106 protein-coding genes and 1 other RNA gene (1 of these 107 cut by a window edge) are annotated in these 111,976 nt (G+C 64.0%); 45 read left to right on the top strand and 62 right to left on the bottom strand.

The features are described 5' to 3' along the window. From FFS37_RS15415 to FFS37_RS15425, 3 genes are all read right to left on the bottom strand, one after another. Nucleotides 1–1,586 (bottom strand): potassium transporter Kup (locus FFS37_RS15415; RefSeq protein ID WP_137931812.1); only part of this gene is annotated, 1,586 nt, incomplete at its 3' end. 155 nt (nt 1,587–1,741) lie between these two features. Then, nucleotides 1,742–3,655 carry a potassium transporter Kup gene (locus FFS37_RS15420; protein ID WP_137931813.1) on the bottom strand — a complete coding sequence of 638 codons (1,914 nt, stop codon included), beginning with the start codon at nt 3,653–3,655 and terminating at the stop codon, nt 1,742–1,744. A 99-nt stretch (nt 3,656–3,754) separates the two neighbouring features. Beyond that, nucleotides 3,755–4,495 carry a pyridoxine 5'-phosphate synthase gene (locus FFS37_RS15425; RefSeq protein ID WP_137931814.1) on the bottom strand — a complete coding sequence of 247 codons (741 nt, stop codon included), beginning with the start codon at nt 4,493–4,495 and terminating at the stop codon, nt 3,755–3,757. A 160-nt stretch (nt 4,496–4,655) separates the two neighbouring features. On the opposite strand from FFS37_RS15425, the gene FFS37_RS15430 reads away from it, so the two are divergent. Beyond that, entirely contained in the window at nt 4,656–5,057 is a 402-nt protein-coding gene (locus FFS37_RS15430) for a SpoIIAA family protein (protein ID WP_137931815.1), read from the top strand. A 132-nt stretch (nt 5,058–5,189) separates the two neighbouring features. Here FFS37_RS15430 and FFS37_RS15435 read toward each other — a convergent pair whose 3' ends face one another. Beyond that, on the bottom strand, nt 5,190–6,317 hold the full coding sequence (locus tag FFS37_RS15435) for an ATP-dependent DNA helicase (RefSeq protein WP_137931816.1): 1,128 nt from the start codon (nt 6,315–6,317) through the stop codon (nt 5,190–5,192). 546 nt (nt 6,318–6,863) lie between these two features. Between FFS37_RS15435 and FFS37_RS15440 the strand changes: the two genes are divergently transcribed. Further along, nucleotides 6,864–8,150 carry an NCS2 family permease gene (locus FFS37_RS15440; RefSeq protein WP_137931817.1) on the top strand — a complete coding sequence of 429 codons (1,287 nt, stop codon included), beginning with the start codon at nt 6,864–6,866 and terminating at the stop codon, nt 8,148–8,150. A 9-nt stretch (nt 8,151–8,159) separates the two neighbouring features. On the opposite strand, the gene FFS37_RS15445 is transcribed toward FFS37_RS15440, so the two are convergent. The 11 genes from FFS37_RS15445 to FFS37_RS15495 all read right to left on the bottom strand — a co-directional run bounded on the left by FFS37_RS15445 (nt 8,160) and on the right by FFS37_RS15495 (nt 20,618). Beyond that, nucleotides 8,160–9,089: a DMT family transporter gene (locus FFS37_RS15445; RefSeq protein WP_137931818.1), complete on the bottom strand. Its 930-nt coding sequence runs from the start codon at nt 9,087–9,089 to the stop codon at nt 8,160–8,162. An 89-nt stretch (nt 9,090–9,178) separates the two neighbouring features. Continuing rightward, nucleotides 9,179–9,568, bottom strand: coding sequence for a nitrile hydratase accessory protein (locus FFS37_RS15450; protein WP_137931819.1), 390 nt, complete (start codon nt 9,566–9,568; stop codon nt 9,179–9,181). Next, nucleotides 9,537–10,196: a nitrile hydratase subunit beta gene (nthB, locus tag FFS37_RS15455; RefSeq protein WP_137931820.1), complete on the bottom strand. Its 660-nt coding sequence runs from the start codon at nt 10,194–10,196 to the stop codon at nt 9,537–9,539. Before nthB ends, FFS37_RS15450 begins: the two co-directional genes overlap by 32 nt. After that, on the bottom strand, nt 10,193–10,798 hold the full coding sequence (gene nthA, locus FFS37_RS15460; RefSeq protein WP_137931821.1) for a nitrile hydratase subunit alpha: 606 nt from the start codon (nt 10,796–10,798) through the stop codon (nt 10,193–10,195). The genes nthB and nthA overlap by 4 nt, the downstream gene beginning before the upstream one ends. Nucleotides 10,799–10,886: 88 nt before the next feature. Then, nucleotides 10,887–12,458 (bottom strand): serine hydrolase domain-containing protein, encoded by a 1,572-nt coding sequence (locus tag FFS37_RS15465; RefSeq protein WP_232375682.1) that lies wholly within the window; start codon nt 12,456–12,458, stop codon nt 10,887–10,889. An 81-nt stretch (nt 12,459–12,539) separates the two neighbouring features. Beyond that, nucleotides 12,540–13,673 (bottom strand): helix-turn-helix domain-containing protein, encoded by a 1,134-nt coding sequence (locus FFS37_RS15470; RefSeq protein WP_232375683.1) that lies wholly within the window; start codon nt 13,671–13,673, stop codon nt 12,540–12,542. 41 nt (nt 13,674–13,714) lie between these two features. Then, nucleotides 13,715–16,876, bottom strand: coding sequence for an efflux RND transporter permease subunit (locus tag FFS37_RS15475; RefSeq protein ID WP_137931822.1), 3,162 nt, complete (start codon nt 16,874–16,876; stop codon nt 13,715–13,717). Further along, a complete protein-coding gene (locus FFS37_RS15480; RefSeq protein ID WP_137931823.1) occupies nt 16,873–18,147 on the bottom strand; it encodes an efflux RND transporter periplasmic adaptor subunit in 1,275 nt (424 codons plus the stop codon). Before FFS37_RS15480 ends, FFS37_RS15475 begins: the two co-directional genes overlap by 4 nt. Before the next feature lie 219 nt (nt 18,148–18,366). Then, nucleotides 18,367–18,837: a nucleoside deaminase gene (locus tag FFS37_RS15485; RefSeq protein WP_137932042.1), complete on the bottom strand. Its 471-nt coding sequence runs from the start codon at nt 18,835–18,837 to the stop codon at nt 18,367–18,369. Nucleotides 18,838–18,953: 116 nt separating this feature from the next. Beyond that, nucleotides 18,954–19,550, bottom strand: coding sequence for a LysE family translocator (locus tag FFS37_RS15490; RefSeq protein ID WP_137931824.1), 597 nt, complete (start codon nt 19,548–19,550; stop codon nt 18,954–18,956). Nucleotides 19,551–19,658: 108 nt separating this feature from the next. Beyond that, the gene (locus FFS37_RS15495) at nt 19,659–20,618 is read right to left on the bottom strand and encodes an acyl-CoA desaturase (protein ID WP_137931825.1); all 960 of its coding nucleotides are present in this window, start codon (nt 20,616–20,618) and stop codon (nt 19,659–19,661) included. A gap of 188 nt (nt 20,619–20,806) precedes the next feature. On the opposite strand from FFS37_RS15495, the gene FFS37_RS15500 reads away from it, so the two are divergent. Then, nucleotides 20,807–21,193: a metalloregulator ArsR/SmtB family transcription factor gene (locus FFS37_RS15500; protein ID WP_408631438.1), complete on the top strand. Its 387-nt coding sequence runs from the start codon at nt 20,807–20,809 to the stop codon at nt 21,191–21,193. A gap of 22 nt (nt 21,194–21,215) precedes the next feature. Here FFS37_RS15500 and ilvN read toward each other — a convergent pair whose 3' ends face one another. From ilvN to FFS37_RS15515, 3 genes are read right to left on the bottom strand one after another with little or no spacing between them, the layout of a single operon-like run. Continuing rightward, nucleotides 21,216–21,788 (bottom strand): acetolactate synthase small subunit, encoded by a 573-nt coding sequence (gene ilvN, locus FFS37_RS15505; protein ID WP_137931827.1) that lies wholly within the window; start codon nt 21,786–21,788, stop codon nt 21,216–21,218. 40 nt (nt 21,789–21,828) lie between these two features. Then, nucleotides 21,829–24,915, bottom strand: a complete 3,087-nt coding sequence (locus FFS37_RS15510) for a CHAT domain-containing protein (RefSeq protein WP_137931828.1) — start codon at nt 24,913–24,915, stop codon at nt 21,829–21,831. A gap of 36 nt (nt 24,916–24,951) precedes the next feature. Next, nucleotides 24,952–26,733 carry an acetolactate synthase 3 large subunit gene (locus FFS37_RS15515; protein ID WP_137931829.1) on the bottom strand — a complete coding sequence of 594 codons (1,782 nt, stop codon included), beginning with the start codon at nt 26,731–26,733 and terminating at the stop codon, nt 24,952–24,954. A gap of 312 nt (nt 26,734–27,045) precedes the next feature. On the opposite strand from FFS37_RS15515, the gene FFS37_RS15520 reads away from it, so the two are divergent. After that, nucleotides 27,046–28,998, top strand: a complete 1,953-nt coding sequence (locus tag FFS37_RS15520; RefSeq protein WP_137931830.1) for a sigma-54-dependent Fis family transcriptional regulator — start codon at nt 27,046–27,048, stop codon at nt 28,996–28,998. Between the two features lie 192 nt (nt 28,999–29,190). Then, complete coding sequence (locus FFS37_RS15525) at nt 29,191–30,999, top strand: NAD(P)/FAD-dependent oxidoreductase (protein WP_137931831.1); 1,809 nt, start codon at nt 29,191–29,193, stop codon at nt 30,997–30,999. Between the two features lie 292 nt (nt 31,000–31,291). Here FFS37_RS15525 and tmpB read toward each other — a convergent pair whose 3' ends face one another. Together tmpB and tmpA are read right to left on the bottom strand one after the other, a co-directional pair. Beyond that, nucleotides 31,292–31,876, bottom strand: a complete 585-nt coding sequence (gene tmpB / locus FFS37_RS15530; protein WP_137931832.1) for a (R)-1-hydroxy-2-trimethylaminoethylphosphonate oxygenase — start codon at nt 31,874–31,876, stop codon at nt 31,292–31,294. Further along, entirely contained in the window at nt 31,873–33,024 is a 1,152-nt protein-coding gene (gene tmpA, locus FFS37_RS15535; protein WP_137931833.1) for a 2-trimethylaminoethylphosphonate dioxygenase, read from the bottom strand. Before tmpA ends, tmpB begins: the two co-directional genes overlap by 4 nt. Before the next feature lie 120 nt (nt 33,025–33,144). On the opposite strand from tmpA, the gene FFS37_RS15540 reads away from it, so the two are divergent. Next, a complete protein-coding gene (locus FFS37_RS15540) occupies nt 33,145–34,032 on the top strand; it encodes a LysR family transcriptional regulator (protein ID WP_137931834.1) in 888 nt (295 codons plus the stop codon). 16 nt (nt 34,033–34,048) lie between these two features. Here the strand turns inward: FFS37_RS15540 and FFS37_RS15545 are convergent, their stop codons facing one another. Genes FFS37_RS15545 through FFS37_RS15555 form a run of 3 tightly spaced genes read right to left on the bottom strand, consistent with a single transcriptional unit; the run spans nt 34,049 to nt 35,493 of the window. Then, complete coding sequence (locus FFS37_RS15545; RefSeq protein WP_137931835.1) at nt 34,049–34,573, bottom strand: GNAT family N-acetyltransferase; 525 nt, start codon at nt 34,571–34,573, stop codon at nt 34,049–34,051. A 43-nt stretch (nt 34,574–34,616) separates the two neighbouring features. Next, nucleotides 34,617–34,925: a hypothetical protein gene (locus FFS37_RS15550; protein WP_137931836.1), complete on the bottom strand. Its 309-nt coding sequence runs from the start codon at nt 34,923–34,925 to the stop codon at nt 34,617–34,619. Nucleotides 34,926–34,929: 4 nt separating this feature from the next. After that, nucleotides 34,930–35,493: an XRE family transcriptional regulator gene (locus tag FFS37_RS15555; protein ID WP_137931837.1), complete on the bottom strand. Its 564-nt coding sequence runs from the start codon at nt 35,491–35,493 to the stop codon at nt 34,930–34,932. A 157-nt stretch (nt 35,494–35,650) separates the two neighbouring features. On the opposite strand from FFS37_RS15555, the gene FFS37_RS15560 reads away from it, so the two are divergent. After that, complete coding sequence (locus FFS37_RS15560; protein ID WP_137931838.1) at nt 35,651–37,483, top strand: ATP-binding protein; 1,833 nt, start codon at nt 35,651–35,653, stop codon at nt 37,481–37,483. A 241-nt stretch (nt 37,484–37,724) separates the two neighbouring features. Here the strand turns inward: FFS37_RS15560 and FFS37_RS15565 are convergent, their stop codons facing one another. Continuing rightward, nucleotides 37,725–38,519 carry a GGDEF domain-containing protein gene (locus FFS37_RS15565; RefSeq protein ID WP_137931839.1) on the bottom strand — a complete coding sequence of 265 codons (795 nt, stop codon included), beginning with the start codon at nt 38,517–38,519 and terminating at the stop codon, nt 37,725–37,727. A 105-nt stretch (nt 38,520–38,624) separates the two neighbouring features. After that, on the bottom strand, nt 38,625–39,590 hold the full coding sequence (gene miaA / locus FFS37_RS15570) for a tRNA (adenosine(37)-N6)-dimethylallyltransferase MiaA (RefSeq protein ID WP_137932043.1): 966 nt from the start codon (nt 39,588–39,590) through the stop codon (nt 38,625–38,627). Between miaA and serB the strand changes: the two genes are divergently transcribed. Both serB and FFS37_RS15580 read left to right on the top strand, forming a co-directional pair. Beyond that, the gene (serB, locus tag FFS37_RS15575; RefSeq protein WP_137931840.1) at nt 39,580–40,467 is read left to right on the top strand and encodes a phosphoserine phosphatase SerB; all 888 of its coding nucleotides are present in this window, start codon (nt 39,580–39,582) and stop codon (nt 40,465–40,467) included. The genes miaA and serB overlap by 11 nt on opposite strands. Beyond that, entirely contained in the window at nt 40,464–41,036 is a 573-nt protein-coding gene (locus FFS37_RS15580) for a GNAT family N-acetyltransferase (protein WP_137931841.1), read from the top strand. The genes serB and FFS37_RS15580 overlap by 4 nt, the downstream gene beginning before the upstream one ends. 31 nt (nt 41,037–41,067) lie before the next feature. Here FFS37_RS15580 and FFS37_RS15585 read toward each other — a convergent pair whose 3' ends face one another. From FFS37_RS15585 to FFS37_RS15610, 6 genes are all read right to left on the bottom strand, one after another. Further along, entirely contained in the window at nt 41,068–42,585 is a 1,518-nt protein-coding gene (locus tag FFS37_RS15585; protein ID WP_137931842.1) for a DegQ family serine endoprotease, read from the bottom strand. 144 nt (nt 42,586–42,729) lie between these two features. Beyond that, entirely contained in the window at nt 42,730–42,918 is a 189-nt protein-coding gene (locus tag FFS37_RS15590; RefSeq protein ID WP_137931843.1) for a DUF2065 domain-containing protein, read from the bottom strand. 6 nt (nt 42,919–42,924) lie between these two features. Then, entirely contained in the window at nt 42,925–43,893 is a 969-nt protein-coding gene (hflC, locus tag FFS37_RS15595) for a protease modulator HflC (RefSeq protein WP_137931844.1), read from the bottom strand. After that, on the bottom strand, nt 43,893–45,008 hold the full coding sequence (gene hflK / locus FFS37_RS15600) for an FtsH protease activity modulator HflK (RefSeq protein ID WP_137931845.1): 1,116 nt from the start codon (nt 45,006–45,008) through the stop codon (nt 43,893–43,895). Before hflK ends, hflC begins: the two co-directional genes overlap by 1 nt. 167 nt (nt 45,009–45,175) lie before the next feature. Continuing rightward, the gene (locus FFS37_RS15605; RefSeq protein WP_137931846.1) at nt 45,176–45,694 is read right to left on the bottom strand and encodes a dihydrofolate reductase; all 519 of its coding nucleotides are present in this window, start codon (nt 45,692–45,694) and stop codon (nt 45,176–45,178) included. Continuing rightward, on the bottom strand, nt 45,694–46,707 hold the full coding sequence (locus tag FFS37_RS15610) for a DUF4424 domain-containing protein (protein ID WP_137931847.1): 1,014 nt from the start codon (nt 46,705–46,707) through the stop codon (nt 45,694–45,696). Before FFS37_RS15610 ends, FFS37_RS15605 begins: the two co-directional genes overlap by 1 nt. Before the next feature lie 151 nt (nt 46,708–46,858). On the opposite strand from FFS37_RS15610, the gene cobF reads away from it, so the two are divergent. Beyond that, a complete protein-coding gene (gene cobF / locus FFS37_RS15615) occupies nt 46,859–47,632 on the top strand; it encodes a precorrin-6A synthase (deacetylating) (RefSeq protein ID WP_137931848.1) in 774 nt (257 codons plus the stop codon). An 86-nt stretch (nt 47,633–47,718) separates the two neighbouring features. Here the strand turns inward: cobF and FFS37_RS15620 are convergent, their stop codons facing one another. The 4 genes from FFS37_RS15620 to modA form a co-directional block, all read right to left on the bottom strand. Continuing rightward, a complete protein-coding gene (locus tag FFS37_RS15620) occupies nt 47,719–48,060 on the bottom strand; it encodes a winged helix-turn-helix domain-containing protein (protein ID WP_137931849.1) in 342 nt (113 codons plus the stop codon). Between the two features lie 82 nt (nt 48,061–48,142). Continuing rightward, nucleotides 48,143–49,255 carry a molybdenum ABC transporter ATP-binding protein gene (modC, locus tag FFS37_RS15625; protein ID WP_137931850.1) on the bottom strand — a complete coding sequence of 371 codons (1,113 nt, stop codon included), beginning with the start codon at nt 49,253–49,255 and terminating at the stop codon, nt 48,143–48,145. Then, nucleotides 49,252–49,956: a molybdate ABC transporter permease subunit gene (gene modB / locus FFS37_RS15630; protein WP_137931851.1), complete on the bottom strand. Its 705-nt coding sequence runs from the start codon at nt 49,954–49,956 to the stop codon at nt 49,252–49,254. Before modB ends, modC begins: the two co-directional genes overlap by 4 nt. Nucleotides 49,957–49,975: 19 nt before the next feature. Continuing rightward, complete coding sequence (modA, locus tag FFS37_RS15635) at nt 49,976–50,770, bottom strand: molybdate ABC transporter substrate-binding protein (protein WP_137931852.1); 795 nt, start codon at nt 50,768–50,770, stop codon at nt 49,976–49,978. Nucleotides 50,771–50,947: 177 nt separating this feature from the next. Here modA and FFS37_RS15640 point away from each other — a divergent pair, with 177 nt between their 5' ends. Both FFS37_RS15640 and tsaA read left to right on the top strand, forming a co-directional pair. Further along, nucleotides 50,948–51,157: a TOBE domain-containing protein gene (locus FFS37_RS15640; RefSeq protein ID WP_137931853.1), complete on the top strand. Its 210-nt coding sequence runs from the start codon at nt 50,948–50,950 to the stop codon at nt 51,155–51,157. Nucleotides 51,158–51,177: 20 nt separating this feature from the next. After that, nucleotides 51,178–51,669: a tRNA (N6-threonylcarbamoyladenosine(37)-N6)-methyltransferase TrmO gene (gene tsaA / locus FFS37_RS15645; RefSeq protein ID WP_137931854.1), complete on the top strand. Its 492-nt coding sequence runs from the start codon at nt 51,178–51,180 to the stop codon at nt 51,667–51,669. A 17-nt stretch (nt 51,670–51,686) separates the two neighbouring features. On the opposite strand, the gene FFS37_RS15650 is transcribed toward tsaA, so the two are convergent. Together FFS37_RS15650 and FFS37_RS15655 are read right to left on the bottom strand one after the other, a co-directional pair. Beyond that, nucleotides 51,687–52,481: a thymidylate synthase gene (locus tag FFS37_RS15650; RefSeq protein ID WP_137931855.1), complete on the bottom strand. Its 795-nt coding sequence runs from the start codon at nt 52,479–52,481 to the stop codon at nt 51,687–51,689. Nucleotides 52,482–52,645: 164 nt separating this feature from the next. Beyond that, nucleotides 52,646–52,957 (bottom strand): DUF2853 family protein, encoded by a 312-nt coding sequence (locus FFS37_RS15655; protein ID WP_137931856.1) that lies wholly within the window; start codon nt 52,955–52,957, stop codon nt 52,646–52,648. A gap of 168 nt (nt 52,958–53,125) precedes the next feature. Between FFS37_RS15655 and ssrA the strand changes: the two genes are divergently transcribed. Together ssrA and FFS37_RS15665 are read left to right on the top strand one after the other, a co-directional pair. Continuing rightward, nucleotides 53,126–53,486, top strand: a transfer-messenger RNA (tmRNA) gene (ssrA, locus tag FFS37_RS15660). 104 nt (nt 53,487–53,590) lie between these two features. Beyond that, a complete protein-coding gene (locus tag FFS37_RS15665) occupies nt 53,591–54,145 on the top strand; it encodes an AAA family ATPase (RefSeq protein WP_137931857.1) in 555 nt (184 codons plus the stop codon). Nucleotides 54,146–54,205: 60 nt separating this feature from the next. On the opposite strand, the gene FFS37_RS35775 is transcribed toward FFS37_RS15665, so the two are convergent. Continuing rightward, the gene (locus FFS37_RS35775) at nt 54,206–54,361 is read right to left on the bottom strand and encodes a hypothetical protein (protein ID WP_171026295.1); all 156 of its coding nucleotides are present in this window, start codon (nt 54,359–54,361) and stop codon (nt 54,206–54,208) included. Nucleotides 54,362–54,495: 134 nt separating this feature from the next. On the opposite strand from FFS37_RS35775, the gene FFS37_RS15670 reads away from it, so the two are divergent. Beyond that, nucleotides 54,496–55,503: a glycosyltransferase gene (locus FFS37_RS15670; protein ID WP_137931858.1), complete on the top strand. Its 1,008-nt coding sequence runs from the start codon at nt 54,496–54,498 to the stop codon at nt 55,501–55,503. 129 nt (nt 55,504–55,632) lie between these two features. On the opposite strand, the gene FFS37_RS15675 is transcribed toward FFS37_RS15670, so the two are convergent. Further along, nucleotides 55,633–56,838: a multidrug effflux MFS transporter gene (locus FFS37_RS15675; RefSeq protein ID WP_137931859.1), complete on the bottom strand. Its 1,206-nt coding sequence runs from the start codon at nt 56,836–56,838 to the stop codon at nt 55,633–55,635. A gap of 187 nt (nt 56,839–57,025) precedes the next feature. On the opposite strand from FFS37_RS15675, the gene FFS37_RS15680 reads away from it, so the two are divergent. The 4 genes from FFS37_RS15680 to FFS37_RS15695 all read left to right on the top strand — a co-directional run bounded on the left by FFS37_RS15680 (nt 57,026) and on the right by FFS37_RS15695 (nt 58,839). Next, on the top strand, nt 57,026–57,715 hold the full coding sequence (locus tag FFS37_RS15680; RefSeq protein ID WP_137931860.1) for a TetR/AcrR family transcriptional regulator: 690 nt from the start codon (nt 57,026–57,028) through the stop codon (nt 57,713–57,715). A 146-nt stretch (nt 57,716–57,861) separates the two neighbouring features. Next, complete coding sequence (locus FFS37_RS15685) at nt 57,862–58,392, top strand: SspB family protein (protein WP_137931861.1); 531 nt, start codon at nt 57,862–57,864, stop codon at nt 58,390–58,392. A gap of 17 nt (nt 58,393–58,409) precedes the next feature. After that, nucleotides 58,410–58,604 (top strand): DUF4169 family protein, encoded by a 195-nt coding sequence (locus FFS37_RS15690; RefSeq protein ID WP_137931862.1) that lies wholly within the window; start codon nt 58,410–58,412, stop codon nt 58,602–58,604. Between the two features lie 10 nt (nt 58,605–58,614). Then, nucleotides 58,615–58,839: a ribbon-helix-helix domain-containing protein gene (locus FFS37_RS15695; protein ID WP_137931863.1), complete on the top strand. Its 225-nt coding sequence runs from the start codon at nt 58,615–58,617 to the stop codon at nt 58,837–58,839. Nucleotides 58,840–58,937: 98 nt separating this feature from the next. On the opposite strand, the gene FFS37_RS15700 is transcribed toward FFS37_RS15695, so the two are convergent. After that, nucleotides 58,938–60,740, bottom strand: coding sequence for a chloride channel protein (locus FFS37_RS15700; RefSeq protein WP_137931864.1), 1,803 nt, complete (start codon nt 60,738–60,740; stop codon nt 58,938–58,940). A gap of 150 nt (nt 60,741–60,890) precedes the next feature. Here FFS37_RS15700 and FFS37_RS15705 point away from each other — a divergent pair, with 150 nt between their 5' ends. The 3 genes from FFS37_RS15705 (at nt 60,891) to FFS37_RS15715 (ending at nt 63,306) form a co-directional block, all read left to right on the top strand. Continuing rightward, nucleotides 60,891–61,328, top strand: coding sequence for a MarR family winged helix-turn-helix transcriptional regulator (locus FFS37_RS15705; protein ID WP_137931865.1), 438 nt, complete (start codon nt 60,891–60,893; stop codon nt 61,326–61,328). Nucleotides 61,329–61,507: 179 nt separating this feature from the next. Then, nucleotides 61,508–62,125, top strand: a complete 618-nt coding sequence (locus FFS37_RS15710; protein ID WP_137931866.1) for a hypothetical protein — start codon at nt 61,508–61,510, stop codon at nt 62,123–62,125. After that, complete coding sequence (locus FFS37_RS15715; RefSeq protein ID WP_137931867.1) at nt 62,122–63,306, top strand: hypothetical protein; 1,185 nt, start codon at nt 62,122–62,124, stop codon at nt 63,304–63,306. The genes FFS37_RS15710 and FFS37_RS15715 overlap by 4 nt, the downstream gene beginning before the upstream one ends. Nucleotides 63,307–63,327: 21 nt before the next feature. Here the strand turns inward: FFS37_RS15715 and FFS37_RS15720 are convergent, their stop codons facing one another. Next, entirely contained in the window at nt 63,328–67,320 is a 3,993-nt protein-coding gene (locus tag FFS37_RS15720; protein ID WP_137931868.1) for an AsmA family protein, read from the bottom strand. Between the two features lie 133 nt (nt 67,321–67,453). Between FFS37_RS15720 and FFS37_RS15725 the strand changes: the two genes are divergently transcribed. Beyond that, nucleotides 67,454–68,434, top strand: coding sequence for a Dyp-type peroxidase (locus FFS37_RS15725; RefSeq protein WP_137931869.1), 981 nt, complete (start codon nt 67,454–67,456; stop codon nt 68,432–68,434). A 64-nt stretch (nt 68,435–68,498) separates the two neighbouring features. On the opposite strand, the gene FFS37_RS15730 is transcribed toward FFS37_RS15725, so the two are convergent. Together FFS37_RS15730 and FFS37_RS15735 are read right to left on the bottom strand one after the other, a co-directional pair. Continuing rightward, nucleotides 68,499–69,020: a hypothetical protein gene (locus tag FFS37_RS15730; protein WP_137931870.1), complete on the bottom strand. Its 522-nt coding sequence runs from the start codon at nt 69,018–69,020 to the stop codon at nt 68,499–68,501. 123 nt (nt 69,021–69,143) lie between these two features. Beyond that, a complete protein-coding gene (locus FFS37_RS15735; RefSeq protein WP_137931871.1) occupies nt 69,144–69,773 on the bottom strand; it encodes a TetR/AcrR family transcriptional regulator in 630 nt (209 codons plus the stop codon). Between the two features lie 70 nt (nt 69,774–69,843). Between FFS37_RS15735 and FFS37_RS15740 the strand changes: the two genes are divergently transcribed. Further along, nucleotides 69,844–70,353: a DinB family protein gene (locus FFS37_RS15740; protein WP_137931872.1), complete on the top strand. Its 510-nt coding sequence runs from the start codon at nt 69,844–69,846 to the stop codon at nt 70,351–70,353. 33 nt (nt 70,354–70,386) lie between these two features. Here FFS37_RS15740 and FFS37_RS15745 read toward each other — a convergent pair whose 3' ends face one another. Next, a complete protein-coding gene (locus FFS37_RS15745; RefSeq protein WP_137931873.1) occupies nt 70,387–71,802 on the bottom strand; it encodes an FAD-binding oxidoreductase in 1,416 nt (471 codons plus the stop codon). 162 nt (nt 71,803–71,964) lie between these two features. On the opposite strand from FFS37_RS15745, the gene FFS37_RS15750 reads away from it, so the two are divergent. Beyond that, entirely contained in the window at nt 71,965–72,444 is a 480-nt protein-coding gene (locus FFS37_RS15750; protein ID WP_137931874.1) for a thioesterase family protein, read from the top strand. A 254-nt stretch (nt 72,445–72,698) separates the two neighbouring features. Next, nucleotides 72,699–72,896 (top strand): hypothetical protein, encoded by a 198-nt coding sequence (locus FFS37_RS15755; protein WP_013894716.1) that lies wholly within the window; start codon nt 72,699–72,701, stop codon nt 72,894–72,896. Between the two features lie 45 nt (nt 72,897–72,941). On the opposite strand, the gene FFS37_RS15760 is transcribed toward FFS37_RS15755, so the two are convergent. After that, nucleotides 72,942–73,421, bottom strand: a complete 480-nt coding sequence (locus FFS37_RS15760; protein WP_137931875.1) for an Lrp/AsnC family transcriptional regulator — start codon at nt 73,419–73,421, stop codon at nt 72,942–72,944. A gap of 89 nt (nt 73,422–73,510) precedes the next feature. On the opposite strand from FFS37_RS15760, the gene FFS37_RS15765 reads away from it, so the two are divergent. The 3 genes from FFS37_RS15765 to FFS37_RS15775 all read left to right on the top strand — a co-directional run bounded on the left by FFS37_RS15765 (nt 73,511) and on the right by FFS37_RS15775 (nt 76,178). Further along, nucleotides 73,511–74,425, top strand: a complete 915-nt coding sequence (locus FFS37_RS15765) for an EamA family transporter (protein WP_137931876.1) — start codon at nt 73,511–73,513, stop codon at nt 74,423–74,425. Nucleotides 74,426–74,586: 161 nt separating this feature from the next. Beyond that, nucleotides 74,587–75,735 carry a histidine kinase dimerization/phosphoacceptor domain -containing protein gene (locus FFS37_RS15770; RefSeq protein WP_137931877.1) on the top strand — a complete coding sequence of 383 codons (1,149 nt, stop codon included), beginning with the start codon at nt 74,587–74,589 and terminating at the stop codon, nt 75,733–75,735. After that, the gene (locus FFS37_RS15775) at nt 75,732–76,178 is read left to right on the top strand and encodes a response regulator (RefSeq protein WP_137931878.1); all 447 of its coding nucleotides are present in this window, start codon (nt 75,732–75,734) and stop codon (nt 76,176–76,178) included. The genes FFS37_RS15770 and FFS37_RS15775 overlap by 4 nt, the downstream gene beginning before the upstream one ends. Nucleotides 76,179–76,251: 73 nt before the next feature. On the opposite strand, the gene FFS37_RS15780 is transcribed toward FFS37_RS15775, so the two are convergent. Next, nucleotides 76,252–77,139 (bottom strand): dienelactone hydrolase family protein, encoded by an 888-nt coding sequence (locus FFS37_RS15780; protein ID WP_137931879.1) that lies wholly within the window; start codon nt 77,137–77,139, stop codon nt 76,252–76,254. A 74-nt stretch (nt 77,140–77,213) separates the two neighbouring features. Here FFS37_RS15780 and FFS37_RS15785 point away from each other — a divergent pair, with 74 nt between their 5' ends. Together FFS37_RS15785 and FFS37_RS15790 are read left to right on the top strand one after the other, a co-directional pair. Continuing rightward, the gene (locus FFS37_RS15785) at nt 77,214–77,528 is read left to right on the top strand and encodes a hypothetical protein (RefSeq protein WP_137931880.1); all 315 of its coding nucleotides are present in this window, start codon (nt 77,214–77,216) and stop codon (nt 77,526–77,528) included. A gap of 9 nt (nt 77,529–77,537) precedes the next feature. Next, nucleotides 77,538–77,975: a hypothetical protein gene (locus FFS37_RS15790; RefSeq protein WP_137931881.1), complete on the top strand. Its 438-nt coding sequence runs from the start codon at nt 77,538–77,540 to the stop codon at nt 77,973–77,975. A gap of 8 nt (nt 77,976–77,983) precedes the next feature. Here FFS37_RS15790 and FFS37_RS15795 read toward each other — a convergent pair whose 3' ends face one another. After that, nucleotides 77,984–80,302: a glucose/quinate/shikimate family membrane-bound PQQ-dependent dehydrogenase gene (locus FFS37_RS15795; protein ID WP_137931882.1), complete on the bottom strand. Its 2,319-nt coding sequence runs from the start codon at nt 80,300–80,302 to the stop codon at nt 77,984–77,986. Nucleotides 80,303–80,560: 258 nt separating this feature from the next. Here FFS37_RS15795 and FFS37_RS15800 point away from each other — a divergent pair, with 258 nt between their 5' ends. Both FFS37_RS15800 and FFS37_RS15805 read left to right on the top strand, forming a co-directional pair. Continuing rightward, the gene (locus FFS37_RS15800; RefSeq protein ID WP_137931883.1) at nt 80,561–83,251 is read left to right on the top strand and encodes an ATP-dependent helicase; all 2,691 of its coding nucleotides are present in this window, start codon (nt 80,561–80,563) and stop codon (nt 83,249–83,251) included. A gap of 13 nt (nt 83,252–83,264) precedes the next feature. Further along, nucleotides 83,265–84,656, top strand: coding sequence for a hypothetical protein (locus FFS37_RS15805; protein WP_137931884.1), 1,392 nt, complete (start codon nt 83,265–83,267; stop codon nt 84,654–84,656). A 7-nt stretch (nt 84,657–84,663) separates the two neighbouring features. On the opposite strand, the gene FFS37_RS15810 is transcribed toward FFS37_RS15805, so the two are convergent. The 5 genes from FFS37_RS15810 to FFS37_RS15830 form a co-directional block, all read right to left on the bottom strand. Then, a complete protein-coding gene (locus FFS37_RS15810; RefSeq protein ID WP_137931885.1) occupies nt 84,664–85,692 on the bottom strand; it encodes an ABC transporter permease in 1,029 nt (342 codons plus the stop codon). Beyond that, nucleotides 85,689–86,486, bottom strand: a complete 798-nt coding sequence (locus FFS37_RS15815; RefSeq protein ID WP_137931886.1) for an ATP-binding cassette domain-containing protein — start codon at nt 86,484–86,486, stop codon at nt 85,689–85,691. Before FFS37_RS15815 ends, FFS37_RS15810 begins: the two co-directional genes overlap by 4 nt. Before the next feature lie 88 nt (nt 86,487–86,574). Next, nucleotides 86,575–87,582 carry a substrate-binding domain-containing protein gene (locus tag FFS37_RS15820; protein ID WP_137931887.1) on the bottom strand — a complete coding sequence of 336 codons (1,008 nt, stop codon included), beginning with the start codon at nt 87,580–87,582 and terminating at the stop codon, nt 86,575–86,577. Nucleotides 87,583–87,713: 131 nt separating this feature from the next. Continuing rightward, nucleotides 87,714–88,619, bottom strand: a complete 906-nt coding sequence (locus FFS37_RS15825; RefSeq protein ID WP_210240463.1) for a sugar phosphate isomerase/epimerase family protein — start codon at nt 88,617–88,619, stop codon at nt 87,714–87,716. After that, nucleotides 88,619–89,653 carry a Gfo/Idh/MocA family protein gene (locus FFS37_RS15830; protein ID WP_137931889.1) on the bottom strand — a complete coding sequence of 345 codons (1,035 nt, stop codon included), beginning with the start codon at nt 89,651–89,653 and terminating at the stop codon, nt 88,619–88,621. Before FFS37_RS15830 ends, FFS37_RS15825 begins: the two co-directional genes overlap by 1 nt. A gap of 295 nt (nt 89,654–89,948) precedes the next feature. Between FFS37_RS15830 and FFS37_RS15835 the strand changes: the two genes are divergently transcribed. After that, nucleotides 89,949–90,974 (top strand): LacI family DNA-binding transcriptional regulator, encoded by a 1,026-nt coding sequence (locus FFS37_RS15835; RefSeq protein WP_137931890.1) that lies wholly within the window; start codon nt 89,949–89,951, stop codon nt 90,972–90,974. A 21-nt stretch (nt 90,975–90,995) separates the two neighbouring features. Here the strand turns inward: FFS37_RS15835 and FFS37_RS15840 are convergent, their stop codons facing one another. After that, on the bottom strand, nt 90,996–91,310 hold the full coding sequence (locus FFS37_RS15840; RefSeq protein ID WP_137931891.1) for a ferritin family protein: 315 nt from the start codon (nt 91,308–91,310) through the stop codon (nt 90,996–90,998). Nucleotides 91,311–91,475: 165 nt separating this feature from the next. Between FFS37_RS15840 and FFS37_RS15845 the strand changes: the two genes are divergently transcribed. The 6 genes from FFS37_RS15845 (at nt 91,476) to FFS37_RS15870 (ending at nt 97,534) form a co-directional block, all read left to right on the top strand. Continuing rightward, a complete protein-coding gene (locus FFS37_RS15845; RefSeq protein WP_171026297.1) occupies nt 91,476–92,534 on the top strand; it encodes a sensor histidine kinase in 1,059 nt (352 codons plus the stop codon). Beyond that, nucleotides 92,531–93,163, top strand: a complete 633-nt coding sequence (locus FFS37_RS15850) for a response regulator transcription factor (RefSeq protein WP_137931892.1) — start codon at nt 92,531–92,533, stop codon at nt 93,161–93,163. Before FFS37_RS15845 ends, FFS37_RS15850 begins: the two co-directional genes overlap by 4 nt. Nucleotides 93,164–93,507: 344 nt before the next feature. Next, nucleotides 93,508–93,753, top strand: coding sequence for a hypothetical protein (locus tag FFS37_RS15855; RefSeq protein WP_137931893.1), 246 nt, complete (start codon nt 93,508–93,510; stop codon nt 93,751–93,753). 186 nt (nt 93,754–93,939) lie between these two features. After that, nucleotides 93,940–95,694, top strand: a complete 1,755-nt coding sequence (locus tag FFS37_RS15860) for an ABC transporter permease (RefSeq protein ID WP_137931894.1) — start codon at nt 93,940–93,942, stop codon at nt 95,692–95,694. 25 nt (nt 95,695–95,719) lie between these two features. Next, entirely contained in the window at nt 95,720–97,039 is a 1,320-nt protein-coding gene (locus FFS37_RS15865) for an ABC transporter ATP-binding protein (protein ID WP_137931895.1), read from the top strand. Between the two features lie 204 nt (nt 97,040–97,243). Continuing rightward, on the top strand, nt 97,244–97,534 hold the full coding sequence (locus tag FFS37_RS15870) for a hypothetical protein (RefSeq protein ID WP_137931896.1): 291 nt from the start codon (nt 97,244–97,246) through the stop codon (nt 97,532–97,534). 24 nt (nt 97,535–97,558) lie between these two features. Here FFS37_RS15870 and FFS37_RS15875 read toward each other — a convergent pair whose 3' ends face one another. Further along, nucleotides 97,559–99,112, bottom strand: coding sequence for a trimethylamine methyltransferase family protein (locus FFS37_RS15875; RefSeq protein WP_137931897.1), 1,554 nt, complete (start codon nt 99,110–99,112; stop codon nt 97,559–97,561). 12 nt (nt 99,113–99,124) lie between these two features. After that, nucleotides 99,125–101,536: a GcvT family protein gene (locus tag FFS37_RS15880; protein ID WP_137931898.1), complete on the bottom strand. Its 2,412-nt coding sequence runs from the start codon at nt 101,534–101,536 to the stop codon at nt 99,125–99,127. A gap of 257 nt (nt 101,537–101,793) precedes the next feature. Between FFS37_RS15880 and FFS37_RS15885 the strand changes: the two genes are divergently transcribed. Beyond that, on the top strand, nt 101,794–103,260 hold the full coding sequence (locus tag FFS37_RS15885; protein ID WP_137931899.1) for an esterase-like activity of phytase family protein: 1,467 nt from the start codon (nt 101,794–101,796) through the stop codon (nt 103,258–103,260). Between the two features lie 57 nt (nt 103,261–103,317). Here FFS37_RS15885 and FFS37_RS15890 read toward each other — a convergent pair whose 3' ends face one another. After that, nucleotides 103,318–104,109, bottom strand: coding sequence for a L,D-transpeptidase (locus FFS37_RS15890; protein ID WP_137931900.1), 792 nt, complete (start codon nt 104,107–104,109; stop codon nt 103,318–103,320). Nucleotides 104,110–104,312: 203 nt separating this feature from the next. On the opposite strand from FFS37_RS15890, the gene FFS37_RS15895 reads away from it, so the two are divergent. Continuing rightward, on the top strand, nt 104,313–105,785 hold the full coding sequence (locus tag FFS37_RS15895; RefSeq protein WP_137931901.1) for an MATE family efflux transporter: 1,473 nt from the start codon (nt 104,313–104,315) through the stop codon (nt 105,783–105,785). 73 nt (nt 105,786–105,858) lie between these two features. Here FFS37_RS15895 and FFS37_RS15900 read toward each other — a convergent pair whose 3' ends face one another. Continuing rightward, nucleotides 105,859–106,269 carry an SH3 domain-containing protein gene (locus FFS37_RS15900; protein ID WP_137931902.1) on the bottom strand — a complete coding sequence of 137 codons (411 nt, stop codon included), beginning with the start codon at nt 106,267–106,269 and terminating at the stop codon, nt 105,859–105,861. Nucleotides 106,270–106,508: 239 nt separating this feature from the next. Here FFS37_RS15900 and FFS37_RS15905 point away from each other — a divergent pair, with 239 nt between their 5' ends. Beyond that, nucleotides 106,509–107,084 (top strand): TMEM175 family protein, encoded by a 576-nt coding sequence (locus tag FFS37_RS15905; protein ID WP_137931903.1) that lies wholly within the window; start codon nt 106,509–106,511, stop codon nt 107,082–107,084. A 34-nt stretch (nt 107,085–107,118) separates the two neighbouring features. On the opposite strand, the gene FFS37_RS15910 is transcribed toward FFS37_RS15905, so the two are convergent. Then, nucleotides 107,119–107,400: a hypothetical protein gene (locus FFS37_RS15910; protein ID WP_137931904.1), complete on the bottom strand. Its 282-nt coding sequence runs from the start codon at nt 107,398–107,400 to the stop codon at nt 107,119–107,121. Between the two features lie 248 nt (nt 107,401–107,648). On the opposite strand from FFS37_RS15910, the gene FFS37_RS15915 reads away from it, so the two are divergent. After that, nucleotides 107,649–108,515 (top strand): SDR family NAD(P)-dependent oxidoreductase, encoded by an 867-nt coding sequence (locus tag FFS37_RS15915; protein WP_137931905.1) that lies wholly within the window; start codon nt 107,649–107,651, stop codon nt 108,513–108,515. Nucleotides 108,516–108,545: 30 nt separating this feature from the next. Here FFS37_RS15915 and FFS37_RS15920 read toward each other — a convergent pair whose 3' ends face one another. Then, entirely contained in the window at nt 108,546–108,971 is a 426-nt protein-coding gene (locus FFS37_RS15920) for a low affinity iron permease family protein (RefSeq protein ID WP_137932045.1), read from the bottom strand. 352 nt (nt 108,972–109,323) lie between these two features. On the opposite strand from FFS37_RS15920, the gene FFS37_RS15925 reads away from it, so the two are divergent. Continuing rightward, nucleotides 109,324–110,511 (top strand): hypothetical protein, encoded by a 1,188-nt coding sequence (locus tag FFS37_RS15925; protein ID WP_232375685.1) that lies wholly within the window; start codon nt 109,324–109,326, stop codon nt 110,509–110,511. Between the two features lie 140 nt (nt 110,512–110,651). Here FFS37_RS15925 and FFS37_RS15930 read toward each other — a convergent pair whose 3' ends face one another. The 3 genes from FFS37_RS15930 to FFS37_RS15940 form a co-directional block, all read right to left on the bottom strand. Further along, the gene (locus tag FFS37_RS15930) at nt 110,652–110,945 is read right to left on the bottom strand and encodes a hypothetical protein (RefSeq protein ID WP_137931907.1); all 294 of its coding nucleotides are present in this window, start codon (nt 110,943–110,945) and stop codon (nt 110,652–110,654) included. Between the two features lie 248 nt (nt 110,946–111,193). Then, complete coding sequence (locus tag FFS37_RS15935) at nt 111,194–111,835, bottom strand: DapH/DapD/GlmU-related protein (protein ID WP_137931908.1); 642 nt, start codon at nt 111,833–111,835, stop codon at nt 111,194–111,196. A gap of 85 nt (nt 111,836–111,920) precedes the next feature. Then, nucleotides 111,921–111,976 carry the final stretch of a CreA family protein gene (locus FFS37_RS15940; protein WP_232375686.1) on the bottom strand. Its footprint extends 478 nt past the window's final position, so the window shows 56 of its 534 coding nt (coding positions 479–534); its start codon lies beyond the right edge, outside the window; the stop codon is at nt 111,921–111,923.

Consider the following 111,976-nt stretch of genomic DNA (forward strand, 5'->3'; position numbering starts at 1 on the left):
ACCACCGAAAGGATGACGTTCTGCTCATGCAGCACCTTGTAGTGCTTGAGGCTGTGCATCAGCGCCGTCGGCGCGCTGAGCGGATCGCTGGTCAGGAACACGGCGGTGCCGGACACCAGTTGCGGCTTCTTCTTCAGAAGGTTGCCGGCCAGGAAATCGAGCGGAATCTCGTTGCGGCGCGTCTTGTCGAACAGATAACGGCTGCCGCGCACCCAGGTCCACATGCCCAGCACGATGGTGAAGGCCACCAGCAGCGACGCCCAGCCGCCTTCGAACACCTTGACGATGTTGGAGGCGAAGAAGCCGATATCGATGAAAGCGAACAGCGCGGTCAGCGGGATCGCCACCGACAGTTTCCATTTCCAGATACGGGTCATGACGACGAAAAGCAGTACCGTCGTCACCAGCATGTTGCCGGTCACCGAGATACCGTAGGCGGAAGCCAGCTTGCTGGACTCGCCGAAGCCGACGACCAGCATCATGACCGCCAGCGCCAGCAAGAGGTTGACGCGCGGCATGTAGATCTGACCGGACTGTTTTTCGGACGTGTGCAGGATTTCGAGCCTCGGCAGCATGTTGAGCTGCACGGCCTGCCTGGTCAGCGAGAAGGCGCCCGAAATCACCGCCTGGCTGGCAATGACCGTTGCCGCCGTTGCCAACACCACCATCGGGATCAGCGCCCAACCCTCATTCATCTCGAAGAACGGATGGCCGACGACGCCGTTCTTGGCCAGCACGAACGCGCCCTGCCCGGCATAGTTCAAAAGCAGGCACGGAAACACGATCGAGAGCCAGGCCAGCACGATCGGTTTGCGCCCGAAATGACCGAGATCGGCATAAAGCGCCTCGGCGCCGGTGACCGCAAGGAATATGGCGCCGATGGTGACGAAGGCGACGTCGGGCGAATGGATCAGGAAGGCCACGATGTAGTGCGGGCTGATCGCCCACAGGATTTCCGGATCGCTGATGATATGGTTCAGGCCGGAAAGGCCGATGGCCAAGAACCATACCGCGGTCACCGGCCCGAACACCAGTCCCACCCCGCCCGTGCCAAAGCGTTGCACCGCAAAAACCATGGCGAGGATAACCAGGGTCAGCGGCACGACATAGGGCTGGAAGGCAGGGGTGACGACATTCATGCCCTCGACCGCAGACAGCACCGAGATCGCCGGCGTGATGACCGCGTCGCCGAAAAACAGCGAGGCGCCGACGATGCCGATGCCCAGGATGACCGCCGAGCGCTTCGGAAAACTGCCGCGCGCCAGCGCCATCAGCGACAGCACGCCGCCCTCGCCGCGATTGTCGGCACGCAACACGAACATGATGTATTTGATGGTGACGATGATCGTCAGCGACCAGATGATCAGCGACAAGACACCGAGGATATCCTCGCGCTGCGCAACGTTGCCGTGCGACGACGCCACCAGCGCCTCGCGAAACGCGTAGATCGGACTGGTACCGATATCGCCGTAGACGACACCGAGCGCGCCCAGCATCAGCACCTTGGTGCTATGCTGGTCGATTTCCGGATGGGTCGATTGTTCGACGACGGGTTCTGCCTCACTACCAGTATTGGCAAGGGCCATGGACGACACTCCGATAAGCGCGCGGTGCTCTACGCTTGCTGCGATGCAATATCAAGTGCCGTTGCGTGATGGCTCCCATGCCGGCAACGCTGGACTGCTTGAAAAATAGCCTGTGCCCGCACGTTGGATCCCAACATGGAGCCGCTGTTTATCCCCTAGATAGCGACTTGCGTGCCGATTTCTACCACACGCCCGGTCGGGATCTGGAAATATTCGGTCGCATCGGCCGCCGTGCGGGCCAACCCGATGAACAGCCTGTCCTGCCACACCGGCATTCCCGAATTGGGCGAGGCCTTGAGCGAGCGCCGCGACAGGAAGAACGACGTCGTCATGATGTCGAACTTCCAGCCCTGCTTGCGGCAGATCGCCAGGGCGCGCGGAATGTTCGGCTGCTCCATGTAGCCGAAGGTCAGCGTCACCCGCATGAACAGCTCGTTGACCGTCTCCATCTTGACCCGGTCGCTGTCGGGCACCACTGGCTGCGGCGCCGTCACCACCGAAAGGATGACGTTCTGCTCATGCAGCACCTTGTAGTGCTTGAGGCTGTGCATCAGCGCCGTCGGCGCGCTGAGCGGATCGCTGGTCAGGAACACGGCGGTGCCGGATACCAGTTGCGGCTTCTTCTTCAGAAGGTTGCCGGCCAGGAAATCGAGCGGGATCTCGTTGCGGCGGGTCTTGTCGAACAGATAGCGGCTGCCGCGTATCCACGTCCACATGATCAGCCCCATGAGGCTGGCGACCGTGATCGATACCCAGCCGCCCTCGAAGATCTTCACGATGTTTGCCAGGAAGAAGCCGCTGTCGATGACGCCGAACAACAAGGTCAGCGGCAAGGCGAGCGCCAGCTTCCATTTCCACAGTTTGCGCATGACGACGAACAGCAGAATGGTGGTCATCAGCATTTCGCCGGTCACCGAGATGCCATAGGCGGATGCCAGTGAACTCGAGCTGCCGAAACCCACGACCAGCAACATCACCCCCAGCGCTATGAGCAGGTTGACGCGCGGCATGTAGATCTGGCCGAGCTGCATCTCAGACGTATGCTGCACCTCGATGCGTGGCAGAAGGTTCAGTTGCACCGCCTGGCGCGTCAGCGAAAAAGCGCCCGAAATGACGGCCTGGCTGGCGATGACGGTCGCGGCGGTCGCCAGTCCCACCATCGGCATCAGCGCCCACTCGGGCAACATCTGGAAGAACGGATTGGTCGGCCTGCCGTCATTGGCCAGCACGAAGGCGCCCTGCCCGAAATAGTTGAGCAGCAAGCAGGGAAACACCACGGAGAACCATGCCAGCACGATCGGCTTGCGGCCGAAATGGCCGAGATCCACATAGAGCGCCTCGGCCCCGGTCACCGCCAGAAACACGGCGCCGACCGTGACGAAGGCGGCTGTCGGTGTGCTGGCGAGGTAGGCGACCGCGTAATAGGGATTGATGGCCAGCAGGATCGATGGATCGTCCATCAGGTGCCAGAGCCCCGCAACACCGATGGCCAGGAACCAAAGCGCCGTCACCGGCCCGAACACCGCCGCCACCTTTCCCGTGCCGAAGCGTTGCACCGAAAACAGGATGGCCAGGATGACCAGTGTGATCGGCACGACATAGGCGTCCAGCCTCGGGGTCACCACTTTGAGGCCTTCGACCGCCGACAGCACGGAGATGGCCGGCGTTATGATCGAATCGCCGAAAAACAGCGCCGCACCGCAAAGCCCGATACCCAGGATGAGTCGCGCGCCTTTGGGATAGGCGCTGCGCGCCAAGGACATCAGCGACAGCGTGCCACCTTCGCCCTTGTTGTCGGCACGAAGCACGAAGGCGACATATTTGATGGTCACGATGATCGTCAGCGCCCAGACGATCAGCGACAGCACGCCAAGCACGTGAATGCGCGTATCGATGCCGGGCGAAGCGTGAAGCGCCTCGCGAAAGGCATAGATCGGGCTGGTGCCGATATCGCCGTAGACAACCCCGAGCGCGCCCAGCATCAGCACCTTGGTGCTTTGCTGTTCGACCCCGGGATGGCCCGATTGCTCGACTGTTTCTGCCTCGCTACCGCGGCTGGCAAGGTCCATCGACCACTCCCGGGCAAGCGCGCGGTACTTCCTGCATGCTGCGATGCGGTATCAATTGCACGCTATGGCCGCCATACCTGCAAAGCGAAGCTCTATCCCCTACCAGCCGCAGGCTCCGAGAAACCGACGCACTGTGCCGGCCATGCCATACTCCAACGCGTCGGCTGTCAACCCATGTCCGATCGACACTTCGGCCAATGCCGGGATGCGGCGCGCCAGGTCCGGCAGATTCTTCACCGTCAGGTCGTGCCCGGCGTTGACATCAAGGCCCGCGGCAATAGCGGCATCAGCCGTTTTTCCCAACCTTTCCAATTCATTGGCGGCCTTTGCGGAGTCGGAATGGAAACTGCCGTAGGGGCCGGTGTAGAGCTCAATCCTGTCCGCGCCCGTGTCGCGCGCGGCCGCCATGCCTGCCGGATCGGCATCGGAAAACAGCGACACCCTGAAACCGCCCTTCTTCAGGCGCCGCACGATCGGGGTCAGGAACGCGGCATCGGCGGCGAAGTTCCAGCCATGATCCGATGTGGCCTGCGCCGGGTCATCGGGCACCAGCGTGACCTGCTCGGGTTGATTCTTTTCGACAAGCGCCAGGAAATCCTCGCTTGGATAGCCTTCCACATTGAATTCCGCCCGCGGAAACTCGTCATCGATCAGCGCCCTGATCGCAGGCAGGTCGGAGTAGCGCGTATGACGTTCGTCGGGACGCGGATGGACGGTCAGCCCATGCGCTCCGGCTGCCAGCGCAAGGCGGCCGATGCCGATCATATCGGGCCATGGCAGGTCGCGTCGGTTGCGCAGCATGGCTATGGCATTGAGGTTGACGGAAAGCTTTGCAGGCATGGGGTGCATCCGTGAAAATCAGTCAGAAGAAGGCACGCCACATCGATCCGTTCCGCCGCGGCGCGCCTGAGACCGGGCATCTATAGCGCCTTTGACGGGAACAGATAGGGGTTTCCGGTGTTCCAGAAGACCACACTGTCTGGCGAAAGGAGGCCCAGCCTTGAACTTCCTGCAATCCGTGCCCGCGATTCGTCGTATCGAAACCAGCCGCGACGACCTCTTCGCCATCGACGTGGTCGGACATGTCTCCGCCGCCGATGCCGAAAACCTGTTCGGCCTGCTGGAGGCGGCCTATGCGCTTCATCAAAGAATAGATGTGGCGGTGCGCATGATCGACCACGATGGCGTCGATTGGACCGACATCTCCGACGAGACCCTCAAGCATGGAGCCGTCCACGCCCTGGAACATATAGGCCGGTGCGCGGTGATCGGCAGTCCGGACTGGACCGTGGACGCACAGCATGCCCTGCCCGCATCCTCGCCAATCGAATTCCGGCATTTCAAGGCCGAGGACGAAGCCTCTGCCTGGGAATGGCTGGAGGCGTCAGTGGTCGATGCATAGCCAGCAGGATCTTGCCGCCAAGGTTTTTTGAACCGGGCCGCCAGGACCCACGTCGGTTCATCGGCGTCGGATTCGGGTATCTGAAAGGGACGTTATTCAGAGGAGAAATTCAGATAGACCCGTCGGCAAGCGCTATCTGACAATCGTCAATCGCTCGGCGGCCCGCGTGATCGCCGTATAAAGCCAGCGCTGGCGTGTTTCCTTGAAGGCCCAGCTTTCGTCGAACAGCACGATCTCGTTCCACTGCGAGCCCTGCGCCTTGTGGACGGTCAGGGCATAGCCATAGTCGAAATCGTCGAAGCGCTTCTTCTGCTGCCAGGGTATGTCGGCGTCCGGATCCTCGAACGCGGCCTTGAGCAGCTTGATCTTGGCCACGCCGCGGTCCGGATCGTCCTCCTCCGGCGAGACCAGAAGGTTGATGCCTGGCTTCACCGTTTCGCGCGACGAGGTCATCACCTTCCACAGCGAACCGTTGAGCAGGCCCTTGGCCGGATCGTTGCGCAGGCACACCAGCTTGTCGCCGGCCTGCGGATAGTCGGCATTGAAGCCTTTCAACTCGCGCAGGCGCTGGTTGTAGCGCCGCCGCGTGCGGTTGGTGCCGACCAGCACCTGATCGGCCCTCAGCACCAGTTCCTGGTTGACGTCTTCCTTGCCGATAACCTGCGCCGTGCCGTAGTCGCCGCGCATGAACTCGCGGCCCTCGCGCACGTCGAGCGCCAGCCGAAGGATCGGATTGTCGCGCGCCTGCCGGTGGATTTCCGTGAGCAGGAAATCCGGCTCGTGATCGGTGAAGAAGCCGCCGCCGGAGATCGGCGGCAACTGGCCGGGGTCGCCCAGCACCAGGATCGGCGTGCCGAAGCTCATCAGGTCGCGCCCGAGCTGTTCGTCGACCATCGAGCACTCATCGATGATGACCAGCGCCGCACGCGAGATCGGGCTTTGCCGGTTGAGCGAGAAAGTCGGCGACATCGAGGTCTTGCCGGTCACCTCGTCCTCGATCGATTCCTCGCCCTTGGGCCGGTAGATGAGCGAATGAATAGTGCGGGCATTGACCGCCCCCTTGGAGCGCAGCACCTGGGCCGCCTTGCCGGTGAAAGCCGCGAACTGCACCTGGCCGTCGACATGCTCGGCGAAATAGCGCGCCAGCGTCGTCTTGCCGGTGCCGGCATAGCCGAACAGCCGGAACAATTGCGGCTTGCCAGCCTTGAGCCAGCGGGCGACCGCCTGCAGCGCCTCGTCCTGTTGGGGGGAGAATTCCATCAGTGCGACAGACCGGATTCGTGGAGGAAAGACAAGCGCACCCGTCCCGTCATCGTCTTTTCTGCATCCCGAGAGCAGCGACCCTGTGGGCAGCATTAGCAGGAGACGAAAAGAACGTAAAGGGAACATCGCCGAGCAGCCCGCTTGCAGTGACAAGGCCGTATCACTATCGTCTGGTGGTGACGTGCAGGCAGCGCGCTCACGGGCCCAAGCCCGCAGTGAAGCCGCTGCACAAGCGCAATCCGTCTTCGACGGGTGCGCCTGGCTTAGTAAAAAGCCAGATCTGACATTCAATAAAAATGTGAAACAGCTTCCAGCCAGACGGCGATGCTTGGCCCTTGCGCCGGCAAAGCAGTAGGCAGACCTTGCGCGCGCCTGGCGAGGACAAGTGTTTCGCGCCCGGAAACTGCCGGAGGAGCGGATAGGCTGGCGTCTGAGGACGCGAGGAACCAGCGATCCAGTTTGGAGCATGGTCCGTCTCGACGGACGTTGTTCACGAACACGTTGCAGCCGGTGCAGAGAGGAAGCAGCAAGGAGGAGCAGCAATTGCTCGAAGCGTTTTTCAATCCGAAGCAGGAAGGGTCCTCGGTACGCACGGAAATCATCGCCGGCGTCACGACCTTCCTGACGATGTCCTACATCATCTTCGTCAACCCGGAAATCCTGTCCACCACCGGCATGGATCGTAACGCGATCTTCGTCGCGACCTGCGTGGCGGCGGCGCTCGGTTCCCTCATCATGGCGCTGGTGGCGCGCTGGCCAATCGGCATGGCGCCGGGCATGGGCCTCAACGCCTTCTTCGCTTTCACCGTCGTCGGAGCAATGGGCTTCACCTGGCAGCAGGCGCTGGGCGCGGTCTTCATATCAGGCCTGATCTTCCTGCTCCTGACCGTCACCGGCGTCCGCAGCTGGCTGATCGCCGGCATTCCCCAGTCCATGCGAAGCGCCGTCGCCGCCGGCATCGGCCTGTTCCTGGGCATCATCGCGCTCAAGAGCTCGGGGATCGTCGTTGCCAGCCAGGCCACGCTGGTGGAGCTCGGCAAGGTTACCGACACCGGACCGCTGCTGGCCATTCTCGGCTTCTTCATCATCGCGGCGCTCGACGCTCTGAAGGTGCGCGGCGCCATCCTGATCGGCATCCTGGTCGTCACCATAGTGTCGATGATCCTTGGCGTCAGCCACTTCAACGGCGTCGTGTCGATGCCGCCCTCCATAGCGCCGACCTTCCTGCAGCTCGACATTCTCGGCGCGCTGCACAGCGGATTGCTGCACGTCATCCTCGTCTTTGTCCTGGTCGAGGTGTTCGACGCCACCGGCACGCTGATCGGCGTCGCCAAGCGCGCCAAGCTGATCGAGGAAGGCAAGCCGAACCGGCTGGGCCGCGCCTTGCTTGCCGACAGCACGGCGATCGTGGCCGGCTCGCTGCTCGGCACGTCCAGCACCACGGCCTATGTCGAGAGCGCCTCGGGCGTTCAGGCCGGCGGCCGTACCGGGCTCACGGCACTGGTCATCGCCATCCTGTTTCTGGCGGCGCTGTTCTTCTCGCCGCTGGCTGGGGCGGTTCCCGTCTATGCGACCGCTCCGGCACTGCTCTATGTCGCGGGCCTCATGATGCGCGAACTGGTCGAGGTGGAATGGGAAGACATCACCGAAGCGGCGCCGGCGGCACTGACGGCCATGATGATGCCGCTGACCTACTCCATCGCCAACGGTCTCGCCTTCGGTTTCATCAGCTATGCCGTGCTGAAGACCCTCACCGGCCGTTTTCGCGACGTGCACCCGGCGACATGGATCGTGGCGATCCTGTTCGTCATCCGTTTCGCCATCGTCTGATCCCCGCGCTCAGCCGAGCGCGATGAGCGACGTGCCGGCGAACGCCAGCACCGCCCCCGCCCAGGCCGGACCCGGCGGCCTGTGGCCGGTGCGCAGCCAGACCATCGGCAAGACAAGAACCGGCGACAGGGACGACAATGTCGAGACGATCCCGACCTTGCCGCCGGCCAGCGCCGCCATGATGAGCGACATGCCCATGCCGGTGCCGATCAGCGCGCCGCAGATGCCGATGCCGATCGTCCGCGCCGATGGCCGGGGGCGCTTGGCGACGGCAGGCAATGGAACCACCAGCAGCAACAGGAACAGCGCGCCCGAAACACCGGTCCGGATCGCCATCGCGGTGAACGGATTGACGCCGGAGGCCATGACCGGACGCGCCACCAGCGCGCCGGCCGCCTGCCCGAGCGCCGCGACCAGCCCCAGGGCGAGCCCCACGGGTAAGGTCATCTGCCTCGGCGGCAGCACAGGGGCCTGGATGGGCGGCGTCGGGAAGATGCCTTCCGGCTGAACCCTGGCGGCACGCCCGAACAGGATGGCGAGCACGATGCCTGATATGACCAGCGCCACGCCTGCCAGTTTCACCGGGCCGACCGTCTCGCCCAGGAAAAAATAGCCCATGACGAGAGCAAAGGGCGAGGTCAGCGAGAAGACCAGCAGCGCCAAGCGCGGCCCGAGTGCGAATATCGACGAGATATAGGCCGATGACGCGATGAATATGCCGAACACGCCCGACGCAGCGAGATAGCCCGCCTGCCAGGGAGCAAGCCCGGCCCAGCCGCCCACCGCCGTCGCCGCTATTGCCGTGGCAATCGTCACCGCAACCGTTTGCAGCCGGGTCAGTGTCAAGGCGTCGATACGCCCGATCAATTCACCGGCCAGCATGCCGCTTGTGGCGATGCACAGGGCCGCGCCGATCGAAAGCATTTCCGACAGGTACATTCAGTCTCTCTTGATCGATACGGCGTTCTCGCCGGCTGGTTGCCTTCGCCCTGACGACGTGAGGGCTTGCACGACCCCAAAAGTCCGCTTCACCGTGCGGGTCCGAACTCCGGATCGTTCTCCAGCAGGATCGGCTTGCCATGCGGCGTGGCGTGCGCGGCACGCTCCCAGGCGTGCGCCATCGCATCGACGTCCTGCCTGGCGGCCAGCCCTTTCGACGCAAGCAGGCCTTCCAGTGCCGCCAGCCAGTGCTCGTAGTAATCGTGGCCGTCGGCTGCCGCACCGGGCTTCTTCACTTCTGCCGACAGCGCCTGTGCCCACTCGCCCCAGGAGAACAGGCCCCTGTCATGCAGGGCCACCACCATGGCAAAGGCCTCGGCCTGCCATGGCTCGGCGAACACGGGCGCGTCGAGGCCGGCGGGCAGATCAGCAGCGGCCCGCTTCGGTTCAGGCCGGCTCAAGATAGCTCTCCCAGGCATCGATCGAGACGGTCAGTGTCGGGTCGGCGCCATCGCCCCAGATCTTCGTCCCGTCGAAAACCACCGTATAGACCCATTGCGGGTTCTCGCCTTGCCCGTGCGCGTTGGTGTCGGGAAAGACAAATCCGTCGCGCACCGCTTCAATGGTGCCTTCCTTGCCGCGCGCATAGCGCGGCAGCCTGGTGTGGCCGGTCGGGTTGAAGTTCCGGGTTCGCACGCGCTCTCCCGCCTTGAAGCGCGGCGCCGTCGCCACTGGCCGGTCGCAGGGACCGCCCTTCGCCAGCACGGCGGGCACATTCTCCGCCTTCAGCACCCTTTTGGGGCTTGCCGCGGGATCGATCGCCTCGCCTGCGCCGAGATCACGTTCGCTGACGAAGCCGTGCCGCTTGAGCAAGGTCTCCAGCGCCTTGATCCATATCTGATAATAGCTCGAACCATAGTAATCGGCCGGATGCAGCGATTCCCGCGCATGCCTGCTCTCATCGATGTTCCAGGCGCCCATCGCGCCGGCACACAGCGTCACGCCAAGCGCCCGCCTCTCCCAGGCGGCATGGAAATAAGGCTCATCCTTTTCAGGCGCGACCGGGCCGAAACCCATCTGTCCGCCGAGATCCTGCGGCCCGTTCATGCCGGTTGCCCCGCCCGAGCGGTGCCGATCATGGCATCACGGCTCACCAGTTCCGCCAGTTGCTCCTCGCTCCAGCCATCGGTGCCCTCGGGCCGCAGCGGCACGACGAGATAGCGCAGCTCCGCGGTCGAATCCCAGACGCGTATCTTCGTTTCGGCAGGCAGCGTCAGCCCGAATTCCTCGAGCACGCCACGCGGGTCGATCACCGCGCGCGAACGGTAGGGTGGCGCCTTGTACCAGACCGGTGGCAGGCCCAGCACCGACCACGGATAGCAGGAACACAGCGTGCAGACGACGAGGTTGTGCGTATCTTCGGTGTTGAACACTGCCTGCATGTGTTCGCCTTGCCGGCCGGTATAGCTCAGCGATTCGATCGCAGCCGTGGCGTCGCGCCTCAACCAGTCCGCGAAATCGGGATCGTGCCAGGCCTTGGCCACCACCCTCGCCCCATTACGCGGGCCGATTTTCGTCTCATAAGTGTCGACGATGACGTCGATGGCGGCCGGATCGATCAGTCCCTTGCGGGTCAGGATGGTTTCCAGCGCCCGCACGCGCGCGGCAAACGGATCGAGTTCGTTGTCGTGATCATGATCATGGGACATGGCCGCAAATTACGGCCCCGATCCGCCTCCGGCAAGCGCAAGACCTTGGGCCAGCGGATCGTGGCGCTGGCCCTGCCGCGGTCCTCGCCTAGTTGATCACCTGCTCGCCATCAACCGATACATCCTGGCCCTCGCCGACGGCGACCGTGCGGTGAAGATTGAGCTTCTTGCCACTGAATGTCAGGATAACTTCCTGCTGCTCGCCGGAGCCTATAACCGGCACATCAATCACGAAGGTCTGCCCGTTCAGCCATGTTCCCCTGGCCTCGGTGATGAGGCCGATGCCGGGGTCGGAGGCCTTTGGCGCCCCCTTGCGATAGAACCCGTCGAGCCCGATCGGCTGGCTGTACTTCACGGACGAGCCGGCCGGATAGTGCAAGGAGAACTCGACGTCGAAATGCGGATGAGGGTCGGTGAGATCGAGCATGAACGACCTTAATCCAACGTCGTCGTCAAAGAATTTGTAGGTCTTGCCCGAGATCGCGGAAGCAATCACAGGCGTCGGACTAATGGACATCGGCTTTTCGATCGCGGCATCCTTGATGGCATCGGCAAGCTGCCTGATGGCGTCCGGGTTCAGCGGCAGCGCTGGCCCAGACTTGACCGCGCCGGAAACAGCATCGATCAGGGTTTTATACCGGACCTGCTTTCTGGCGGTGGTCACCACCACGACATCCAGGTCAGGAAACACCACGATCAACTGGCCGTTCTTGCCATCCATCCTGTAAACGTGCCTGTCGGGAAAAACCCAAATGAAATTCGAATAGCTCTCGTTCGGGTCACCCGACGCGTGCACATTCACGAGCGTATGGTTCAAGACATCCGCCCAGCCAGGTGGAAGAAGTGGCCTTCCCTCCCATTCGCCGTGGTGCAAGTAGAGATAACCGAGCTTCGCCATGTCGCGCGGCAGCAGATACAGCGCCTCCGCGCCTTTTGTGAGACCTTGAGGATCGCGATCCCAATGCCAGCTTTGGATGCCGAGCGGATCGAAAAGCCTTTCCCTCGCATAATCCTCGGCAAGCTTGCCGGTCAGCTTGGTTATAACAGCCGAAATCAGCTCAGGGTTTCCGTTGCTGTAATTGAAAACCTGCCCCGGCGGATGCGCCATGGGGCGATCGAGGATGAACTGGGTCCAGTTGGAGCTTCGGTACAGATCATTCAACGATTGCTGCTTGCCGCCCTCAAATCCCTGATCCCAATCGAGCCCTGAAGTCATGTCCAACAGGTTTTGAACCGTGATAGCCCTCTTTCGATCATCGACATCGGCAATCCGGCGATCGGTGAAAAAATCCAGCACGGGATGATCGAGACGGTCGAGCAAGCCGTCCTTGTAGACCATGCCGAGAAGAGTGCCGGTGACCGCCTTTGTCGAAGAGTAGATCTCATGCGGAACATCCGCCGTGTAAGGTGCGTAGTAGGCTTCCGTGACGATCCGCCCGTGCCGCACGACGAGCAGGCTGTCAAAGCTGTGGCTCGCGCCATAGCCGACAAGCCTCGCGAGCGCGGCGGAATCCATGCCTTGCTCCTCAGGCGTCGACGTCAGCCATCCCTTGGTCGGCCACAGATCCGGATCCTCGGCACGCGCCGGGCTAAGGCAAGTGAGCAGAGCGCACAGGCTCATCGCACTCAAAACGAAACGTCTTTTGGTTTGCATGTCCATGACCATCTCCAATCTCGCGGAGACCATGTCGAAAGGCGCAGGCGCGGTCTCGCCGGATGTTGAAAACGGCTTGCCGATTTCTCAACGTAGCTCGCCGACTCCACGAATCGGTGCGTCGCTAAGCCGTTCGGATGGCGTCTTGGCGAAAGCGAAACGGCGAAACTCGCTTGGCGTCAGGCCGGTGTCGGCCTTGAAGGCACGGTTGAACGGGCCGAGCGACTGGAAGCCGGCGTCCATTGCGATGGTTAGGACCGGCACATCCTTCTGGCTGTCATCGGCGAGAGCCGTCTTGGCCTCGTCGATCCGGTAGTGGTTGAGGAACGCATTGAAATTGCGGAAGCCAAGGCCCTCGTTGATGACTTGGCGCAGCCGGTATTCCGGCAGGCGCATCAGCGCGGCGAGAGAGCCGATGGTCAGCCCCTCACGGCGATAGGCGCGCTCGACCGTCATCAGACGCTCCAGGCGGCCGAGCAGTGCCGGTTCGATCGCTGCACGGCCGTCGTTGCGGACCGCTGCGGAAGAAAGCCGGTTGGCGGAACCAATAGCTGGCTCCAGCGCGAGCGTGCGAACAGGCGGGGCCGTGCGGAACAGCGTCCAGCCGGCGAGCGCGGCCAATAGGCAAAGACCGAGCGCGTTGGCCAGGTTCCGGGCCGGCGAAGACCAAGTCAGGGCTGCGACGGAAGAGAGATTCGCGGCCGAGTTGGCGGCGATATACGCCAGCGTCCCCATCAGCACGGCGACGCGCAGCCGCCGCCGCCCGGCGACCAGATCCATGCGCCAGCTGGCAATCGTCTGCATGATGGCGAGCATCCCGAAGCCAAGATTGGCGAGCATCAAGGCCCTGTTGATCGCCGTGGCAGCGGAGCCCCCAATCGAGGCGTAGGACACTGTCAGCCCCAGACCGACCGCGGCGGCCCAGACGCCGGCATGCCAGGGGCGGAAGACGAAGTCGTCGTCGAAAACCACCCGAGCCCAGAGCCAGAAGACGACCGGCGTGCCCGACGATAGTGCAATGAGCGGCAGGCTCGCCCAATGCCACTGCGACGGGAAGCCTGGCGCCTCGAGGATCGCGGAAGCGGCGCCCGCTCCGGCCAGCGCAGCGCGGATGAACTCGGCGGGACGATGGCGCAGAAAGACCGCGGCGATCATCAGGAGCAATCCAGCCGCCGCGCCGCGACAACCATTGTCGAGGGCGATCAAACCTGGGCTGGTCACTCTCGCGAACCCTCCGCCGCCCTGCTCTCAGGCAACCTGCATTATTCGGCCGCCGTCTTTTGCGGCTCGCGCGGGATATCGTCGTTGTTGCCGAACAGCGAGGGCTGGTCGCCGCTGTCGAGGACCTCGGCCTCGGCTTTCCGCTTCGGCATGAGCCCGACCAGCCAGCCCGAGAACCTCTCGAAATAGACATAGATCACTGGCGTGACGAAGAGGGTCAGCGCCTGCGAGGCAAGCAGGCCGCCGACGACGGCGACACCGAGCGGCTGGCGCAGCTCGGCGCTGGCGCCGGTGCCGAGCGCGATCGGGAACGTGCCCATCAGCGCGGCAAGCGTCGTCATCATGATCGGCCGGAAGCGCATCAGGCAGGCCTTGTGGATGGACTCCGTGGCCGACATGCCCTCCCGTCGCAACTCCAGCGCGACGTCGACCATCATGATGCCGTTCTTCTTGACGATGCCGATCAGCATCAGGATGCCGATCACGGCGATCACGGACAGATCCATGCCGGCGAAGCGCAAGGCGACAACCGCCCCGAGCACAGCCGACGGCAGGCCCGTGAGAATGGTCAGCGGGTGGATGAAACTCTCGTACAGGATGCCGAGCACGATATAGATGGTCAGGATCGCGCCGCCGATCAGCAGGCCCTGGTTGGCAAGCGAATCCTGGAATGTCTTGGCGGTGCCGGCAAAGGTGGTCGAAATCGCCTTCGGCATGCCGATCTGGTCTTTGAGTTGCTGGATGCGGGTGACGCTGTCACCCAGCGCGATGCCTTGCGGCAGGTTGTAGGAGATCGTCACCGCTGGAAGCTGGCCGAGCTGGTTGACCGTCAGGGCGCCAGCCGTGCGATCGACCCTGGAGAAGGCGCCGAGCGGAACCAGACTGCCGCTCGCCGTTCGCACCTGGATGGCGAGCATGCGCTCGGGCGACCACTCGATCTTGGGATCAAGCTCGGTGATGACTTCATAGCTGTCGGCCGAACCGAAGATCGTCGACACCTGGTCGGTGCCGAATCCGCCGTAGAGGGCGGTTCGCAGCGTATCGGTATCGATGCCGAGCTGGGCGGCCTTGTCGCGGTCCACCACCAGCGACGCCTGCAAAGCATTGTTCTGCAGGTCGCTGGTGACGTCGGTGAAGGTCTGATGGTCGGCCGCCATCGCATCGTTCAGCTTCTGCGCCCAGATATCGGTCTGGCCGGTATCAAGCCCCTGCACCACGAGCTGGTAGGCGCTGGCGGACGAGCGCGAACCGAGCCGCAGATTCTGCACCGGCTGCATGTAGGTCTCGATGCCCGCCACGCCGGAGAGTTGCTTGCGCAGGTCCGAAAGCACCTTTTCGATATTGGGACGCTGGTCCTTGGCCTTGAGCTGGACGAAGAGCTGCCCCTGGTTGAGCGCGTTGTTGCCGCTGCCCGCCGACCACGCGACATGGTCGACATAGGGTGACTTCGAGAAGACGCTGGCCACCTGCCCTTGCAGCTTGGCCATGGCGTCGAAGGAGATGTCCTGGCGCGCGATGGTGGTGACCGAAATCTGGCCGATATCCTCCTGCGGGAAGAAGCCCTTCGGCGAAACCTGGATCAGCCAGACCGACCCCGCCGCCGTGCCGACGAAAACGAGGAACACCAGGAAAGTGTGTCGCAGGCAGAAACTCAGGATACGGTCATAGCCGCGCGTGATGAAATCACGCTTGTGGCCGGCGCCATGCGCCTCGCGGTCGGCCTTGCTCACCGACAGCAGCCGCGAACACAACATCGGCGTCAGCGTCAGTGACACGAACATCGAGGCCAGGATGGCGACCGTCACCACGACGGCGAACTCGTTGAAGATGCGGCCGATCACCCCGCCCATCAGCAGAACGGGAATGAAGACCGCCACGAGCGAAATCGAGATCGAGATGATGGTGAAGCCGATTTCGCGTGCGCCTTTCAACGATGCTTCGAAGGCCGACAGCCCATCCTCCTCCATGTGGCGGAAGATGTTTTCGAGCATCACGATGGCATCGTCGACGACCAGGCCGACGGCAAGCGTCAGACCCATCAGCGAGATGTTGTCGATGGAAAAGCCGAACAGGAACATCGCGCCGAGCGTGGCGATCAGCGAGATCGGCACCGCCACGGCCGGGATGATGGTCGCCGTCACCCGGCGCAGGAACACGAAGATCACCATCACCACCAGCACGATGGTCAAGAGCAGCGTGAACTGCACGTCGTCCACGGCCTGCCGGATCGAGGTCGAGCGGTCGTTGAGAAGCTTGATCGAGGCGGCGGCCGGCATCTGGTCCTGGAAGGACGGCAGCATCGCCTTGACCTTGTCGACCACGTCGACCGTATTGGCATCGGGCTGGCGCTGCACGGCCATGATGATCGCGCGGGTGCCGTCATACCAGCTTGCTGTCGTCGTGGTCTGCACGGAATCGACCACGCGCGTCACTTCGCCCAGCCGCACCGGGTGACCATTCTTGGTCGCGATGATGAGGTTCGAGAAGCCGGCGGCATCGGTGAGCTGCGTGTTGGCGGTGATGGTCAGCTGCTGCTTGTCGTTCTGGAGCACGCCCAGCGGCGTGTTGCTGTTGGCGGACGCGACCGCCGCCTGCAGCTGGTCGATCGAGATACCGCGCGCGGCAAGCGCGGTCGGATCGATCTGGATGCGCACCGCGTATTTCTGCTGGCCGTAGATGGAGACCTGCGCCACGCCGTCGATGGTGGACAGCGATGGCGAGATCACGTTTTCGGCGAAGGCGTCGAGATCGGTCAGCGGAACCGTGTCGCTGACCAGCGACATCAAGAGGATCGGCGCGTCGGCGGGATTGACCTTGCGGTAGCTCGGCGGCGACGTCATCTGCGGCGGCAGCGATTTCTGCGTGCGCGCGATTGCCGCCTGCACGTCGGCCGCGGCCGCGTCGATGTCGCGGTTGAGCACGAACTGGATGGCGATAGAGGTCTGGCCGAGCGAGTTGGTGGTCGAGATGGAATCGATGCCCGCGATGGTCGCGAACTGCTTGATCAGCGGCGTCGCCACCGACGTCGCCATGGTTTCCGGCGAAGCGCCGGGCAACGAAGCCGAGACGTTGACGACAGGGAATTCGGCGCTTGGCAGCGCCGCCACCGGCAGGAACTTGTAAGCGAACAGTCCGCCCAGCACGAGGGCGAACGACATCAGAAGGGTGGCGACCGGCCTGCGTATGCAGAATTCGGAGATCATCGGGCTGCCTCGCCGGCATTGGTCGCCTCGGCCACCTTCGGCGCCCCGGTGCTCGCGGTGGCGTTGCCTTCATGCACGGCGGCGCCGTCCTTCAGCCTTGTCTGGCCCTCCGTGACGACCTTCTCGCCGCTTTTCAGCCCCTGGCTGATGGCGCTGTTGTCGCCCTCGGTCAGCGCAACCTGAACCGGGCGCATCTCGACCGTGTTGTCCGGCTTAACCACATAGACGAACGGCCCCTTCTGGCTGGGCTGAACCGCCACGGTCGGAACGGACGTCATCTGCGGCATGATGCCGGCATCCAGGATGACGTTCACATACTGGCCGGGCCACAGCGAAAGATCGGCATTGGGAATACTGGCCCGCGTGGCGATCGTGCCCGAAGCGGTATCGACGCTGGAATCGACGAAGTCGAGCGTGCCCTTGCCGATCGGCGTCGGGTCGCCGTCCTTGGTCAGCGTCACCGCACCTTGCTGCGGGTTGGCCAGCGCCTTGTGCAGCAGCGCGAGGTTGCTTTCGGGGAGATTGAAGTTGACCTGCAGCGGGTCCATCTGGGTGATGGTGACGAGCGGAGTCGAGGATGAGCTGTTGCCGTTTGAGGTGGTCACGAGGTCGCCGACGGCGACGCTGACCGCACCCAGCCGGCCGGCGATCGGCGCCGTGATGGTGGCGTAGCTCAGTTGGACCTTGTCGGCATCGATCGTCGCCTGGTCGGCGTCGATGGTGGCGGCCGCGGCCTTCTGAGCCGCAAGTGCCTGGTCATAAGTCTGCTGCGTGCCAGCCTGCTTGGCCACGAGATCCTTGGCCCGGGCAAGATCCGCCGTCGCGCTGGCAAGCAAGGCCTGGTCCTTGGCCAGCGTGGCCTGGTCTTTGGCGAGCTGCGCCTTCAGGGCGCGATCGTCGAGCGAGAACAGGAGATCGCCGGCCTTGACCATCTGACCGTCCTTGACGTCGATCGACACGATCTGGCTGGAGACGCGCGCATTGATGCTGACCACGGCGGGAGAGGAAACGAAACCGATGGCATAGCGGCGGACCGGGAAATCGGCTGTCGTCGCGGTCGCCGAAACGATCGAAGCCGAGCGAGCGCTGCCGCCGCCCTGCTTGTCCGATGCCTTTTTGTCGGCTGCCGGCTTGCCAGCCGTGTCTGCCGCCGCGACCGGCTTGGTGCCGATCATCTGCTGGACCTTGCCCAGCGTGTCAGGGGACAGATAGAGCCAGGCCGCCCCCGCACAGGCGATTGCAAGCAGCGAAAGAATGACTTTTCCACGCATCGTCAAAGTGCCCTCTCCGTCCGACACGCCGTTGCAAGGTGGTCGTTTCTAGCACAAATCACGGCTGATTGCCCCGATTTAGCCGAATAGATAGGACAGGCGTTTGTCGGAAAAGGGCCAAAACACGGCATTACGAAGATTTAATATGCACTGCACAATGGATAGGCAGCCGGCTACGATCACGGGCGTACGCCCGTCATTGGCCCCAAAAGCCGGGCTCTAAACCTTGCCCAGATGCTTCGGCCAGAATTCCTCATGGACTTCGGCGGCTTCTTCTTCGAGGTTCGGGCCAACCACGGTGACGATGCGCGCGCCGGTTTGCAGCACCGCGCGGCTCGGCACGTTCAACCCGATCCCGGCGATCTCGCCAAGCCGCGCTTCGGAACACGCAAACACCATACGCCCGATGCCCGACCAGTAAATCGCCCCGGAGCACATCGCGCACGGCTCCGTGCTGGTGTAGAGCGTGCAATCGGCGAGAAAAGCAGTGTCGTAGTGTTGCGCCGCCAGTTTAACCAGGTTCATCTCGGCGTGGTTCGTCATGTCGTGGCCGGTGAAGACGCTGTTTTCGGCGCGCAGGATGACGTCGCCGTCCTTCACCAGAACCGAGCCAAACGGTTCGTCGCCGCGTTCCATCGCGGATTTCGAGAGCGCAATCGCCTCGCGTAAAAACGGCTCGTGGCTTTCCATCGAACTCCCCCAAGAGGCTGAGCCGATCTTGTCTTCAAGCGAAGGAATTTCCAAGGGGCTGCAGATCAGATTCAAGCCGGCGATCTGCATCCGGCCCTGATCCATGCGTCCTGAGCCTATTTCAGCATCGGCCAAAGCGTCGCCGCCAGCAGCGCGCCCATCGCGATGTTGAACCATTTCAGCCGCACCGGATCCGAGAGGAACCCCCGCAGCGCCGTGCCGAACCCCGCCCATATCGAAACGCTCGGCAGGTTAACGATGGTGAAGGCGATCGAGATCAACACCACCGACAAGAACGGGTGCTCGGCATTGGCGTAGACGGCCATTGCCGTGATCGCCATCACCCACGCCTTAGGATTGACCCACTGGAACGCGGCGGCGTCGATGAAGCGCATCGGCCGCGCCTTCGCCTCTCCTTTGCCGCTGAGCGAGCGCGACATGGCGATCTTCCAGGCGAGATAGAGCAGATAGGCGGCGCCGGCGATCTTCAGCCCGGTGTGCAGCGCCGGAAACGCTGTCAGCACGGCGCCAAGCCCGAAGCCGACGGCGAGCAACAGGACGAGAAAGCCGATGCTGATGCCCAGCATATGCGGTATCGTCCGGGTAATGCCGAAATTGACGCCGGAGGCCAGAAGCATGAGATTGTTCGGCCCCGGCGTGATCGAGGTCACGAAGGCATAGACAAGCAGTGCGAGGAATGCGTCGAGTGACATCGGGTCCAACAAGGTCAGCAATGCTGACTTAGATAGCCGACGTGTCGGACGCAACCACAATCCTTTGGGCCAGCAGCCGCCTTGCGACTTCAGCCGGCCGGATACCCGTCATCTGCCGGGAGACGGAGCCGGCAGATGACTGTTCGCGCCAGGCACGGTCTGTTCCCTGCCGCGCAGGCGGCGTAGCCCCTTCCGTCTCGGGGTGTTCTCCGGAAGCTTCACGCCGTGCGCCAAACCGAGGCCTGCAAGGACCCGGATGAAGATCCATCCGAGATCGATCTGCCCGCGCTCCAGGCCAAGCCGCGCGGATTCGGGGAAGGCGTGATGATTGCCGTGAAAACTCTCGCCGAACGTCACCAGGCCGAAACGCGGCAGATTGTAGCCCTGCACCGCCACGCCATCGACGCACCAACCCTGGTCGCCGCCACGATGCGCGAAATGCCCGACCAGCCAATGTCCGGTCAAGGAGACGGAAACACGCACCGCGATCCCCCAGACCACCCAGCTCCAGCCGCCAAGCAGCAGGAAGGCAATCGCCCATGGCAGTTGCTGCAGCATCCATGTGCGTTCGAGGAATTTGTAGAACCGGTCATTCCGGATCGACGGCTCGATGACGAAATCGGGCGGATTGCGCAACGCGACGGCGCAATGCATCTGCCAGAAGGCGTCGATGAAGAAGGGCCGGCGGTGGGCATGCAGGTCGTGGCAGGCGGTCTGGCGCTGCGCCCAGTCGCGGATATCGTGCGCATAAATCATGCCGAACGGGCCGGCCATGCCGACCAGCACGCCGAGATAGACCAATGCGTGTTCGATCCAGATATGAACCTTGAACGACCGGTGGATGAGCAGCCTATGCATGCCGACAGAATGCCCGGCGCAGATCGTGACCGCCGTCATCACGACGAACAGCGCAAAGGCGCTCCAGTTGAAAGTAAGCGGCCCGAACACGATGGCGATAACGGTCATCGCGCCGACCCAGATCGACTTGGCCGGCATCCAGACAACGCGGCCATCGCGTGCGTCGCTCTCGTGCCGGGAAATCATCCTGCCCGTGGAAATGGTCTTCATCGGGAACCCCTCCTCGCATGAACATTTTCCGAACCCAGCCTTGCCTTTTGGGGTTTCGACCCGTATTTAGGCAATAAGCTAATCATCTACTATGGCAGATTAGGTATTTAGGCAATAGTCTAAATTCGAAATCAAAAAGCGGGCAGAAGGCGCGCATGCCTTCGCGAGCCATGAGGCGGCAGGACGTGATCGAAGAAAAAACATCGGATGGCGAAACGACCGCCGGCGCCAGCGGCGCCATACAGCGCGTGTTCGAAGCGCTGTCGTCGCAACCCCGGCGCAAGATACTCGCCTATCTCGCGCACTCGTCGCTGACCGCGGGCGAGATCGCGGCGCGCTTCGACATGTCAAAGCCGTCCATCTCGCAGCATCTGAACATCCTGGAGACGGCTGGTCTCATCGCCAGGGAGCGGCAGGGCCAGTTCATCCACTACTCGCTGGTCGAGAACAATCTGGTGAACACCCTCAATGGCTTCGTTCAGGATGTCTGCCCCGTTTCGCGGCCGCTGAAAAAGGAAAGCAAGGCCCTGGCCAGCGCCAAGGGCGAAGTCCCGCCGGCAGAACCGCAGGGGTGATCCGCCGGCGCCGTATGAGGCTCTACATCCCCTGCGGGCCTCGGTTCATGGCCGCCACGCCGGTGCGGCAGATCTCCACCAGGCCGAGCGGCTTCATGATGGCGATGAACTGGTCGAGCTTGGAACCCTTGCCAGTGATCTCGAAGATGAAATGCTCGGTGTTGGCGTCGATGACGCTGGCGCGGAAAGCGTCCGCCAGGCGCAGCGCTTCGACCCGGGCCTCGCCGGTGCCGGCGACCTTGACCAGCGCCAGTTCCCGCTCGAGCGGCCGCTCCTGACCAAGCTCGTGCGAACGGACGGAAAGATCGACCACACGATGCACCGGCACGATGCGTTCCAGCTGGTTCTTGATCTGCTCCATCACATGCGGCGTGCCGCGCGTCACGATGGTGATGCGTGACAGGTGCTTTTCATGCTCGGTTTCCGAGACGGTAAGGCTCTCGATGTTGTAGCCGCGCCCGGAGAATAGCCCGATGACCCGGGCAAGCACGCCCGGCTCGTTGTCGACCAGCACGGAAAGCGTGTGCGTCTCCGGCTTCTCGGTTTCCTTGGCGATGAAGTAGGCGGAACCGGTCGGTTGAAGGTGCTGTGCCATGGTCTTGTCCTGTCTCTGGCCGGCCTCTCGCCGGCGCTGTTCAATGTTCGAAGAGAATGTATGCGCTGGTCGATGCAGCCGGGAAACCGTCGATCTTGCCGGCCCAGGCTTCGCGTTTGGTCTTGATGAAGGCATCGGCATAGCTGATGCCGCCGAAGAGATTTTCGTAGAAGCGCGCCATGAACTGCATCGTGGCTTCGTCGCCGACCTCCTCCACGGTCAGCAGCGTGCGCCGGGCGCCGGCCACCGACAGCGCGAGCGGTAGGCCGCGCACGGTGGAGGTGACGCCGATGTCGCCAAGCGCCGTATCGCAGGCCGACACCACGACAAGCTGCGAGGACCGCAGGTTCCAGCTCAGGAGCTCGCGGGCGTAGACGATGTTGTCGCCGTCCCCTTCCCCGGGCTCGTCCGCCGGCCTGGCGCCGGAAAGCACGAAGCCGGCATTCATCAATTGTTCGGACCGCCCCTGGCCGGGTTCGAAAAAGCCGTGCGTCGAAAAATGCAGGATCGCCTTGCCGCCGGCAGCCGCGCGCATGGCCGCCTCGCCGCCGTCATTGCCTTCCGCTAGCTGTACCGCCATGCCCTTCTGGCGGGCGAGCGCGGCGATCTTTTCGACCTCGGCACGCGACCCCGGCAGATAAGCGCTGCCGCTTTCCTTGCCGTAGAAAAGGCCACCCGCCAACAGCATCGTGTCGTTGGCGGAAGGCCGGTCCTCTTTCTGCCGGAATTCATAGGCCTGCCGGCTGGTGGCCGTATGCAAGTCAACCAGTTCGCCCAGCCGCTTGCCGCCATCGGGCTGCAATTCGGCGAAATCGACCTGATAGAGAAAATCGGCGGGGATGACGTAAAGCGCCTTGGCGCCTTTGGCCGCATCGCCCAGGGCCTTGGCGAGCTTCGCCCTGAATTTGCGTCCGGTATCGCCCTTGCCGTTCCTCGCGTCGATCGCGTCGACCTCCACCACTTCGACCGGGCCTTCGGCTCGCGAGACCGTGGCGAAAACCCGATACCTGTCCGGAGTGCCGCCCCGGTCCACGGGCCAATCGCCTGTGATCGCCAGGTCGACGATGACGTCGCCGGCGGCAGGCCTGGCAAGCGGCTTTGCCTCCTCCGGCGAACTGAAGATCCACTGCGCGACGGGCTGCTCGCCCCGCTTTTGCAAGGCGGCGTTCAAGGCGTTGCGGGAATCCTCCATCGCCTGCCGCTGGGGTGCCAGCGCGTCGGTGTAAAGTGTCGCCGTCACCAACTCGCGGAAACGCCCGAAATCGCTGAAATATTGCCGGATAAGGTCACGAAGCGCCTTGTCCTGGGTGGTTTCGGCCTCGGCCCGCAAACGCCGTTCGGTGCCCCGGGTCAGCGTCTTCCAATTGTCGAGCATGGCGGCGAACAGCTCCGCCGCATCGGCGTTGCGGGTCGCCAGCTCGGCGAGCGAGACCAGCATGTCGTCGACGAGCACGCGCGAAGCCTGCCCGGCGCGCAGGCTTCCCGAGGCCGACACGCTGGAACGCGCCCAGTCGAAGATGACGGCGTCGAGCTTGCGGTAACTTTCGACAGCGGCCTTGGCGTCCGTCTTCTCCTGCAGCCGCGCCTGCGCCAGCTCGGCCTCGAAGGTCATCGGCTGCGCGTCACCCAGGCTCTCGCGCGCGATCGCCACGGCGTGTTCGCGATAGGCCAGTGCATCCTCGGTCAGCCCCATCGACTCGGCCTTGTCGGCGAAGAGATCGAAGAAGGCCAGCGACTGCTCGATATCGGCGCCGTCGGTGAACTCGGTCGTGTCGCGCGACTGGATTTGCTTGCGGCTCAGTTTTCGTTCACCCAGGCGGAACTGCGCATAGGCCAGCCAGCGCCGGGTCTGCCGGCGGTAGTCATCATTGAAGCCCGGCTGGGCAACGATGCGCGAAATGGCTGCCAGCGCCGTCTCGGCATCCTTCCAGCGTTCGGCCTCCAGGAGGTCGTGCGCCATGTTCATCGCCGAAATGACGGTATCGCCGGCGCCCCCGCCAAGCGCCTTGAAGCGCTTGTCATAGGCGTATTTGTCGAATTCCAGCGCGGCGGCGGGCAGTTTCAGCGAGCGCAGCACGGCGGCGCGGTTGTTCATCATGCGCCACAGATCGGGGCTGTCCTCGCCAAGCGACTTGAGGCCGGTCTCGAAGATGAACTGGTAGGCGGCTTCGGCCGGTGCCAGCTGGCCGGCGGCGTGCATCGTCTGCGCCAAGCCATCATAGGCCGATAGGCCTTCGGCGCTGCCCATGCCGAAATGATCGGCCAGGAGGTTGAGGGCCTGGTAGCCGAACCGGTTGGCGCCCTCATAGTCCTTCTGGTCGCGCAGGAAGGCTGCGAGGTTGAACAGAAGGAAGCCCTTGCCCGGCCCGGCGTCGGTCTGCATCAACTTGGAGTCGAGACCGCGCTGGAAGATGCGCTGGGCCGCCTCGGCGCCGGCAAAGCGGTTGAAACTGTCGCCGGCCTGCCCGACAGTCTTGAAGAACAGGTCGGCGTGACCGCCGATCTCCATCGCATTGAGGGCCGCGAGCAGCCGCTTCTCGGCGACGTCGGCGCGTTTGGCGGTCAGCTGCGAATAGGCCGCATCGACCCGCGCATTGAGCGCGTCTTCCGAATCCGGTCCGAGCCGCCCGGTGATGGCTTCGACATGAAGGTCGAGCAACCTGTCTTGTTCGTCCGGGTGCCCGATGCGGCCGGCGGCGTCGGCCAACATCAGCGTGAACTCGTCCCCGCGCCTCTGGTCGAGATCGCGGATAATGCCGTCCGCCCGCCCGATCAGCCTGCCGTAGAGATCCTGCCAGTCCCCGGCATACATGTCGGCCTGCGCCATAAGATAAGCCGCGTAGGCGGCCGCCTTCGGGTCACGCCTGGCAAAGGCACCGTCGATCAGCGCCAGCGCCTTGTTACGGGCGCCGGCAAAGTCCGACTTGCGAATGGCGTCCTCGACCGCCTGGATTTCCGGCGGCCGCGGCGTGGCGTCCTGGCTTGTCGAAGCCTGGTTGCCGGCCGAGGGCACCGCCTGGCCGGCGAGCCCGGCCGTGCCTGACGCCAGGACGATTGTCCCGGCGAGCGCAAGCCCCGCTATCCGCCGGCGCCGCGAACGGATCGTGGCAAGGTCCGGGCGTCCCATGGTTTTGGCCGCAAGCAAAACTGGTCCTGTCCCGGCCTACACCAGTTCCCGGCCCTTGGCGTCGATGGCGTTGGCGACGGCCTCGTCGGTCGCCTCGTCGGGCAGAAGCATCTCGTTATGCGCCTTGCCGGAGGGGATCATCGGGAAGCAGTTGGCAAGCGTCGCCACGCGGCAATCGAACAGCACCGGCTTCCTGACCGAGATCATCTCCTTGATCGCGTCGTCCAGTTCGTCGGGCTTCTCGCAGCGTATGCCATGGCCGCCATAGGCTTCCGCCAGCTTGACGAAATCAGGCATCGCCTCGGTGTAGGAATGCGACAGCCGGTTGCCGTGCAGCAACTGCTGCCACTGGCGCACCATGCCCATATACTGGTTGTTGAGGATGAAGATCTTGATCGGCGCGTCATACTGCACCGCCGCGCTCATCTCCTGCATCGTCATCTGCACCGAGGCGTCGCCGGCGATATCGACCACCAGCGCGTTGGGATGCGCGATCTGCACGCCGAGAGCGGCGGGCAGGCCATAGCCCATCGTGCCCAGCCCGCCCGAGGTCATCCAGCGGTTGGGTTTGTCGAAATGATAGTGCTGCGCCGCCCACATCTGGTGCTGGCCGACCTCGGTCGTGATGTAGGTGTCCATGTCCTTGGTCAGCGCGTAGAGCCGCTGGATGGCGTATTGCGGCATGATCACGTCGTTGTTCATCTTGTAGGCGAGTGAATCGCGCGCGCGCCATTTGGCGATCTGCTCCCACCAGGGATAGAGCGCCTTCTTGTCGGCCTTGGCGCTTGCCCGCCACAGCCGCACCAGATCCTCCAGCACGCGTCCGACATCGCCGATGATCGGCACGTCGGTATGGACGTTCTTGTTGATCGAGGACGGATCGATATCGATGTGGATCTTCTTCGAGTTCGGCGCAAAAGCGTTGAGCCGGCCGGTGATGCGGTCGTCGAAACGAGCGCCGATGCAGACCATGACGTCGCAGTCATGCATGGCCATGTTGGCTTCATAGGTGCCGTGCATGCCGAGCATGCCCAGCCAGTTCTTGCCCGAGGCCGGATAGGCGCCGAGCCCCATCAGCGTCGACGTGATCGGGAAGCCGGTGAGGTCGACCAGTTCGCGCAGGAGATGGCTGGCTTCCGGGCCGGAATTGATGACGCCGCCACCGGAATAGATGATCGGCTTCTTGGCGCTGGCCATCAGTTCGACAGCCGCCTTCACCTTCTCCAGGTCGCCCTGGACCTTCGGCTGGTAGCTGGTGCGCGGCGCGATCTGCGGCGGCACATAGAAACCCTTGGCGAACTGCACGTCCTTGGGGATATCGACAACGACCGGGCCGGGCCGGCCGGTCGTGGCGACATGGAAGGCCTCGTGAATGGTCGCGGCGAGTTCGTTGACGTCCTTCACCAGCCAGTTGTGCTTGGTGCAGGGCCGCGTGATGCCGACCGTGTCGCATTCCTGGAACGCATCCGAGCCGATGAGCGAGGTCGGCACCTGCCCTGTCAGGCAGACCAGCGGGATCGAATCCATCAATGCGTCCTGCAAGGGTGTCACCGCATTGGTGGCGCCGGGACCCGAGGTCACCAGCATGACGCCTGCCCTGCCGGTCGATCGCGCGTAGCCCTCGGCGGCGTGGCCGGCACCCTGCTCATGGCGCACCAGAATGTGCTCGACCTCATCCTGCTGGAAAATCTCGTCGTAAATGGGAAGCACCGCGCCGCCTGGATAGCCGAAGACGTGCTTGACGCCATTGTCCTTCAGCGCCTGCACCACCATTTCGGCGCCTGTCATTTCGCGCCGCTCACTCTGTCCATTGCTCATCGGTCTGGTCCCGTACTGTGCGCCATCTGGCGTTTGCCATTTGGGTGTTATTGGTCGTTTAGTCGTGTTTCAGGCAATAAAAAAGGCCCCCGAGGGAGCCTGTGTGTTGCGCATGGGAGGTTTTCGCCCGGCGGTTACACCGCCTTGCCCACGCGCCTTCCTACGAGAATGAGTGCCGTTTTCATGGTGGCGGACCATAAAGGCGAACGCGCGGGGTCGTCAATGGGGTATGGCACGAATTCACTCAGCCGTGGGACCAGCCCGTTACGCGCTACCATAGTACAGTTGAGCCCACCTTGTCCCCGCACCACAATGCCAGGCTTACGTGGTTGTCTGGGAGGAGGACGCGTGGCTGGCGAACGGGAGCATATCCGCGAGATAGAACAGGTTCTGTCGGGCCGGCGATCGGCCCGCGACGACGTCGTCGTGAAGTCCTGGCTGCGCTGTGTCGACACCCATCGGCTCGACCCCGCCCGGCCGACGGAAGCCTATATCGTCCCGGACACCCAGCTGCGCGAGCATCGCGAGCAATCCGAACGGCTGATTGCCATTGCCCGGAGCGGCCTGGAGACGCTGTTCAAGCAGGTGGCGGGTCAGAACTACGTGTTGCTGCTGGCCGATGCCAAAGGGGTCACCGTCGACTTCCTCGGCGATCCCCTGTTCATGGACCAGTTACGCACGGCCGGCCTCTATCTCGGCTCGGAATGGTCGGAAAGCCGGACCGGCACCTGTGGCGTCGGCTCCTGCATCGTCACCGGCGAGGCGATGACGATCCATCAGACCGATCACTTCGACACCACCCATACGCCTTTGTCCTGCACGGCAGCGCCGATCTTCGACACCAGGGGCGAACTGGCCGCCGTGCTCGACATCTCGCTGCTGCGCTCGCCGCAGCCCAAGGTCAGCCAGAACCTCGCGCTGCATCTGGTGACGGCGTCGGCCCGGCGCATCGAGCTCGCCAACCTGATGGCGCAGATGCATTCGGAATGGGTGCTGCGCTTCTCCCGCTCGCCTGAATTTCTCGATGTCGATCCCGAGGCGGCCATCGCGCTGGACGCGTCAGGCCGCATCCTGGGCACGACGCGCGGCGGGGCGCTGCTTCTGGCGCAAGCCGGAGGCATCGACTGGAGACGCTCGCCGATCGGGCAGCCGATCTCGCGCTATCTCGAGATCAGCGTCGACGACCTGCCGAGCCTGACGCGCGGACGGCCGACCGAGGAGCGGCTGGTGTTCGGCCGCAGCGGCAGCGCCCTCTTCGCCCACGCCATCGAACCCCAGCCACCGAGTGGCCGCCGCGCGGCCATCGAGATGGTGCCGAAGCCGATCGTCGAGCTTTCGGGCGGTGATCCTGCCATGGCCGCGATGCAACTGCGGGCCGCGAAGCTGGCGCGCACGACAATTCCGATCCTGATTCATGGCGAGACCGGCTCCGGTAAGGAATACCTCGCACGCGCCATCCACGATTCTTCCCAGCGACCCGGCCCCTTTGTCGCCATCAACTGCGCGGCCATCCCCGAGCATCTGATCGAGAGCGAACTTTTCGGCCACATTGCCGGAGCCTTCACCGGCGCCGCGGCCCGGGGGCGCAAGGGGCTGATCGAGAGCGCCGATGGCGGCACGCTCTTCCTCGACGAAATCGGCGACATGCCCTACCCCCTGCAATCGCGGCTGCTGCGCGTGATCGCCGAGCGCGAGCTGATCCCGGTCGGCGGCATCGCCCCCCGGCGGGTCGACATCAAGATCATCTCGGCCTCGCATCACGACCTGCGCAAGCTGGTCGCCGAGGGCCGCTTCCGCGAGGATCTGTTCTACCGGTTGAACGCCGCCTCGCTCACCTTGCCGGCACTGCGCGAACGCACCGACTTCGAATGGCTGCTGGGCCGGCTGGTCGATCAGCGTATGCGTCTTGCGGGGCGAACAGTCCGGCTGTCGCCGGCCGCGCGCCTGGCGCTGATCCGCCACGCCTGGCCGGGAAACATCCGCGAGCTCGCCAACGCGATCGATCTTGCGGTGACGCTGTGCGACGGCGACACGATCGAGCCCGCCGACCTGCCAGACTTTGCCTTGTCGCAGCCGGCATCCGCCTTGCCCGGCGAGCGCCTGGCCGCGCCCCGGGCCTCCTCACCCGAGATCGAGCGCGCCGCGCTGCTCGATGCGCTAGCGGATGCGGGCTGGAACATTTCCGAAGCCGCCCGGCGGCTCGGCATCGACCGCACGACCGTCCACCGCCGCATGAAGCGGCTGCGGGTCGACGCTCCCAACTAGTGGCGCAGCGCTGTGGCGCGCCACGGCGCGTGCCACATCAATGCAACGGCGTGCAACACCGCAGCACCTTGAAGCCTTATGATTTCATTGTGATTTTCGCCCGCGGCAAGATTGGCATGCCGCTTGCTGTCTTCCAGCTATACTGTGGCGCCTGGAGGAGGAGCCACGCAAACCGGCAAGCGGAGGAGAACCATGCTGGAGAGAACCCCCACCACCAAGGCGCAGGCGTTGCTCGACAAATTCGGCAAGGCGCTCGAGGCCGGCGACGTCGATGCCGCGGTCAATTGCTTCCAGGCGGACTGTTACTGGCGCGACCTCGTCACCTTCACCTGGAACCTGAGGACCATGGAGGGCCAGGACCAGATCCGCGACATGCTGAAGGCAACGCTGGCCGGCACGGGACCAAGCGACTGGAAGATTGCCGAAGGCGAGGAAGCAAGTGAGGCGGATGGCGTCACCACCGCCTGGATCACCTTCGAGACCAAGGTAGCGCGCGGCTTCGGCCTTGTGCGGTTCAAGGGCGACCTGATCTGGACCTTGCTCACCACCATGGCAGAGTTGAAGGGCCATGAGGAGAAAGCCGGCTTCACCCGCCCGCTTGGCGCCAAGCATGGCCATGGCAAGGACAGGAAATCCTGGCGCGAGGAACGCGAGGCCGAGGTCGCCGAACTCGGTCACAGCAGGCAACCCTACGTGGTGATCATCGGCGGCGGCCAGGGCGGCATCGCGCTGGGTGCCCGCCTGCGCCAGCTCGGCGTGTCGGCCATCATCATCGAAAAGAACGACCGCCCGGGCGATTCCTGGCGCAAGCGCTACAAGTCGCTCTGCCTGCACGACCCCGTCTGGTACGATCACCTGCCCTATATCGATTTCCCCAAGAACTGGCCTGTCTTCGCGCCGAAGGACAAGATCGGCGACTGGCTTGAGATGTACACGAAGGTGATGGAGCTGAACTACTGGTCCTCCACCACGGCGAAATCCGCAAAATACGACGAGAAGGCCAAGGAATGGACCGTCGTGGTCGAGCGCGACGGCAAGGAGATCATCCTGAAGCCAAAGCAGCTCGTGCTTGCCACCGGCATGTCGGGCAAGGCGAACTGGCCGAAATACAAAGGCCAGGACATCTTCAAGGGCGAGCAGCAGCATTCCTCGACCCATCCCGGCCCCGACAAGTACCGCGGCAAGAAGGTCGTCGTCATCGGCTCCAACAACTCCGCCCACGACATCTGCGCGGCGCTGTGGGAAGGCGGCGCCGACGTCACCATGGTGCAGCGTTCCTCCACCCATATCGTCAAGTCCGATACGTTGATGGATATCGGGCTCGGCGCGCTCTATTCCGAGCAGGCGGTGGAAAACGGCATGACGACGCGCAAGGCCGACCTGATCTTCGCCTCCCTGCCCTACCGCATCCTGCACGAGTTCCAGATCCCGCTTTACGAGCAGATGAAGGAGCGCGACGCCAAATTCTACGCGGACCTGGAGAAGGCCGGCTTCCTGCTCGACTGGGGCGATGACGGTTCGGGCCTGTTCATGAAATATCTGCGCCGGGGTTCAGGCTATTACATCGATGTCGGCGCGTGCGACCTCGTCATCGACGGCTCGATCAAGCTGAAGAGCGGACCGGGCGCGGCGGTCCAGGAATTGACGCCGACCGGCGTCAAATTCGCCGACGGCAGCGAACTGCCGGCCGACCTCGTCATCTATGCCACCGGCTACGGCTCGATGAACGGCTGGGCGGCAGACCTGATTTCGCAGGAAGTCGCCGACAAGGTCGGCAAGGTCTGGGGTCTCGGCTCCGACACCACCAAGGACCCAGGCCCCTGGGAAGGCGAACAGCGCAACATGTGGAAACCCACCCAGCAGGAAGCGCTGTGGTTCCATGGTGGCAACCTTCATCAGTCGCGACACTATTCGCAGTATCTGTCGCTGCAGTTGAAGGCCAGGCAGGAAGGCTTGCCGACGCCGGTCTACGGGCTGCAGGAGGTTCACCACAAGGCTTAGACGATCCCGGGCGGTTGAGTCCCGCTCTGCCCCGCGCGCCAAGTTCCGCCGCGCGGGGTTGCAGTTATTATGCGTCACGCCCTTCGCCTTGGCCCGGCGTCCGAGGCTATTGCATTCGTCCCGCGTTGCCTGACGATTGCCGAAATCGCGCACCAGCACCGACTTGCGCCATGAGTCGAGCTCGATCGACGGCAAGCTTTCCACCTCGCGGCAGCTCTCCGGGCGGAATGCCGCGACCGCGTCTTCTCCATCGAAACGGAAACACATGGTGCCTCCTGCCTGGCCGGTACCGTCAGCCGCGAGCGGCGAAGTCGCGCACGACGCGCTGCAGCAACGGCACGTAGTCGCGGAACGCCCGCGTCTCCATATCGGCGACCTTGCCGGCCTCGTCCCAGATGCGGACCCGCACCGCTTCCGCGTGGAACGGGTTCTTGCGGAACTCGGCCACCTCCTCGGCGCTCATCGGTCCGCCCTGCAGCGACAGCGTGTGCACCGAGGCCGGCGACAGCCGGCCGAAATAGGTCGGGTCGGTGGCGCAGAGATAGCGTTTGGCCGAGACATGCAGCCTGACGCATTCGACGATGACAGGCGGGAAGAACGGCGCCAGCACCTCGCCGCCGGCCTCGTCGTGATGCTTGTCCTCGACGTCGTCGGGCGAATAGGTGCCGAACTCGCTGGTGTAGTGGCCGATGTCGTGCAGCAGGGCCGCCGCCACCAGTTCGTCCGGCGCGCCATCCCGTTCGGCGAACCAGGCGCCCTGCAGCATGTGTTGCGACATGGTGACGGGTTCGCCGAGATAGGACTCGGCACCCCGGCGCTCGAAGATGTCGGCAATGAATTCGACGATGTTGTCGGCGTTCAGATCCTGGCCGCTCATTCCGCTGCCTCCTTGAAGCTGTGTTCGATCGCGGCGAGCGTCGACAGGAGGCCATCCTTGTCGGCGTAGCAGCCCTGCAGCCAGCGCTTGCCGGTGCCGGAGAATGCCTTGCGGGCGTGCATGACGCGCGTGTTGTCGACGATGAAGGCCTGGCCCGGTTCGAGCTTGAAGGTCACCTCGAAGGACGGATCCTCGATCAGCTCGGCGAACCGGCGATAGGCGGCATAATAGGCGGCCATATCGGCAAAGGGCACATCGACGGTCGGGGCCAGCGAGCGGTTGTTGAAACGGATGCAGATCAGCTCGCCGTCCGGCCCGAGCTCGATCATCGGCCGCTTGGCCTGCAGCCGCACGCCCGAGGAGCCGGCATATTCGAAACGCGCCGGACAGGAGCTCAACAGCCGGAAGCCTTCCGGGTTCTCGGCCTGCAAGGCGGCCGCCACGGCAAACCCGTCGACCACGCTGGATTCGCCGCCCTCGACCGTGTTCTCGATGCAGGAGAGTATCTGCAGCGTCGGCACAGGGTCGCGATACGGATTGTCGGTATGCGCCTGCAGACCGAGATTGGTGTAGGCGAGATTGCTCGGATTGACCTCGGCGCGCACTTCGAACCAGCGCCCGTAATTGGTCTCCCTGATATAGCCGAACAGGTCGGAGACCTTGCACAGCGCCCCCGATTCGGTCGGCAGCCCGTCCATCACCGCAAAGCCGTAGATCCGCACCGCCGAAAGCCATTCGCGCAGCACGTCGCGGCTATCAAGTGCCGCCCGGTAGCCGGCGCGCGGCACCGAGTTCTGCATCGTCGCCTTGGTCCATCGCCGGATTGTATCGTCCGTCCAGCCGGCCTGGCGGTTCTCGTCCCGATCATAGGCGTTGGCGCTCAACCACTGGGCGGGGAAGCTGACCGTCTTTCCCTCCGGCAGGAAGGTCACCTCAAGCGCATTGTCCTTTATCGAAGCCGCGCCGATCGTGGTGTCGCGCGGAATGTCGAGGATGGTGATCAGTCGCTGGCCATTGCCGGCACTGCGTGTCTTGTCGTCCAGCGCGTTGTCGCGCAGCCACATGGCGTGAAAACGGGCGCGTTTCCCACCCTGCCAGCCAAGTTCGATCGTTCTGCCTTCGTCGCCAGCCAGCGCGTGGGTAAGCATGGAAATCCGTTCCTGTCCGCTACGCCCCACGGCCCGATCCGCAGGGTTTCGATTGCATGTTGGCCGCGCGGAAGGCATAACTCAAATTATCATTTTTTGGCCTATGACCATGATTTTGTGATGGCTCGACGAACCGTTCCGATTTTGCCTCCGCTCGACTGGCTGCGCAGTTTCGAGGCGGCGGCGCGGCTGTCGAATTTCACGGCGGCGGCAGCCGAACTCGGCCTCACCCAGGCCGCCGTCAGCCAGCACATCCGGTCTCTGGAAGACCGGCTGAAGACCCGCCTGTTCTCGCGCCTGGCGCGAGGCGTGGCGCTGTCGCCCGAAGGCGCGGCCTATCTGCCCCATATCCAGTCAGCCTTCGCCACCATTGGCAGCAGCACGGCGGAACTGTTCGAACCGCGCGCGGTGCAGACCGTCAGCCTGCGGGTGCCGATCTCGTTCGCCTTGCTGGCACTTGTTCCGGCATTGCCGGATCTTTCCGCGGCGCTGCCTCATATCCAGCTCGACCTGATGACGATTCATCGCCCCGCCGATTACGATCTGCCGGGCTCAACTCTCGACATCCGCTTCGGCAATGGCGTCTTTCCCGGACGCGAGGCCGACAGGCTGACGGCGGAGCGGCTTCTACCCGTCGCCAGCCCGGTTTTGGCCGGCGCCGCGGACTGGACCTCCCTGCCGCTGCTTCTGGTCGCCGGTGCGCGCGAGATGTGGGCGGAATGGTTCGCGGCGGCCGGTCTTGCCGGCCACCCGCGGCGCTCGCACCGCTTTGACAGTTTCGTGGCTGCGCTGGAGGCGGCGAGCGCGGGCGCGGGCGTGCTTCTGGGCTCGCGGCCATTGGTCGACGCAGCGCTGCGGAACGGGAGCCTCGTCGCGCTCTCCGACTTCGAACTCTCCAGCACGTCGGGGCATTTCCTGACCAAGGCATCGACCGCGCGCCTGACCGGCGCCGAGCAGGATTTTCGCCGCTGGCTGCTGCAGCGCCTCTCCGGTGCCGCCTCTGCTTGATCCACAAAACCCGCCGCTACGCCAAACCGATACGCTTCCAGTAGATCAGTGTGCCGGTGAGGCCGCCATGCGGCTTCAGCGCATAGTCCGGTATCTCGCCGGCAAGCGTGAAACCGAGCTTTTCGTAAAGGCTAGAAGCACCGTCTTCCGTTGCCGTGTCCAGGACCAGCAGCGTGCGGCCCCGCTCGACGGCGATCTGCTCCGCGTCCCGCATCAGCCGGGTGCCGATGCCCCTGCCCCGATGGCCGACGGATGTCATCAGCTTGGCGATCTCGGCCCGGTGCGGTTGGTTGGGCGGACAGTCGAGCAGCAGAGTGACCGTGCCTGCCAGGACCTCGCCATCCCAGGCGCCGAGCACCACCCTTTCGCCCCTTGCCGCCGCCGCCAGCGACCGCTCCCAGAATAGGCTTGCCGCCTCCGGCGCCAGCGGATGCATGAAACTGACCGAACCGCCGGCGGCAACGGTCCCGACCAGCAGATCGGTCAGCATTGCAAGGGTTTGAGCATTCGCGCTCAGCGTTCTGATCTCGATGGAATTCATGCCGTTCCCTGTAAGCCGATTGATGGATCCGATAGCGCCGGCGTCAGCCGAGGGGGCGCACGCGGCGCCGCTTCCGCGCCGCCTTTATGGCGGCGATGCGCTCAGTGTCTTCCTCCCGCAGGTGATGCCCACGTTCCAGGATCTCGAGCGTGTATTCCTCATAGGTCAGCCCCAGCCGCCCGGCCTTTTCCATGCGCATCAGCATGATGTCGCGGCTCGGCGCCTTCCAGGCCTTGGCGTGCGCGGCCTTCCAGGCGAGGAAGATGTAGGGATCGCCCTTGCCCCAGGGCGGTCCCTTGTACTCATCGAGGGGCGGCCCCCCATTGTGGGAGCGCTTTGGCCGTCCTGCCATGATGTCAGCCCCTGACCAGGGCGACGAGATAGTCGGCACCTGGCTCCAGCGCATGGAAGGTGCAGTCGCTCGGAGCGCCGAGCGCCAGGCAGTCGCCGGACTCGAGCCTGTGCACCACCTCGCCCTCGGTGAAGTCGAGCCGCCCCGAGATCAGCCAGATCTGCTGCTTGATGAAGGCGTAGGATGCGGCCGGCAGGCTGACTTTCGCACCTGCCGGCAGATGAACCCTGATCAGTTCGAGCGGCATTTCGCTGGCCGGCGACAGATGACGCCTGACATAGCCCGTGTCGGGATCGCGCCAGACAGGCTGGTCGCCCGCGCGCAGCAGTTCGCCGCCTTGCAGTTCCGCCCGGGCGATCAGGGTCGACAGGGTCATGCCGTAAGCCGCCGCGATGCGCACGAGAAGAGCCGCGGTCGGGCTGGTCATGCCGCGCTCGATCGTGCTCAGCATGGCCTTGGACACACCCGACCGCTCGGCAAGCTCGGCCAGGGACCAGTCGCGCATGGTCCTTTCTGCGTGTATCCGCCGGCCGATGGTCGAGGAAATATCGTTCGCTATATCATCCATAAATCCATTATAGCGAAATTTGAAAGGCGATGTGAAGGGGTCATATGGCGGCAATTTTCGCCAAATCCTTAATCCTCTCTACACCATCAAGCCTCATCCGACCTTAACCCCGTCCCTGTAGGGTCGATGTTCCGGGGAAATGGGGATTGGCCTGTCCATGTATGTCGAACGCGAGGCCTCCGTCGGAGAACCGACATCGCAGGAGCGCCGCAATGCCGACCAGAACGACAAGCGCATCCTGGGCAATGTCGTTCAATGCGACGGCGCGCGCGCCACGATCAGCGCCTATGCCGATGACATCGACGGTGCCGTGACCGGCCTTTGGACGGTCGGCAAGATGATCTCCATCAATCTGGGCACGACGCGAACCGTCGGCCTCGTCTATGCCATCGGCAAATCGGACCGCGCCTGGAGCAATGAGGGTCAGAACGCCATCGAGGTCAGCGTCGAGCTGATCGGCGAAGTGCGCGACGGCGCCGAACCCAGCGCCAAGCCGATCTTCGACCGCGGCATCACCACCTATCCGCATATCGGCGCCCTCGCGCATCGCATCCGCAGCCGCGACCTGCAGGCCGTGTATGATCTGGCCGGCCGCCATTCCATCACCATCGGCTCGCTGTCGCAGGATGAAGCGATCGCCGCCAACATCGCCATCGACGACACGCTGGCGCGCCACTTCGCCATTGTCGGCACCACCGGCGTCGGCAAGTCGACCGCGGTCTCGCTGCTGCTGCGCAAGTCCATCGCGGCGCGGCCGGACCTGCGCATCCTGATCCTCGACCCGCACAACGAATTCGCCGCCTCGCTGCCGGAATATTGCGTCAAGGTCGATTCCAAGACGCTCGACCTGCCGTTCTGGATGTTCAAGCTCGAGGAATTCGCCGAAGTGCTGTTTCGCGGCCGTGAAACGGTGCCCGAGGAGATCGACGCCCTGCGCGATCTCATTCCGCTGGCCAAGAACCTCTACCGCAACCCGAACTCAGGCGCTTATCTCAGGCGCGGCAGCGATGCGCTGACCGCCGATACGCCAGTGCCTTACCGCATCGCCGACCTGCTCAAGCAGATCGACGAGCGCATGGGCATGCTCGAAAGCAAGAACGACCGCCCGACACTGAAGTCACTGAAGACGCGCATCGAATCGGCCGCCGCCGATCCGCGCTATCGCTTCATGTTCAATTCGCGCCTGATCGAGGACACCATTCACGAAACGATCGGCAACATCTTCCGCGTGCCGCATCACGGCCGCCCGGTGACCTGCTTCGAGATGGCCGGCATGCCTTCGGAGGTCGTCAATTCGGTCTGTTCGGTGCTGGCGCGGCTGGCCTTCGACCTTGCTCTGTGGAGCGAAGGCAAGCTGCAACTGCTGTTGCTGTGCGAGGAAGCGCATCGCTACATGCCCGCCGACGCGCGCCTCGGCTTCGCGCCCACCAGGCACGCGCTGTCGCGCATCGCCAAGGAAGGCCGTAAATATGGCTGCTATCTCGGCGTCATCACCCAACGTCCGGGCGAACTCGACCCGACCATCCTGTCGCAGTGTTCGACCTTCTTCGCCATGCGGCTCGCCAACGAGCAGGACCAGGCGATCATTCGCTCGGCGATTGCCGATTCCTCCGCCTCCACGCTCGCTTTCCTGTCGTCCATGGGCCAGCGCGAAGCGATCGCCTTCGGCGAAGGCGTGGCGACGACCATGCGGCTGAAGTTCGAGAAATTGCCGAGCCATCTGCTGCCCGGCACGGCCAAGCGCGAGGAGGACATGCCGTCGAAACCCGGCGAGGTCGACCTCGTGGCGATCGTGGAACGGTTGCGCAACGTGCCGAAACCGCAGAGCCAGGCCATGGCGTTCGCCGAAGTCGTCGACACCGGCCGGCAGGCCGGCGACCCCGACTACCGCAAGCCGGCAGCCGCGGTGCGCGTTCAGTCGGAAGAGGACTTCGACACGCGCTACGGCTTGAAGCCCGCGACCTTCGGCCTGCGCCCGCAGAACGATTGAGCCTTGGCGTCACGCGACGGCCGGCTGGGAGCTGCACCAAACTTCCAAAAGCTCCGCATCGTGAAACCAGCCCGGTAAATCCCGATAGGGAATTCATCAGCCCGAATTGAATGGCGCGGTTTTCGAGAAGCCGGAGCGGACATTCAGTCCGTGAGCTCAGTTCTGCTGCGAACGCAATAGAACTGGGGAAGTCGAGAAAGCCGCGTCAGTCAACCGGCCTCATGAATTCCTCTTCGGGATTTCAGGCACAGACGCGGTTGCGGCCCTGCCGCTTGGCTTCGTAGAGCTGGCGATCGGCGCGGCGATAGAACTCCTCCGCCGTTTCCTTGCGGTCCCAGACGGCAAGGCCGACACTGGTGGTGATCTTGAGCCGGACATTGTTGCCGGACAGGATCGACATGTTGGCGATCGCCCTGCGGATGCGTTCGGCGAACTTGGCCAGGAGATCGGCGTCCATGTTGGGCGTGACCACGGCGAACTCCTCACCGCCCAGCCGCGCCACCACGTCATGATAACGCGTCATGTCCTTGAGACAGCTCGCGACGGCCTTCAGCACCTCGTCGCCGACATCATGGCCATGGGTGTCGTTGACCTGCTTGAAATGGTCGAGATCGAGGATCATCAGCCCGACCGGCTTTTCGATGCGCCTGAACTCTTCCAGATATTCCTTCAGCGCATCGTCGAAATAGCGCCGGTTCTGCATGCCGGTGAGCCCGTCGGTCAGCGCCGCATGCTCCAGCGTCTCGGAGCGCGCGCTGAGCGAAACCGTCATGGCGCGCAGTTTTCCCTCTTCCGTCGCCTGTTTGCGGATCAGCGGATAGATGAAGAAAATGCCGAAGAACAGCGCCGTCGCAAGCAGCACGCCGGTCGCGAACAGCAGCTTGTTGAGATAGATGACCTTGTCCAGGCCAGACTGTGTATGGAGTTCCGTAGCGAAGGATTGCAGCAGTCCATAGGCGTGCAGCGTCACCAGGCCAGCGGCCAGGATCACGAAGATAAAGACGAAAAAAGCGGATTCCGCTTTGTGGAAACGCATCTGCTCCCCGATGGAAAAGTGCCCACCGATCTTATGTCACGGACCGACTTACGGAGCGTTAATTTCGACAACCTCGACGGGAACTCTTCCCCGGAGGTCAACTTTTTAAGTTGCATTAGCAACAAGCGTTTGGATCGTGGTTTCGAGATCGTCACCAGCCTGCAACCGCCGCCATTGCGGCCCCAGCTGATGGCGAAACCACGTCGTCTGCCGCTTGGCGTATTGCCGGGTCGCGATCTTGGCGCGCTCGATCGCTTCGGGATAAGTCGACGATCCAGCCATCGCCGCCTGCAGTTCACGGACGCCGATCGCCTTCATCGCCGGCAGATCCGGATCGAGGCGAAGGGCCAGCAGTTGGCTGACCTCCTCCAGCGCCCCCTTGTCCAGCATCTGGTAGAAACGCCTCTCGATACGATCGACGAGAGCCGCCCGATCCGGCTCGATGACCAGGAAGCGCGCGGTCCGTCCGTCGATGAGCGGCCGGCCGCGCTCGGCCTGCCACTCCAGAATCGAGCGGCCGGATGCGTCCAGCACCTCGAGCGCCCGCACGATGCGTTGGCTGTCGGTCGGCTTCAATTGCATGGCGGCTCTCGAATCCTCGCGGAGCAGAATGCCGTGAAGCTTGACTGCGCCCTGTTCCTTGAGCTCGTAGCGCCAGCGGTCGCGCACCCGCTGCGGAATGTCGGGCATTTCCGAAATGCCCTCGGCCAGCGCGCGGAAATAGAGACCGGTGCCGCCAACGAAGACCGGCCGCCGCGACAACGTTCCCTCGTCGATAAGTCTCATCACGTCACGCAGCCATGCGCCGGTCGAATAGGCGGTGCCGGGATGCACATGGCCGTAGAGAAAATGCGGTGCGCGCGCCAGATCGGCCGCCTCGGGCCGGGCGGTAAGCACGTCGAGCACCGAATAGCCCTGCATGGAATCGGTGTTGACGATAACGCCGCCGGTGCGCACGGCCAGTTCGAGCGCCAGAGCCGACTTGCCGCTGGCGGTCGGCCCGGCTATCAGGATCGCGTTTTTAACGCGGCCTTCGCCCGCATCCGCGCCGGAATTCTCCATGCCGCTCATTGCCACGCTTGTTTCCCGTCCCGCTGACCGCGCTTTGTCGCCCTCGCTTGCGAATATGGCCTCACGGTCGGTCGGCGCAAGCGCTGTCGTCTGGCTGGCCGAAGGGATTGCATGTGATCTTGTGCTGCCGCGGGACCCCGACGCCGCCGAGAAGACCGCCGCCCTGCGCGCCGCCCTGGCCTCGGAACCGGTCGACGTGATCGTCCAGCAGGGTGAAACGCGGCGAAAGAAGATCCTTATCGCCGACATGGATTCGACCATGATCGACCAGGAATGCATCGACGAACTGGCCGACGAGATCGGCGTCAAGGAGCATGTCGCGGCGATCACCGCGCGGTCGATGAATGGCGAGATCGCCTTCGAGCCGGCCTTGCGCGAGCGTGTTGCATTGCTCAAGGGCCTAGACGCCGCGGTCGTCGACCGTATCGTCGCCAACCGGCTTACACTGGCGTCCGGCGGCCGCGCGCTCGTCCAGACGATGCGCGCCAACGGCGCCTGGACGGCCCTTGTCTCGGGTGGTTTCGAAGTCTTCACCACGCCCATCGCGGCGATGCTCGGCTTCCAGGAAAACCGCGCCAACCGCCTGCTCGAAGAAGCCGGACGCTTCACCGGCCTGGTGGGTGAGCCGATCCTCGGCCGCGCCGCCAAGGCCGAGGCGCTGACCGAAATCTCGACCCGGCTTGGCCTGACGCCGGCCGACGCCATCGCCGTCGGCGACGGCGCCAACGATCTCGACATGATCCGCCTGGCCGGCACGGGCGTGGCGCTTCACGCCAAGCCGGCCGTGGCGGCGCAGGCCAAGGTCCGCATCGACCACGGCGACCTGACGGCGCTGCTCTATCTGCAGGGCTTCAGGCAGGAGGAGTTCGTCCAATGAAACCCATGCGTACCGAGCGCCTCATCCTGCGCAACTGGGAGGAGCGCGACCGCGCGCTTTTCCATCGCATCAATTCCGACGAACAGGTCATGGAATTCTTCCCGTTCCGCCGCGACCGCGCCACCGCGGACGCCAAAATGGACGAGTTTCGCGGCTGGATCGCCGAGGACGGCTACGGCTTCGCCGCCGCCGAGATCATCGAGACAGGCGAATGCATCGGGTTCATCGGCCTCTTCGACACCGATCATCTGCCCTTCCTGCCGCCCGGGACCATCGAGATCGGCTGGCGGCTTGTCCCTGAATTCTGGGGCAAGGGCTATGTCACGGAGGCCGCCGAGGCATGGCTGGCCTACGGTTTCGAAACCCTGGCCGTCGACGAAATCGTGTCCTTCGCCGTAGCGGAAAACCACCGCTCGACCGCCGTCATGAAACGCCTCGGCATGACGGCCGACCCCTCGGCCGATTTCGATCATCCCGACATCCCCGACAGCCATCCCGCGCTCAAGCGGCATGTCTTCTACAGGCTGACGCGCGAGAACTGGCAGGCAAGAAAAAAGGCGGCCGGATAGCCGCCTTCTGAAATCGCGGGATCGAAAAAACTCAATCCATCCGGATCGTCACGAAGCGCAACTCGCCGGTCTTCGACGCCAGCATCAGCAGCGCGTTCTTGCGGCCCTGCTCTTTCAGCGCGCCGATCCGGTCCATGACATCCTTGGGCGTGGCGACGGATTCCTGCGCGATCTCGGTAATCACCTCACCCGGCTGGATGCCGCGTTCGGCCGCAGCCGAATCCTTGGCCACGTCGGTGATGACGACGCCCGACACATCGGCGGCGATGCTGAACTTCTTGCGCGTATCGTCGTTCAGTTCACCGACGGTCATGCCCAGCACCGAGGCGGTCGAAACCGCGGGCGCCTTGTCGCCCTTGCCCTGGTCCGTGTTGTTGCCATTCTCACCGCTGGCGAGCTTCTCGCCATCCTCGAGCCGGCCGAGCGTCACCTTGACGGTCTGCTCGACGCCCTTGCGCACGATCAGCACGTCCACCGCCTTGCCGACCGGGCTTTCTGCGACGACACGCGGCAGGTCGCGCATCTCGTGGATGTCCTTACCGTCGAATTTGATGATGACGTCGCCGGCCTGGATGCTGCCATTGTCGACAGGTCCGCCCTTGATGACGCCGGCCACCAGCGCGCCCTTGGCGGTCGTCATGCCAAGGCTTTCGGCGATGTCGTCCGTCACCGGCTGGATGCGCACGCCGAGCCAACCGCGCCGCGTCTCGCCATACTGGCGAAGCTGGTCGACAACGCCCGACGCAAGCTGCGAAGGGATGGAGAAGCCGATGCCGATCGAACCGCCGGACGGCGAAATGATCGCGGTGTTGATGCCGATGACCTCGCCCACGCTGTTGAACAGCGGCCCGCCCGAATTGCCGCGGTTGATGGCGGCATCCGTCTGGATGAAATCGTCATAGGGGCCGGAATTGATGTCGCGGTTGCGCGCCGAGACGATGCCGACCGTCACCGTGCCGCCAAGGCCGAACGGATTGCCGACCGCCATCACCCAGTCGCCGACCCGCATCTTGGTGGAATCGCCGAATTTGACCGCTGTGAGCTTGTGGCCCTTCGGGTCGACCTTCAGCACGGCGACATCGGTCTTGGTGTCGGTGCCGACCAGCGTCGCCTTCAAGGTGATGCCGTCCGAGAAATTGACCTCGATATCGTCGGCGTCGGCGATCACGTGGTTGTTGGTGACGACGATGCCCTGCTCGGCGTCGATGACGAAGCCGGAGCCCAGCGATTGCACCTTCTGCGAGCCGCTATCCTTCTCACCGCCCCGGTTCTTGAAGAAGTCGTCGAAGAAATCCTGGAAGGGTGAACCTTCGGGCAGCTGCGGCATCGGCACCGCGCCCGGGCCTTCGGTGCCCTTGACCGTCTGCGAGGTCGAGATGTTGACCACCGCGCCGAGCACGCCTTCCGCGAGATCGGCCACCGATGCAGGTCCGTCGGCGGCGAATGTCGGGGTCGTGAAGGAAGGGACGGCGACCGTGCCGACGAGGAGCGCCGCCGTGCCAGCGATGAGTGTCCGCCGAGCCGCGCGCAAAAGGAGTGTGGATGTCATCGAGGAACCTCCCGGCATTTCTGAAAGAGAAAGCACAGCGACGAAAACACCGCGCTGCGCCATGTTGGCAAAAAATACGGCACGTTTGCGGCTATGACTATCGGTGGAATGTGAATCGAGTGTTATTCCGCAAACCGGCCGCCTTTACCCGCCTCGCACCAGCCAGACGATGCCGACCCCGATGGCGATCGCGGCCAGCCCGGCAATCCGCAATGCATTCTCGGGCAGCGACAGCACTTCGGTGGCAAGCTTCCGGGCAAGGCCGGGAAAGCCGCCATAGACCAACCCCTCTATCACGAGGACGAGGCCGATGGCGGCAAGAAAGTCCTGCACCGGCCGTTACTGGCCGGTGCTGGGTTGTGTTGCTGGCGCGGCGGGCGCCGCCGCCGGCGCCGCAGGGGTAGCCGGAGCAGGTTTCGCCGGCCCTTCCTTGCCGTCGGGATCACGGAAGTAGCGGAAGAACTCCGAGTTCGGCGACAGCACCATGGTGGTCCCGGTGTTGTCCAGCGCCGTGCCATAGGCATTCATCGACCGGTAGAAATCGAAGAAGGCCGGATCGCGTTTATAGGCATCCGCGAAGGTGGCGCTGCGCTGGGCTTCGCCCTCGCCGCGCAGGATCTCGGACTCTTTTTGTGCCTCTGCGATGATCTCGACGACCTCGCGGTCGGCGCGGGCGCGGATGCGCTGCGCCGCCTCGTTGCCGCGTGCCCTCAGCCTTTCGGCTTCGGCCAGGCGTTCGGCCTTCATGCGGTCATAGGTCTGTTGCGAGACCTCGGCCGTCAGATCGGTGCGGCGGATGCGGACATCCTCGATCTGCAGGCCAAGCGAGGTGGCGTCGGGCCGAAGCTGGTCGCGCACTTCGCGCATCATCACCGCGCGCTCTTCCGAAAGTGCCGCCTCGAAATCGCGCAAACCGTAGACGCGGCGCAGCGCAGCGTCGAGACGCGTCCTGAGCCGTGCCTCGGCCAGTTCGATCTGGCCGGACACCGCGGCACGGAACACGCGGGGATCCGAGATGCGGTAGGCGATGAAGGCATCCACCTCGTAGAACTTGCCGCCCGAGACCTGGACACGGATGTTGTCGAGGTCGAAGCGCAGCACGCGGTTCTCGATCAATTGCACGGTATCGGCGTCGAAGAACGAGAACGGCGCCTTGAAGTAGATGCCGGGTTCCGTCTTGACGTCGACGATCTCGCCGAAGCGCAGCACCAGCGCCTGCTGGCGCGCATTGACCACGAAGACCGAGGAATAGATCAGGAACAGGATGACCGCCGCGATGACGACGAAGACGGGGAGACGGTTACCCATTACTGGTTACCTCCCGTATTCGCGCCAAGGGCGGCGGGGGCCGGAGCCTTCTGCTGCAGTGCCGGCAGCGGCAGGTAAGGGACGACCCCTTGCCCGTTGCCCTGTTCGACGATGACCTTGCCGGAATCCTTCAGAACCTTCTCCATGGTTTCGAGATAAAGGCGCTTGCGCGTGACATCGGGCGCCTTGGCGTATTCGTCATAGACGGAGATGAAGCGCTGCGCCTCACCTTCGGCCTCCTGCACGACCCGGTTCTTGTAGGCGGCCGCGTCTTCGCGGACCTGGGCGGCTTCACCACGCGCCTGGCCGAGCTTCTGGTTGGAGTACTGGTTCGCCTGCTCGACGAACTTGTCCTCGTCCTGCTCGGCGCGCTGCACCTCGTCGAAGGCGTCTGCCACTTCGCGCGGCGGCGCCGCGTCCTCGATCGAGATGGCATTGACCTGCAGGCCGGCCTTGTAGCCGTCGAGCGTGGTCTGGATGATCTCGCGCACCGAGGCCGCTATGCCCTGGCGGTCGTCGCGGAAAATATCCTGTGCCGGACGACGGCCGACGGCTTCGCGCATCGCGCTCTCGGCGACCTGCCGCAGCATGCCGTCAGGGTCGGAGACGTCGAACAGATAGGCACGGGGGTCGGAGACCTGATAGGCCACCGAGAACTGCACGTTGACGATGTTCTGGTCGCCCGACAACATCAGGCCGTTGCCGCTGGTGTTGCCGCCGCCAATGTCGACGAGCTGCTCGGAAATCTTGGCCGTCTCGACGGTCTCGAGCGGCCACCAGTGGAAGTGCAGGCCGGGCTGGGAGAGTTCGGGCTTCGGCTTGCCGAAGCGCAGTTCGACTGCCACCTCGTCGGGCTGCACCGTATAGACCGCCTGGAACGCCCAGAGCACGACCAGCACGGCGCCGATCAGTCCCAGGACAGCCGGACTGGCGCCACCGCCGCCGGGAAGCGCTCGCCTCAGCCTGTCCTGGCCGCGGCGGATGATGTCTTCGAGGTCGGGAGGCGATCCCTGCGGGCCGCTCGGTCCCTTCGGTCCCTGCCCCCAGGGTCCCTGATTATTGCCGCCGCCGCCCCATGGGCCGCCACCTCCGCCACTTTTGTCGTTCCAGGGCATGAATGTCCTTTCGCTCTGTATTCCCTCAGGCACCGGAGTTACGGCGCAAATCCAGTGTCGTTCTTCTATAGGGACGCCAAAGCACGCTTTCAACGCAATGCGCCGCCAACATTATCTGTTTTGGGTCTGTCGCGACCCTTTGTCGTCCTTCAACGCCTCTTTTGTCTTCAAACCCTCTCGCGCCGGCGCTCGTAAACCGTGTAGCGGGTCGCGTGGCTGTCCTTTTCGCCGGCCGGCACATCCTGCGCGCTCACGACGCGCCAGGCCGCCGGGTCGATCGGCGGGAAATGCGCGTCGCCGTCGACAGCGGCCAGCACATGGGTGACATGCAGCCGGTCGGCCAGCGGCAGTGCCTGGGCATAGATCTCGCCGCCGCCGATGACGCAGACCTCGTCGACGCCGGCCATGCAGCGTCCGCGCACATCGGCCAGCCGGATCGCATCCGCCAATGAATTCGCCACCTCGACGCCTTCGGCGCGCCAGGCCTTGTCGCGCGTGACCACAATGTTCAATCTGCCCGGTAGCGGCCGGCCGATACCTTCATAGGTCTTGCGGCCCATGATGATCGGCTTGCCCATCGTATCGGCCTTGAAGCGCTTGAGATCGGTCGACAGCCGCCATGGCAAGCCGCCATCACGCCCGATGACGCCGTTCTCGGCAATGGCGACGTAGATTGCGACGTCCATCAATTGGCATCCCCGCCGCCATTGTCCGACGGATTGAGGATCAGGATGTCGATATCGTGCTCCGGATAGAAATCCTTCGCCGTCATCTCGAAGCTCGTCGGTCCGACCTTCCTGACATTGTCGCCGCAGAACGAGACCAGCGCCTGCGGGTTGCCCTTGTCCACCGTCAGCTTGAAGTTGCCGATCGTGCCTGCCGCCCAGTTGCCGCCGGTGGTCAGGATATAGGCGATGCGGCTTTCGTAGAATTTCGGATAGCCGTCGGCCTTGGCCGCCTTGCGAACCGCGTTCTCGAATGTGTCGTCCATGCAATAGCGCGTCTTGTAGGCGGCGTATTGCCCCTGAAACTTGCCGTCATAGAAGAAGCTGACCGAAGACGTGCCGCCGACGCTCGGCTTGTAGTGGTGCGAGACGTGGACGTCCTTGTTGGCGGGAAAGGTCGAGCGCCACCAATAGGTGGAGCGCAACTGCCAGAACGGCGCGTATGGCGCGTTGAGGCTCGGATCGCTGTCGGCTTCCGGATTCTCGATGATGATGCCGCGGTTGACCCAGTCGTCGGCCACAGCCTTGGGCAGTTTCGCCAGCGCCGCCCTGGCCGCGTCGCCGAACGGATTGAACGGCACGTTCTGCGCCTTCAGCTCGGCGCTGATATCGATGCCGAGCGCGAACACCTTCTGCTCCAGCTGCGGTTTGGCGGCTGCGCCGTCGATCGTCACCTCGAAGCCGAGGAAATTGTCGCTCTGGTTCTCGGGGATGGCCGGCATCTCCTCCGGATCGCCCGAAATGTCGGGCATCGGGAACGCGACGATCGCGCTGACATCCTTGTCGGTGTTGTTGTGGAAGACGTAGTCGACCGTCACCTTCTCGGGCGAGATGAACAGGTCCTCGCTCTGCATCGCGACCGCGTCGCTGCGCGACAGGATCAGGCCGCCGGTGCCGAGTTCGGCCACCGAATCGTTGGCCAGTGCCGGCGCGGCCGAAACCGCCAGCGCCACCGTCAGAACGTATCGCAACATCGAAGCCCCCTCGGCTGGAATGCCGGGATGACCCTAGCGGTTTCAATGCGGCGTTTCAAAGCCCTTCCGCGTCGATGGCCGCGCCTGTGCGGTCTGGACACGCAAGGTGCGGTCTGGACTAACAGGTTCCGATCAGGCAGGAGTGCGCCGCATGCGCAAGCTTCTCGTCATCGGCATCGGCGCCGGCAATCCAGACCACATGACCGTGCAGGCCATATCAAGCCTGAACCGCGCCGACGTGCTGTTCATTCCCGACAAGGGGGCCGGGAAGAACGACCTTGCCGAACTGCGGCGCGAGATCTGCGACCGCTTCGTCACCAATCCGAACTCGCGCCGCGTCGAGTTCGACGTGCCGGTGCGGGCCGAGCCAGCCCCTTCCTATCGCTCGACGGTCGACGACTGGCACGAAGCCATCGCCGCCATCTATGAAAGCCTGATCCAGGGCGAGCTTGGCGAGCATGGCTGCGGCGCCTTCCTGATATGGGGCGACCCTTCGCTCTACGACAGCGCGCTGCGCATCCTCGAACGGGTTCGGCTGCGCGGCAATGTCGACTTCGAGCTGGAGGTCATTCCCGGCATCACCGCCATCCAGGCGCTTGCCGCCAGCCACAAGACGGCGCTCAACCGCATCGGCGATTCGGTGCTGATTACCACCGGCAGGCGCTTGACCGAGGAGGGCATGCCGCAAAACGCGGGCAGCGCCATCGTCATGCTCGACGGCAAATGCGCCTTCAACACGCTCGCCGACCCCGACCTCTTCATCCAGTGGGGCGCCTATCTCGGCACGCCGGACGAGATCGTCGTCTCCGGCCGCCTCGGCGATGTCGGCGCCGAGATCGAAAAAGTCCGCGAGGAAGCCCGGCGCAAGAAGGGCTGGATCATGGACACGTACCTGCTGCGCAGGCAGGAGGAGAGTAGTGAGTAGTGAGTAGTGAAGCCGATATCATTCCCTACTGACTACTGACTACTGACTACTGACTACTCACTACTCACTACTCCAATGACTACTCCCTACCCCGCATCGATCTCCGCCTGCAACGCATCCATATGCGTCGACGCGGCCGCGGTCGCCGCGCGTTCTATGGCGCGGAAACGGCTGACCACCGCCAGGCCGACGGTCGTCAGCTGCGCGCCGCCACCCTTGCGGCCTCCGGTTTGCGCGGCGACCAGCGGCTTGCCGAACACCCGGTTCATGTCCTCGACCAGGTCCCAGGCGTGCTTGTAGGACATCTCCATGCCCCGGGCGGCAGCCGAGATCGAGCCGAAGGTGGCGATATGCTCCAGCAACTCGATCTTGCCCGGGCCGATTCGTCCGTCGGGATCGAGATTTATCCGCAGGCTCAGCGACGGCATTTTTGCTCCTCCGCGATCATGCCCGATCCCCATACTAGAGGCTCTTCAGCGATACCGCTATTCCAAAAAGACATAGCGACTGTCATCCATCCGCCTCGGCCGGCAGGCCGGCACCGGTGTTGGCGCGATCGAAGCTCACCGTCTTGATCACTGCGAACACCCTGCCGCCGAGTTGCAGCTTCAGCGCTTGGCGCGACTGTTCGGTGATGCGGGCAAGCACCGTCGCACCGTTGCAGTCTATTGCAACCTCGACTGTCGGCCCCTCGCCCGGGCTCATCGCCACGACAGTCCCGGGCAGGATGTTGAGCGCGCTCAGACCCGTGGGCTTGTCGGTGGCGATCATCACATCGCGAGCCCGGATGCGGATACGCACCGGAGCGCCGGCCTTCATCGCCAGGCGCGGAACGCGGATCTCGCCGGCGGCCGAGCCGAGCACGCTCATGCCGAACACCTCGTCGTGGCGCAGCACCTTCGTATCCAGCACCGCGCCCCCTTCGCCGCGCTCTTCGGCGGGCAACAGGTCGAGCCTTTGCATCACCGCCTCGGTCGGACCGCTGGCCAGGACCTTGCCCTGCGCCAGCATCACCACGTCGCTGGCCAACCGCGCCACTTCGGCGACAGAATGGCTGACATAGACGATCGGGATCCTGGTCTCGTCGCGCAGGCGCTCGATATAGGGCAGGATTTCTGACTTGCGCGCCTCGTCGAGCGAGGCCAGCGGCTCGTCCATGAGCAGAAGCTTGGGGCTGGCCAGCAGCGCCCGGCCGATCGCCACGCGCTGCTTTTCACCGCCCGACAGCTTTGCCGGCCGCCGCCCCAGCAGCGCGCCGATGCCGAGCAGGTCGACGACGCCGTCCATGTCGGCATAGCGCTCCGCCGCTGGCGTGAACCAGCGGCCGTAACGCAGGTTGCCCATCACGCTCATATGCGGAAACAGCCGCGCATCCTGGAACACCATGCCGATGCGCCGCTTGTGCTTCGGCACGAAGATGCCGGCTGCGGTGTCGACAAGCACACGCCCGTCGACCTCGATGCGGCCCTTGTCCGGGCGGATCAGGCCGGCGATCATGTTGATCAGCGTCGTCTTGCCGGAGCCGGACGGGCCGAACAGCGCCGTCAGCCGACCGGCGCTTTCGAAGCGGATGTCGATGGCGAAATCGCCAAGCCTGTGGCTGATGTCGACGCGGATGCTCATTCGATATCCATCCGCCGGCCGACGCGCCGGGCCAGAACTTCCGAAGCGACCAGGGCAGCCATCGAGATGATGATCGAGATAAGGGTCAGCCGCAGCGCCCCCTCATCACCGCCGGGCACCTGCGTGAACGTATAGATCGCCGACGGCAGCGTCTGCGTCTCGCCGGGAATGTTGGAGACGAAAGTGATGGTCGCGCCGAACTCTCCCATCGCCTTGGCGAAGGCCAGGATGGATCCGGCGATCAACCCGGGCAGGATCAGCGGCAGTGTGATGGTGGCGAACACCCACAAGGGATTGGCGCCGAGCGTTCCCGCCGCCGCTTCCATCTTGCGGTCCACCGCCTCGATCGACAGGCGGATCGCCCGCACCATCAGGGGGAACCCCATGACGCCGCAGGCAAGGGCCGCGCCCGTCCAGCGAAACGAAAAGACGATACCGAAATGCTCGGCCAGAAACGCGCCGGCCGGCCCCCGCTTGCCGAAGGTGAGCAACAGGAGATAGCCGGTCACCACGGGCGGCAGGATAAGCGGCAGGTGGACCAGACCGTTGAGCAGCGTCTTGCCCCAGAATTGTCCCCGGGCAAGCAGCAACGCGATCAGGATGCCGGGCGGCAGGCTGGCCACCATCGCCACCAAGGCAACCTTGATCGACAGCCGGACCGCATTCCATTCGTCGGGAGTGAGGTCCAGCAGCCAGTTCATGTCGCTATTTCAGGACGTCCTACTTGCTCTTCTTGAGGACCGTGAAGCCCTGCTCCTTGAATATCTTGGCGGCAGCCGAGGATTCCACGCACTTCAGGAAGGCAGGCGCATCCTTGTCCTTCGAATCCGCGGTCTGCGCAATCGGATAGATGATCGGCGGATGCGAATCCTCGGGGAAGGTGCCGACCACCTTGACCGTCTTGTCGGCCTTGGCGTCGGTGGCATAGACGATGCCGAGCGGCGCTTCGCCGGTCGACACCAGCTTCAGCGCGGCGCGCACGTTCTCGGCCTGAGCGACCTTGCCCTCGACCGAAGACCACACGCCAAGCGATTCCAGCGCCGCCTTGCCGTACTTGCCCGCCGGCACCGCCTTGAAATCGCCCATGGCGAGCTTGCCGTCGCCAAGCAGCTTGGCGAGGTCGAAACCCTTCTCGACCTTGGTCTTGACCTTCGAATCCTTCGGCGCGACCAGCACGATCTGGTTGCCCAGCAGCTGCACCTCGGTCTCCGGCTTGGTCAGCTTCTTGTCCGAGAGATATTTCATCCAGTCGAGATCGGCCGAAACGAAGACGTCGGCCGGGGCCCCGCCCTCGATCTGCTTGGCAAGCGCCGAACTCGCCGCATAGGAAATGGTCGCGGCTTCGCCGACCTTCTTCTCGCAGGCCTTGTTGACCGCGTCGAGCGCGTCCTTGAGGCTGGCGGCGGCAAACACGGTCAGCTTGTCGTCGGCGTGAGCCGCCGGCACGGCGGCCATCAAAATCGCCGCCAGCCCGCCGATCGCCATCGCCTTCAATCCAAAACCCTTGCCCGTCATGAAATCTCTCCCTGGTTTGAAATCCGTACGGCCCAAAGCCTGAGAACCGATATATCCGCACGAACATAGCAAGGGAAGGCCCGGCACCCATTGAAACACTCTATCTAGGTCTTGTGAGTGGCACGGCGCAGCTGTTCTGCTAAGACAGGCGCAGACCAGCATCGGAAGGAACAAGAAATGAAGATCAGCGCCCGCAACGTCCTCAAGGGGACCATCACCGAGATCGTCAAGGGAGCCACCACCTCGCATGTCAGGATCGACATCGGCGGCGGCACCATCGTCACCTCCTCGATCACCAACGAGGCCGTCGCCGACCTCAAGCTGGAAAAGGGCAAGCAGGCCTATGCCGTGGTGAAGGCCTCGGACGTGATGGTCGGCGTCGACTGAGCCGTCCGCAACGACCGGACATGGTCCGCGAAAACGAGATCCGGCCAAGCGAGGTCGCGGTCGAGGCGCCGCCGCCGACCGACGCCGGCCTGGTGTTCATCGGCGTCATCCGCACGCCCTGGGCCTCGCGGCTGGTCACGCCACGCCAAGGCCGCGAGGATGGCCCGGCCTGCCGAATCGAAATCTTCGAGCCGTGGCGGCAGGCGCTGGAAGGTGTGGAAAAATTCGAGCGGCTGGAGGTGCTCTACTGGCTGCACCTGTCGCGGCGCGATCTCGTCAAGCAGAGCCCGGCCAGCGACGGCACCTCGCGCGGCACATTTTCGCTGCGCTCCCCGGTGCGGCCCAACCCGATCGGCACCTCGATCGTCACGCTTGTCGGGGTCGAGGACCATACCCTGCTCGTCCGAGGCCTGGATTGCATCGACGGAACGCCGCTGCTCGACCTCAAGCCGGACCGCACGCTTTTCAAGCCGATCGCACCGCCGCAGGCGGGTGATTTCGAGATTGGCTGAGCCCGCCAGCCCAAGGCTTAGACCGCGATCGGCGCCTTGATAGATGCATCGGCGACGTAGTTATCCAGCCGGAAATCCTCGAAGCGGAAGGCGAAAAGGTCCCTCACCTCCGGATTGATCCACATTGTCGGCAGTGCCCTTGGCGTGCGCCGCAACTGTTCGCGCGCCTGTTCGAAATGGTTGGAGTAGAGATGCGCGTCGCCCAGCGTGTGGACGAAATCGCCCGGCTTCAGCCCGGTCACCTGCGCCACCATGAGCGTCAGCAGCGCGTAGGAGGCGATGTTGAACGGCACGCCGAGGAAAATGTCGGCCGAACGCTGGTATAGCTGGCACGAGAGGCGGCCTTCCGAAACGTAGAACTGGAACAGGCAGTGGCACGGCGGCAGCGCCATGGCTTCCACCTCGGCCGGATTCCAGGCAGACACGATCAGCCGCCGGGACTGAGGATTGCGGCGTATCTCCTTCAGAAGATTGGCGATCTGGTCGATCGAACCGCCATGGCCATCGGGCCAGGACCGCCACTGCTTGCCGTAGACCGGGCCGAGATCGCCATTCTCGTCGGCCCATTCGTCCCAGATCGTGACGCCGTGGTCGGTGAGATATTTGATGTTGGTGTCGCCGGCCAGGAACCACAGAAGTTCATGGATGATCGACTTCAGGTGCAGCTTCTTGGTGGTGGTGACGGGAAAGCCGCGCGCCAGATCGAAGCGCATCTGGTAGCCGAAGACGGAACGTGTGCCCGTGCCGGTGCGGTCGCCGCGGTCGGCGCCGTGGTCCAGCACATGCTGCAGAAGGTCGAGATACTGGCGCATCGGTTCCGGCTCGATTCTTGATCTCGCCGATCATAGCGCCATGGCAGCGCGTATGCCACGCCTCTATGCGTTCGTCCCCATCGCAGGATGGCAAAAGCCGATAACCACACTGGCGAGCCGGGTCGGATAGAGCCCGCCGGCCGCCAGGATGGAATCGCGGATCCTCAGAGCGAGCCGAGCTTGCCCAGATCCTTGGCCACCAGATAGTAGAAGGTCACGCGGTGCTTGCTGTGGTCGGCATGCATAGCCTTGCAGGTCTTTTCGATCGCGGCATCGGCCTTGGCGCCGTCGCTGATGCCGAGCTTCTTGGCCACCCAGCTTTCCTTGACGCGCTCGAGCTCCTTCGGGTCGGTGCAGGACACCAGCGAGGAGTCGCGGTTCCTGAGCGCGATGCCCAGGTGTTTGACGATCTTTTCGACCACATCGGCGCTCGCGCCGGCGTCATACTTCTTCACGTCTGCAAGATAGTCGGCCATCGAAATTCCCCTCGTCGGCGCCACGAATCCGGTCGATGAGGGCTGTGGCGCGCTTCGCAACTTGTGCGCTAGATCGATAACTCCTCACCGCTCGCCGAGCTTGGTTTGAGACCGTTGCCAAGTCAACCCTCGCCGTCGCAATTTGACACAGGGATAAAGCCTTGTTGCGGCCTTTCAATTTCCACGACCGGCCCCTATATTCGCTTCGTCGGCTTGACCGACTATGGCGATAAATGGGCGATGAAATAAGCCGTTCGGACCCGGGGGCGGTACCCGGCGCCTCCACCAAAAGCCGCTCTCGAGAGCAGAGCGGTTTTTGCTGGGGGCGAAATAGGATCGACGAAGGTGTAAAGATCGTACTTTTGCCCGGCATTGTACCACCGTCATCGGGCTAAACTTATAGTTGCCAACGACAACTATGCGGAAGCACGTCTCGCTGCTTAATGCAGTGCGATAGCTTCAAATCAAGCCCTAGGGGTTCGCACTTCTAGGCGGGGTTCGGAGGTACCTGGCAACAGAAACCTCCACTTCTCCCCCCAACATGCGTCCTGCGTCACGGCGATTCTCGTCGGCCGAGCCTTCGTGCCCGCCGCGCGACTGCCTGGCTGCGCGCACTCTCTCCATGGATGAGACATGCACAACGATTGCGATCGATTCTTCGTGCTGACCGGCGGTCCCGGTTTCGGCAAGACCACTTTGATCGAAGCCCTGCGGAAAGCGGGCTTCGCGACGGTGCCCGAGGCCGGGCGCGGCATCATCCGCGACCAGATGGCGATCGGCGGCCCCGCCCTGCCATGGCGGGACCGGGCATTGTTCGCCGAACTGATGCTGTCGTGGGAACTGCGTTCCTGGCAGGTCGCGCAGGCAAAGCCGGGCCCGGTATTCTTCGATCGCGGCGTGCCGGACACGATCGGCTATCTCAGGCTTTGCGGCCTGCCGGTGCCGGATCATGCCGTCAACGCGGCCAGGGCGTTCCGTTACGCGCGCCACATCTTCATCGCCCCGCCCTGGCCGGAGATCTTCGCGCAGGACGACGAGCGCAAACAGACGCTCGACGAGGCAATCCGTACGCATGATTCGGTGGCCGGCGCCTATGCCGAACTGGGCTACGAGTTGGTCCCCCTGCCGCTTGCGCATGTGGAGGAGCGTGTCCGCTTCATCCTCGACAAGGCTGGCCTGCGGGCATGAAAAAGGCCGGGACAAACCCGGCCTTTCAGTTCCCTGCCTTCCCGGTCCCTTGAAGGACGCTTATTCCGCCGGCGCTTCGGCGGTTTCGCGCGAACGGCCGAGCGTGAGCTTGGCCAGCGTGAAGGAGATCACGGCGCAGAGCGGATCGCGGCGCCGGGATCCTCCGGATTGTCCGAACACTGAAGCGTCACTGCCGGGATCGAGAACGCCCTTCATCGCTGCGCATTGGCAGAGACTATGCTGTCCCTTCGTGAGGGGGTGTGGTATGGCCGGCGCGATGGGAACTGCAGTGAGATGCCTGGTGATCAATCCTGACCGGTCAGCCCTCGCGCTTCGCGCTTGAGACGACCATGGCCACGCAACGAACTCACTGCTACTTTCTGGCATGCGATGGAAATTACCTTCCGTTCGCTGCCCTTGCCGCCAAGCGCGCCGGCGAATTGAGCGCTACCTCGACCAGGGGATATATCCTTTATGCCGGACCCGAGGATGACAGGTTTGAGGCCGTCTCCCGCGTGTTGCCCCCCGATGTCGAAATGGTCGACGCGTCCAGGTTTCTGGATGGCCTTTCGCTGAATTTCAGCGCCAGGATAACCAAGGCCACTTACCTTCGCATTTTCGCTGATCTCGTGCCGCAGTTCGAGCCCTATGAGCGTGTCGCCTATTTCGATTGCGACGTTCTCTTGAACCGCGATCCCGCCGAACTGCTTTCGTCCGCGATGAGCGCGCCGTTGCTCGCCGCCCATGACCTCCCTTCCTACTATGATCTTGACTACCGCCGTCGCTTGTCGCTGCGAGCCGGTGCGCCGTATTTCAATGCCGGAGTGCTTGTCTTCGACATGCCAGCGGTCCGCAACGCAGGACTGCTGGAAAAGGCACGCCAGTTCGCGACAGACCACATGGAGCTCTGCGTCCAGCACGATCAGGACGCCATGAACGTTGCCTTTGAGGGCAGCTGGCAGACCCTCCACCCACTATGGAATGCCATGACGAACCTGCATTGGATGCCAGCGTTCACGCAGACCTATGCGCGTCATTTCAGCAGCAAAAAGCCCTGGTCGAGGAACCCTGTTGGCGTGGAGAGCGAGGCGATGGCGATCTACCGGCGGCTCGCGGCCGGCACCGAATGGGCGCAGCTGTTCCAATCGTCTTCGACCTCTGTGTCCCTCTCCCTGGCGATCAAACGGATCGAACGCAAGGCACGCACGGCAATCGCCCATCTCGGGAGAGATCAAAGGCGCCTGCGCCGCGCACGTTTTGAAGAAAAGCTGCCTTCAATAACGGCACGGTTGGCGGAACATGCAGACAGCGGCGTCGCCGGCCTGGAATTTCCGGAAAGAGAGTTTGGGCTCGGCTGATACTGGCCGCGCCGCCGCGGGCGCAGGTGTCCGGGTGCAAAGTGTCCGAGTGCAAAGTGTTCGAGTACAGCGTGTTCGGTTACGACAAAGGCCGGGACGAACCCGGCCTTTTTCTATGTGCGCGGCCGCTTATTCAGCCGGCGCTTCGACGGTGTCGCGCGAACGGCCGAGCGTGAGCCTTGCCAGCGTGAACGAGATCACGGCGCAAAGCGTGATGCCCGCGACCATCGGCAGCGGCGTGCCGTCGAAGAACACGCCGGCAACCCCCATGGCCAGTGCGCCGATGGCAAAGTGCAGCGTGCCCATCAGCGCCGAGGCGGTGCCGGCGATCTCGCCATGCTCTTCCATGGCCAGCACCGAGGTGGTCGGGATGACCAGGCCGAGGAAGCCGTAACCGACGAACAGCAGTGCCGCCATCACGTCGAGCCGGTCGACCCCCGTAGCCATGATCGCCAAGAGGATCACCATCGTCGTCGCATAACCGGTCACCGCGACACGCACCACGCGCCGCAGGCCGAACCGCTCCGCCAGCAACCCCGTCATCTGCGACATGCCGATGAAGGCCACCGCATTGATCGAGAAGAACACGCTGTAGACCGAAGGCGACAGCCCGTAATGGTCGATCAGGATGAAGGACGAGCTCGACAGATAGACGAAGAAGCTCGCAATGCCGAAGCCGGCGATCGCCACCAGGCCGAGGAAGTTGCGGTCACCCATCAGGAAGCGGTAGCCGGCAAGCGCGGTGCCGAAGGAGGACCCGACGCGCTCTTCGGCCGGCCGCGTCTCCTTGAGCGAGGTCGCGAGCAGGATGGTGGCAAGGGCCGCCGCACCCGTCACCGTCCAGAACACGGCGCGCCAGCCGAAATTCTCGATGATCTGGCTGCCGGTCAGCGGCGCCAGGATGGGCGACACCGAGAACACCAGCATCAGCAAGGACATCAGCTTGGCCGCTTCGTTGCCTGTATGCAGGTCGCGCACGATGGCGCGCGGCACGGCCATGCCGGCGCTGGCGCCGAGGCCCTGCAGGAAGCGGAAGGCGATCAGCCACTCGATGGTCGGGCTCATGGCCGAGCCGATGCCGCCGACCATGAACAGCGCAAGACCGCCATAGAGCGGCAGCTTGCGGCCGACCATGTCGGAGATCGGCCCGACGATGATCTGGCCAAAACCCATCGACAGGAAAAAGATCAGCAGGCTCATCTGCACGGCGGCGGTGCCGGCATGGAGATCGGTGCCGATCGACGGCAGCGCGGGCAGGTACATGTCGATGGCGAAGGGGCCGATGGCGGACAACAGGCCGAGCACGACCGCGATGCGGAGGAATTTGGGACTCATGATATTGGCTTCTTTCGAATCTGGTTGCCGCCGCCGGTCGGCGTCTAACCCCAGGACGTTCCATCCCGTCGGATTCCGACACTCCGGAAGCGAATTCTCGCTGCCTCTCCGGCCGAAACCTCATTTTCTCTGTCCACAAATTTAGACAGCCTTGTCCAAATCGTCAATCACCTCTATATAGATTTTCATGAGATTGGGCGTTTCTCCTGACACTTTCCCGCCACGCGGCCACGAGGCCAAGCGTCTGTCCATTGTCGACGCGGCGGCCGGGGTCTTCTGCCGCGAAGGTTTCGCCGGCGCCAATATCGACCTGATCGCCGCCGAGGCCGGCGTCTCGCGCCAGACCGTCTACAACCATCATGGCGACAAGGAAAAGCTGTTCATCGCCGTGGTGCGCGATCTGACCGAGCGTTGCAATGCCGGCATCTTCGCCACCATCGCCACCTTCCCGGATCAGCCCGGGAATCTCGAACAGGATCTGATCGGCTTTGCAGTGCGCCTCAACCAGAATTGCATCTGCAACCGCGACGGCAAATTCCTGCGCAAGCTGATCCAGACCGAGGGCGAACGCTATCCCGAACTGTTTGCCGAGTGGCGCGAACAAGGTCCCGGCAGGACATGGCCGGCTCTCGCCGCCCGCTTCGCCCGCCTCGCCTATGGCGGTTACCTAGCGATCGAGGATCCCGACGTGGCCGCGCGTCAGTTCCTTGGCCTCGTCAACGCCGAACTGCAGACCACCTTCATGCTTGGCGGTACGCCGCGCGAGGACGAGGTGGTGCAATCGGCGACAAACGGCGTGCGCACCTTCCTGCGCGCTTTCGGCAAGCGCCCTGCCCCAGCCGGCGTCAAGAAGCAGGCCACGCTCGCCAGCGCATGACATTTGCCGCTGTTGCAAGCCGGCTTCGCCGATCAAATCGTTGGCAATAGTCCTCGTCTCGGTGCGGCGGCGGTCTATATCAGGTTTACGGCGCCCTCAAGCTTGATTACAGCTATGCGGACGATTCAACGGAAACCGACCGCCACATGGCCGACGACCACATCCGCTACGACATTCTGGCCCAGGAGGCATTGCGCGGCGTCATGCGCAAGGTCCTGGCCGAGGTCGCGCGCACCGGCCTTCCAGGCAACCATCATTTCTTCATCACCTTCCTGACCGGGGCGCCCGGCGTGCGGGTATCCTCGCGCCTGCGCGAACGCTATCCCGAGCAGATGACCATCGTCATCCAGTTCCAGTATTGGGACCTGAAGGTGACCGACACCGGCTTCGAGGTCGGCCTGTCCTTCTCCGACGTGCCGGAGAAGCTCGAGATTCCGTTCTCGGCCGTGCGCGGCTTCTATGATCCTTCGGTCAATTTCGAGCTCGAGTTCGACGTCAAGACTGAAGCGCAGCCCGAGGAGGAGCCGGCCCAATCCGCGCCGGAGCCGCTGACCATCGTTTCGGAGAAGAAGCCGAAGGCCGAGAAGAAGGCCGCTGCCGAGCCGGAGAAGAAACCCGCCGCGGCCGATGCCAAGGGCGCCGAGGTGGTTTCGCTCGACGCCTTCCGCAAGAAATAGGCCCGCGGGTCCGCGCCATGGCCGACATCGTCAATCTCCGCCAGGTCCGCAAACAGCGGGCGCGGGACGAGAAGGCGCGCGTGGCGGAGCAGAACCGGACCCTTCACGGTCGTTCGAAGGCGGACAAGCAGCGCGACCAGCTCATGGCCGACAAGGCGGAAAGATTTGTCGACGGCCATCGCCTCGATCCGTCCGGCAAGGACGCGCAGTGAGCGTTCCGCCATGAGCGCCGTCGAAAAGCGCTCGGTCACCATTCGCGGCCACCGCACCAGCTATTCCCTGGAAAAGCCTTTCTACGACGATCTCGTCGCGATCGCGGCGGCGAGAGATCTGACACTCGCCGCCCTTGTCGCCGAAATCGACGCGACGCGGCCGCGCGACACCAACCTGTCCTCGGCGCTCAGGCTCTATGTCCTGGACCAGGCGAAGCGTGGGACGGCTCCTTAGAGCGGGTCAGTGTTTCACGGAATCGCCGAACCGCTCTAAGCCTTTGTTTTCACGTAATTCCGGACGGAAAACCGCTACGCACTTTTCCTGAAATTACTCTAGACGTTCCCGGCCGCGTCCATCTTTTTCACGCGCCGGGTACCGAAGCCGAGCAAGGTCGAGCGGTCGCGCTCCTCGGCCTGTTTCCTTGAGCGCACGCGCATGAGATCCTTCCAGCCGACATAGCCGACCAGTTGTTGCCCTTCACGGGTGACGACTGGCAGGTGCGAGACATTGGCCATCAGCAGCTTGTCGGAAAGGCCTTCGAGATATTCGTCGGGATAAGCGAGCGTGACCTTGCTCCCGGCCAGCAACTCGCCCAGCGTCGTCGTGCGGTGCCTGCCTGCGCGCCGCCAGCGCAGGATCGCCGGCGGATCGATGAGACCGAGCACCTGGCGGTTGTCATCGATGACCGGGAAGCTCGGATGCCGGGTTTCCGGAGCGGTCAGGAACGCCGCCGCGCCATGCAGCGTCATCGTCGCCGGCACGCTTTCGACCTGCGACGTCATCACCTCGCGGACCCTCGTCAGCGCGAACGGATCGACGCGATATTCGCGCACCAAATGGTGCCCTCGCCGCGCGACCTTTTCGGTCAGGATCGAACGCTTCATCAAGAGCACGGTCACGGCATGCGCCGTCGCGCAGGCCGCGATCAGGGGAACAAGCACATGCGTATTGCCGGTCAGTTCCACGGCGAAGAACGTCGCCGTCAGCGGCGCGCGCATCGTGCCGCCCATGGTCGCCGACATCGCCAGCAGCGCCCAGAAGCCCGGATCGGCCGCCGGCAGGAATCCGCCCAGAACGGCGCCCATCGCGCCCCCCATGATCAGCAGCGGCGCCAGCACGCCGCCGGATGTTCCCGAGCCGAGCGCCACCGACCAGATCACGGCCTTGACCACCAGCAGCAGCAGCGCGGCGGCCGCGACCGTGCGGCCGTCCAGCATGTCGGCGATGTTGTCGTAGCCGACGCCGAGCGCCCGCGGTTCGATGAGGCCGCCGATACCGACCACAAGGCCGCCGATCATCGGCCACCACATCCAGTGGATCGGCAATTTCTGGAAAGCGTCCTCGCAGGCATAAACCATCTGGGTGAGCAGCCCCGACAGCAGGCCCGCGGCGATGCCGATCAGCACCCAGCCGCCAAGCCCGACGAAGGAAACCTCCATGCCGCCCTGGAACGGGAAAATCGGCCCCGGCAGATGCAGCACGGTGCGCTCGACCTCCGCCACGATGGCCGCCACCGCCACCGGGATGAAGCTGCGCGGCGTCCATTCGAACAGAAGCAATTCCACTGCCAGCATGATCGCGGCGATCGGCGTGCCGAACACCGTGGTCATGCCGGCCGCAGCACCAGCCACGAGCAGCGTCTTGCGCTCGTTGTCGCTGACCGGCAGCATCTGCGCGATCAGCGAGCCGATGGCGCCGCCGGTCATGATGATCGGCCCCTCGGCACCGAACGGGCCGCCGGAACCGATCGAGATCGCCGACGACAGCGGCTTCAGGATCGCCACCTTGGCGCCCAGCCGGGAGCGGCCGAGCAGGATCGCCTCGATCGCCTCGGGAATGCCATGGCCGCGGATCTTCTCGCTGCCGTAGCGCGCCATCAGGCCGATGATCAGGGCGCCAATGACGGGCACAACCACGGCGGCGTAGCCGAGCGGCGTGTCCTGCAGCTTGAGTTCGGCAAGCGAGAACTGGCCGAAATAGGCGATGTTGGTGGCGAGCCGGATCAGCTTCAAAAGCGCTATGCCGGCGAACAGTCCCGCCGTGGCAACCACCACGGCTATGGTGGCGATGGTCAGCACGCGCGCGTCGGTGGTGAAATCCCTGAGATGACCGTTTTCGGAATGATGGGGCTTCATGGCTGGCTTTCTGGCGGCGGCCGGATCTCGGATCTGTGGCACGGGCGAAAACGTCGCCGGGCTCTGTCGGCTCGCTATCTATCGTAACACGATATAAATTCAAGCTGGTTTCGATCAAAACCGTTTGAGCCTTTCGCCGGAATGGAACACATGTCGGGAATGACGCAGCCCAAAAAGCCCCGCCCCGCCATCAGACAGGCCGACTATGAGCGGCTGTCCGAGTTTCGCTACCTGATCCGCCGCTTCCTCGAATTCAGCCAGGTGCAGGCGGAAGATGCCGGCCTGACGCCGCGCCAGCACCAGGCATTGCTGGCGATCAAGGGATATCCCGGCGGCGGGCCGGTGACGGTCGGCGACCTCGCGGAGCGCCTGCGCATCCGCCACCACAGCGCCGTCGAACTGGTCAACCGTCTCGGCGAGGCGGGACTGGTGGTCAGGGATCAGGACAAGGACGATCACCGCCGGGTGCTGCTGCGGCTGACCGAACGGGCCGACGACTGCCTGGCCGAACTGTCAGCGGCCCATCTCGACGAGCTTTCGCGCATAGAACCCATGCTGCGTCGCCTGCTCGACCGGACTCCGGAATAGGCCTGCCGCGTCGGGCCGATCCCGCCAGCCCTACCCGAATCCTCTGGTTTTCCTGCGGTGTTCTTAAAAACGGCAAGCATTAGCGCTTGTGCAGGTATCGATACGCGCGCACAATATTAGCACTCGTGCAGATTTCCGTTCCGGCGGATGGTCGTCCGGCAGATGTCGGGAGGCAAGACTTGGGCTTGATCGAGGACGAGCAGGCCGCGAAAGCCGAAGACGCTTCCGCGGGCAAGAGCGCCGGGCAAGGCAGTCATGCGGCGGCCGCCGACGCTTACGGCAAAGCCGCCCGACTGTGGCGCAGAGTGGCTGACCAGTACGCCACCGATGCAAAGAGCGCTGAGCAGGCCGGCAATGCCGCCGAGGCCTGCCGTTGCAGGTGCGCCGCAGCCGACGCGTTTGAAGCGGCCGCGCGCGCCTACATGGCAGCTGCGGCCGAATTTCTAGCCGTCGGTCACCAGCAGGACGCTAGTGGCATGGAGGCCAACGCCGTCGCGGATTACGACGCGGCCGCCCCATTGTTCGAGGCTTGCGGCGCGTGCCAGTCCGGCGCGGGCAAGCATGCGCGCGCATGGGTGGCCTACTCCCACGCTCGCGCCTGCTGGACTGTCGTGCGTGTCCGATCGGCGGCCGCCGCGCAGGAGATGCGCAAGCGCTCGGATGAGGGCACCGAAGAACAAAAGGATGAGTTCTGGGAGGCCTATAAATTGGAAAGGGCAAGGAAGGAGAAGGCCGCCAAGGGGGAAGCGAGGGCAAAGACCGCAGAAACCGACGAGCGGGATAGGACGAGGGAATGAGCGATCCGGACGTAGCGCAAGAGGCGCAGGCCGCGGAAAAACTGGCTGGCAGCCTGGAACTCGCCGGCGAACATGCTCTTGCCGCTGTCCAGTACGGCAAGGCGGCCGACAAATGGGAACAGGAAGCAGGCGACGCCGAGGACGCCGCGAAGAAGGCGGCCGGCGTCGCACAGTGCCGCCTGCGCTGCAAGGCTGGGCATGATTACATGCTGGCCGGGGATGACCGTGAGATGGAAGCCGCGGCCTGGGGCGCAAAGCCCGACACGTCCCGGCGGGCCATTGCCCACGACCAGGCCCAGCAGGACTACGAGAAGGCGGCAGCCCTGCTGAAATCCTGCGCCGCCTGCATGCTGGGCTCCGATCCGGCCCACGCGGCCGCCGCGGAGGCGGAGGCCGGAGCCTGTTTCACTCATATCCGGTTCCACTGGGAGAAACAGGAAACCGCGCATGCAGCGCGAATGAAACGTCTCGAAGATGAAGGCAAGAAGAACACCGAAGAATACAGGACCTTCGAGCGATCGCGCGACGCCGCAAAGGAGAAGGCCGAGGCCGCCCGGAAAGAAGCCGAGGAGGCCGGCAAACGCGAGGAGGAAGATTTGAAGAAAGTCGCCAGCGCTGCGGAAGGAATACCCGGTTCGGGCAGGGATGAACTGGCAAGGCTGGAAGCCACGCTCGCCGGATTGCAGGAGGAAGTCGGACGACTCGCGTTTTTCGCGCCAGCCGCCTTCCCGATCGTCGCCGACATCGTCAAGGGATCGCTCGGATGGACGGGGCGATCGGACAAGATCGTCAAGAAGCGGACGGACAAATGCACCGTGACTGTCGCGGTTGATGTCAAATACGAGTTGGAGAGTTCCAGAACCGAGACCAACCAGGAAGGCAAGGTCGTCAAAACATGCTCGACCTACAAGGTAACGACGAAGGTGACCGTCACCGAAACATGCGATCCGGGCGGATCTACCCAAATCGGCAAGACGGAGCACGTATCCCACCACGAGTTCTGCGACTCGTCCGCGGACGACCCGGCAACGGGTGAAAGCGTGGGCTTCGACGGCAAGGAGACGGACACGCTCGCCTACCCCCACGGCACGAAAGTCACGGTTGACAAGGACGGAGAGAAGATCAAGGTCTCGGTCACATTTCCCGATGGGACCGCCACCTCGTTGACCGTTCCGAAATAGTGGGAGAATCGAAGCCCGCCGCTATTGCAGCGACTTCAACAGATTGTCGATCGTGAACGGGTTGGACTTCGGCTTGGCCGGCGCAGGATTGTCGCTGGCTTCCGGGAGCGGTGCCCGTTCGATCTTCGGCGCCTGCTGCGCTGCCTTGCGTTCGGCCTCGAGTCTTGCCTTTTCCTGCGTGGCGATCCGCATCGCCTCTTCGGCTTTCTGCCGCTCCTGTTCGGCTTGCGCCTTGGCTGCCTCGTCCGCTGCCTGCTGTTCGGCCGCGGCTTTGGCATCCGCGTCGGCTTTTGCCTTGGCTTCCGCGTCGGCCTTCGCTTTCGCCTCGGCGTCGGCTTTTGCCTTCGCATCCGCCTCGGCCTGCGCCTGTGCGTCGGCCTCGGCCTTCGCCTTGGCGTCGGCTTCAGCCTTCAGCCGCGCCGCCTCCTGCTGCTGGCGCAGGTCCTCGGCGGCCTTGTCGCGTGCATCCTGAAGCGCTGCATAATAGCGCACCTCGCGCCGCAACCGCTGTTTCTCAAGCAGCGCGGCCTGCATCGCCTCGACGCGCTGCTGCTCCTTCTCCAGCGCCCGCTGGGTCAGGAACTGCGCCAAGGGTTCGCTGTCGAACTGTCGCTTGACGGCGCCGAACGGACCCTCGGCGGTGAAATTCATGACCGGCTCGGAGCCGACCAGCGCCTCGTCGCCGGGCCGGTAGGTGATGGCGCCCTTGGCCGAAACAGTGCCGGTGTTGAGATCGGCCGTGACATCGGCGGACAGCGTCGCCGCCGGATTCTCGAGGCTGATCGGCGGAGCCCTCAACGTGCCGCCCGCGACCGTGAAGGCAACGTCGGCATCCCTCGCGGCAAAACGGCCGTCGGCGGCGATCCCGGGCGCGAAGTCCGCTGTCTTGGCCGCATCGATGTCACGCCCGATCGCGTCCGCCTTGGCGAGGAAGGCGCTGAACGCGTCGGGATTGACGCCGGCGACCTGCAAGCCTTTCAGCGCCGCCGTACCCGAGCCTGACAGCGCCGCGATCATCGCGTCGACCGATTTGCCGCTGGTCGAGAGCGTTGTCGAGAAATCGCCGCTGCCGCTGATGCCGGCATCGGGCAGCACAGTTGCCAGATCCGCCCCGTCCAGTTTCATCTGGCCCGTGAAAAGGCCGGTGCCGTCATTGTTCTTCAGTTCGAACAGTCCTGTCAGCGCACCGCCCAGCAGTTTTGCCTTGAGGTCCGAGATACGAATGCCTTCCTTGTCGAGCTTGAGCGAAAAGGCGGCGTCATAAGCCGTGGCAAAGGGCCCGGCGGCCAGCGCCGCCGTCGTCAGGTCGAGATCGGCGGTGAACGGCAGGCTGGATTTCTGGCTGAACGGGGCAGCCGGCCAGACCCCGCTTCTGCCGGTCGCGTTCTTGTCGGCCGTGTTCTTGTCGGCCATGTTCTTGTCGGCCATGTTCTTGTCGGAAAGAAAAGCGGAATCCCCGAACAGCGCGACGGCCATCGGATCGAGGTCGAGTTCGTCGAGCACAAGCGCGCCGGCCAGATGCGGCACGCCCTCCTTCGCGTCGACATTGACGTCGCCGGAAACCGCCGCCTCGTTGATCGCGCCGCTGACATTGTCGAGTACCAGCAGGCCATTGCCATAGTCGCCCTGAGCCGAAAGCGACGTCGACATCCCCGCTCCCATGCCCGGCAGGCCGATGCCCGTGGTCATCAGCCAGGGCTCGATGTCGGCGGCATCGAGATTGATCTTGCCCTTGGCGGTGGGCCCTTGCGGCGTGTCCGCGACGGTTCCGTCGAATGAAGCCTTGAAGTCGCCGCCGGTGAGGTCGAATGTCGTCGCCAATCCGCCGCCCAACGTGCCCTTGGCCTGGATGTCGGTCGTGGCCTCGCCCAGCATGCCGAGCGGCAATGCCGGCAGGCCGTAAAGCGCCAAAAGCGCGGTGGCGTCGGGGTTCCTGGCATTGAAGGTCAGCGTCACCGGAGCTTCGGCCAGTTTGTCAGGCGCCCCCTTCCCCGACAGCGAGGCGGAAAAGGCCGAACCGCCGGCCTTGCCCTGGCCGCTGACCGCAAGGCCCGTCGTGCCATCGCCATTGTCGGCGGCACTTGCCACGAGATCGACGCGCGCGTCCTGGAAAAGCTCCGGATAGGCCTGAGCGCGGCTTGCCAACCCCTTCAGCACGGCATTGTCAGGATAGTGCTGCGCGGCGACGTCGATAAGCGGCTTCAGGTCGACAGAGACAACCGAGGCGTCGAGCTTGCCGGTCGGGCTCGCCGGAAAATCCTTGATCCGGCCGGTGGCGCTGATCGAGGCGCCGGCCAGCCCACCCACGGACAGCCGATCGATCTCGAGCAACCCGTCTCGCAACCTGAGCGCGGTATCGACCGTGTCGGCGGTCAGGCCACCGGCGCTGACCGGGCCGGCCTTGATCTGGAAATCGAGATCGCTGTTGGCAAAACGGTTGGCGCCCTTGTCGCTGACGAAGATCGAGGCGAAGGCCGCCAGCCCGTCGACATCGAGTTCCCGGCCCTCGAGCCGCATCAGCACCGATGGCTTTGCGTCGTCAGGCTGGCTGGAATCGATGCGGCCGGAGAACTTCGCCTTGCCGAGAATCAATTCGAGATCGCTGAAGGATTGATGGTTTTCCGAAAGATCGACCTTGGCCTTGAAGCCGGCGGCGGGCAGACGGCGGATCGCCTCGTCGACATCCTTCGACAGCCACGCCGCAAAACCCGAAGGCTGCGCCACAGCCAGCAGCAACGAGCCGGTGAAGCCGAAATGGCTCTGCACGTTGAGCGCAAGCATGCCGTCGGCTTCCAGCGTAGTGCGGCCGGGCAAGGTCGCGGCAAGCGACTTGATCGACCAGCCGCTCTCAACGGGCTCGGCGGAAAGATGGACATCCCGCACTGTCGTGTCACCGGCCACCACCGCCGGCAGCTTGACCTCGACGGTGCCGGGAATGGTCGGCTTCGGCAGGTCGAGCAGCGCCTGCTCCAGCCCGGCTATGCGCTGATCCAGTGTCAGCCCGGCGCCGGCCTGAGCGCCTACCGCCTCGTCGAACTGCACCTGCGCGCCATTGGCCTCGATGGCGAAGCTCGGCTTCTGGCCGAGATCGACCGAAGCCTTGCCGTCGGCGGTGTAGGGATTGTCCAGCGGCCCCGTCTCGAAGCGGAATTCGTCGATCCCGAGCTTCTGGTGGTCGAGCGAGAATTTGCCGTTCAGCCGGAAGCCCGGATCGGGCTTGCCGGTGCTGACCTTCACCGTCTCGCCATCGCTGCCGCGCAACTGGGCGCTGTTCTTGTCGGCGCCGGAAATCTTGAACTGGCCGGAATAGCCGGCCGCGCCATTGACGATGCCGGCATTGCCGTCTGTCTCGATGACCAGCGGATAGGCGTCGGGATCGGCCTTGAGGCGAAGCCGCATCTGGCCCGAGGGCTCCGCCTTGCCGGTCGAAGCGGCGATCGTCATGCGCAACCCATCCAGCCGCATTGTGCCGTCCATGCGCCAGGGGCCGGCCAGCGATTTGGCCGAAATGGTGGTGTTGATCTCGGAAAAGATATGGCTGCGTCCGCCCGCCTCATGGCGCAGGTCGATCTGTCCTTCGGTCACCGTCAGCTTCTCGATCGAGATCTGGCCGGGATCGAAAGGCGAAGAGGGCCGCATGGCCCAGTCGACGGTTCCGTCGGGCGCAATATCGATGGTCGCTTTCGGCCGCACCAGTCGCATGTCGAAGATCAGCACCTCGCCGCGCAGGAACGGCGCCAGTTCCGCATCCATCGAGAACGTCTCGACGGTCATTGCCGGCTGGCCATTGGGCCCGCCGGCGACGGCAACGTTGGAGAAGGTCACCGAGGGGAACGGCAACAGCCTTGCCGTGGCATCGCCCTGCACGGTCACCTTGCGGCCCAGTATGGCGCTTGCCTCGCGCTCGAACTCGGCGCGATAGCCCGTCCAGTCGATAAAGTACGGCACCACCAGCGCCGCACACAGCACCAGCACGAACAGGCCACCGAAGATCACGAACAGGCGTGCGAGCATCAGCTCCGGTCAGGTTGATTGAAATTCTGCCGCACTCTACCCGCATCCGCGTGTCGATAAAGAGGCAATTCATCCGCTGTTGCGTCATCCCGGACTATCTGAAACAAATCCTGGAAAAAGCGGAGATTTTCGGATGTCGGGCAAGAACTGGGACCGGGTGCCGATCGATGCGCAGAGCGTCGATGCCCCGCTTTCGCAATCAGCGATTTTTCTTGTCGTCACCGTCGCCGCCGACAGGTCGGCCCTGGCCAAGGTCTGTTCCGTGCTCGGCGAGCTTGACGACCTCGTCAAGAATGTCGGCTTCCGCGATCTTGGCGGCCGCCTGTCGTGCATAGCAGGCATGGGGCGCGGTCTCTGGGATCGCCTCGATGCCGGCAAAAGGCCGGCGGAACTGAAACCGTTCGCGCCGATCAAGGGCGCGGTACATTCGGCGCCTTCGACCCCGGGCGACCTTCTGTTCCACATCCGTGCGGAGCGGCCCGACATGTGCTTCGAGTTCGAGCGCATCCTGCTCGACAGGCTCGGCGCCGGCGTGACCGTCGTCGATGAAGTGACCGGGTTTCGCTATTTCGATGCCCGGGACCTGCTCGGCTTCGTCGACGGCACCGCCAATCCGACCGGGCTCGACCTGCCCGCCTCGGCTCTGGTCGGCGACGAGGATGCCGACTTTGCCGGCGGCAGCTATGTCGTCGTCCAGAAATACCTGCACGACATGCAGGCCTGGGCGCGAATCCCTACGCACGAGCAGGAGGCGATCATCGGCCGCACAAAGATCGACAACATCGAGATCGACGATGACGACGCGCCGCGCAAATCGCACAAGTCGCTGGCCACCATCGAGGACGCGGACGGCAACGAGCATGACATTTTGCGCGACAACATGCCGTTCGGCAGGCCGGGACAGAACGAATTCGGCACCTATTTCATCGGCTACTCCAGATATCTCTGGGTCATCGAGAAGATGCTGCAGCGCATGTATGTCGGCGATCCGCCCGGTGCCTACGACCGGTTGCTCGATGTCTCCACTCCGCAGACCGGCACGACATTCTTCGCGCCGACCCGCCCGATGCTGCAAACGCTTGTCCAGGGCGCGCCAGAGTCAACCACACCGTAGGACGTCACCGTGGCGAGACGACCGCAGCCTCTGAAGGCGCGCGGCCATCGCGCCATCCGGGATTTCAACGCGCGTCGCGCTTTGCCTGCGCCACTTTGCCGGCCTTGCGCTGGCGGCCGAGTTCGGCCGGCCGCACCAGCTTCGGCGCCCGCTCGTTGGCGATGGCCCGCATGCCCTTGTGCGCCGTGCGCGAATTGAGCGCGGGGCCATCCGCCGGCGCGTTTTGCTTCAAGGCCAGCGCCTTGTGTGCGTTCCCGACCAGAGAAATGCGAGCGGCAAGTTGCCGGCGCCGTTCGGCCTCGCCATTCAACCGCCGCATGGCCATGGCCAGCACCGCCAGCTTCACCTGCGAGCCGCCATCGGCCTTCGAGGCGCTCGCTCCCTTGGGCGCGCCCTTGCCGCGCATCTCACGCCGGCGCCGGTGCGCCTCGCCCTGCGCCTTGTCGCGCCGCTCCCGCAACAGCTTGACCAGGCCGGAAAGGTCGGCGTCGGAAAGCTCCTGTACCGCCGGATGGTGCGATTTCTCGACCAGTTCCTTCTCATCGGCGCTGAGCGCGCGTGCTTCCTCCTTGCGGGAAATTGCCATGATAGTCCTCCTGCGCTGGCGTGCCTGTCTGTTCAGGACGCCAGAGCCTCGGTCCGAATGGTGGCGCGGTCAAGACGAAGCTTTTTTCGCCGGCTTGCAACGCAGCAGCCGAATGCCGCTCGTTCAGTGCCCCGACAGGCTATGCAGATACGCGCAAGCCAGGCCGATGAGTTCGGCCCGCAGCACCGGCGACTGGAGCTCGCCATGGCGCGCCGCCGCATGAATGACGCCCTCGACCGCGCCCGACAGCACACGCCCGGCAATGCCATCGCGTTCGGGATCGGCCCTGCCGGCCGCCGCTGCAATCACGGCCTGATAGCGGCGCAGATATTCGGCCTCGAACACGTCCTGGGCCGAGCGGGCGGCAAGCGGCACCTCATCGAGCAGCACCCGATGCAAACGCTGGTCCACGCTGTGGGCGGCGACGACGCCGTCGATCAGCGCCGCGGCCCTCTGCTCCAACGTGATGCTTGCGTCGCTCTCATCAGGCACGACAATCGCCGCCAGCACGGCGTCGAGGTGGCGGTTGCGGATTTCTTCCGCCAGCGACAGCTTGTTGGGAAAATACTGATAGATCGAACCGATGCTGACACCGGCGGTCGACGCCGTCTCATTGGTGGTGAAATGGGCCCAGCCGCGCCGGGCCAGAACGCGAGCCGCCGCCTCGACGATGGTATCCACCGTGGCGCGGGAACGCTGTTGCCGGGGCAGTTTGCGCACACTTTCGGGCTGTGGGGGAACGCGAGTAGCCATATCGGGGGCTTCCCATCAAAATGTGAATAGAAGCTCACATTCTATCCCGCGGCACAACAAGAGGTTCACGATGAGCAGCAAGACCCTCCTGTTTTCCCTGTTCAGCTACAAGGCCTGGGCCGACGAGGAACTCCTCACCCTGCTGGGCGGCATTGAACAGCAACTGAGCAAGCAGGATCTCGGAGAAATCCTCGAAACCATCAATCACGCGCATGTCGTCGACAGGATTTTCGCGGCCAACGCCCGCAAGCAGAAGCACGATTACCGCGATACCGGCACGGAGCAGACGCCGACGCTCCCGCAACTGTCCAAAGCCATCAGGGAAACGGACCGGTGGTATCTCGCCTACGTCGAACAGCTCGCGCCCGAAGAGTTGGTCGAAACGATCCGCTTTGCCTTCACCGACGGCTCGCCTGGAAAGATGTCACGCGAGGAGATGCTGGCGCATGTCATCACCCATGCCGGCTATCATCGTGGCGAGGTCGGACGCATCCTCACGCGGCTGTCAAAGCCGACGTCGCCCGACACGTTCACGGGCTATCTTCATCGTGCGGAGCCGGCGCGTCGGACCGCTGCCTGAAGCACTTCCGCTGGGGAAGCGGCAACCAGCCAGCTAACCAGCACCCGGCAGGATCTTCCCCGGATTCATGATGTTGAGCGGATCGAGCGCCTGCTTGATGGTGCGCATGATGTCGACGCCGTGGCCGAGCTCGTGGCGCAGGAAACCGATCTTGCCTTGCCCGATGCCGTGCTCTCCCGTGCAGGTGCCGTCCATGGCAATCGCCCGCATGTTAAGCCTCGAAACGAATTTCTCCGACAGCGCGATCTCGTTGGGATCGTTGACGTCCATCAGCACCAGCACGTGGAAATTGCCGTCGCCGGCATGGCCGACGATGGGCGCGATCAGTCCCATCTCGGCGATGTCGGCCTCGGTCTCGGTGACGCATTCGGCGAAGCGCGAGATCGGCACGCAGACGTCGGTCGACAGGCCCTTGGCGCCTGGTCGCAGCGTCAGCGACGACCAATAGGCGTCATGCCTTGCCTTCCACAGTTTCGTCCGTTCCTCGGCAACGCTGGTCCACAGGAACGGCCCGCCGCCATTTTCCTCGGCGATCATGCCGAAGGTCTCCGCCTGCTCGGCGACGCCCGCATCGCTGCCATGGAATTCGACGAACAGGCACGGGCTCTCGGGATAGTCGAGTTTGGAGTAATTCTTCATCGCCCGCATCTGCAGCGCGTTGACCAGTTCGATGCGAGCGACTGGAATGCCCATCTGGATCGTGGCGATTACGGCGTTGCAGGCCGCCTCGACGCTTGGGAAGGGACACACCCCTCCCGAGATCGCCTGCGGAATGCCCTGCAGCCTCAGGGTCAGCGAGGTTATGATGCCGAGCGTGCCTTCCGAGCCGACCAGCAGCCGCGTCAGATCATAGCCGGCCGCGCTCTTTTTCGCCCGCTTGCCTGTCGTCACCGTCTCGCCGTCGGCCATGACGGCGCTCAGCGACAGCACATTCTCGCGCATCGTGCCGTAGCGCACGGCATTGGTGCCGGAGGCCCGTGTTGCCGCCATGCCGCCGAGCGAAGCGTTGGCGCCGGGATCGATCGGGAAGAACAGGCCGGTGTCGCGCAGATGCCGGTTCAGTTCCTCGCGCGTCACGCCGGGCTCGACCGTGCAGTCGAGGTCCTGCGGATTGACCGCAAGGATGCGGTTCATCCGCGAGGTGTCGACCGATATGCCGCCGCCGGGCGCATTGGTGTGGCCCTCCAGCGACGAGCCGACGCCGAAGGCGATCACCGGCACGCGGTGCGCGGCGCAGGCGCGCACGATCTCCTGCACCTCGGCCGCCGTTTCGGGGAAAGCGACGCCGTCGGGCGCCTGCGTCGGGATGTAGGTGGTGGTGTGCGCATGCTGCGAGCGGATCGCCTGGCCGGTCTGGAAGCGCTCGCCCAGCCGCTGCTTGAGGATGCCGAGCACGGCGGCGATGCCTTCCTCGTTGCGTTCGACCGGATTGAGGTCGCTCAGAGCCATGAATTCCTCCGCGAATGGACCAGCGCCCACGCTTGTTATGCAGCTATGGATGCCTAAAGCAATTTCAGGAAAAGTGCGAAGCGGTTTTCCTTCCGAAATTGCGTCAGAATGAAAGACACTCCAGCACCACGCTCTGTCCAGCACCAGAACAAGGAAGTTTCGATGCCCATCCCCGCCCCCTTCGTTTCCAAGCCCATGGACATCGAGAAGGACTGGATCGACTACAACGGACATCTCAATATGGCCTATTACAATGTGCTGTTCGACCGCTGCTCGGACGAGGCCTTCGAGGCCATGGGCATGGGGCTGGACTATGTCAGAGAGCGGCGGCTCACCATCTACACCGCGGAAGTCCATGTCTGCTACGTGCAGGAACTGCATCTCGACCACAAGGTCACGGTCTCCTTCCAGCTCATCGACCATGACGCCAAGCGGCTCAGGGCCTATCAGGAAATCCGCCATGTCGACGGCTGGCTCGCCGCCACCTCCGAGACCCTGTCGCTGCATGTCGACATGTCGGGACCGAAGGTGGCGCCCTTCCCCGTCGATGTGCTGACCAGGATCGAGGCCATGCGCGCCGCCCATGCGGCGCTGCCGATGCCGGAGCGCGCCGGCCGCTCGATCGGCATCAAGCGCAAATAGGCGGAGCCGGCTCGGGCACGAACGCAGCGACAGCCGGCGTCGGACTTCAAAGACACACCCGCGAACCAAAATCCCGGCCCCTTGGAAATCGGCATGATCCGGTCCTTGAAGGGGCATCGCACCCGCGTTAACCTTACCGAGGTTTTAACGGGAACAAGCCAATTGAGCCGTTGAACGACTCAGCGGAGCGGTCGAAAACCGCTTTCATGAGTTGCGATACGAGCGGCGGGGCGAAGCCGGTTCGAGGAACGTGCATGAAAACCGACATCAAGGTCGAGGTGGACAGGCTGGCCGCCGATCCGCGCATTACCGACTATGATTTCTGGCGTTCGCTCAAGAACGTCGACAACGAGATCTTCCATATCGCCAACAACAACGAACCGATCCCGTTCGACATGATCCGCTGGCGCAGCATTTTGAAGCGCGCCCGCCTGAAGCGCGGCCACGCCTAGAACAGGCCGCGGCATCAACCCCTCTGATCAAACCTGTTGCCCCGCTTACGGAGATCGCTTCACCGCCGCCAGCGGCGAGCGTGCCGCAACCGGCGACGACTGGATGATGGCCGTGTTGGTCATCGCATAAGGGATGATGCGATCGATCACCCGCTCCAGTTCGGCCACCGACCCGACATGGGCCAGCGCGATGAAACAATCCTCGCCGGTCACCCGGTCGCACTGCGCGATCTCCGGCAGGTCGCGGATGATTTCGGCCACCACGGACAATTGCCCCGGCACGGGCCGGATGCGCAGCCAGGCCGACAGTTTCAGCCCGAGCGCCGCCGGATTGATCCTGACCGAATAAGTTTCGATGACGCCGTTCTCCTGCAGCCGCTTGATACGCTCGGCGACACTGGGCGCCGACAGGCCGACCGAGCGGGCAAGTTCGGCCGTGCTTGCGCGCGCGTCCTTTTCCAGCAGGCGCAGGATCTTCATGTCGGCCGCGTCGAGGTCCGCATTTTCGTTTCGAAGGCGTCTCATGCAAAACCCCTTGGCTTCCGGTAGGAAATTGTCCATCGGCCCGATCATTGCTCATTTGAATTGAGCTTACCGACTACGATACTGATCCGATGGATGATCAGACGCAAGCCCCGGCCACCGACCTCACCGCAACCATCCCTGCCGGCCCTGTCCTCTCGCTGGCGGCAAGGCTGCCGCCACATCTCTGGTTCGCGGTCAGCGCTGTCTTCCACTATCTCGGCCCGGCCTTCGCGGTGCTGCTTTTCCCCCATGTCGGCGTACTCGGCATGGCATGGCTGCGCATCGCCACAGCCGCTCTCATCTTCGCGCCATTGACGCGCCCCTGGCGGACCTTTGCCCGCGCGGATGGCCCGACACGCCTCCTGCTGCTGGCCTTCGGCGCCTGTCTGGCGGTGATGAACTGTTCGTTCTACCTGGCGCTCGACCGCCTGCCGATCTCGCTGGTGGCGGCGATCGAATTCGTCGGCACCATAGCCGTCGCGCTGGCCGGCCTCAGGAGTGCCCGCAATCTGGCAGCCCTTGCCATCGCCGTCGCCGGCACGTTGCTGCTGATCGACGTCAAATGGTCCAGCGACCCGGCCGGACTGTTCTGGGCTTTCCTCAATGGCGCGCTCTTCGTCGGCTACATCGTGCTTGGCCACCGCGTCGCCCGCGCCGGTGCCGGCGATGGCATAGCGGGCCTCGGTGCCGCGATGGTGGTCGCATTCATCGTGGTGCTGCCGATCGGATTCGCCGATGCGCTGCCCGCCTTCTTCTCGCCGTCCCTGCTCATCGCCGCCATCGGCGTCGGCGTCTGCTCGTCGGTCATCCCCTATGTCTGCGACCAACTCGCCATGGCGCGGCTGCCGCGCGCGAGTTTCGCGCTGATGCTGTCGCTGCTGCCGGTCACCGCGACCTTGATCGGCATCATCGTGCTGCGCCAGATTCCGGGCATCGCCGATTGTACCGGCATCGCGTTGGTGGTGGCCGGCGTCGCCCTCCACAAACCAGCTCCAGCCAGCTGACGCCAGGAAGTTATTTCCTCTCAATCAGTTGCCAAAAGTCGCTTTTGGTTCCCTGCCTGCGACGAACTGCGACAGCGCGCTGAAGATTGAACCAAATCCGGCTTTGAGCCGTTGTGCCCCCACGAAAAAGGCTTGGCCCACGAAGAAGCGGGAGTGACGCGATGGACTGGAAGCGGACCAGGGAGTCTGCCGACGCGTGGCACATGACGGATGACCTGCATGTGGAACACGGCAAGGGCGACCCTTTTGCAGCAGCTATACGTGCCACGCGCATGTCGATGATCATCACCGATCCTCGACAGGCCGACAATCCGATCGTATTTGCCAACGACGCGTTTCTGCGTTTGACAGGCTATCAACGGCAAGAGGTCCTGGGCAGGAACTGCCGCTTCCTGCAAGGTCCGAAGACCGACAAGGCGGCGGTCGAAAAATTGCGCAAGGCGGTCGACGGGGTCGTCGACACCAGCATCGACATCCTGAACTACCGCAAGGACGGCTCGACCTTCTGGAACGCGCTTTACATCAGCCCGGTCTCCAACGATCGCGGCGAGTTGCTGTTCTTTTTTGCCTCGCAGCTCGACGTCTCGGACCGCAAGCGGTCGGAACGCCGCATAACCGCCGACAAGGAGCGGTTCGAAAAGGCTGTCCAGGAGCGAACCCAAGAGCTGGAAGCCGCCCTCGAGGCGCGCACGACGCTGCTGCACGAAGTCGATCATCGGGTGAAGAACAATCTGCAGATGATCGCCTCGCTCATCCTCATGCAAAGGCGAACCATAAAAGACGAAGCTGCCCGGCAATCGCTCACCACCACCTTGGAGCGCATCGAGGCATTGAGCACGATGCATCGCCGGCTCTACCAGTCGAAGGATGTCGGTCGGCTCGACGTGTCGGACTTCGCCCGCGACCTGATCTCGGACCTGCTGACCGCCTCCGGACGCACGCATATCAACTCTAAGCTCGATCTGGAGCCGGTGAGCATATCCGCCGAGAAGGCCACGCCCGTGGCGCTGATCGTCAACGAGCTCGTCACCAACGCGCTGAAACACGCGTTCAGCGAACAGCCGGACGGAACGGCGACGGGCAATATCGGCATCAGGATGAGCCAGCCGGACGGCCATCTGAACATCGAGGTGTCCGATGATGGGGTCGGCATGGCCGGCACGGTCTCGGAAACGTCCTTCGGCATGCGGCTGATCAAGTCGCTGGCCAAGCAGTTGCATGCCGAGATCGGATGGCATGACGCGGCCCCGGGCACCAAGGTCGTCATCTCGATCCCGAACGAACCGCAGCATAAGGAAAACGCGTCATGATCGAACCGCTGAAGGTATTGATCGTCGAGGACGAGGCGCTGCTGGCCATGGAGCTGGAAAGCCTTGTCGAGGAGGCCGGACACAGCGTTGTCGGCTGGGCAACCTCCTCGGCCGAAGCCAGGAAGGCGGTGGATACGACAGATGCGGACATAGCCTTTGTCGACATCCATCTGACGGACGGCCCGACCGGCGTCGACGTGGCCCGTTACATCGGCGAAAGAAGGAAATCCATGGTTGTGTTCATGACCGCCAATCCGAAGCGGATTCCCGATCACTTCGCCGGCGCCATCGGTGTCATCGCCAAGCCCTACACGATGAACGGACTGCTCTCGGCGCTACGCTATCTGCAGGAGGGCGTGCGGCGTCCGCCGCCGAAGTCGGCCCGGCCGGCCGGCTTCACCCTGTCACCCGCCTTCGAGACGGTCTGGGCTCCAACGAGCTGACTGGCTCAAGCCGGTTTCCGGCTTAGGCGAGTTTCTGTTTCAGGCCAGTTTCTGCTTCAGGCCAGTTTCTGCTTCAGGCCAGTTTCTGCTTCAGGAATGCGATCGTCCTGCCCCAGGCGAGGTCGGCCGCCTTCTTGTCGTAGCGCGCAGCAGAGGTGTCGTTGTTGAAGGCATGGTTGGCGCCTTCATAGACATAGACCGTGTATTCGACATGGTCGGCGTCGAGTTCCTTCTTGAAAGCGTCGATGCCGGCATTGGTGCGATCGTCGAGGCCTGCATAGTGCAGCAGCAGTGCCGCCTTGATCTTCGAGACGTCGGCGGCCTTCGGCTGCATGCCGTAATAGGCAACGCTGGCTGCGAGGTCGGGCGCATTGACAGCCAGCATGTTGGCCGTGCCGCCGCCCCAGCAGAAGCCGATGGCGCCAACCTTGCCATTGCCGTCCTTGTCGGCCTTGAGATAGGCGACGGTGGCCACGCCGTTGGCGGCCGTCTGCGCCGGATCCAGCTTGGTGAACATGTCGCGCGCCTTGTCCTCGTCGTCGGGCGTGCCGCCGAGCGGTGACAGGAAATCAGGAGCGAGCGCAATGAACCCCTCCAGCGCCACGCGCCGCGCGACATCGCGTATATGGGCGTTGAGCCCCCTGTTCTCATGGATGATGATGACCGTGCCGAGCTTGCCCGTCCGGTCTGCCGGCTCGACCAGGTAGCCCTTCATCTCGCCGCTGGCCCCCGGATAGGTCACATCCCCGCCCTTCACCCGGGGATCGTTCTCGGCGACGATTGCCGCCTGCGCGGAATTGGCGGCCAGCATCGGCGCGATCGCGGCCGCTGCCGCGCCCGATCCGGCAAGCCTCGTCAGTTGCTCCATGAAACGTCGCCGGTCGAGCGTCAGATGCGTGTATTCGTCATAGGCATCGATCATCGCCTGGGTGATCACGGGCCTGTTGGTGACATCGGTCATGACGCGCTCCTCGGTCTCTGTGTCTCGACTATCCTTGTCGCTGCCAAAGATAGGCGCGCGCCCCCCGTCGTCCAGTGACCGGCGGCGGCCCGATTGCCGGCGATGCGCCGATCATCACGTTTTTGTCATCGCTGACAAATCTTGATGGCGCTGCCACAATAGTAGGTGAAACTGACCATCCGGCCGCCCCATGGCGCGGCCACGGTCCTGAAAGGTCCGATCTGAAAGGAACAATGCCGATGACCATGTCCTCGCCTATCCTGGCCACAGCCTTCACGCTTGCAGCGGCAGCCCTTGTGGCGATGCGCGCGGTGGCCGCGAACCGGAAAAGGGCAATGGTCAAGGTACGCAGCCAGCGCCATCCGGCAAACACGAAAACCCAGGGTTGAGGTGAAGTCATGGACGTACAGGATATCGTCAACACCGTTTCGCAGAAGGCCGGCCTCGATCAGGCGACGACCGAAAAGGTCGTCGGCACCATTTTCTCGGTGCTCGAACATGAGGCCGAAGGCACCAGCGCCTCGTCCTTTTTCGCCAAGATTCCGGGCGCCGATGCTCTGGCACAGCAATATGACGTGATGGCCGCTGCCCCCGCCGGTGGCGGTGGCGGCTTCCTGTCGTCGCTGCAGGGCGCGCTTGGCGGCGTGCTCGGCGAGAAGGCCGGCGCGCTGGTCAACGGCCTCGCCGCGCTCAAGGCGTCGGGCCTCGACATGGCGCAGATCCAGAAGGCCGGCGCCACGCTGGTCCAGCAGGCCGAAGCCGCCGCCGGCCCGGATCTCACCAATCAGGTCCTGGGCCAGGTGCCCGGCCTGAAGAGCCATCTGGGGATCGGCTGACCCACCCCCTACTTCGGCAGCGCGTAGGCCATCACATAGTCCCCCGGCTTGGTGCCGACCGAGCCGTGGCCGCCGGCGACGATGACGACGAACTGGCGACCGTCGGCGACCGTATAGGTCATCGGCGTCGATTGGCCGCCGGCCGGCAGCCGCGCCTGCCAGAGCTGCTTGCCCGATGTCAGGTCATAGGCGCGCAGGTAGTTGTCGACAGCCGCACCGAGGAACGCCACACCGCCGGCGGTGATCATCGGCCCGCCAATGCCGGGCACGCCGACCTTCAGCGGCAGGGGCAGCGGCGTCATGTCGTAGATGGTGCCGTTGCGGTGCTTGTAGGCGATCGTGCCGGTCCTGAGATCGACGCCCGCGACATAGCCCCAGGGCGGCGCCTGGCAGGGAATGCCGAGCGGCGACAGGAACGGCCCCATCGCTACCGCATAGGGCGCGCCTTCATTGCGGTTCAGCCCCTGCTCGCTGCCCTTGGTGTTGTCGCCTGGCGCCGGCACGTCCGCGCGAGGAACGAGCCTCGATGTGAAGGCGAGATAGGTCGGCATGCCGAACATCACCTGCCGCACCGGGTCGACCGCGACGCCGCCCCAGTTGAAGACGCCGAAATTGCCGGGATAGATCAGCGATCCTTGCACCGAAGGCGGCGTGTAGCGGCCCTCATAGCGCAGTTTGTGGAAGGCGATGCGGCAGGCCAGCTGGTCGAACATGGTGATGCCCCACATGTCGGCATCGGTCAGCGGCTTGGGGTTGAAGGAGAGATCGGACGAAGGTTGCGTCGGCGAAGTATGATCGCCTTCGATGGCGCCGCCCGGCGCCGGCACCTCCTTGACCGCGATCACCGGCTCGCCGGTGCGGCGGTCGAGCACATAGAGGTCGCCCTGCTTGGTCGGCCCGACCAGCGCCGGCACGATTGTGCCGTCGGCCTTGGTGATGTCGATCAGGCTCGGCTGCGCCGGCACGTCCATGTCCCACAGGTCGTGGTGCACGGTCTGGCGCACCCATTTCAACTGCCCGGTGTTGAGGTCGAGCGCGGTGATCGAGGAGGAGAATTTCTCGACATTGGCGCTGCGCCCTGCCCCAAGCTGGTCCGGCGTCTGGTTGCCGAGCGGCACATAGAGCAGGCCGAGCTTCTCGTCCGCGCTCGGCGTCGACCACATGTTGGGCGAGTTGGCTGTATAGGTCTGGCCGGCAGGCAGCGGCGTGGTCTGGTCCGGATTGCCGGAATCCCAGTTCCAGACCAGCTTGCCGGTAGGGGCATCATAGGCGCGGATGACGCCGGACGGTTCCTGCGTCGAATAATTGTCGTTGACCGCCCCGCCGACGATGATCTTGCCGCCCGCGATCAGCGGCGCCGAGGTCGAATAATAGTAGCCCGATTTCGGGTAAGGCATCCCGGTCAGAAGATTGAGCGTGCCGCCTTCGGCGAAGGCGGGACAGACCTGGCCGTTGGCGGCGTCGAGCGCGATCAGCCGCGCGTCTGACGTCGGCAGGTAGACGCGGGTCGCGCAGGGCTGGCCGGCGGCGCCGGAAGCATCGGCATAGTAAGACACGCCGCGGCAGGTCTGGTGCTGACGGTCCTTGTCCAGCTTGATCTTGGGATCGTAGCGCCACCTCTCCTTGCCGGTCGCGGCATCGATGGCGATGGCGAAATTATGCGGCGTGCAGATGTAGAGCGTGTCGCCGACCTTCAGCGGCGTGACCTGATAGGTGGTTTCGCCGATATCGTCCGGCCCCTTCACGTCGCCGGTGCGATAGGTCCAGGCAGGTTTGAGGCCGGCCACATTATCCGGCGTGATCTGGTCGAGCGGCGAATAGCGCTGGCCGAACTGGGTGCGGCCATAGAAGTGCCATTCGCCCGCCGGCACATCGCCGCCGAGATTGGCGTTCGGGATCACCTTGTCGGTGTCGAGCGCGCCGGCGATATCCTTCGGGTCCGTCGTCATCGAATAGCCGGCCACCGCCAGCGATGCCAGCACCGCCAGGATCAGCGGCGCGCGCCCGTCGGGGCCCGCCAGGCCGCGCCGCGCCCAGGGCGTCAGCAGCCACAGCGCCACCAGCACGATGATGCCGCCGCGCGGGCCGAGTTCCCACCAGTCGAAGCCGGTTTCCCACACCGCCCAGGCCAGCGTGCCGAGCACGATCGCGGCGTAGAGCCAAAGTGATGTGGAGCGGCGCCGGTAGAGCAGCCACGCTGTGATGACGAAGGCGAGACCGGCGATGATGTAGTACCAACTGCCGCCCAGCGAGGCCAACCAGATGCCGCCCGCGCCGAGCGCCAGGCCGAGGAGAAAGAGAACGAGGGAGGTGATGGTGACAGCCAAGATGATACTCCTTCGACTGTTGCGCTCGGCGGCGCGGCCATGGGCAACCCGGCATTGCGTCCTGCCCGAAACACAACTTTCCCCTGCCCGCCTTGCCTGTCAAGCATAGGCCATGGGCCTGTTTCGACAACCTCGTTCCGCCTGCGGTTGTTCGCAAGGCTGGCCGCACGGGCCCAGAGTGACCGTATCCAGCACTTTACCGGAACAAAACGTAGACACGTCTGGCCTTTCGCCGCCGAATCACTACATTCGGGGGAAATGTCCGGCTTTTCGGAAGACATGCCCTTTTTCGATGAACCCAATGCGCGGCCCGCGGCCCCGTCGGGCATTGCCGCGCGCGCCATGGCTGCCCGCGGCGGCCAGAACCATGCGCCCGATTATCTGAAAGGGCTCAATCCCGAACAGCGCCTGGCGGTGGAAACCACCGAAGGCCCGGTTCTCGTGCTGGCCGGCGCCGGCACCGGCAAGACGCGTGTGCTCACCACCCGCATCGCCCATATCCTTGCCACCGGCAGGGCCTACCCCCGCGAAATTCTCGCCGTCACCTTCACCAACAAGGCCGCGCGCGAGATGAAGCAGCGCATCGGCCACCTGATCGGCGACGAGAATGTCGAGGGCATGCCCTGGCTCGGCACCTTCCACTCGATCGGCGTGAAGCTGTTGCGGCGCCACGCCGAGCTGGCCGGTTTGAAGTCGGATTTCACCATCCTCGACACCGACGATGTCATCAGGCTGATCAAGCAGCTCATCCAGGCCGAGGGCCTGGACGACAAGCGCTGGCCGGCCAAGCAGTTCGCACAGATGATCGATGGCTGGAAGAACAAGGGCCAGGGTCCTGCCGACATCGCCGAGGGCGACGCGCGCAGCTTCGCCAACGGCAAGGGCCGCGAACTCTACAAGGCCTATCAGGAGCGCCTGCAGACGCTGAACGCCTGCGACTTCGGCGATCTGCTCTATCACCCGATCCGCATCCTGCGCGCCAATCCGGATGTGCTGAAGGACTATCACCGGCGCTTCAAATACATCCTCGTCGACGAGTACCAGGACACCAACACCGCGCAATACATGTGGCTGCGGCTTTTGGCGCAAAGATCTACCTCCCCCTCGATGGGGGAGGTCGCGCCGCGAAGCGGCGCGGGTGGGGGTGGCAGCGCCGGCGCCAGTCACCCCCCCCCGTCGCTTCGCGACGACCCTCCCCATCAAGGGGAGGGTAAGGCGCGATCGACCGAAACCCGCGCCACCGTAAACATCTGCTGCGTCGGCGATGACGACCAGTCCATCTATGGCTGGCGCGGCGCCGAGGTCGACAACATCCTGCGCTTCGACAAGGATTTCCCGGGCGCCACCATCATCAGGCTGGAGCGCAACTACCGTTCCACCGCGCATATCCTTGGTGCTGCTTCCCATCTCATCGCCCACAATGAGGGCCGTTTCGGCAAGACGCTGTTCACCGACCGCAACGATCCCGAAGACGGCAAGGTCAACGTCCACGCCGCCTGGGATTCCGAGGAGGAAGCCCGCGCCATCGGCGAGACCATCGAGGCCTACCAACGCCCCGACAGGCAGGGAAACCGGCACAAGCTCAACGACATGGCGATCCTCGTCCGCGCGTCCTTCCAGATGCGCGCCTTCGAGGACCGCTTCATCACGCTTGGCCTCAACTACCGCGTCATCGGCGGCCCGCGCTTCTATGAGCGCATGGAAATCCGCGACGCGCTGGCCTTCTTCCGCGTCGTCGCCAACAGCGGCGACGATCTCGCCTTCGAGCGCATCGTCAACGTGCCCAAGCGCGGGCTCGGCGAAGCCACCATCCGCCAGATCCACGACACGGCGCGTGGCTTGCGTGTCCCCATGCTGGAGGCGGCCGCGACGCTCGCCGAAAGCGACGAGTTGAAGCCCAAACCGCGCGCGGCGCTGCGCGAGGTCGCGGCCAATTTCGAGCGCTGGCGCAAGGCGTTGGAAACCACGCCGCACACCGAACTCGCCGAGACCATTCTGGAGGAGAGCGGCTACACCGACATGTGGAAGAACGACCGCTCGGCGGAAGCGCCCGGCCGGCTCGAAAACCTCAAGGAACTGGTCCGTTCCATGGAGGAGTACGAATCGCTGCGCTCCTTCCTCGAACATGTAGCACTGGTCATGGACGCCGAGCAGAATGCCGGGCTCGATGCCGTCTCGATCATGACGCTGCATTCGGCCAAGGGCCTGGAATTCGACACCGTCTTCCTGCCCGGCTGGGAGGAAGGCCTGTTTCCCCACCAGCGCGCACTCGATGAAGGCGGCCGCTCAGGCCTGGAGGAAGAGCGCCGCCTTGCCTATGTCGGCCTGACGCGGGCCAAGAAGAACCTGCATATCTGGTTCGTCTCCAACCGCCTCATCCACGGGCTCTGGCAATCGACGATCCCGTCGCGTTTCCTGGAAGAGCTGCCGGAAAGCCATATCGAGATCGCCGAGGCCGGCAACTCCTATGGCGGCTACGGCAATCCCTATGGCGGCGGCTCCTTCGCGTCCGGCCGTGGCGGCCAGGGGGCGGGCAGACAAAACCCCTACGGCGCCTCGCGCTTCGACAATGTCGGCGCCGAAAAATCCGGTTCGTTCTCCAACAGCTATTCGACGCCGGGCTGGCAGCGCGCACAGGCCAACCGCACCGAGGCGACCGACCGCAACTGGGGCACGCGGTCCGGCCATCAGGTCGAGCGCATCGGCTATGGCGAAACCGACAGCGGCTACGGCGCCGGCCGCACGAGCGTGAAAGGCCGTACCATCGACGGCGAACTGGTCGCCAAATCCGTCGCCGACAAGCCGTCCGCCTTCAGCGTCGGCGACCGCGTCTTCCACCAGAAATTCGGCAACGGCAACATTTCGGCCATCGAAGGCAACAAGCTGACCATCGACTTCGACAAGGCCGGCCAGAAACGCGTGCTGGACGGGTTTGTCGCGGCGGTGTGAGGAAAGAAAAAGTATGATCGCATCGGGGAAGAATGAACAGGAGAACGAAGAACCTTTGCCAAGTGGTACGGTAGATAACAATTTGGAGGTCGTTGACGATACGTATCTGGAAGAGGATTTGATCGTCGAATCAAATAGCTCTGAAGAGATAGAGAGCGCAAGACAAGCCCTCATTCAAAGATGCCAGAAAGCAAACATCACCGCAGAATTAAAAACATACATAGAAGAAGCCTTAGACGGAGAGAGATATGTACTGGTTTCGTTCCCAAACGGTCGCGAAAAGAGGAAGAAATCATTCTCTACTTTAGATTCCATTAAAAGAATACTTAGTGTAGAATTTGAGAAATATACGTACGTTGGAAATTACGCTGCGATTTGCTCCTACGAACTAGGAACAATCGAGGCTCTCGTAAAAAACCTGCACCCCGTTGGAGTGGCAGGGTTATACAGGCGTTTATTTGACGTTGACTACTTTTCCGAGGCGGCGCAGACCGGCAGCGTAAAGGAGATATTTGCGGATAGCGACAATGGAATTACGCTGTCTTTTGGACCAATATCTGAAAATTTCAGAGTTATGAACCGCGCGCCCGGCCGAGATCGCAGACTAAGTCTAAAGCTGATCAACACCGGCGTCAAAACGCACGACAAGGCTCTGGATTTACTTGAGAGGGTTGCAAATTCCTTCTTTTTTGAGATCGACCTATCTTACTCAATACCAATCTCTCTTGAAAAAGAGAGGCCTCGACCATTTCCTACTCGACGACCGAATTCATCTACGAAACCGCAACCCTTCAGCTTTCCCTATCATGAATATGATAGCGCTCCAATGTCTTTATATTGGTATGCCAGAAGTGCACGAGGCATGCCACTTTTGCAATTCCTGGCATTTTACCAGATTCTAGAGTACTATTTTCCAACATATTCACAAAGGGAGGCCGCACGAAGATTATCTGTCGTTCTAAAGAATCCTACATTTAGGGCCGACAGAGATGCAGACATTGGAAAGTTACTTTCTACGATAAAGATGACAAGAAGCGGATCATTTGGCGATGAAAGAGGGCAGTTGCGAGCGACTTTACAGGAGTGCCTCGACCCTGATTCGCTACGAGATTTCGTTTGCGAAACCGAAGAAAAAAGAGATTTCTTTTCATCGAAGCAGCCTAGCCTAACATCGCACAGGCTCACATTGGCCAATAAAGATGCAGACTTAAGAAATGAAGTGTCGGATCTGATATATGACATCAGATGCAAGATTGTACATACGAAAAACGAATTCAACGAAGACGAAAGGAATATACTACTTCCATTTTCAAAGGAAGCAGATCTTCTGTATTATTATATAGAGTTGATCCAATTTGTTTCGAAGAACGTGCTTATATCCGCGAGCACGAAGATGACTTTGTAATAACTCCTCACCGATACCTCGCCTGGTTCCATTTGTGCCCGAGCAGCGACAGGATGATGATCAGCCCGTTGAAGAACTGCACGTAGAAGCCGCTCAGGCCTGCCGCCACCACGCCGGTCTGGATGAACGACACGGTGACCGCGCCGATCGCTCCGCCGGCAACCGTGCCGATGCCGCCCCAGGTCGGGGTGCCGCCGACGAACACCGAGGCCAGCACCGGCAGGAGATAGCCGTCGCCCGCCGTCGGCCACCAGGTGAAGTTGATCATCACCGAGAACGTGCCGGCGATGGCCGCCCCTATGCCGGTGAAGACGAACACTTTCACCCGCACCCGCTTGACGTCGATGCCCATCTGCTGGGCGCTGTCGGGATTGTCGCCGACCACCTTCACCTGCGCGCCGAAGCGGTGCCTGTTGTAGAGCATCGCCGACAGCACGACGAAGGCGATGGCCCAGAAGATCTGCACCGGCACGCCATAGACCTGGCTGGAGAAGATCTTGTAGGCCCAGCTGTCGCTGAGACTGGTCAGCGCCATCGACTTGCCCTCGTTGATGATCTGGATCAGCCCGCGCAACAGGAAATTCATGCCGAGCGTGGCGATCAGCGACGACAGCCCGCCATAGACGACCAGTGATCCGACGAGGAAGCCAAGCAGGGTGCCGGTGACCAGAGCGGCGGCAATGCCGAGGAAGGGATCGTAGCCGGCCTGCACCACCAGGGAAAACACCCAGGAGGCAAACCCCATCGTCGCCGGAAACGACAGGTCGATCTCGCCGCAGGTGACGACGAAGACCAGCGGCACGACCACGAACAGCGCCACCGGCAGCGTCGTCAGCACGGAACTGTAGAGATACCAGGTGGTGAACACGGTCGGGTTGGCTGCCAGGAACACCGCCATCATGACGATGAACACGGCGAGCGTGCCGAGCGAGGCGCGGTTGTCGAGGACGAAGCCGCGCAGCCAGTTGTCGGATGGATGGCGCCATTCTTTCCCCGGGATAGGGCTTTCGAGATCGGGTTCCATGGTCTTGCTCATCGCACGCGCTGCCCCGTTTCGCCGGTCTCGTGCAGTCCCGGCAATCCGCCGGGATGCGCGACGTCCTCCATGAAATTGATCAGCTCTTCCGCCGACTTGACCTCGCCGCGGTCGGCGGTCAGCGCCACCTTGCCGCGGTCGAGCACCACGAAGCGGTCGGCAATGTCGAAGACGTGGTGAATGTTGTGGCCGATGAACAGGATCGACCGCCCGCTCGCCCGCACCTGGCGCACGAAATGGAAGACTTTTGCCGTCTCGGTCAGCGACAGCGCCGTCGTCGGCTCGTCGAGGATGATCAGCTCGGCCTGCTTGTAGATAGCGCGCGCGATCGCCACGCCCTGGCGTTCGCCGCCCGACAGCTGGCCGACGATCGAATGCGGCGTGAACACTTTCGAGGTGAAGCCGATTTCGCGCATCAGCCGGCTTGCCTCCTCGATCTCCTTGTTGACCTTCAGCCAGCCCATGAAGCCGGTCAGTTCGCGGCCCATGAAGATGTTGCGCACGATGGTCTGCTGCACCGCCAGCGCCCTGTCCTGGAACACCGTCTCGATGCCGGCCTCGCGCGAGCGCGCGGCGCTCCAGCCGCTCACCGGTCTGTCGCGCACGAGGATCTCGCCGCTGGTCGGCCTGACGACGCCGGACAGGATCTTGATCAGCGTCGACTTGCCGGCGCCGTTGTCGCCGATCAGGCCGACGACCTCGCCCCGGTCGACACGGAGATTGACGCCGCCCAGCGCGTAGACCTGGCCGTAGGACTTCTTGATGTCGCGCAGTTCGATGATGCGTTCAGTCATCGGATCCTCGCTTTTCATTGTCGCATGCCCGCCTCTTAGCCGGCGGCCCCGCCGGCCGGGGCCTGGCCCGGCCGGCGGTCTTGGGAGGTCAGCGCAGCGCCTGCTTGGCGAGCTCCGAGACGATCTCATAGTTCTGCGGCGTGACGAAGCCGGCGCCAGTGTCGACATTCATCGGCGCCAGCCCCAGCACAACCTGCTGGCAGAGGCTGAGGATCGGCAGATAGCCCTGCAGGAACGGCTGCTGGTCGGCCGTCAGTTGCACCCAGCCGCCCTTGAAGCCCTCGACGATCTGCGGGCTGGTGTCGAAGCCGAAATTGAAAATGTCACCGGCTTTCCGTCCCGCCGCCTGCATGTATGTCGGCACATTGCCGAGCAGTTGCCCGCCGGGATAGCCGACCGCCTTGACGCCGGGATTGTTGAGCAGGGCCGCAGTGATCACCGGGATGGCGAGGTTCGGATCGGCTGCCCATTCGGGCGGAGAATTGATTTGAACGACATCGACGCCCGCCTCTTTCAAGGCCGCGACGGTTCCGCGCTCGCGGGCGCCCCGGCTTTCATTGTCGAAGGGGCCGATCATGATCGCCTTGTCGCCGGATTTCAGCCCGGCAAGCTTGAACGCCTCGGCGCCGAGCGCCCGGCCCTGCTGCTCCTGCTGGGCGCCGACATAGCCGCCGCCGAACGCCGCCGTCACCTTCGGCACCGGCACGTTCTGGTACATCATCTTGATGCCGTCCTTATGCGCCTGCTCGGCCAGCGGCATGATCGCGTCGTCGCCGGGATGGCCCATCATGGCGATGCCGCCAGGCTTGACCGCGACCGCCTCGCGCAATTGCTGCACCATCTTTTCGACATCCCAGCCCGAGAAGATGTAGTCGACCTTGGGCCCGAGATCGGCCGCTGCCTGCTTGGCGCCGTTATAGACGATGGTGCCGAAAGCGTCGCCCTCGGCACCGCCGACGAAGAAGCGGATATGGACATCTTTGCACCATTGCGCGTCGAGCGCCCTTGCCGGCAAGGTTGAGACGGCGGCGCAAAGCGCCGTGGTGGCGGCCACGACGGTCGTGCGCAGAAGTGTCGTTCTGATCGCGATGCTCATGCACTTGTCCTCCCATTTTATCCCTCGTCAGCCGAGGGCTTTTGACGATTTGCTGGCACTGGCATTTTTCGGGCCGGCTCCTCCCGCCGGACAATTCTCAGATCAAATTCGGCTTCACCTCGGATTTGGCCTCACCTCGGATTCGGCAGGTAGCTGGCGCCTCCCCGGCATTGCTTGAGATAGTCCAGCGCCCGCGCCTGCCCCGTGATCTCGAGGTCGTCGCGATAGACCGGGTCGTGCCAGCCCTCGATGTCGATGGCGCCGCGATAGCCGGCCAGCCGCAATTCGCTGATCACCCGCGTCCAGTCGCTGTCGCCGAAGCCGGGCGTGCGCATCTGCACGAAAGGCAGCCGGCCGAACACGCCGTGCTCGCGAATGACATCCCAGCGCACCGTCGCGTCCTTGCCATGAACATGGAAGATGCGTGGCGCCCATTTGCGGATCTGCGGCAGCGGATCGATCAGATAGACGAGTTGATGGCAGGGTTCCCATTCGAGCCCGAGATTCTCGTCGGGCAATTCGTTGAACATCAGCTCCCACGCATCCGGATTGTGGGCGATGTTCCAGTCGCCGGAAGCCCAGTTGCCGTCCATGGCGCAATTCTCGAAGGCGATGCGCACACCCTTGTCGGCGGCGCGCCTGGCCAGCGGCCCCCACACCGCGCGAAAACGCGGCAGGCTGTCGGTCAACGCCTTGCCGCGTAGGCGCCCGGTGAAGCCGCTGACCATCGAGGTGCCGAACAGATGCGCATTGTCGATCACCGTTTCCCAGGCCGCGAGCACGCCGCGATCGACCTCGCCGCTCTCCAGCGGATTGCCGAACACGCCAAGCGAAGACACGACGACATCGGCATCGCCGATCGCTTCGCGGATCTGGCCGGCGAGACGCGGCAGATCCTTGTCGCCCAGCGTCTGCCAGAAGAAGGGCTGGATGCTCTCGAAGCCAAGCGGCAGGATCTGTTTGATGTAAGCCGCCGGGTCGTCGAGGTTGGCCCGCACCATGGTGCCGATCCGGATGTCGAGAAGCGGGTTCGGCATTATCGTTCTTCCTGTGCAGATATGGCGACGCGCCGGCCGATCTCGGCGCTTTCGATGGCGCTAAAAACCATGGCCAGGCTCTTGATGTTGTCGGCGCCGCGCGTTTCCGGCTCGGTGCCGGTCTCGATGGCGTGCATGAAATCCCTGATGATGCCGAGATGGCCGCCGACGCGGTCGGCGGGGTCGAGCGGCGGCACCTCGATCGGCTGGGTCTTGTCGAAGATCCCGTCGCGGCCCGGCACCACCACTTCGGCCTTCAAGAGGTCGTGGCCGTCCCAGATAAGGCTGCCGCGCTCGGCAACGATGCGCCAGCTGCCTTCCCAGCTGGTGCGGAAACCGTCGGCGCACCAGGAGCCGGCATAGGTGAAGACCTTGCCGCCACCGAAATCGATTACGGCGCTGGCCGAAGACCCCTGCCGGTACCAGGAATTGGCCGGCTCCCATTCCTGGCAATAGACACTCGCCGGCTCGCCGGCGGCCATGTAGCGGGCTGCGTCGAAGGTGTGGATCGCCATGTCGAGCAGCAGCACATGCGCCATCTCCTCGCGAAAGCCGCCGAAATGCGGCGCGACGAAGAAGTCGGCATGGATACTGGTCGCGGCACCAATGGCGCCGGAGTCGAGAAAGCGCCGGATGCGCCTGACATTGGTGACGTAGCGGCGATTCTGCACCACGGCATGGACGCGCCCTGCCTGGCGCGCCGCCTCGACAATGGCGCGGGCGTTTTCAGGACTGTCGGCCAGCGGCTTTTCGGTCAGGAGATGGCAATTATGGGCAAAGGCCGAGAGCGCGACCCCGCGCCGGGCGGCGGGGACGACGACATCGAACACCGCCTCGGGCCTCGTCTGGTCCAGCACAGCGTCGAGGCTGGTGCCGATGACGGCGCCGGAAAGGTCGTATTCGCGCGCCCTCGCCTGCGCCCGCTCGGCGTCGAGATCGACAAGGCCGACGATGGCGAGCCCGTCGATCTGCCTCACGGCATCGAGCCAGTGCCTGCTCATCGCTCCACAGCCGACGAGGACGACATTCATCATCCGGCATTCCTCCCGTCCGGCCCCTCCCGACCGGATGTCACGGCATTCACGGCTTCACCGTAAACGTTTTTCCGTAAACGTTTACGAGAACACACCCGATAGCGTAGAATGTCAATCGGCGGCCGGCAGAAAACGTTTCCGAAGCCTTGGCCTGAGCGACAGCCGGTGCTAGAGCAGGTCACCGTTCAAGAAACGGCGAACTGCTCTAACTCTTTGTTTTGACGCAATTCCGGACGGAAAACCGCTTCGCACTTTTCCTGGAATTGCTCCGGCCAAGGCAGGGGGAGACTATCCTTTGGCGTCCAGCATCCACGACCTTGCGCGTCACCTGAACATCTCGATCGGCACCGTGTCGCGGGCGTTGAACGGCCGCGCCGACGTCAATGCCGACACCCGCCAGCGCGTGCTCGACGCCGCCAAAGAGCTGAACTATTCGCCCAACCAGTCCGGCCGAAGCCTCAGGCAAGGCGCCACCCATTCGATCGCCTTCATGCTGCAGCCGCATCCGGGCGACCAGCAATATGGCGAGCCGTTCTTCATTCCTTTCCTGATCGGACTGCAGGGCCGGCTTGCCGAAAGCGGGCTCGACCTGACCGTGGTGATGGGCGCGCCGGGCGACTATCAGCAGGAGCGTCTGCGCCGTGTCGTCGAGACCCGCCGCGCCGATGCCGTGCTGCTGGCCTGGACGCGGCGCGAGGACGAACGCATCGATTATCTGACAGAGGTGGGCTTCCCCTTCGCCACGCTCGGCCGCAGCCGCACCGGCGGCAAAGCCTATCCCTCGCTCGATCTCGATTTCGAAAAGGCAGGCGCCGACGCCGTCGACCGGCTGGTGGCGCGCGGCCATCGCCGCATCGCCGCCATCCGCCCTTCCCTCAACCTCAACTTCGGCTATCTGTTCCTCGACGGCTACCGCAAGGCGCTGAAGCGGCACGGCATCGAGGTCGATCCGGCGCTGATCGCCGACGGCTTCATCAACGAGGCCGGCGGCTACCAGGTGACGCCGCGCGTGATGCTTGCAAAGAACAAGCCCACCGCCATCATCTTCAACAACGATGCCATGGCGCTCGGCGGCTGCAAGGCACTGGCCGAGATGGGCATCCGGCCCGGCCAGGACATTGCGGTGACGGTCATCGTCGACACGCCGCTCTGCCGCTATTTCTCGCCGGCGCTGACCGCCTTCCGCCCGGCATTGGAGCCGATGGGGAGGCGGCTGGCCGAAATGCTTCTGGCCTCGCTTCCCGCCTTTGCCGGCCCGGAAGGTCCGCGAATCATCCGCGAGGTCTGGCCGCTAGAACTGATCGCACGCGATAGCGATTGACGGAGGAGCCGGCGAAGGCGCTCAATCCACCTTCTTCTCGCCCCGCTCTCCGGCCTTTACGATATCTCCCGTCGTGAACAGGATTTCCTTCAGTTCCGCCCGCCAGTCCTTCTTCTGGCGAAGCAGGAACTCCAGGTCCATGCCGAAATGCTTGAACTCCTCGGCCTGCGCGTTCTTCATGATCGCCTTGGCCTGCGGGTCCTTTTCCACCGCCATGCGCTGTTCGTACCAGCTTATCGCCTCCGCCTCCTCGATCAGCGAGGTGATCATGCGGGCAAAGGTCCGCACCTTCTGCGACAGTTCCTGCGGCGGCTCGTGATACTGGTCGAAACCCATATGAGGAATCCTTCCCTGGCGATGGCTGGGTTCATGGTTGATGCGCCGACGTCGGACGCATCACCAGAAATGCGCCGGGGGATCGGCGGTTCCCGGCCTTGCCCGACCAAAGATCGGCGCGATACTGTCGCCCGCCTCTCACCGAGACCGCCAATGAGGGTCGGCATGCCCCGAACATCATTCCTGCCGTTGCTCGGCGGACGCCTGCTGATGGTGCTGCTGGCCGTGCTGACGGCGGTGATCTTCGTCCTCGACACCATCACCAATTTCGAGATCGCGGTCGCGGTTCTCTATGTCGCCATCGTCCTCATCGCGGTTCAGCACCTGGGCCGGCGCCAGGTGGTGATGGTGGCGGCGGGCTGCATGGCGCTGACCATGCTGAGCTTTGCCTTGACGCGCACCGGATCCGTGGCCTCGGGACTGGTCAACTGCGCCATCAGCCTGGTGGCGATCGCGGTGACGACCACTCTGGCGCTGCGCGCCGCCGCGGCGGAAGCCGCCGCCCGCGAGGCGCAGGCGCAGCTTGCCCACATCACCCGCGTCACCATGCTGGGCGAACTGACGGCCTCGATCGCCCATGAACTCAACCAGCCGCTGGCGGCGATCGTGCTCAACGGCAATGCCGCGCTGCGCTGGCTGGCCGGCCAGCCCGCCAATCTTGATGAGGCCAACAAGGCCGCCGAGCGTATCGTGCGCGATGCCGTGAGGGCGACCGACCTGATCAAGCGGCTGCGCGGCCTGACCAAGAAAGCGGCGGGCAAGGCGGTCCGGCTCGACCTCAACCAGACCGTTACCGAGACACTGCCGCTGATCCAGAACGAAGTCAGCCGCCATCGCGCCGTCCTGCGTACCGAGCTTGCCGACGCCCTGCCCCGGGTCCACGCCGATCCCGTGCAGGTCCAGCAGGTGATCCTCAACCTGATCGTCAACGCGCTGGAGGCCATGAAGGGCGAGCCGCAGCGTGAGGTGACGGTGCTGACCGCCCTTGGCCAGCCCGGCGAGGTGCTGGTGAGTATCCACGATTCCGGCCGGGGCCTGGCCGCAGCGCAGCCCGACCAGATCTTCGATCCCTTCTACACCACCAAGCCGGACGGCATGGGCATGGGGCTTGCCATCAGCCGCTCCATCGTCGAGAGCCATGGCGGCCGCATCTGGGCACAGGCGGGCGTGCCTCGCGGCTCGACCTTCACCTTCTCGCTGCCGGCCGCCAGGGAGCGCCAATGACCGAGCAGAAACCGATCGTTTTCGTCATCGACGACGATCCCGCCATCCGCGAGGCGCTGGACAGTCTGCTGCGTTCGGTGGGCCACGACGTCAGGTGCTTCGCCTCGGTCGCCGCCTTTCTCGACGCCGCCAAGCCCGACATCGCCTCATGCCTGGTGCTGGACGTGCGCCTGCCTGGGAAAAGCGGCATGGATTTCCAGAAGGAACTGACCCACAGCGAAACCCCGCTGCCGGTCATCATGATGACCGGCCATGGCGATATCGCCATGTCGGTGCAGGCGATGAAGGCCGGCGCCATCGACTTCCTGCCCAAGCCGTTCCGGGAACAGGATCTGCTCGATGCCATCACCACGGCGTTGGACAAGGACCGGTCGCGGCGGATCCACGTGGCGGAGCTGGACGCCTTGCGCGCGCGCCTGGCGACACTGAGCGATGGTGAGCGCGATGTCGTCGCGCAGGTGGTGCTGGGGCGCCTCAACAAGCAGATCGCCGGCGACCTCGCCATCAGCGAGATAACGGTCAAGGTCCGCCGCGCGCGCGCCATGCGCAAGATGCAGGCCGGCTCGCTGGCCGAGCTGGTGAAAATGATCGACAGGCTCGCAACGGAGCCTTCCGCGCAAGGCCATTAACCCATTGGTTTTGAAAGCATTATCGATCAGCCGGCTAGCCTGCCCCGGACCGTGATATGCGTTGGTATCAGGCCATATACTTAAGATTCCGATGCCTGCGTTGACACCGCGTGACAAGCGGGCGTAAGGCGGCGTGGCTTCGGACGACCGAAGCATCAACTCGAGATCGAACAGGTTATGGACAGCTATCCCAGTCGCTGTCCGGATCAAGCGCAAGGCACGGTCCGGACACTGGCCCCGTCAACAGATTTGGTTTCCGGCATGTGGCGCCGGTCGGGCCTGGGCAGGGCATAACCCGCCTTCGGCTCGCCTTGCCGTCCCTGCCGGACCGCAAGAGGTGAGCCATGAACACCAACGTCATCCCCTTCCGCGCGCGCCTCGCTCTGCGCGACCTTTCCGCCATCCGGCCCACGGTCCGGATCCGTGTCGCAGACAATGCGGCAGGCAAGGTCCATCCGCCTGCGCGCCTTGTCTGCACCTGGCGGCGCAATGCCGAAGGCGGGCTGGTGTGCCGCTGGCGCCGCGACGGCAACGCCGTCTCCGAAGAGGGCGTCAGTCGTGCCGCGGCTTTCCTCCTCCTCGCCGCCTGAGACCTCGTCCGGCACGGCAACATCCCTCGGCGCGATGATGACGCCTCCACGCCCGGCGCGGCCGCCGCGCGGGCGTGGCCGCGCGCGTGCCCGAAACCACCCCGGCTTCCTTCTCGCGGCCTCGCATGCCCAGCAGGCAGCGAGCGCCGTCCCCCACGCAAGCAAAGCATCATCCCGAGGCTCGCCATGATCTTCCTGCCACACAACCGCAATTCCCTGGGCGAGGCCGCGGCTCTCGCGCGCGGCCGCATCGCCCCCAACGTCTACGACACCATTGCCTTCGCCATGCTGGTGGCGTTGCTGGTGCTTTTGGCGCATGGCGCCGCCGGCATGCGCGCGCCGAGCGAACTGCTCACCACGTCGCCGGTGACGCTCGATCTCGCCAACCTGCCGGAATATGCGCTGCGCACCACGCTGCGCATGTTCGCGGCCATCGTCGTCTCGCTGATCTTCACCTTCACCGTGGCGACGCTGGCGGCCAAGAGCCGACGCGCCGAAATGGTGATCATTCCCGCGCTCGATATCCTGCAGTCGGTCCCGGTGCTCGGTTTCCTGACCTTCACCGTGACCTTCTTCATGGGCCTGTTTCCCGGCAGCCAGCTGGGCGCCGAATGCGCGGCGATCTTCGCCATCTTCACCAGCCAGGCCTGGAACATGGCGTTCTCCTTCTACCAATCGCTGCGCACAGTGCCGGGCGACCTCGACGAGGTCAGCCGCGGCTTCGGCCTGTCCGCCTGGCAACGGTTCTGGCGCCTGGAAGCACCCTTCGCTGCCCCCGGTCTGATCTGGAACACCATGATGTCCATGTCTGGCGGCTGGTTCTTCGTCGTCGCCTCGGAAGCCATAACGGTCGGCAACACCACCGTGCAGCTTCCCGGCATCGGTTCGTGGCTGGCGATAGCCATCGACAAGCAGGATTTCAAGGCGGTCGCCTGGGCGGTGCTGGCCATGGCGATCCTCATCCTGCTCTACGACCAGCTGCTGTTTCGGCCTGTGGTCGCCTGGGCCGACAAGTTCCGTTTCGAACAGACGGCAGGCCAGGAAAAGCCCCGCTCCTGGGTCTATGACATCCTGCGCCGCGCCCGGCTGCTGCAGACTGTCGGCCTGCCGCTGGCCTGGCTGTGGCAGCGCGCCATGCTGCTGCGCCTGAGCAAGCGCGCCCTGCCCGCGACATCGGCGGCATCGCGGCAGCTGTCGCGGGCGATCGACATCGCCTGGCTGGGCCTGGTGTTTGTTGTCGCGCTTTGGGGCGCCTACGAAACCGTGGTCTATCTGCGCCAGACATTGGGCTGGGGCGACGTCGTCGAAGCCTTCGAAGGCGGCCTGCTCACCTTGCTGCGCGTTGTCGTGCTGATCGCGGTGGCGAGCGTCATCTGGGTGCCGATCGGCGTCTGGATCGGCCTGCGCCCGGCCGTTGCCGAGCGGGTGCAGCCGCTCGCGCAGTTCCTTGCCGCCTTCCCGGCCAACGTGCTGTTTCCGTTCGCCGTGATCGCCATCGTCGCCACCGGCGCCAGCCCGAGCATCTGGCTGTCGCCGCTGATGGTGCTGGGCACGCAATGGTACATCCTGTTCAACGTCATTGCCGGCGCCAGCGCCTTCCCGTCGGACCTCAAGGAAGCCGCTTCCGTATTCAGGCTCAAGTCCTGGACGTGGTGGCGCAGCGTGATCCTGCCGGGGATTTTCCCCTATTACGTCACCGGGGCGCTGACCGCGTCGGGCGGTTCGTGGAACGCCTCCATCGTCGCCGAGCTGGCGAGCTGGGGCAACACCAAGCTCGAGGCTTTCGGGCTCGGCTCCTACATCGCCAAGGCCACCGAGGCCGGCGACTTTCCGCGCGTCATTCTCGGCATCGCCGTGATGTCGCTGTTCGTCACGCTCTTCAACCGCACGCTGTGGCGCCCGCTCTACGTCTTCGCCGAACGCCGCATGCGGCTCGACTGAACCTCTTTCCTCCAGGAGACTGACCATGAACCAAGCTGTCATCACCAAGAGCCTCCCGCTCGTCGAAGTCCGCGGCGTCTGCCAGACCTACGACAAGGGAAGCGCCGGCAAGCTCATCGTGCTCGACCAGGTCGGGCTGACGCTTGCGTCCGGCGAGATCGTCGGCCTGCTCGGACGCTCCGGCTCCGGCAAATCCACCTTGCTGCGCTCGATCGCCGGACTGATCCGGCCGAGCGAAGGCGCCATCACCTTCGAAGGCAAGGCCGTGTCCGGCACGCCGGACGGCATCTCCATGGTTTTCCAGAGCTTCGCGCTGTTTCCCTGGCTGACCGTACTGCAGAATGTCGAGCTCGGGCTCGAGGCCCAGGGCGTCTCTCCCGCCGAGCGCCGCAAGCGCGCCTTGTCGGCCATCGACCTGATCGGCCTCGACGGCTTCGAGAACGCCTATCCCAAGGAGCTGTCCGGCGGCATGCGCCAGCGCGTTGGCCTCGCCCGCGCACTGGTGGTGCATCCCAAGGTGCTCCTGATGGACGAGCCGTTCTCGGCGCTCGATGTCCTGACCGCCGAAACGCTGCGCACCGATCTCCTCGACCTCTGGTCGGAAGGCCGCATGCCGATCGAGTCGATCCTGATGGTCACGCACAATATCGAGGAAGCGGTGCTGATGTGCGACCGCGTGCTGATCTTCTCGTCCAATCCCGGCCGGGTGGTCGCCGAGCTCAAGATCGACCTGCCGCAGCCGCGCAACCGGCTCGACCCGGCCTTCCGCGCGCTGGTCGAGGACATCTATGCCCGCATGACAGCCAGGAAGGAGCCAGGCAGCCCGGCCCGCGACGGCATCTTCCCTGGTTCCGGCATCGCCATGATCCTGCCCCGCGTCTCGACCAACCTGCTCTCGGGCCTGATCGAGGCGGTTGCCGCGCCGCCCTATAACGGACACGCCGACCTGCCGCCGCTCGCCGCCAGCCTGCAGCTCGAGATCGACGACCTGTTCCCGATCGCCGAGACGCTGCAATTGCTGCGCTTTGCCGAACTCGCCGAGGGCGATATCCAGCTGACGCCGGCAGGAAAACGCTTCGCCGAAAGCGAGGTCGACGCCCGCAAGCAATTGTTCGCGCAACAGCTGGCGACCTATGTGCCGTTGGCCGGTCACATCCGCCGCGTGCTCGACGAACGCGCCAACCACAAGGCGCCGGCCCGCCGCTTCCGCGACGAGCTGGAGGACCATATGTCCGAGGACTACGCCGACCAGACGGTGCGGGCCGTGATCAGCTGGGCGCGCTACGCCGAGTATTTCGCCTACGACGAGGAGAGCGACCTCTTCACGCTCGACAACCCGACATAGGTTCCCTGCGCGACACCCGAACGGACTTGAAGGCAGGACCGGCACCCCGATCGCCGGTTCTGTCCGCGCCGGCGCGCCCGACGTCAGCGAACCAGCCTGGACTCTCTCTTTACAGGCAATTCCCAGGAGGAAGCGCTTCGCACGTCTCCCGGGAAAACCGTTTCACGCTTTTCCTGGAATTGCTCCAGCAGTCGGAGGTCGGCCATGCGCCACTTTCCACCACGCATCCTTGATCTTCTCTTGTCGTGCCGCCATTCCACCGCACGCGCGGCGCGGGTCGCGCGCGAATGGCTGTTCCTGAAGCTTTCCGGCATGACACTGCGCCTTGGCCATCGCGTCCTGCTCACGGGAACAAGCGCGTTCCGCGCCGGCGCGCTCGGCATGCCGGGTCTGCGCAAGGTGTTTCTTATCTCCTCGCGTCTCGACCGCATGGGCCTGCAACTGATGCGCTGGAGCATCGGCCGGCAAGGAACGGCCCGGCGGGACCGCCGCTGAGCCGCCCGAACATCCGCGCATGCGTCATGACACCGGCGCGGCGCCCCCCTCTTGCGTGCGCCGTGCGATGAACTCGTCCAGCACGCCTGATGTAGCCGCCGCCGAGGCCGGCGGCTGGAAATCCGCGACCGCGCGACGCCAGATGCCTATGGCGCGTTCGCTCGCGGTCTTCGAACCGCTCTGCGTCCAGTTGCCGAAATTCGACCAGTCGGCCACCAGCGGCTCGTAGAAGGCGGTGCGGTAGCGCGCCATTGTATGGCCGGCCGAGAAGAAATGGCCGCCGGGCTGAACCTCCGCGATGGCGTCGAAGCCGATGGCATCGTCGTCGCCAGGTGTGTCGGCGCACAGTTCGGCGACCGTCTGCAGCGCCTCGACATCGGTGACCAGCTTCTCGAACGAGACGCTCAGGCCGCCCTCCAGCCAGCCGGCGGCATGGATGCACATGGTCGCCCCGGCCAGCACCGAGCCCCACAGCGCGAACTGCGTCTCGTGCGCGGCCTGCGCGTCGGAGATGTTGGCGGCGCTGCCGCCGCCCGAGCGCCAGGGAAGTCCGGTGAAACGCGCCAGCTGCCCGGCGCCGAGCGTTGCCTTGACATGCTCCGGCGTGCCGAAGGCCGGCGCTCCGGACTTCATGTCGACATTGGAGGAGAAGGATCCATAGACGACCGGGGCGCCGGGACGCACGATCTGCGCCAGCGTCAGGCCCGCCAATGCCTCGGCGTGCTGCAGCGCCAGGGCCCCGGCCACCGTGATCGGCGCCATGGCGCCGGCCAGGCAGAAGGGCGTGATGACCGAGACCTGGCCCGCCTTGGCGAAATCGATGATGCCTTGCGCCATCGGAATGTCGAGCTGGCGCGGCGAGTTGGTGTTGATGACGGTGTAGCAGTGCGCGTCCGCGAGGAATTCGTCCTGCGACAGGCCGCGCGCCAGCCGGATCATCTCGAAGCCGTCCTCGACCTGGGGCGTGCCGCGCGCGAAGACGAAGGGAAACTTGTCGGACAGCGTCAGTTGCGCCCGGTTCACCGCATAGTGGCGAAAGCGGTTGTCGACATCCTGCGGCTCGATGCAGGGGCCCAGCATGTGCAGCACGTCGAAATGCTGCACCAGCCGCAGCAGATCCTCGAAATCGGCCAGCGTGCCCGGCCGGCGGCCGCGTTCGAGGTCGGTGACGTTCGGCGCCCCGCATCCGGCCAGGAAGGTCATCGAGCCGAGCTCGAGCGACAAATCCCGGGCGCGCGAGCCGGCACGCGCCTGGATCGACTTGGGCGCCGAGGCAAGTGCGGCGGCGACGATGTCGCGGCCGATGCGCACCATGTCGGTGTCCGGCTCCACAATCGCGCCGGCGCGCGCGAAAATCTCCCGCGCCTGCGGCAGGAGCACCTTGATGCCCAGCTCTTCCAGCACACGCAGCGCCGTGTCGTGGATCGACGCCACCTGATCTTCCGAAAAGATCGGCTGTGGCAGGAACGGGTTCTTCAGCGAGCGGTAGTTGGGCCGCCGGCTGCTTTCGCTGCCGGCCTCGCCTGTGCGTCCACGCCGGCGTTCGCGCCTCGTATCCCGTGCCGCGTCATCGACCATCAGAAATCCTCCTCATTGCCGCATCGCCTTGCCCCTGGGGTCGTAGGGCGAGGCCGCGATGATCCGTGCCGGCCGCTCGACGCCGACAATGTGCACCGAAAGCGCCGTCCCCTCCCCGGCGAAATCGTCGTCCACCAACGCCAGCGCGACGCTCTTGCCGATCGCGTAGCCAAATCCGCCCGAAGTGACGAAGCCGACGCGGCGGCCGTCATGCCAGACGGGTTCAAAGCCGCTGGCGTCGGCATCGACGGCATCGATCTCCAGCGTCACGATCCGCTGCTCGGCGCCCGCCTCACGCGCCTTCAGCGCCGCCTCGCGGCCGACGAAAGAGCCCTTATCGAAGGCGATGAATCGGTCGAGCCCGGTCTGGCCGGGCGTGTAGCCCTGCGTGAACTCGCGCGACCAGATGCCGAAGCTTTTCTCCAGCCTCAGCGCATTGAGCGCGTAATAGCCGATCTCGGCCAGGCCCAACTCCTCGCCGGCGGCCAGCAGCGTTTCGCGCAGCGCCGCGTGCATGCCGACCGGGCAACTGATCTCGAAGCCGAGCTCGCCGGCGATGGAGAGGCGGGCCACCCGCGCGCGCACGATGCCGATGTCGAAGGCGCCGCAGGCCATGAACGGCAGCGCCGTTCCAGATACGTCCTGATGCGTGGTGCGTTCCAGGATCTTGCGCGCATTCGGTCCGGTCAGCAGGAAGCCGCCCATCGCGTCGGAAAGATCGGAGACCGTGACGCCCTCTCCCGCCTGGCTCTCGAACCAGCGCATGTGGAATTCCCGGAGATAGTAGGAGCCCATCAGCCAATAGTCGCCGCCACCCCAGTTGAGCACCGTGAGGTCGCCCTTCAGCCGCCCATCCGGCCCCAGCATCGGCGCCAACCGCGCCTGTCCGGCTTTCGGCAGCCTGCAGGCCAGCAGCCGGTCGAGCCATGCCTGCGCGCCAGAACCGGAGACCGCGTAGCGTGAATAGGCCGAGATATCGACGAGGCCGGCGGCGCGGCGCGCCTGCAACGCTTCGTCGCCGACGATGTCGAAGGCATTGGAGCGCTTCAGCGTGGTGTTCTCGCGAAAACCCATCGGCGCGAAATAGGCCGGGATTTCCAGCCCCCACGAGGCCGTCCATTCGCAGCCGGCAGCGCTCATGCAGTCATAGGCGCCAGGGCGTTTCAGAGGCCGGCCAGCCGGCAGCCGCTCATTGGGGAAGGTCATGACGAAACGGCGCGAATAGAACTGTCGCGTCGTCTGCCTGAGATATTCCCGGTTGGCGGCGAAGGCGCCGTAGCGGGCGATATCCATGCCGAAAATATCGGCCTGCGGCTCGCCGTAGATCATCCACTCCGCCAGTGATTTGCCGACGCCGCCGCCCTGGCTGAAACCGGCCATGACGCCACAGGCGACCCAGTAGTTCTTCAAGCCACGCACCGGGCCGACGATCGGGTTGCCGTCGGGCGTGAAGGTGAAGGCGCCGTTGACCCATTTGCGGATGCCGGCGCTTGCCAGGCAGGGAAAGCGCTCATGCGCCTTGGCCAGTTCCGGGCTGATGCGGTCGATGTCCTCCGGGATCAGCTCGATGCCGTAATCCCACGGCGCGCCGTCCATGTTCCAGTGCTTCGGGTTCTGCTCGTAGACGCCGAGCAGAACCCCTTTCCGTTCCTGCCTGAGATAGGAAAAGCCGTCGAGGTCGACGGCGATGCCAATCTCCCGGTCGAGGGCCGCGATCTCGGGAATGTCCTCGGTGACGAAATAATGGTGCTCCATCGGCGTCACCGGCAGGTCGACACCGGCCATGCGGCCGAGCTGCTTGGCCCACAATCCGCCGGCATTGACGACATGTTCCGCGACGATCGTGCCCTGCTCGGTGACGACGTCCCACTGACCATCGGGCCGGGACCTCAGCTCGACCACGCGGTTGCGCAGGATCACATCGGCGCCCCGCTTCCTCGCAGCGCCCGCATAGGCATGCGTCGTACCGTAGGGGTCGAGATGGCCTTCGTTGGAATCGTGCAGGCCGCCCAAAACGCCGGTGACATCGACGATCGGGCAGATCGCCTTGATCTCCTCCGGGCCCACCAGCCGCGCCGTCTCGATGCCGACCGACTGGAACACCGCCCAGGCCGACTTCAGCCACTCCCAGCGCTGGGGATCACTGGCGATGTTGACGCCCCCGGTCATGTGCAGACCGATATCCCAGCCGGATTCAGCCTCGATCTCACGGTAGAGGTTGATGGTGTAATCCTGGAGCGCCGCCACATTGGGATCGGCGTTGAGCGCATGAAATCCGGCGGCCGCATGCCAGGTCGAGCCGGCCGTCAGCTCGGCACGTTCGATCAGCGCCACCTCGGACCAGCCGAAGCGCGTGAGGTGATAGAGCACCGAAGCGCCGACCACGCCACCTCCGATAACCACTGCGCGGTAATGCGGCTTCAAGGCTCCCCTCCAAGTCTGTCAGAAGCAGCACCATATACGCACTGTACATAAGTGTCCAGACAGTTGCGTACATAGGTGTCCAGTCTCGCCGGCAATCGGCCTCTATGCGCGCAAGCGGTATTTCGCGACGGCGGCGACATGCCCGGCGAACTGTCACGCAACGATCACGTTGACGCCCTAGACAACTGGCCGGAAAGGGCTGTCTGCATCCGATCCGGCGCCCTCTCTTTGGCCGATATCGTCACAAGGGGACATCCATGAAATATCCGAACCGAACCGTCGCGCTCGGTGCCGCACTCGCTTTCTTCACCGCCCTCACCCCGGCCCTGGCCGACGGCGTTGCCTACATCAACAAGGGTATGGTCGGTGTCGGCCGCATTCCGGCCGCCCAGCGCGACAAGTTCGGCGAGACGTTCGGCTCGGGTTCGGGCATGGCGATCGACACGGCGGGCTGGACGCATGATGCCGGCACCTACAAGGGTTCGCTCTGGCTGCTGCCCGATCGTGGCTACAACGTCGCCGGCACCACCGACTACCGGCCGCGCCTCAACACGATCGCCATCGAGTTTACCCCGCTTGCCCCCGGCGCAACACCCGCGGCCGGCCAGGAGCAGGCCGGCGTCAAGGCGACGCTCGCCGACACCTTCCTCCTGACCGACGACAAGGGCGCCGATGCCACCGGGCTCGATCCCCTGAATGGCGTGCGCGCCGCAAGCGGCGACATGCCGATCCTGCCGCAGGCCGACAACGGCAAGCTTTCGCTCGATAACGAAGCCATCGTGCGGCTGCCGGACGGCTCCATGTTCATCTCCGATGAATACGGCCCCAACATCTACCGTTTCTCGGCGCAGGGCCACCTGATGTCGGCGACACAACCGCCGGCAGCGCTCGTGCCGATGCGCCACGGCAAGCCGAATTTCGCCTCCAACAATCCCGGCCCCGGCGCCGCCGGACCCGACCCCAAGGATCCCGAGACCGGCCGCCAGAACAATCAGGGCCTCGAAGGCATGGCGATGACGCCTGACGGCAAGTTCCTGATCGCCGTGCTGCAGTCGGCGACACGGCAGGACGGTGGCGATTCCGCCTCGACGCGCCAGCACACCAGGGCCCTTGTCTATGATGCCTCCGATCTCGCCCATCTCAAGCTCGCGCACGAATATGTCGTGCCGCTGCCTGTGTTCAAGGATGCCAAGGGCAAGACCAAGGTCGCCGCGCAGAGCGAGATCGTGGCGCTGTCGGACACCAAATTCCTGATGCTGGCGCGCGACAGCGGCAATGGCCAGGGCCTGAAGGGCGAAGCCTCGCTCTACCGAAAGATCGATATTGTCGATCTTTCCAGCGCGACCGACATCGCCAACGGTCCGTTCGACAGCGCCGACAAGCCGGTGGCGCCGAAGGGCGTGCTCGACCCCTCCGTCACGCCGGCAAAGTCGACGCCATTCATCGACATCAACGACGCCGCCCAGCTCGGCCGTTTCGGCCTGCACAATGGCGGGGCGAAGGACCACAACGAGCTTTCCGAGAAGTGGGAGGCGATGTCGCTGGCAAGCGTGCTCGATCCCAAGCTGCCGGACGACTACTTCCTGTTCGTGGCCAACGACAACGACTTCCTCACACAGGACGGTTACCAGGTCGGCGCGCCCTACAAGGCCGACGACGGCGCCGATGTCGACACCATGTTCCTGGTCTATCAGGTGACCCTGCCGGGCCTGGCGAAGAAGTAACGACAATCAGACAGGCGGACGCGCACGGCGCGTCCGCCTGTCTGCTCGCAAGATAGTCTACTTCAGCATCTCGGCGTCTTTCGGCACGCCCGCATCGATCGGCTCGGCTGTCCGGTTCGACACGGCGCTGTTCTTGGCGGCCGCCGAGAGGTTCGCGCGCACGAAGACAGGCGCCACGCCGTTGACGCGGCTGTAGAGATCGATGATGTCCTGGTTGATGAAGCGCACGCAGCCGGACGAAGCATTCTTGCCGATCGAATCCCACTCCGGCGTGCCGTGCAGCCGGTACATCGTGTCCTTGCCGTCGCGGAACAGATAGAGCGCCCTGGCTCCCAACGGGCTCTGCGGTCCGGGCGGCATGCCGTCCTTGAATTTCGCCAGCTCCGGCCGGCGCTGGATCATTTCGGGCGGCGGCGTCCAGACCGGCCACTTCTTGCGCGCCTGGACCACTGCGCTGCCGGTCCATCCGAAGCCGGCCTTGCCCAGGCTGACGCCATAGCGGATCGCCTTGCCGCCGTCGCGCACCAGATAGAGGAAATGCTGGGAGGCATCGACGACGATCGTGCCCGGCTTTTCCCCGGTCGGATCGTCCACGATCTGGCGCACGAACTTCGGATCGAGCTTCGCCACCGGGATCGCCGGCAGCTGAAAGCCTTCATCGGTGCGCGCCGCATACATTGTCGCGACATCGCCAAGAGCCGGCTCGGGCGGGGCCGCGGCCACGGGAGGCGGCGTCGCCACATCGGTCGTGGTGCACGCCGAAAGCGCCAGCGAAGCCGCGCTCAGAGCGGACGCACCGAGGAACGCGCGCCGGCTCAGGCGCTCTGAAAAAAGCGAAATATCGGACATGACCCCCCCGGCTTGCCCATGAGACCAGCAAATTCCACCCCAAGTACCCAGATCAATATCCCATTCCGGAAGCTTTGAGAACATGATTGCATTAGGGAACGCTGGAAGACCGGGCCAATCTTTTGTGGCGCCACATCGACCTGCCCCGTTGAATCGGCAATGATGCGGACCGGATCCAAATCAGCCTTGCCGAGTTGCCTGCCATGACCGAAAAAATGCCGACGCGCCGGCGCACCGGCGACCTGACCAGTGGCCCGATCCCGCGCACCTTGCTGCTGTTTGCCCTTCCGGTTCTCGGCTCCAACGTGCTGCAGTCGCTCAACGGATCGATCAATGCCGTCTGGGTCGGCCGGTTCCTCGGTGAATCGGCGCTCACCGCCACGTCCAATGCCAATCTCGTCCTGTTCCTGATCCTGGGAACCGTGTTCGGCATCGGCATGGCCGCCACCATCCTGGTGGCGCAATCGGTCGGCGCCCGCGACCTGCCCGAGGCGCGGCGCATCGTCGGCACCAGCGCCACCTTCTTCTTCCTGGTTTCGGTGGTCTTCGCCATCTGCGGCTGGATCTGGGTCGACGCCATCCTGCGCGCGCTGGGCACCCCGCCGGACGCCTTGCCGCTCGCCCGCTCCTATCTGCGCATCATCTTCGTCGCCGTGCCGATGATGAACCTGCTGTCCTTCGTCATGACCGTGCTGCGCGGCGCCGGCGATTCGCGCACGCCGTTCATCTTCATGGCGCTGGCGGTCGTGCTCGACATCGTGCTCAACCCCTTGCTCATCCGCGGCATCGGCCCATTCCCGGAGCTCGGCATCGCCGGATCGGCCACCTCGACGCTGATCGGCCAGACGGTGAGCGTGATTGCCATCCTGGTCGTGCTCTATGCGCGCAAGCATCCGCTGCGCCTGGCCGGAGCCAATCTCGCCCTGCTGCGGCCCGACCCTGCCCTTTTGCGCATCGTCGTCTTCAAGGGCGTGCCGATGGGCCTGCAGATGATCGTCATCTCGGCGGCCGCGCTGACGGTGATGGGCATCGTCAACTCATATGGTTCGCAGGTCGCCGCCGCCTATGGCATCGCCGCCCAGTTGTGGACCTACATCCAGATGCCGGCGCTCGCCATCGGCGCCGCGGTCTCGTCCATGGCCGCGCAGAATGTCGGCGCCGGACGCTGGGACCGGATCGGCCGCATCGCCGCCTCCGGCGTCGGCTTCAACCTCGTGCTGACCGGCGCGCTGGTCGCGCTGCTATGGCTCTTCGACCGGTCGATCCTCAGCCTGTTCCTGAGCAGCGACAGCGCGGCCATCGACATCGCCGCTCACATCAACACGACCGCGTCGTGGTCGTTCATCCTGTTCGGCATCACCATCGTGCTGTTTGCCACCGTGCGTGCCACGGGCGCCGTGATGCCTCCCCTGATCATCCTGGTGATCTCGGTGCTGATCGTGCGCACCGGCTTTGCCTATTTCATGCGCGGCGTGATCGGCGAGGAAGCGCTGTGGTGGAGCTTTCCGGCGGGTTCGATCACCTCGCTGGTCCTGGCGGCGGCCTACTATCGTTTCGGCGGCTGGCGCACCTTGCACATGATCGAGAACAGGCCGGCCGCCGGCGAGCCGCCCGACACCGGACTTGGCGTCCCGCGTGGGCGCGCCAACATGGCGCCGGAAACGCCGAACGGCTGATCATCCACCAAACCAAGAAAAAGGGCCGCGGATGATGGCGGCCCTCTTTGGTCATGCGATTTCCCGATCCGCCCTACTTGCAGGAGAAGCCGGGCGCGATCTTGCACTTGCCCGGACGCGGCTTGTGCGGCGGGCGGTGGTGCGGAGGACGGTGGTGCGGCGGCTTGTGCCAATGCGGCGGGCGATGATGCGGCGGACGCACGATGATGATGGGCGGGCGCACCACATGGGCGCGCGCGAGATAACCCGAACTGACCCAACCGCTGACGCCGCCGCCATGGACCCTGCACCAGCCCGGCTGGCAGCCGGCGACATCAACCCTGAAGCCGGCCGGCAGCGTTCCGACCTTGGCGTAGCTGGCGCCTGGCCCGGTGCGCACGTTGAGATTGGTCGTGGTATGGGCGCTGTAGGCGAAGGCCGCGGCCGACGAGCCGAAGACGGCAGCCACCATGGTGGCGATCAACAGCAGAAATCGAAATCTCATAAGTCCCTCCATTCGACCCCCGGCCGCTGATTGCTTCGGCGCGAGGCTGCGACACAAGGGGAGAGGCAGAAGCCAAGAAAAGTCAACAAGTTGTAGCCGCCTCTCATGATGGTTCACGGCCCGACCGGACAGTTTCCGCAGACATAGTTTAGGAATTTTGCGCGCACCGTTTATCGGCAAGGCAACATCCGCTAACAGTTTACTGTCTTTCGACAATTGGTTGCGGCAGGGGTTTGAGCATGGGCAAAGGCAGGGTCGAGGCATTCACCGACGGCGTGGTGGCCATCATCATCACCATCATGGTGCTCGACCTCAAAGTGCCGGAGGGCGAGGATTTCTCCGCGCTGCTGCCGCAATGGCCAATCTTCCTGTGTTACGTGCTTTCCTTCATCAATGTCGGCATCTACTGGAACAACCTGCACAACATGTTCCACACCGTGCAGCGCGTCGACGGGCGCGTGCTGTGGGCGAACCTCCATCTGCTGTTCTGGCTGTCCCTGATGCCGGTGACGACCGCCTTCATGGGCGAGAACCACTTCGCCACCGTTCCGGTCGCGGTCTACGGTTTCGACCTTGCAATGTGCGCCACCGCTTACGGCATCCTCGTCGCCGCGCTGCATCAGCTGCATGGGCAGGACACGGCCTTCGCCAAGGCCATCGGCAATGACCGCAAGGGCAGGCTCTCGCTTGTCGTCTACGTCGCCGCCATTGCGCTCGCCTTCCTCAATCGATGGATCGGCGTCGGGCTCTATGTCACAATCGCGCTGGTCTGGCTGGTGCCGGACACACGTTTTTCGCGCGTGCTCGAGAAATAGTCTGACCTGAGTGAAGGAGAACCGGCCGGCTGGTCTAGCGGCGCATGGCCTTCAGCTTTTCCGCCACCGAAGCGGCCAGGTCGGCATAGCGCTCCTCGAGCCGTTCCGCCGACTTGATGATCGAGAAATCATGGCCGAACTTCTCCAGCGCCATGCGCAGCTTCTCGACGAAGTCGGCCTGCTTTTCGAGCGCCGAGAACAGCGTCTTGACCTGGGCTTCGCTGATGTCGGGATTGGCGAGCATCTGCGGCACCTCGCGGCCCATCTGGTCGCCGGTGGCGGTCTGCTCTTTCAGAATCGCGACCCAATCCGTCAATCCGGAGATCTCCCTTTGCGAAGAGGCAGCATTCGCAGCCCTGGCCGGACCGGTCAACCCGGAAGGGCTTGCTTAACCCGTCCCAGAGCAAGGGGACTTTACCGTTAGACACGTCGGCGAAGCGCTCTAACTCTTTGTTTTTGCGTAATTCTCGGGGGACAGGCTCTACGCGCTTTTTCTGGTGAAACCGCTCACGCTTTTCCTCGAATTGCTCTAAGTTCGGCCTCCGAAAGAAGGAGCCATTGTCGATGATGTCCGACGCCGAGATTCAGACCGCCCTGCCCGCCCTTGGCCAAGGCAACACAGCCGTCATCACCGGCGCCGCCAGCGGTATTGGCCTGGCGGCTGCGAAGCGGCTGGCGTTGATGGGCATGAAGATCGTGCTGGCCGACATTGGCGGGGCGCGCCTGGACGATGCTTCGCGGGCGATCTCCGCCATTGCCGGTGACGACGCCGTGCTTGCCGTCGCATCGGACGTTTCGAAACCCGACGAGGTCGATCGGCTCGCCGATCGCGCGTTCGGCGCCTTCGGCGGGGTCTCGCTCTTGATGAACAATGCCGGCATCGGCGACAACCCTGGAAAACCGTGGGAAAACCGCGATGCCTGGAAGCGGCTGATCGACATCAATTTCTGGGGCGTCGTGCATGGCGTCGAGGCCTTCGCGCCGCGCATGCTGGCGTCGGGCCGGCCTGGCCTGATCGTCAATACCGGTTCCAAGCAAGGCATCACCACACCGCCCGGCAACCTTGCCTACAACGTCTCGAAGGCCGGCGTGAAGACCTTCACCGAAGGGCTGGCGCATGCGTTGCGCAACGAGCCTGGCGGCCGCCTCTCAGCGCACCTGCTGATCCCCGGCTTCACCTATACCGGCCTCACCGAAGGCGCTACCGAGAAGCCGGCCGGTGCCTGGACGGGCGAACAGGTCGTTGATTTCATGCTGGAATCCCTGGCCGGACGCGACTTCTACATCCTGTGCCCGGACAATGAGGTCGCCCGGCCGCTGGACGAGAAACGCATGGCCTGGGCAATGGGCGACATCATCGAAAATCGCCCCGCTCTGTCGCGGTGGCACCCGGACCACAAGGATGGTTTCGCGGCTTTCCTGAAGCAGTAAAGCTCGATCCTCAAACCCGGCCTCCAGACCTCAGGCGGCCTTCTTTCTCGATCCGCGCTTTTGCGCCACGGCCTTCTTCGCCGCCATGGTCGCGATCTGCTCGTCATGCCGGCTTGCCGCTCTCTCGCATTTGTCGCGGATCTCTTCCACTTCCGATTCCGTCAGATGTTCGATGCCGATGAAGTGGTTGTGGCCTTCGCTGACCCGGATCAACTCATCGAGCTTGGCCTGGATCGCCGCGCCATCGCGGTTCTGCGTGTTCTGGATCAGGAACACCATCAGGAAGGTTATGATGGTCGTCCCGGTATTGATCACCAATTGCCAGGTGTCCGAGAAGTTGAAAAAGGGGCCGCTGACCGCCCAGACGACGACAATCAGGCAGCAGACGGCAAACGTCAGCGGCAAGCCGGTTATGTGGGCCACCCAGTTGGCGATCCTGGTGAAGAGTTTTTCCATGTGTCGAGGTTCCTCGGTGGCTTGCGCCAACAGAAACAGGCCGCGGCCGGTTCGGGTTCCCGCGCCAAGACAAATACAACCGCCACAATTGAATGCACGCAAAGCGAGCATTCGATAGAAAACACACCTTATCGGTTTAATGGCATGGTAACCGTGCAGGCAAAGAGCCTGTTCCTTCCGCTTCACAGCGGTTTACCTCCAGCCCCTTCCGTCGCGCCACCCCCGCATGACGGAAGGGGTTTCAGTCCGGAGAGCGCGGAGCATGGTTTCCCGAAAGCGCCGACCGGCACATGACCATACGGTCGCAACACTTTCCCGCAAATTGCTCCGCAGCGCCTGCCTCGGCCTCGTGATGGCCTGCGCTGCTGTCACGGCCAGGGCCGAGTCCACCACCGTACCGGCCGCCGAGCCGACCGCACCGGCAACCGATCCCGCGGCGTCGCCCACCGATCCCGTCATAACAGGCAGCCTCGAGCGGCATTGGACCAACAACGCTCTGGACAGCGACCGCAACGTCAGCGACTGGTACTCGCTGCTGCGCGGCACGCTGCAGCAGCAATGGGGCGACAACGACGCCTACGCCAAACTCAACGCCGATTTCCAGGTCTCGCACTACGACCGCACCACGATCGAGGACGACCGCGCGATGGGTGTGTCGGCCGAGGCCTTCCGCCGCCTTGCGCCTGGTCTCGAACTGCGGGGCACACTGACCTACCGCGTGTCGAGCACCGGCGACAATCTCGACATCGGCCCGCTGACGCTGGGAACCCGTGAATTCAAGCAGGTCTTCGGCGCCCAGACACAGCTCGGCATCGACCTGGGCAACGCCACCTCGCTGATCCTGGAAGCCGCCGACAGTTTCGAAAAACTCGGCGCCACACATTTCCAGGACGATCTGATCCTGCCGGCGAAGCTGCACGCCGACCGCAACCTCTTCCAGCTGGCGGCACGCATCACGCGAACCGTCGGCCAGTTCGCCTTCGGCGCCTCGGCGTCGGCGCTTTTCGCCAGCGTCGAGCAGATCGGCTATCCCCCGCTCTTCCTGTCGTTCAACGCCTACACGATCCGCGCGGAAGCCGCCTACAAGGCATCGGACGGCTCGACGCTCGGCGTGGCTCTGGGCGCGGAACTCCTGCGCGGCGCCAACGATATCTACGAGCGCTGGCGCCCGACCTGGCAGGTCACCTTCGGCAAGCCGCTGCCGCGCGGCTTCGAACTGCGCGGCACCTATTTCGGCCGCTACGAGACCTCCAACACCGACGATCCCCTGGCCTCGTGGCTGCAGCGCGCGGAACTGGAAATCGGCGTGAAGCTGCGCGAGAATCTTGGCCTCGCCTCCGGAATATTCTACGAGATCAAGGACAATCTGCTCTACGAGAACCAGGAGCGGCGCGACGGCGTCTACGCCGAGGCGACCTATGACGCGACAAAGTCGATGGCTATCGTCGTGCGGGTCGATGTCAACCGGACCATCAAGACCGTCATCGACGACCGCGAACACACCGTCGATGCATTCATCGCGCTGCGGGCCAAGATCTGACCTCGTCTTGCGCGGTTCTGGCTTGTTTCCAGTGAGAGCAGTTCCAGGAATTTCCTGAAACCACGGATACAACCAGCGAGGCAGGAGGGTGTGCGAGACCCTCCTGCCCCCGACAGGGACTATTGCCCCTACCTTGCTGCTTAGTGGCGACCGCCCAGCTTGTAGCTGTTGCCACCGAGCACATTGACGCCGATACCGGAGAGAACGCCGGTAAGGACGTTGGTCTTGTTGCCGTTCAGGATGCCCGAAACGACGTTGCCGCTCAGGATGTTGTTGCCACTGAGAACACCGTTCAGCGCGTTCACCTGGCCGAGGCCGATGGACGGCGACACATTGATCAGGCTGCCCGAGCCACCTCCCCAGCCACCGGCATAGGCGCCGACCGTTGAAAAGGAAACCATTGCAGCAGTGAGTACAAGTGCGAACTTCTTCATGACTTCTCTCCGTTGTTGCTAGCAGTTTTTCCTTCGACTTCTTACGACTTACCCCTGCATTGATTAGTGCATTTCACGAAAAGTCTTGCAACCATGGAGTGCTTAATTTGACGGATACAATTCGTTTTCCAATTTTTAACGCTAATATTTTACGTTAAGAAAATTGGTTACCGTCAGAGCTTCTGACTCTGCGGAATTTGGCGATTTCAAATGGCGATGGCCGGCAATGAAAGCGCGCGGAAGCCGTCCTAAACGGCGTCGTTTTCCCAGCGATCGAGGAAGGCCTCGATCGGCATTGCCTGCATGTCGGGAACAGCCCGGGCGAGTTTCTGGACCGGCCAGTCCCACCAGGCGAGCGCTTCGATCCGTGCCGCGACGGCTGGCGCGAAGCGCGGCCTGAGCGGCTGTGCCGGCACGCCGGCGACGATCGTGTAGGGCGCCACGTCATGCGTCACGACGGCATTGGCGCCGATCACGGCACCGTTGCCAATGGTGATGCCGGGCATGATCACCGCGCCGTGGCCCACCCAGACATCATGGCCGATGGTCACCGCTTTCGAGCGCCGGCGGTCGCGGAATGGGGCATCGACGCCCAGCCAGCGGAAATACTCGTTCGGCCGATAGCTGACCTTGTGCTGGGTCAGCCTCTCGATCGGATGCTCCAGCGCGTTGATGCGGCTGTTGGCGGCGATCGAGCAGAACTTGCCGATGCTTGCATAGATCGCCTCGGCATGCCGTTCGAAATACGAGAAATCGCCGACGACGACCTCGCGCAGCACGACGCGCTCGCCGATCGCGGCATAGCGGCCGAGCTTGCAGCCCTTCAACTCCGCCGTCGAGTGAATGCGCGGCTCGGAATCCTTGGCAACGAGATCTTCGGAACGGTCCATGCCGGCGGCTTTACGCCCGAGCAATTGCTCCTGCAAGGCAGGAGCAATTGTCCGTGGGGCCAATCCGTTAAAAAGGGCAGCCCTTCTAGTTCGGTTTGCCTTTGGTCCACACGACGTTCTGGCCGTAAAGCGGCACTGTCG

The sequence above is a fragment of the Mesorhizobium comanense genome (assembly GCF_005503535.1).
Taxonomy (GTDB): Bacteria; Pseudomonadota; Alphaproteobacteria; order Rhizobiales; family Rhizobiaceae; genus Mesorhizobium; species Mesorhizobium comanense.

Excerpts from the sequence above, each read along its gene's own strand:
- FFS37_RS15420 (WP_137931813.1), bottom strand. The coding sequence starts at position 3,655 with ATGGACCTTGCCAGCCGCGGTAGCGAGGCAGAAACAGTCGAGCAATCG.
- FFS37_RS15425 (WP_137931814.1), bottom strand. The coding sequence starts at position 4,495 with ATGCCTGCAAAGCTTTCCGTCAACCTCAATGCCATAGCCATGCTGCGC.
- FFS37_RS15435 (WP_137931816.1), bottom strand. The coding sequence starts at position 6,317 with ATGGAATTCTCCCCCCAACAGGACGAGGCGCTGCAGGCGGTCGCCCGC.
- FFS37_RS15445 (WP_137931818.1), bottom strand. The coding sequence starts at position 9,089 with ATGTACCTGTCGGAAATGCTTTCGATCGGCGCGGCCCTGTGCATCGCC.
- FFS37_RS15450 (WP_137931819.1), bottom strand. The coding sequence starts at position 9,568 with ATGCCTGGGAGAGCTATCTTGAGCCGGCCTGAACCGAAGCGGGCCGCT.
- nthB (WP_137931820.1), bottom strand. The coding sequence starts at position 10,196 with ATGAACGGGCCGCAGGATCTCGGCGGACAGATGGGTTTCGGCCCGGTC.
- nthA (WP_137931821.1), bottom strand. The coding sequence starts at position 10,798 with ATGTCCCATGATCATGATCACGACAACGAACTCGATCCGTTTGCCGCG.
- FFS37_RS15465 (WP_232375682.1), bottom strand. The coding sequence starts at position 12,458 with ATGGACATGCAAACCAAAAGACGTTTCGTTTTGAGTGCGATGAGCCTG.
- FFS37_RS15475 (WP_137931822.1), bottom strand. The coding sequence starts at position 16,876 with ATGATCTCCGAATTCTGCATACGCAGGCCGGTCGCCACCCTTCTGATG.
- FFS37_RS15480 (WP_137931823.1), bottom strand. The coding sequence starts at position 18,147 with ATGCGTGGAAAAGTCATTCTTTCGCTGCTTGCAATCGCCTGTGCGGGG.
- FFS37_RS15485 (WP_137932042.1), bottom strand. The coding sequence starts at position 18,837 with ATGGAAAGCCACGAGCCGTTTTTACGCGAGGCGATTGCGCTCTCGAAA.
- FFS37_RS15490 (WP_137931824.1), bottom strand. The coding sequence starts at position 19,550 with ATGTCACTCGACGCATTCCTCGCACTGCTTGTCTATGCCTTCGTGACC.
- FFS37_RS15495 (WP_137931825.1), bottom strand. The coding sequence starts at position 20,618 with ATGAAGACCATTTCCACGGGCAGGATGATTTCCCGGCACGAGAGCGAC.
- ilvN (WP_137931827.1), bottom strand. The coding sequence starts at position 21,788 with ATGGCACAGCACCTTCAACCGACCGGTTCCGCCTACTTCATCGCCAAG.
- FFS37_RS15510 (WP_137931828.1), bottom strand. The coding sequence starts at position 24,915 with ATGGGACGCCCGGACCTTGCCACGATCCGTTCGCGGCGCCGGCGGATA.
- FFS37_RS15515 (WP_137931829.1), bottom strand. The coding sequence starts at position 26,733 with ATGAGCAATGGACAGAGTGAGCGGCGCGAAATGACAGGCGCCGAAATG.
- FFS37_RS15520 (WP_137931830.1), top strand. The coding sequence starts at position 27,046 with ATGCCAGGCTTACGTGGTTGTCTGGGAGGAGGACGCGTGGCTGGCGAA.
- FFS37_RS15525 (WP_137931831.1), top strand. The coding sequence starts at position 29,191 with ATGCTGGAGAGAACCCCCACCACCAAGGCGCAGGCGTTGCTCGACAAA.
- tmpB (WP_137931832.1), bottom strand. The coding sequence starts at position 31,876 with ATGAGCGGCCAGGATCTGAACGCCGACAACATCGTCGAATTCATTGCC.
- tmpA (WP_137931833.1), bottom strand. The coding sequence starts at position 33,024 with ATGCTTACCCACGCGCTGGCTGGCGACGAAGGCAGAACGATCGAACTT.
- FFS37_RS15540 (WP_137931834.1), top strand. The coding sequence starts at position 33,145 with ATGGCTCGACGAACCGTTCCGATTTTGCCTCCGCTCGACTGGCTGCGC.
- FFS37_RS15545 (WP_137931835.1), bottom strand. The coding sequence starts at position 34,573 with ATGAATTCCATCGAGATCAGAACGCTGAGCGCGAATGCTCAAACCCTT.
- FFS37_RS15550 (WP_137931836.1), bottom strand. The coding sequence starts at position 34,925 with ATGGCAGGACGGCCAAAGCGCTCCCACAATGGGGGGCCGCCCCTCGAT.
- FFS37_RS15555 (WP_137931837.1), bottom strand. The coding sequence starts at position 35,493 with ATGGATGATATAGCGAACGATATTTCCTCGACCATCGGCCGGCGGATA.
- FFS37_RS15560 (WP_137931838.1), top strand. The coding sequence starts at position 35,651 with ATGTATGTCGAACGCGAGGCCTCCGTCGGAGAACCGACATCGCAGGAG.
- FFS37_RS15565 (WP_137931839.1), bottom strand. The coding sequence starts at position 38,519 with ATGCGTTTCCACAAAGCGGAATCCGCTTTTTTCGTCTTTATCTTCGTG.
- serB (WP_137931840.1), top strand. The coding sequence starts at position 39,580 with ATGCCGCTCATTGCCACGCTTGTTTCCCGTCCCGCTGACCGCGCTTTG.
- miaA (WP_137932043.1), bottom strand. The coding sequence starts at position 39,590 with ATGAGCGGCATGGAGAATTCCGGCGCGGATGCGGGCGAAGGCCGCGTT.
- FFS37_RS15580 (WP_137931841.1), top strand. The coding sequence starts at position 40,464 with ATGAAACCCATGCGTACCGAGCGCCTCATCCTGCGCAACTGGGAGGAG.
- FFS37_RS15585 (WP_137931842.1), bottom strand. The coding sequence starts at position 42,585 with ATGACATCCACACTCCTTTTGCGCGCGGCTCGGCGGACACTCATCGCT.
- hflC (WP_137931844.1), bottom strand. The coding sequence starts at position 43,893 with ATGGGTAACCGTCTCCCCGTCTTCGTCGTCATCGCGGCGGTCATCCTG.
- hflK (WP_137931845.1), bottom strand. The coding sequence starts at position 45,008 with ATGCCCTGGAACGACAAAAGTGGCGGAGGTGGCGGCCCATGGGGCGGC.
- FFS37_RS15605 (WP_137931846.1), bottom strand. The coding sequence starts at position 45,694 with ATGGACGTCGCAATCTACGTCGCCATTGCCGAGAACGGCGTCATCGGG.
- FFS37_RS15610 (WP_137931847.1), bottom strand. The coding sequence starts at position 46,707 with ATGTTGCGATACGTTCTGACGGTGGCGCTGGCGGTTTCGGCCGCGCCG.
- cobF (WP_137931848.1), top strand. The coding sequence starts at position 46,859 with ATGCGCAAGCTTCTCGTCATCGGCATCGGCGCCGGCAATCCAGACCAC.
- FFS37_RS15620 (WP_137931849.1), bottom strand. The coding sequence starts at position 48,060 with ATGCCGTCGCTGAGCCTGCGGATAAATCTCGATCCCGACGGACGAATC.
- modC (WP_137931850.1), bottom strand. The coding sequence starts at position 49,255 with ATGAGCATCCGCGTCGACATCAGCCACAGGCTTGGCGATTTCGCCATC.
- modB (WP_137931851.1), bottom strand. The coding sequence starts at position 49,956 with ATGAACTGGCTGCTGGACCTCACTCCCGACGAATGGAATGCGGTCCGG.
- modA (WP_137931852.1), bottom strand. The coding sequence starts at position 50,770 with ATGACGGGCAAGGGTTTTGGATTGAAGGCGATGGCGATCGGCGGGCTG.
- FFS37_RS15640 (WP_137931853.1), top strand. The coding sequence starts at position 50,948 with ATGAAGATCAGCGCCCGCAACGTCCTCAAGGGGACCATCACCGAGATC.
- tsaA (WP_137931854.1), top strand. The coding sequence starts at position 51,178 with ATGGTCCGCGAAAACGAGATCCGGCCAAGCGAGGTCGCGGTCGAGGCG.
- FFS37_RS15650 (WP_137931855.1), bottom strand. The coding sequence starts at position 52,481 with ATGCGCCAGTATCTCGACCTTCTGCAGCATGTGCTGGACCACGGCGCC.
- FFS37_RS15655 (WP_137931856.1), bottom strand. The coding sequence starts at position 52,957 with ATGGCCGACTATCTTGCAGACGTGAAGAAGTATGACGCCGGCGCGAGC.
- FFS37_RS15665 (WP_137931857.1), top strand. The coding sequence starts at position 53,591 with ATGCACAACGATTGCGATCGATTCTTCGTGCTGACCGGCGGTCCCGGT.
- FFS37_RS35775 (WP_171026295.1), bottom strand. The coding sequence starts at position 54,361 with ATGAAGGGCGTTCTCGATCCCGGCAGTGACGCTTCAGTGTTCGGACAA.
- FFS37_RS15670 (WP_137931858.1), top strand. The coding sequence starts at position 54,496 with ATGGCCACGCAACGAACTCACTGCTACTTTCTGGCATGCGATGGAAAT.
- FFS37_RS15675 (WP_137931859.1), bottom strand. The coding sequence starts at position 56,838 with ATGAGTCCCAAATTCCTCCGCATCGCGGTCGTGCTCGGCCTGTTGTCC.
- FFS37_RS15680 (WP_137931860.1), top strand. The coding sequence starts at position 57,026 with ATGAGATTGGGCGTTTCTCCTGACACTTTCCCGCCACGCGGCCACGAG.
- FFS37_RS15685 (WP_137931861.1), top strand. The coding sequence starts at position 57,862 with ATGGCCGACGACCACATCCGCTACGACATTCTGGCCCAGGAGGCATTG.
- FFS37_RS15690 (WP_137931862.1), top strand. The coding sequence starts at position 58,410 with ATGGCCGACATCGTCAATCTCCGCCAGGTCCGCAAACAGCGGGCGCGG.
- FFS37_RS15695 (WP_137931863.1), top strand. The coding sequence starts at position 58,615 with ATGAGCGCCGTCGAAAAGCGCTCGGTCACCATTCGCGGCCACCGCACC.
- FFS37_RS15700 (WP_137931864.1), bottom strand. The coding sequence starts at position 60,740 with ATGAAGCCCCATCATTCCGAAAACGGTCATCTCAGGGATTTCACCACC.
- FFS37_RS15705 (WP_137931865.1), top strand. The coding sequence starts at position 60,891 with ATGTCGGGAATGACGCAGCCCAAAAAGCCCCGCCCCGCCATCAGACAG.
- FFS37_RS15715 (WP_137931867.1), top strand. The coding sequence starts at position 62,122 with ATGAGCGATCCGGACGTAGCGCAAGAGGCGCAGGCCGCGGAAAAACTG.
- FFS37_RS15720 (WP_137931868.1), bottom strand. The coding sequence starts at position 67,320 with ATGCTCGCACGCCTGTTCGTGATCTTCGGTGGCCTGTTCGTGCTGGTG.
- FFS37_RS15725 (WP_137931869.1), top strand. The coding sequence starts at position 67,454 with ATGTCGGGCAAGAACTGGGACCGGGTGCCGATCGATGCGCAGAGCGTC.
- FFS37_RS15730 (WP_137931870.1), bottom strand. The coding sequence starts at position 69,020 with ATGGCAATTTCCCGCAAGGAGGAAGCACGCGCGCTCAGCGCCGATGAG.
- FFS37_RS15735 (WP_137931871.1), bottom strand. The coding sequence starts at position 69,773 with ATGGCTACTCGCGTTCCCCCACAGCCCGAAAGTGTGCGCAAACTGCCC.
- FFS37_RS15740 (WP_137931872.1), top strand. The coding sequence starts at position 69,844 with ATGAGCAGCAAGACCCTCCTGTTTTCCCTGTTCAGCTACAAGGCCTGG.
- FFS37_RS15745 (WP_137931873.1), bottom strand. The coding sequence starts at position 71,802 with ATGGCTCTGAGCGACCTCAATCCGGTCGAACGCAACGAGGAAGGCATC.
- FFS37_RS15750 (WP_137931874.1), top strand. The coding sequence starts at position 71,965 with ATGCCCATCCCCGCCCCCTTCGTTTCCAAGCCCATGGACATCGAGAAG.
- FFS37_RS15755 (WP_013894716.1), top strand. The coding sequence starts at position 72,699 with ATGAAAACCGACATCAAGGTCGAGGTGGACAGGCTGGCCGCCGATCCG.
- FFS37_RS15760 (WP_137931875.1), bottom strand. The coding sequence starts at position 73,421 with ATGAGACGCCTTCGAAACGAAAATGCGGACCTCGACGCGGCCGACATG.
- FFS37_RS15765 (WP_137931876.1), top strand. The coding sequence starts at position 73,511 with ATGGATGATCAGACGCAAGCCCCGGCCACCGACCTCACCGCAACCATC.
- FFS37_RS15770 (WP_137931877.1), top strand. The coding sequence starts at position 74,587 with ATGGACTGGAAGCGGACCAGGGAGTCTGCCGACGCGTGGCACATGACG.
- FFS37_RS15775 (WP_137931878.1), top strand. The coding sequence starts at position 75,732 with ATGATCGAACCGCTGAAGGTATTGATCGTCGAGGACGAGGCGCTGCTG.
- FFS37_RS15780 (WP_137931879.1), bottom strand. The coding sequence starts at position 77,139 with ATGACCGATGTCACCAACAGGCCCGTGATCACCCAGGCGATGATCGAT.
- FFS37_RS15790 (WP_137931881.1), top strand. The coding sequence starts at position 77,538 with ATGGACGTACAGGATATCGTCAACACCGTTTCGCAGAAGGCCGGCCTC.
- FFS37_RS15800 (WP_137931883.1), top strand. The coding sequence starts at position 80,561 with ATGTCCGGCTTTTCGGAAGACATGCCCTTTTTCGATGAACCCAATGCG.
- FFS37_RS15805 (WP_137931884.1), top strand. The coding sequence starts at position 83,265 with ATGATCGCATCGGGGAAGAATGAACAGGAGAACGAAGAACCTTTGCCA.
- FFS37_RS15810 (WP_137931885.1), bottom strand. The coding sequence starts at position 85,692 with ATGAGCAAGACCATGGAACCCGATCTCGAAAGCCCTATCCCGGGGAAA.
- FFS37_RS15815 (WP_137931886.1), bottom strand. The coding sequence starts at position 86,486 with ATGACTGAACGCATCATCGAACTGCGCGACATCAAGAAGTCCTACGGC.
- FFS37_RS15820 (WP_137931887.1), bottom strand. The coding sequence starts at position 87,582 with ATGAGCATCGCGATCAGAACGACACTTCTGCGCACGACCGTCGTGGCC.
- FFS37_RS15825 (WP_210240463.1), bottom strand. The coding sequence starts at position 88,619 with ATGCCGAACCCGCTTCTCGACATCCGGATCGGCACCATGGTGCGGGCC.
- FFS37_RS15830 (WP_137931889.1), bottom strand. The coding sequence starts at position 89,653 with ATGATGAATGTCGTCCTCGTCGGCTGTGGAGCGATGAGCAGGCACTGG.
- FFS37_RS15840 (WP_137931891.1), bottom strand. The coding sequence starts at position 91,310 with ATGGGTTTCGACCAGTATCACGAGCCGCCGCAGGAACTGTCGCAGAAG.
- FFS37_RS15845 (WP_171026297.1), top strand. The coding sequence starts at position 91,476 with ATGCCCCGAACATCATTCCTGCCGTTGCTCGGCGGACGCCTGCTGATG.
- FFS37_RS15850 (WP_137931892.1), top strand. The coding sequence starts at position 92,531 with ATGACCGAGCAGAAACCGATCGTTTTCGTCATCGACGACGATCCCGCC.
- FFS37_RS15855 (WP_137931893.1), top strand. The coding sequence starts at position 93,508 with ATGAACACCAACGTCATCCCCTTCCGCGCGCGCCTCGCTCTGCGCGAC.
- FFS37_RS15860 (WP_137931894.1), top strand. The coding sequence starts at position 93,940 with ATGATCTTCCTGCCACACAACCGCAATTCCCTGGGCGAGGCCGCGGCT.
- FFS37_RS15865 (WP_137931895.1), top strand. The coding sequence starts at position 95,720 with ATGAACCAAGCTGTCATCACCAAGAGCCTCCCGCTCGTCGAAGTCCGC.
- FFS37_RS15870 (WP_137931896.1), top strand. The coding sequence starts at position 97,244 with ATGCGCCACTTTCCACCACGCATCCTTGATCTTCTCTTGTCGTGCCGC.
- FFS37_RS15875 (WP_137931897.1), bottom strand. The coding sequence starts at position 99,112 with ATGGTCGATGACGCGGCACGGGATACGAGGCGCGAACGCCGGCGTGGA.
- FFS37_RS15885 (WP_137931899.1), top strand. The coding sequence starts at position 101,794 with ATGAAATATCCGAACCGAACCGTCGCGCTCGGTGCCGCACTCGCTTTC.
- FFS37_RS15890 (WP_137931900.1), bottom strand. The coding sequence starts at position 104,109 with ATGTCCGATATTTCGCTTTTTTCAGAGCGCCTGAGCCGGCGCGCGTTC.
- FFS37_RS15895 (WP_137931901.1), top strand. The coding sequence starts at position 104,313 with ATGACCGAAAAAATGCCGACGCGCCGGCGCACCGGCGACCTGACCAGT.
- FFS37_RS15900 (WP_137931902.1), bottom strand. The coding sequence starts at position 106,269 with ATGAGATTTCGATTTCTGCTGTTGATCGCCACCATGGTGGCTGCCGTC.
- FFS37_RS15905 (WP_137931903.1), top strand. The coding sequence starts at position 106,509 with ATGGGCAAAGGCAGGGTCGAGGCATTCACCGACGGCGTGGTGGCCATC.
- FFS37_RS15915 (WP_137931905.1), top strand. The coding sequence starts at position 107,649 with ATGATGTCCGACGCCGAGATTCAGACCGCCCTGCCCGCCCTTGGCCAA.
- FFS37_RS15920 (WP_137932045.1), bottom strand. The coding sequence starts at position 108,971 with ATGGAAAAACTCTTCACCAGGATCGCCAACTGGGTGGCCCACATAACC.
- FFS37_RS15925 (WP_232375685.1), top strand. The coding sequence starts at position 109,324 with ATGGCCTGCGCTGCTGTCACGGCCAGGGCCGAGTCCACCACCGTACCG.
- FFS37_RS15930 (WP_137931907.1), bottom strand. The coding sequence starts at position 110,945 with ATGAAGAAGTTCGCACTTGTACTCACTGCTGCAATGGTTTCCTTTTCA.
- FFS37_RS15935 (WP_137931908.1), bottom strand. The coding sequence starts at position 111,835 with ATGGACCGTTCCGAAGATCTCGTTGCCAAGGATTCCGAGCCGCGCATT.